Source organism: Amycolatopsis sp. NPDC050768 (assembly GCF_040654155.1).
Lineage (GTDB): Bacteria > Actinomycetota > Actinomycetes > Mycobacteriales > Pseudonocardiaceae > Amycolatopsis.
In genome coordinates this window covers 110,193-220,233 of record NZ_JBFAHL010000002.1, presented here as the reverse complement: position 1 = coordinate 220,233, position 110,041 = coordinate 110,193, and the positions used below count along the sequence as shown (strand labels likewise).

At 69.4% G+C, this 110,041-nt stretch carries 114 protein-coding genes, 6 tRNA genes and 1 pseudogene (2 of these 121 only partly in view); 69 read left to right on the top strand and 52 right to left on the bottom strand.

Features of this window, described 5'->3' with window-relative positions:
* A protein-coding gene (locus AB0H62_RS08240) for a nitroreductase family deazaflavin-dependent oxidoreductase (protein WP_360584919.1) crosses the window boundary here: on the top strand, window positions 1-343 show its 3' portion. Its footprint begins 155 nt before the window's first position; 343 of the gene's 498 nt are visible here — the last part of the coding sequence; its start codon lies beyond the left edge, outside the window; its stop codon occupies window positions 341-343.
* A 196-nt stretch (window positions 344-539) separates the two neighbouring features.
* Here AB0H62_RS08240 and AB0H62_RS08235 read toward each other — a convergent pair whose 3' ends face one another.
* Window positions 540-881: a hypothetical protein gene (locus AB0H62_RS08235; RefSeq protein ID WP_220242712.1), complete on the bottom strand. Its 342-nt coding sequence runs from the start codon at window positions 879-881 to the stop codon at window positions 540-542.
* A 429-nt stretch (window positions 882-1,310) separates the two neighbouring features.
* Between AB0H62_RS08235 and AB0H62_RS08230 the strand changes: the two genes are divergently transcribed.
* The 9 genes from AB0H62_RS08230 to AB0H62_RS08190 all read left to right on the top strand — a co-directional run bounded on the left by AB0H62_RS08230 (window position 1,311) and on the right by AB0H62_RS08190 (window position 7,516).
* Window positions 1,311-1,820, top strand: a complete 510-nt coding sequence (locus tag AB0H62_RS08230) for a methylated-DNA--[protein]-cysteine S-methyltransferase (protein ID WP_220242711.1) — start codon at window positions 1,311-1,313, stop codon at window positions 1,818-1,820.
* 43 nt (window positions 1,821-1,863) lie between these two features.
* Window positions 1,864-2,361, top strand: coding sequence for an RNA polymerase sigma factor (locus AB0H62_RS08225; RefSeq protein WP_255638262.1), 498 nt, complete (start codon window positions 1,864-1,866; stop codon window positions 2,359-2,361).
* Window positions 2,362-2,384: 23 nt separating this feature from the next.
* Window positions 2,385-2,972, top strand: a complete 588-nt coding sequence (locus AB0H62_RS08220; protein ID WP_220246956.1) for a methylated-DNA--[protein]-cysteine S-methyltransferase — start codon at window positions 2,385-2,387, stop codon at window positions 2,970-2,972.
* Window positions 2,969-3,703 carry a 2OG-Fe(II) oxygenase gene (locus AB0H62_RS08215; RefSeq protein WP_220242710.1) on the top strand — a complete coding sequence of 245 codons (735 nt, stop codon included), beginning with the start codon at window positions 2,969-2,971 and terminating at the stop codon, window positions 3,701-3,703. The genes AB0H62_RS08220 and AB0H62_RS08215 overlap by 4 nt, the downstream gene beginning before the upstream one ends.
* A gap of 115 nt (window positions 3,704-3,818) precedes the next feature.
* Window positions 3,819-4,475 carry a hypothetical protein gene (locus AB0H62_RS08210; RefSeq protein ID WP_360584916.1) on the top strand — a complete coding sequence of 219 codons (657 nt, stop codon included), beginning with the start codon at window positions 3,819-3,821 and terminating at the stop codon, window positions 4,473-4,475.
* Window positions 4,472-5,095: a DNA-3-methyladenine glycosylase I gene (locus AB0H62_RS08205; RefSeq protein WP_360584914.1), complete on the top strand. Its 624-nt coding sequence runs from the start codon at window positions 4,472-4,474 to the stop codon at window positions 5,093-5,095. The genes AB0H62_RS08210 and AB0H62_RS08205 overlap by 4 nt, the downstream gene beginning before the upstream one ends.
* A gap of 221 nt (window positions 5,096-5,316) precedes the next feature.
* Window positions 5,317-5,766, top strand: coding sequence for an ester cyclase (locus AB0H62_RS08200; protein ID WP_360584912.1), 450 nt, complete (start codon window positions 5,317-5,319; stop codon window positions 5,764-5,766).
* Between the two features lie 379 nt (window positions 5,767-6,145).
* A complete protein-coding gene (locus tag AB0H62_RS08195) occupies window positions 6,146-7,270 on the top strand; it encodes an inorganic phosphate transporter (protein ID WP_360584910.1) in 1,125 nt (374 codons plus the stop codon).
* A gap of 12 nt (window positions 7,271-7,282) precedes the next feature.
* On the top strand, window positions 7,283-7,516 hold the full coding sequence (locus AB0H62_RS08190) for a hypothetical protein (RefSeq protein WP_360584908.1): 234 nt from the start codon (window positions 7,283-7,285) through the stop codon (window positions 7,514-7,516).
* 80 nt (window positions 7,517-7,596) lie between these two features.
* On the opposite strand, the gene AB0H62_RS08185 is transcribed toward AB0H62_RS08190, so the two are convergent.
* From AB0H62_RS08185 to AB0H62_RS08175, 3 genes are all read right to left on the bottom strand, one after another.
* Window positions 7,597-8,202 carry an alpha/beta hydrolase gene (locus tag AB0H62_RS08185; protein WP_360584906.1) on the bottom strand — a complete coding sequence of 202 codons (606 nt, stop codon included), beginning with the start codon at window positions 8,200-8,202 and terminating at the stop codon, window positions 7,597-7,599.
* Window positions 8,203-8,434: 232 nt separating this feature from the next.
* Window positions 8,435-10,174, bottom strand: a complete 1,740-nt coding sequence (locus AB0H62_RS08180) for a S53 family serine peptidase (RefSeq protein ID WP_360584904.1) — start codon at window positions 10,172-10,174, stop codon at window positions 8,435-8,437.
* 98 nt (window positions 10,175-10,272) lie between these two features.
* Window positions 10,273-11,097 (bottom strand): alpha/beta hydrolase, encoded by an 825-nt coding sequence (locus AB0H62_RS08175; RefSeq protein WP_360584902.1) that lies wholly within the window; start codon window positions 11,095-11,097, stop codon window positions 10,273-10,275.
* A gap of 103 nt (window positions 11,098-11,200) precedes the next feature.
* On the opposite strand from AB0H62_RS08175, the gene AB0H62_RS08170 reads away from it, so the two are divergent.
* Together AB0H62_RS08170 and AB0H62_RS08165 are read left to right on the top strand one after the other, a co-directional pair.
* Window positions 11,201-11,758: a maleylpyruvate isomerase N-terminal domain-containing protein gene (locus AB0H62_RS08170; protein WP_360584900.1), complete on the top strand. Its 558-nt coding sequence runs from the start codon at window positions 11,201-11,203 to the stop codon at window positions 11,756-11,758.
* A gap of 224 nt (window positions 11,759-11,982) precedes the next feature.
* Complete coding sequence (locus tag AB0H62_RS08165; RefSeq protein ID WP_360584898.1) at window positions 11,983-12,909, top strand: 2-dehydropantoate 2-reductase; 927 nt, start codon at window positions 11,983-11,985, stop codon at window positions 12,907-12,909.
* A gap of 116 nt (window positions 12,910-13,025) precedes the next feature.
* Here AB0H62_RS08165 and AB0H62_RS08160 read toward each other — a convergent pair whose 3' ends face one another.
* The 5 genes from AB0H62_RS08160 to AB0H62_RS08140 form a co-directional block, all read right to left on the bottom strand.
* Entirely contained in the window at window positions 13,026-14,435 is a 1,410-nt protein-coding gene (locus AB0H62_RS08160; RefSeq protein ID WP_360584896.1) for an amidase, read from the bottom strand.
* Between the two features lie 82 nt (window positions 14,436-14,517).
* Entirely contained in the window at window positions 14,518-15,102 is a 585-nt protein-coding gene (locus AB0H62_RS08155; protein WP_220242698.1) for a TetR/AcrR family transcriptional regulator, read from the bottom strand.
* A 73-nt stretch (window positions 15,103-15,175) separates the two neighbouring features.
* Complete coding sequence (locus tag AB0H62_RS08150) at window positions 15,176-15,694, bottom strand: hypothetical protein (RefSeq protein WP_220242697.1); 519 nt, start codon at window positions 15,692-15,694, stop codon at window positions 15,176-15,178.
* A 13-nt stretch (window positions 15,695-15,707) separates the two neighbouring features.
* Window positions 15,708-16,184 (bottom strand): helix-turn-helix domain-containing protein, encoded by a 477-nt coding sequence (locus tag AB0H62_RS08145; protein WP_255638259.1) that lies wholly within the window; start codon window positions 16,182-16,184, stop codon window positions 15,708-15,710.
* Between the two features lie 20 nt (window positions 16,185-16,204).
* Window positions 16,205-17,422 (bottom strand): MFS transporter, encoded by a 1,218-nt coding sequence (locus AB0H62_RS08140; protein ID WP_220242696.1) that lies wholly within the window; start codon window positions 17,420-17,422, stop codon window positions 16,205-16,207.
* A gap of 260 nt (window positions 17,423-17,682) precedes the next feature.
* Between AB0H62_RS08140 and AB0H62_RS08135 the strand changes: the two genes are divergently transcribed.
* On the top strand, window positions 17,683-18,030 hold the full coding sequence (locus tag AB0H62_RS08135) for a DUF1330 domain-containing protein (protein ID WP_220242695.1): 348 nt from the start codon (window positions 17,683-17,685) through the stop codon (window positions 18,028-18,030).
* A 159-nt stretch (window positions 18,031-18,189) separates the two neighbouring features.
* Here AB0H62_RS08135 and AB0H62_RS08130 read toward each other — a convergent pair whose 3' ends face one another.
* Together AB0H62_RS08130 and AB0H62_RS08125 are read right to left on the bottom strand one after the other, a co-directional pair.
* Window positions 18,190-19,068: a patatin-like phospholipase family protein gene (locus AB0H62_RS08130; protein WP_360584892.1), complete on the bottom strand. Its 879-nt coding sequence runs from the start codon at window positions 19,066-19,068 to the stop codon at window positions 18,190-18,192.
* 123 nt (window positions 19,069-19,191) lie between these two features.
* Window positions 19,192-20,199, bottom strand: coding sequence for a zinc-dependent alcohol dehydrogenase family protein (locus AB0H62_RS08125; protein WP_360584890.1), 1,008 nt, complete (start codon window positions 20,197-20,199; stop codon window positions 19,192-19,194).
* Between the two features lie 187 nt (window positions 20,200-20,386).
* Between AB0H62_RS08125 and AB0H62_RS08120 the strand changes: the two genes are divergently transcribed.
* The 12 genes from AB0H62_RS08120 (at window position 20,387) to AB0H62_RS08065 (ending at window position 32,962) form a co-directional block, all read left to right on the top strand.
* Complete coding sequence (locus AB0H62_RS08120) at window positions 20,387-20,974, top strand: TetR family transcriptional regulator (protein WP_360584888.1); 588 nt, start codon at window positions 20,387-20,389, stop codon at window positions 20,972-20,974.
* Window positions 20,975-21,240: 266 nt separating this feature from the next.
* Window positions 21,241-22,008: an SDR family oxidoreductase gene (locus AB0H62_RS08115; RefSeq protein ID WP_360584887.1), complete on the top strand. Its 768-nt coding sequence runs from the start codon at window positions 21,241-21,243 to the stop codon at window positions 22,006-22,008.
* 55 nt (window positions 22,009-22,063) lie between these two features.
* Window positions 22,064-22,972: an MBL fold metallo-hydrolase gene (locus AB0H62_RS08110; RefSeq protein WP_220242689.1), complete on the top strand. Its 909-nt coding sequence runs from the start codon at window positions 22,064-22,066 to the stop codon at window positions 22,970-22,972.
* 89 nt (window positions 22,973-23,061) lie between these two features.
* Window positions 23,062-23,829 carry an SDR family oxidoreductase gene (locus AB0H62_RS08105; protein WP_220242688.1) on the top strand — a complete coding sequence of 256 codons (768 nt, stop codon included), beginning with the start codon at window positions 23,062-23,064 and terminating at the stop codon, window positions 23,827-23,829.
* Between the two features lie 191 nt (window positions 23,830-24,020).
* A complete protein-coding gene (locus tag AB0H62_RS08100; RefSeq protein WP_360584884.1) occupies window positions 24,021-24,926 on the top strand; it encodes an NmrA family NAD(P)-binding protein in 906 nt (301 codons plus the stop codon).
* A 27-nt stretch (window positions 24,927-24,953) separates the two neighbouring features.
* Window positions 24,954-25,916 (top strand): alpha/beta hydrolase, encoded by a 963-nt coding sequence (locus tag AB0H62_RS08095; protein WP_360584882.1) that lies wholly within the window; start codon window positions 24,954-24,956, stop codon window positions 25,914-25,916.
* The gene (locus AB0H62_RS08090) at window positions 25,913-26,503 is read left to right on the top strand and encodes a CGNR zinc finger domain-containing protein (protein ID WP_360584880.1); all 591 of its coding nucleotides are present in this window, start codon (window positions 25,913-25,915) and stop codon (window positions 26,501-26,503) included. Before AB0H62_RS08095 ends, AB0H62_RS08090 begins: the two co-directional genes overlap by 4 nt.
* 206 nt (window positions 26,504-26,709) lie before the next feature.
* The gene (locus tag AB0H62_RS08085) at window positions 26,710-27,567 is read left to right on the top strand and encodes an alpha/beta hydrolase (protein ID WP_360584878.1); all 858 of its coding nucleotides are present in this window, start codon (window positions 26,710-26,712) and stop codon (window positions 27,565-27,567) included.
* 128 nt (window positions 27,568-27,695) lie between these two features.
* Window positions 27,696-28,277 (top strand): TetR/AcrR family transcriptional regulator, encoded by a 582-nt coding sequence (locus tag AB0H62_RS08080; RefSeq protein ID WP_360584876.1) that lies wholly within the window; start codon window positions 27,696-27,698, stop codon window positions 28,275-28,277.
* Window positions 28,278-28,376: 99 nt separating this feature from the next.
* On the top strand, window positions 28,377-29,810 hold the full coding sequence (locus AB0H62_RS08075) for an MFS transporter (protein WP_360584874.1): 1,434 nt from the start codon (window positions 28,377-28,379) through the stop codon (window positions 29,808-29,810).
* 278 nt (window positions 29,811-30,088) lie between these two features.
* The gene (locus tag AB0H62_RS08070; RefSeq protein ID WP_360584872.1) at window positions 30,089-32,362 is read left to right on the top strand and encodes a M4 family metallopeptidase; all 2,274 of its coding nucleotides are present in this window, start codon (window positions 30,089-30,091) and stop codon (window positions 32,360-32,362) included.
* A 90-nt stretch (window positions 32,363-32,452) separates the two neighbouring features.
* Window positions 32,453-32,962 (top strand): OsmC family protein, encoded by a 510-nt coding sequence (locus tag AB0H62_RS08065; protein WP_220242681.1) that lies wholly within the window; start codon window positions 32,453-32,455, stop codon window positions 32,960-32,962.
* Window positions 32,963-32,996: 34 nt separating this feature from the next.
* Here the strand turns inward: AB0H62_RS08065 and AB0H62_RS08060 are convergent, their stop codons facing one another.
* Window positions 32,997-34,025: an LLM class F420-dependent oxidoreductase gene (locus tag AB0H62_RS08060; protein ID WP_220242680.1), complete on the bottom strand. Its 1,029-nt coding sequence runs from the start codon at window positions 34,023-34,025 to the stop codon at window positions 32,997-32,999.
* Window positions 34,026-34,298: 273 nt separating this feature from the next.
* Between AB0H62_RS08060 and AB0H62_RS08055 the strand changes: the two genes are divergently transcribed.
* The 8 genes from AB0H62_RS08055 to AB0H62_RS08020 all read left to right on the top strand — a co-directional run bounded on the left by AB0H62_RS08055 (window position 34,299) and on the right by AB0H62_RS08020 (window position 42,364).
* Entirely contained in the window at window positions 34,299-35,297 is a 999-nt protein-coding gene (locus AB0H62_RS08055; protein ID WP_220242679.1) for an LLM class flavin-dependent oxidoreductase, read from the top strand.
* 30 nt (window positions 35,298-35,327) lie between these two features.
* Window positions 35,328-36,026, top strand: a complete 699-nt coding sequence (gene npdG / locus AB0H62_RS08050) for an NADPH-dependent F420 reductase (protein ID WP_220242678.1) — start codon at window positions 35,328-35,330, stop codon at window positions 36,024-36,026.
* 94 nt (window positions 36,027-36,120) lie between these two features.
* Window positions 36,121-37,812: a long-chain-fatty-acid--CoA ligase gene (locus AB0H62_RS08045; RefSeq protein WP_360584869.1), complete on the top strand. Its 1,692-nt coding sequence runs from the start codon at window positions 36,121-36,123 to the stop codon at window positions 37,810-37,812.
* On the top strand, window positions 37,809-39,209 hold the full coding sequence (locus AB0H62_RS08040; RefSeq protein ID WP_255638255.1) for an MFS transporter: 1,401 nt from the start codon (window positions 37,809-37,811) through the stop codon (window positions 39,207-39,209). Before AB0H62_RS08045 ends, AB0H62_RS08040 begins: the two co-directional genes overlap by 4 nt.
* A 170-nt stretch (window positions 39,210-39,379) precedes the next feature.
* Window positions 39,380-39,862, top strand: coding sequence for a helix-turn-helix domain-containing protein (locus AB0H62_RS08035; RefSeq protein WP_220242676.1), 483 nt, complete (start codon window positions 39,380-39,382; stop codon window positions 39,860-39,862).
* 188 nt (window positions 39,863-40,050) lie between these two features.
* Window positions 40,051-40,554 carry an SRPBCC family protein gene (locus AB0H62_RS08030; protein ID WP_220242675.1) on the top strand — a complete coding sequence of 168 codons (504 nt, stop codon included), beginning with the start codon at window positions 40,051-40,053 and terminating at the stop codon, window positions 40,552-40,554.
* Window positions 40,554-41,597, top strand: coding sequence for an LLM class flavin-dependent oxidoreductase (locus AB0H62_RS08025; RefSeq protein ID WP_220242674.1), 1,044 nt, complete (start codon window positions 40,554-40,556; stop codon window positions 41,595-41,597). Before AB0H62_RS08030 ends, AB0H62_RS08025 begins: the two co-directional genes overlap by 1 nt.
* On the top strand, window positions 41,594-42,364 hold the full coding sequence (locus tag AB0H62_RS08020; RefSeq protein WP_220242673.1) for a hypothetical protein: 771 nt from the start codon (window positions 41,594-41,596) through the stop codon (window positions 42,362-42,364). Before AB0H62_RS08025 ends, AB0H62_RS08020 begins: the two co-directional genes overlap by 4 nt.
* Here the strand turns inward: AB0H62_RS08020 and AB0H62_RS08015 are convergent.
* On the bottom strand, window positions 42,309-42,827 hold the full coding sequence (locus AB0H62_RS08015; protein WP_360584866.1) for a helix-turn-helix domain-containing protein: 519 nt from the start codon (window positions 42,825-42,827) through the stop codon (window positions 42,309-42,311). The two genes, AB0H62_RS08020 and AB0H62_RS08015, sit on opposite strands and share 56 nt — an antisense overlap.
* Before the next feature lie 136 nt (window positions 42,828-42,963).
* Here AB0H62_RS08015 and AB0H62_RS08010 point away from each other — a divergent pair, with 136 nt between their 5' ends.
* The 9 genes from AB0H62_RS08010 to AB0H62_RS07970 all read left to right on the top strand — a co-directional run bounded on the left by AB0H62_RS08010 (window position 42,964) and on the right by AB0H62_RS07970 (window position 49,975).
* Window positions 42,964-43,731 (top strand): DUF899 family protein, encoded by a 768-nt coding sequence (locus tag AB0H62_RS08010; RefSeq protein WP_360584864.1) that lies wholly within the window; start codon window positions 42,964-42,966, stop codon window positions 43,729-43,731.
* A 114-nt stretch (window positions 43,732-43,845) separates the two neighbouring features.
* Window positions 43,846-44,481 (top strand): MFS transporter, encoded by a 636-nt coding sequence (locus AB0H62_RS08005; RefSeq protein ID WP_360584862.1) that lies wholly within the window; start codon window positions 43,846-43,848, stop codon window positions 44,479-44,481.
* Between the two features lie 80 nt (window positions 44,482-44,561).
* Window positions 44,562-45,338, top strand: coding sequence for an alpha/beta fold hydrolase (locus tag AB0H62_RS08000; RefSeq protein ID WP_360584860.1), 777 nt, complete (start codon window positions 44,562-44,564; stop codon window positions 45,336-45,338).
* Between the two features lie 152 nt (window positions 45,339-45,490).
* Window positions 45,491-45,817: a 2Fe-2S iron-sulfur cluster-binding protein gene (locus AB0H62_RS07995; RefSeq protein WP_220242668.1), complete on the top strand. Its 327-nt coding sequence runs from the start codon at window positions 45,491-45,493 to the stop codon at window positions 45,815-45,817.
* Window positions 45,818-45,912: 95 nt separating this feature from the next.
* Window positions 45,913-47,196, top strand: coding sequence for a Rieske 2Fe-2S domain-containing protein (locus tag AB0H62_RS07990; RefSeq protein ID WP_360584858.1), 1,284 nt, complete (start codon window positions 45,913-45,915; stop codon window positions 47,194-47,196).
* 19 nt (window positions 47,197-47,215) lie between these two features.
* A complete protein-coding gene (locus tag AB0H62_RS07985; RefSeq protein ID WP_360584856.1) occupies window positions 47,216-47,692 on the top strand; it encodes a hypothetical protein in 477 nt (158 codons plus the stop codon).
* Entirely contained in the window at window positions 47,689-48,531 is an 843-nt protein-coding gene (locus AB0H62_RS07980) for a 3-methyl-2-oxobutanoate hydroxymethyltransferase (RefSeq protein ID WP_220242665.1), read from the top strand. Before AB0H62_RS07985 ends, AB0H62_RS07980 begins: the two co-directional genes overlap by 4 nt.
* An 11-nt stretch (window positions 48,532-48,542) precedes the next feature.
* Window positions 48,543-49,397 (top strand): alpha/beta hydrolase, encoded by an 855-nt coding sequence (locus AB0H62_RS07975; protein ID WP_220242664.1) that lies wholly within the window; start codon window positions 48,543-48,545, stop codon window positions 49,395-49,397.
* Window positions 49,394-49,975 carry a 2,3-bisphosphoglycerate-dependent phosphoglycerate mutase gene (locus tag AB0H62_RS07970; RefSeq protein WP_220242663.1) on the top strand — a complete coding sequence of 194 codons (582 nt, stop codon included), beginning with the start codon at window positions 49,394-49,396 and terminating at the stop codon, window positions 49,973-49,975. The genes AB0H62_RS07975 and AB0H62_RS07970 overlap by 4 nt, the downstream gene beginning before the upstream one ends.
* Here AB0H62_RS07970 and AB0H62_RS07965 read toward each other — a convergent pair.
* Window positions 49,956-50,396: an RpiB/LacA/LacB family sugar-phosphate isomerase gene (locus AB0H62_RS07965; protein WP_220242662.1), complete on the bottom strand. Its 441-nt coding sequence runs from the start codon at window positions 50,394-50,396 to the stop codon at window positions 49,956-49,958. The genes AB0H62_RS07970 and AB0H62_RS07965 overlap by 20 nt on opposite strands.
* Window positions 50,397-50,399: 3 nt before the next feature.
* Window positions 50,400-51,341: a hypothetical protein gene (locus tag AB0H62_RS07960; protein ID WP_220242661.1), complete on the bottom strand. Its 942-nt coding sequence runs from the start codon at window positions 51,339-51,341 to the stop codon at window positions 50,400-50,402.
* Window positions 51,342-51,419: 78 nt separating this feature from the next.
* Here AB0H62_RS07960 and AB0H62_RS07955 point away from each other — a divergent pair, with 78 nt between their 5' ends.
* From AB0H62_RS07955 to AB0H62_RS07940, 4 genes are read left to right on the top strand one after another with little or no spacing between them, the layout of a single operon-like run.
* Window positions 51,420-52,565, top strand: a complete 1,146-nt coding sequence (locus tag AB0H62_RS07955; protein ID WP_360584853.1) for a zinc-binding dehydrogenase — start codon at window positions 51,420-51,422, stop codon at window positions 52,563-52,565.
* On the top strand, window positions 52,562-53,272 hold the full coding sequence (locus AB0H62_RS07950; RefSeq protein WP_220242659.1) for a 4-carboxy-4-hydroxy-2-oxoadipate aldolase/oxaloacetate decarboxylase: 711 nt from the start codon (window positions 52,562-52,564) through the stop codon (window positions 53,270-53,272). The genes AB0H62_RS07955 and AB0H62_RS07950 overlap by 4 nt, the downstream gene beginning before the upstream one ends.
* Window positions 53,269-54,267, top strand: a complete 999-nt coding sequence (locus tag AB0H62_RS07945) for an amidohydrolase family protein (RefSeq protein WP_360584851.1) — start codon at window positions 53,269-53,271, stop codon at window positions 54,265-54,267. Before AB0H62_RS07950 ends, AB0H62_RS07945 begins: the two co-directional genes overlap by 4 nt.
* A 4-nt stretch (window positions 54,268-54,271) precedes the next feature.
* Window positions 54,272-55,258, top strand: a complete 987-nt coding sequence (locus AB0H62_RS07940) for an ABC transporter substrate-binding protein (protein ID WP_360584849.1) — start codon at window positions 54,272-54,274, stop codon at window positions 55,256-55,258.
* Between the two features lie 4 nt (window positions 55,259-55,262).
* Here the strand turns inward: AB0H62_RS07940 and AB0H62_RS07935 are convergent, their stop codons facing one another.
* Both AB0H62_RS07935 and AB0H62_RS07930 read right to left on the bottom strand, forming a co-directional pair.
* Window positions 55,263-56,507, bottom strand: coding sequence for an FAD-dependent oxidoreductase (locus tag AB0H62_RS07935; protein ID WP_220242656.1), 1,245 nt, complete (start codon window positions 56,505-56,507; stop codon window positions 55,263-55,265).
* Window positions 56,508-56,598: 91 nt separating this feature from the next.
* Entirely contained in the window at window positions 56,599-57,333 is a 735-nt protein-coding gene (locus tag AB0H62_RS07930; RefSeq protein WP_220242655.1) for a FadR/GntR family transcriptional regulator, read from the bottom strand.
* A gap of 178 nt (window positions 57,334-57,511) precedes the next feature.
* Here AB0H62_RS07930 and AB0H62_RS07925 point away from each other — a divergent pair, with 178 nt between their 5' ends.
* From AB0H62_RS07925 to AB0H62_RS07915, 3 genes are read left to right on the top strand one after another with little or no spacing between them, the layout of a single operon-like run.
* Window positions 57,512-58,384, top strand: coding sequence for an ABC transporter ATP-binding protein (locus AB0H62_RS07925; RefSeq protein WP_360584847.1), 873 nt, complete (start codon window positions 57,512-57,514; stop codon window positions 58,382-58,384).
* Complete coding sequence (locus AB0H62_RS07920) at window positions 58,381-59,241, top strand: ABC transporter permease (protein ID WP_220242653.1); 861 nt, start codon at window positions 58,381-58,383, stop codon at window positions 59,239-59,241. Before AB0H62_RS07925 ends, AB0H62_RS07920 begins: the two co-directional genes overlap by 4 nt.
* Before the next feature lie 38 nt (window positions 59,242-59,279).
* Window positions 59,280-60,260, top strand: coding sequence for an ABC transporter substrate-binding protein (locus AB0H62_RS07915; protein WP_220242652.1), 981 nt, complete (start codon window positions 59,280-59,282; stop codon window positions 60,258-60,260).
* A 72-nt stretch (window positions 60,261-60,332) separates the two neighbouring features.
* Here the strand turns inward: AB0H62_RS07915 and AB0H62_RS07910 are convergent, their stop codons facing one another.
* Entirely contained in the window at window positions 60,333-61,211 is an 879-nt protein-coding gene (locus tag AB0H62_RS07910; protein WP_360584844.1) for an AAA family ATPase, read from the bottom strand.
* Window positions 61,208-62,278 carry a cupin domain-containing protein gene (locus AB0H62_RS07905; RefSeq protein WP_220242650.1) on the bottom strand — a complete coding sequence of 357 codons (1,071 nt, stop codon included), beginning with the start codon at window positions 62,276-62,278 and terminating at the stop codon, window positions 61,208-61,210. Before AB0H62_RS07905 ends, AB0H62_RS07910 begins: the two co-directional genes overlap by 4 nt.
* Before the next feature lie 97 nt (window positions 62,279-62,375).
* Between AB0H62_RS07905 and AB0H62_RS07900 the strand changes: the two genes are divergently transcribed.
* Complete coding sequence (locus AB0H62_RS07900) at window positions 62,376-63,620, top strand: MFS transporter (RefSeq protein ID WP_360584842.1); 1,245 nt, start codon at window positions 62,376-62,378, stop codon at window positions 63,618-63,620.
* A 156-nt stretch (window positions 63,621-63,776) separates the two neighbouring features.
* Complete coding sequence (locus AB0H62_RS07895) at window positions 63,777-66,101, top strand: protein kinase (protein WP_360584840.1); 2,325 nt, start codon at window positions 63,777-63,779, stop codon at window positions 66,099-66,101.
* Between the two features lie 9 nt (window positions 66,102-66,110).
* Here the strand turns inward: AB0H62_RS07895 and AB0H62_RS07890 are convergent, their stop codons facing one another.
* The 7 genes from AB0H62_RS07890 to AB0H62_RS07860 form a co-directional block, all read right to left on the bottom strand.
* Window positions 66,111-68,099, bottom strand: coding sequence for a VWA domain-containing protein (locus tag AB0H62_RS07890; protein ID WP_360584838.1), 1,989 nt, complete (start codon window positions 68,097-68,099; stop codon window positions 66,111-66,113).
* Window positions 68,096-68,902, bottom strand: a complete 807-nt coding sequence (locus AB0H62_RS07885) for a CbbQ/NirQ/NorQ/GpvN family protein (protein WP_360584836.1) — start codon at window positions 68,900-68,902, stop codon at window positions 68,096-68,098. The genes AB0H62_RS07890 and AB0H62_RS07885 overlap by 4 nt, the downstream gene beginning before the upstream one ends.
* Window positions 68,899-70,368: a hypothetical protein gene (locus AB0H62_RS07880; RefSeq protein ID WP_360584834.1), complete on the bottom strand. Its 1,470-nt coding sequence runs from the start codon at window positions 70,366-70,368 to the stop codon at window positions 68,899-68,901. The genes AB0H62_RS07885 and AB0H62_RS07880 overlap by 4 nt, the downstream gene beginning before the upstream one ends.
* Before the next feature lie 22 nt (window positions 70,369-70,390).
* Window positions 70,391-71,482, bottom strand: a complete 1,092-nt coding sequence (locus tag AB0H62_RS07875) for an ABC transporter ATP-binding protein (protein ID WP_360584832.1) — start codon at window positions 71,480-71,482, stop codon at window positions 70,391-70,393.
* A gap of 42 nt (window positions 71,483-71,524) precedes the next feature.
* Complete coding sequence (locus tag AB0H62_RS07870; RefSeq protein ID WP_360584830.1) at window positions 71,525-73,306, bottom strand: iron ABC transporter permease; 1,782 nt, start codon at window positions 73,304-73,306, stop codon at window positions 71,525-71,527.
* A gap of 44 nt (window positions 73,307-73,350) precedes the next feature.
* Window positions 73,351-74,442: an extracellular solute-binding protein gene (locus AB0H62_RS07865; protein ID WP_360584828.1), complete on the bottom strand. Its 1,092-nt coding sequence runs from the start codon at window positions 74,440-74,442 to the stop codon at window positions 73,351-73,353.
* Between the two features lie 349 nt (window positions 74,443-74,791).
* A complete protein-coding gene (locus AB0H62_RS07860) occupies window positions 74,792-75,781 on the bottom strand; it encodes a hypothetical protein (protein WP_220242641.1) in 990 nt (329 codons plus the stop codon).
* Between the two features lie 172 nt (window positions 75,782-75,953).
* Between AB0H62_RS07860 and AB0H62_RS07855 the strand changes: the two genes are divergently transcribed.
* Window positions 75,954-76,946, top strand: a complete 993-nt coding sequence (locus AB0H62_RS07855; protein WP_266118120.1) for a cupin domain-containing protein — start codon at window positions 75,954-75,956, stop codon at window positions 76,944-76,946.
* Between the two features lie 105 nt (window positions 76,947-77,051).
* Complete coding sequence (locus tag AB0H62_RS07850; protein ID WP_360584826.1) at window positions 77,052-77,867, top strand: NAD(P)-dependent oxidoreductase; 816 nt, start codon at window positions 77,052-77,054, stop codon at window positions 77,865-77,867.
* Here the strand turns inward: AB0H62_RS07850 and AB0H62_RS07845 are convergent.
* The 4 genes from AB0H62_RS07845 to AB0H62_RS07830 form a co-directional block, all read right to left on the bottom strand.
* Window positions 77,864-78,901, bottom strand: a complete 1,038-nt coding sequence (locus AB0H62_RS07845) for a HoxN/HupN/NixA family nickel/cobalt transporter (RefSeq protein WP_220246949.1) — start codon at window positions 78,899-78,901, stop codon at window positions 77,864-77,866. The genes AB0H62_RS07850 and AB0H62_RS07845 overlap by 4 nt on opposite strands.
* A gap of 67 nt (window positions 78,902-78,968) precedes the next feature.
* The gene (locus tag AB0H62_RS07840) at window positions 78,969-79,622 is read right to left on the bottom strand and encodes a class I SAM-dependent methyltransferase (protein WP_220242638.1); all 654 of its coding nucleotides are present in this window, start codon (window positions 79,620-79,622) and stop codon (window positions 78,969-78,971) included.
* 99 nt (window positions 79,623-79,721) lie between these two features.
* The gene (locus AB0H62_RS07835; protein WP_220242637.1) at window positions 79,722-80,297 is read right to left on the bottom strand and encodes a cupin domain-containing protein; all 576 of its coding nucleotides are present in this window, start codon (window positions 80,295-80,297) and stop codon (window positions 79,722-79,724) included.
* 32 nt (window positions 80,298-80,329) lie between these two features.
* Entirely contained in the window at window positions 80,330-81,037 is a 708-nt protein-coding gene (locus tag AB0H62_RS07830; protein WP_220242636.1) for a class II aldolase/adducin family protein, read from the bottom strand.
* Window positions 81,038-81,182: 145 nt separating this feature from the next.
* On the opposite strand from AB0H62_RS07830, the gene AB0H62_RS07825 reads away from it, so the two are divergent.
* Window positions 81,183-81,962, top strand: a complete 780-nt coding sequence (locus AB0H62_RS07825; protein ID WP_220242635.1) for a FadR/GntR family transcriptional regulator — start codon at window positions 81,183-81,185, stop codon at window positions 81,960-81,962.
* 182 nt (window positions 81,963-82,144) lie between these two features.
* Complete coding sequence (locus AB0H62_RS07820; protein ID WP_360584822.1) at window positions 82,145-82,564, top strand: hypothetical protein; 420 nt, start codon at window positions 82,145-82,147, stop codon at window positions 82,562-82,564.
* Between the two features lie 119 nt (window positions 82,565-82,683).
* Here the strand turns inward: AB0H62_RS07820 and AB0H62_RS07815 are convergent, their stop codons facing one another.
* From AB0H62_RS07815 to AB0H62_RS07800, 4 genes are all read right to left on the bottom strand, one after another.
* Entirely contained in the window at window positions 82,684-83,121 is a 438-nt protein-coding gene (locus AB0H62_RS07815) for a VOC family protein (protein WP_360584820.1), read from the bottom strand.
* 236 nt (window positions 83,122-83,357) lie between these two features.
* Window positions 83,358-84,578, bottom strand: coding sequence for a phosphodiester glycosidase family protein (locus AB0H62_RS07810; RefSeq protein WP_360584818.1), 1,221 nt, complete (start codon window positions 84,576-84,578; stop codon window positions 83,358-83,360).
* Window positions 84,579-84,844: 266 nt separating this feature from the next.
* Entirely contained in the window at window positions 84,845-85,240 is a 396-nt protein-coding gene (locus AB0H62_RS07805; RefSeq protein WP_360584816.1) for a hypothetical protein, read from the bottom strand.
* A gap of 509 nt (window positions 85,241-85,749) precedes the next feature.
* A complete protein-coding gene (locus AB0H62_RS07800; RefSeq protein ID WP_360584814.1) occupies window positions 85,750-87,402 on the bottom strand; it encodes a CotH kinase family protein in 1,653 nt (550 codons plus the stop codon).
* An 82-nt stretch (window positions 87,403-87,484) separates the two neighbouring features.
* Between AB0H62_RS07800 and AB0H62_RS07795 the strand changes: the two genes are divergently transcribed.
* The 3 genes from AB0H62_RS07795 (at window position 87,485) to AB0H62_RS07785 (ending at window position 90,269) form a co-directional block, all read left to right on the top strand.
* Window positions 87,485-88,777: a hypothetical protein gene (locus tag AB0H62_RS07795; protein ID WP_360584812.1), complete on the top strand. Its 1,293-nt coding sequence runs from the start codon at window positions 87,485-87,487 to the stop codon at window positions 88,775-88,777.
* Between the two features lie 78 nt (window positions 88,778-88,855).
* Window positions 88,856-89,374: a DUF1269 domain-containing protein gene (locus AB0H62_RS07790; protein WP_360584810.1), complete on the top strand. Its 519-nt coding sequence runs from the start codon at window positions 88,856-88,858 to the stop codon at window positions 89,372-89,374.
* 178 nt (window positions 89,375-89,552) lie between these two features.
* Complete coding sequence (locus AB0H62_RS07785) at window positions 89,553-90,269, top strand: SDR family oxidoreductase (protein ID WP_360584808.1); 717 nt, start codon at window positions 89,553-89,555, stop codon at window positions 90,267-90,269.
* Window positions 90,270-90,470: 201 nt separating this feature from the next.
* Here AB0H62_RS07785 and AB0H62_RS07780 read toward each other — a convergent pair whose 3' ends face one another.
* Window positions 90,471-90,839 (bottom strand): SgcJ/EcaC family oxidoreductase, encoded by a 369-nt coding sequence (locus AB0H62_RS07780; protein WP_360584806.1) that lies wholly within the window; start codon window positions 90,837-90,839, stop codon window positions 90,471-90,473.
* Between the two features lie 182 nt (window positions 90,840-91,021).
* Between AB0H62_RS07780 and AB0H62_RS07775 the strand changes: the two genes are divergently transcribed.
* Complete coding sequence (locus AB0H62_RS07775; protein WP_360584804.1) at window positions 91,022-91,630, top strand: TetR/AcrR family transcriptional regulator; 609 nt, start codon at window positions 91,022-91,024, stop codon at window positions 91,628-91,630.
* Between the two features lie 298 nt (window positions 91,631-91,928).
* On the opposite strand, the gene AB0H62_RS07770 is transcribed toward AB0H62_RS07775, so the two are convergent.
* Window positions 91,929-92,456, bottom strand: a complete 528-nt coding sequence (locus tag AB0H62_RS07770; RefSeq protein WP_220242625.1) for a cupin domain-containing protein — start codon at window positions 92,454-92,456, stop codon at window positions 91,929-91,931.
* Window positions 92,457-93,323 (bottom strand): LysR substrate-binding domain-containing protein, encoded by an 867-nt coding sequence (locus AB0H62_RS07765; RefSeq protein WP_360584802.1) that lies wholly within the window; start codon window positions 93,321-93,323, stop codon window positions 92,457-92,459. It lies immediately after the preceding gene.
* Between the two features lie 312 nt (window positions 93,324-93,635).
* Here AB0H62_RS07765 and AB0H62_RS07760 point away from each other — a divergent pair, with 312 nt between their 5' ends.
* The 9 genes from AB0H62_RS07760 to AB0H62_RS07720 are packed head-to-tail and all read left to right on the top strand — an operon-like array spanning window position 93,636 to window position 102,284.
* Complete coding sequence (locus AB0H62_RS07760) at window positions 93,636-95,162, top strand: ABC transporter substrate-binding protein (RefSeq protein WP_360584801.1); 1,527 nt, start codon at window positions 93,636-93,638, stop codon at window positions 95,160-95,162.
* Complete coding sequence (locus AB0H62_RS07755) at window positions 95,152-96,144, top strand: ABC transporter permease (RefSeq protein ID WP_360584799.1); 993 nt, start codon at window positions 95,152-95,154, stop codon at window positions 96,142-96,144. Before AB0H62_RS07760 ends, AB0H62_RS07755 begins: the two co-directional genes overlap by 11 nt.
* A 1-nt stretch (window position 96,145) precedes the next feature.
* Complete coding sequence (locus AB0H62_RS07750) at window positions 96,146-97,003, top strand: ABC transporter permease (RefSeq protein ID WP_360584797.1); 858 nt, start codon at window positions 96,146-96,148, stop codon at window positions 97,001-97,003.
* On the top strand, window positions 97,000-97,893 hold the full coding sequence (locus AB0H62_RS07745) for an ABC transporter ATP-binding protein (protein ID WP_255638250.1): 894 nt from the start codon (window positions 97,000-97,002) through the stop codon (window positions 97,891-97,893). The genes AB0H62_RS07750 and AB0H62_RS07745 overlap by 4 nt, the downstream gene beginning before the upstream one ends.
* Entirely contained in the window at window positions 97,890-98,711 is an 822-nt protein-coding gene (locus AB0H62_RS07740; protein ID WP_360584795.1) for an ABC transporter ATP-binding protein, read from the top strand. Before AB0H62_RS07745 ends, AB0H62_RS07740 begins: the two co-directional genes overlap by 4 nt.
* Before the next feature lie 22 nt (window positions 98,712-98,733).
* Window positions 98,734-100,086: an NtaA/DmoA family FMN-dependent monooxygenase gene (locus AB0H62_RS07735; RefSeq protein WP_220242621.1), complete on the top strand. Its 1,353-nt coding sequence runs from the start codon at window positions 98,734-98,736 to the stop codon at window positions 100,084-100,086.
* Complete coding sequence (locus tag AB0H62_RS07730) at window positions 100,083-101,084, top strand: LLM class flavin-dependent oxidoreductase (protein ID WP_360584793.1); 1,002 nt, start codon at window positions 100,083-100,085, stop codon at window positions 101,082-101,084. Before AB0H62_RS07735 ends, AB0H62_RS07730 begins: the two co-directional genes overlap by 4 nt.
* The gene (locus AB0H62_RS07725; RefSeq protein WP_220242619.1) at window positions 101,081-101,809 is read left to right on the top strand and encodes an alpha/beta hydrolase; all 729 of its coding nucleotides are present in this window, start codon (window positions 101,081-101,083) and stop codon (window positions 101,807-101,809) included. The genes AB0H62_RS07730 and AB0H62_RS07725 overlap by 4 nt, the downstream gene beginning before the upstream one ends.
* Window positions 101,799-102,284 carry a flavin reductase family protein gene (locus AB0H62_RS07720; RefSeq protein ID WP_220242618.1) on the top strand — a complete coding sequence of 162 codons (486 nt, stop codon included), beginning with the start codon at window positions 101,799-101,801 and terminating at the stop codon, window positions 102,282-102,284. Before AB0H62_RS07725 ends, AB0H62_RS07720 begins: the two co-directional genes overlap by 11 nt.
* A 38-nt stretch (window positions 102,285-102,322) precedes the next feature.
* On the opposite strand, the gene AB0H62_RS07715 is transcribed toward AB0H62_RS07720, so the two are convergent.
* The 12 genes from AB0H62_RS07715 to AB0H62_RS07660 all read right to left on the bottom strand — a co-directional run bounded on the left by AB0H62_RS07715 (window position 102,323) and on the right by AB0H62_RS07660 (window position 108,812).
* A complete protein-coding gene (locus AB0H62_RS07715; protein WP_220242617.1) occupies window positions 102,323-103,093 on the bottom strand; it encodes a GntR family transcriptional regulator in 771 nt (256 codons plus the stop codon).
* Window positions 103,094-103,238: 145 nt separating this feature from the next.
* Window positions 103,239-104,291: an amidohydrolase family protein gene (locus AB0H62_RS07710; RefSeq protein WP_360584790.1), complete on the bottom strand. Its 1,053-nt coding sequence runs from the start codon at window positions 104,289-104,291 to the stop codon at window positions 103,239-103,241.
* Window positions 104,288-105,109, bottom strand: coding sequence for an ABC transporter ATP-binding protein (locus AB0H62_RS07705; RefSeq protein WP_220242615.1), 822 nt, complete (start codon window positions 105,107-105,109; stop codon window positions 104,288-104,290). The genes AB0H62_RS07710 and AB0H62_RS07705 overlap by 4 nt, the downstream gene beginning before the upstream one ends.
* A 14-nt stretch (window positions 105,110-105,123) precedes the next feature.
* Entirely contained in the window at window positions 105,124-106,104 is a 981-nt protein-coding gene (locus tag AB0H62_RS07700) for an ABC transporter substrate-binding protein (RefSeq protein WP_360584788.1), read from the bottom strand.
* A gap of 38 nt (window positions 106,105-106,142) precedes the next feature.
* Window positions 106,143-106,988: an ABC transporter permease gene (locus AB0H62_RS07695; protein WP_220242613.1), complete on the bottom strand. Its 846-nt coding sequence runs from the start codon at window positions 106,986-106,988 to the stop codon at window positions 106,143-106,145.
* An 869-nt stretch (window positions 106,989-107,857) separates the two neighbouring features.
* Window positions 107,858-107,930, bottom strand: a tRNA-Asn gene (locus tag AB0H62_RS07690).
* 5 nt (window positions 107,931-107,935) lie between these two features.
* Window positions 107,936-108,009: transfer RNA gene (locus AB0H62_RS07685), tRNA-Lys, on the bottom strand.
* A gap of 35 nt (window positions 108,010-108,044) precedes the next feature.
* Window positions 108,045-108,116, bottom strand: a tRNA-Lys gene (locus tag AB0H62_RS07680).
* 155 nt (window positions 108,117-108,271) lie between these two features.
* Window positions 108,272-108,343 (bottom strand) — tRNA-Thr (locus tag AB0H62_RS07675).
* 14 nt (window positions 108,344-108,357) lie between these two features.
* Window positions 108,358-108,430, bottom strand: a tRNA-Gly gene (locus AB0H62_RS07670).
* Between the two features lie 100 nt (window positions 108,431-108,530).
* Window positions 108,531-108,603: transfer RNA gene (locus AB0H62_RS07665), tRNA-Trp, on the bottom strand.
* Window positions 108,604-108,683: 80 nt separating this feature from the next.
* The gene (locus AB0H62_RS07660) at window positions 108,684-108,812 is read right to left on the bottom strand and encodes a hypothetical protein (RefSeq protein WP_266118117.1); all 129 of its coding nucleotides are present in this window, start codon (window positions 108,810-108,812) and stop codon (window positions 108,684-108,686) included.
* Between the two features lie 148 nt (window positions 108,813-108,960).
* On the opposite strand from AB0H62_RS07660, the gene AB0H62_RS07655 reads away from it, so the two are divergent.
* On the top strand, window positions 108,961-109,329 hold the full coding sequence (locus AB0H62_RS07655; protein ID WP_266118116.1) for a hypothetical protein: 369 nt from the start codon (window positions 108,961-108,963) through the stop codon (window positions 109,327-109,329).
* Here the strand turns inward: AB0H62_RS07655 and AB0H62_RS07650 are convergent.
* The 3 genes and pseudogenes from AB0H62_RS07650 to AB0H62_RS07640 all read right to left on the bottom strand — a co-directional run.
* Window positions 109,289-109,450, bottom strand: a complete 162-nt coding sequence (locus AB0H62_RS07650) for a hypothetical protein (protein WP_220242611.1) — start codon at window positions 109,448-109,450, stop codon at window positions 109,289-109,291. The genes AB0H62_RS07655 and AB0H62_RS07650 overlap by 41 nt on opposite strands.
* A 151-nt stretch (window positions 109,451-109,601) precedes the next feature.
* A pseudogene (locus tag AB0H62_RS07645) lies at window positions 109,602-109,766 on the bottom strand (LysR family transcriptional regulator); the annotation flags it as partial.
* A 71-nt stretch (window positions 109,767-109,837) separates the two neighbouring features.
* A protein-coding gene (locus AB0H62_RS07640; RefSeq protein ID WP_220242610.1) for an amidohydrolase family protein crosses the window boundary here: on the bottom strand, window positions 109,838-110,041 show its 3' end. 1,203 nt of this gene lie beyond the right edge of the window; the window shows 204 of its 1,407 coding nt (coding positions 1,204-1,407); its start codon lies beyond the right edge, outside the window; its stop codon occupies window positions 109,838-109,840.

The following is a 110,041-nucleotide window of genomic DNA, read 5'->3' as shown; positions in this document are numbered from 1 at the left end:
GATCGGCAGGAAGTCAGGGCAGCGGCGGATCACGACACTCGCCGCACCGATCGTCGACGACGACCGCGTCGTCCTGGTGGCCTCATTCGGCGGCGACGACCGGCACCCGGCCTGGTACCACAACCTTCGCGCCAACCCCGACGTCCAGGTCACACTGCGCGGCACGACGCGGCCGATGGTCGCGCGCACCGCCGCGGGAGACGAGAGGACGACGCTCTGGGAGAGGATCGTCTCGGTGTACCCCGGGTACGAACGGTACCAACAGCGCACCGCTCGCCGGATCCCCGTCGTCATCCTGGAACCGGTGGACGCGTCGGGCCGGCCCAGCGCCGGATCGCGGTGACGTCCCGCTCAGCCTCGTCGAACACCTCCACTCCAACGGATCGATCAGCGATGGAGTGAGGACTAGTCCGAGCACGGATTCTGCCGGATAGAGCGGATGGTGCTTCCCAGCCCGTCGTCGCCGCGACGGTGTGGATTCTGCTCGGGGTGGCGGGCAGGGGGTGCGTCCAGAAGCGCTCAGCGTGGCTTGTCTTTTATTATCGGGTCGGTTTGGGTCGTTCGGCGCGGACGAGTTCGCCAGTTTCCTGTCGAATGAACACTTCGGTCGTTTGCTCGAACGACCAAGCTGACGCTTCATCGAAGGTGTCAGCTTCGAACATGTCCAGAATTTCGCCATTGCGCTCCTCGGACCAGTTCGCAGTCCATGGCCGACGTCCGATAGGCGGCAAGATCGTTATGAAGCCAGCGGTACGAGCGCGGAAGGCAGGGCCGTCAGGTGATGTGCCTGCGTCCGCCGTACCGGAGCCCAGCGGCGTGTAAGAACCACCCAGTTGGTCTTCCCTGAAGAAGCGTTGATGAGGTGTTTCGCGGCTGCCCACTGCCGCACACTACCGCCTGCGAGTCAAGATTGGCGGTAATTTGGGTGATAATGGCCGGTCGCCAGACGGTGGAGTGTCGCGAAGGTCAATCTTCGCGGTCACGGTTTTTCCGTCGGCTACTCGGAGGACGGCGAATCCGTCGACGTCGATCGGCCGTTCCGACCGGACGACGGCGTGTATGCCGAAGGAAATCGCTGTGCACGCCGTTGACCAGCCTGCGTACCAACATCGCCTGCTGGCCCGCAGCGAGCAAACCGGCCGTCCGCTGGCGGAGGCGCAGCGCGCCTGCACGCTGGTCCGGCTGAAGGTGCAGCCTCGTCGTGCTCGCCCAGGACGTACGCGAGCGGGCTTCAGCGTCGATCGCGGTAAGAGGCCATCTCACGTTTTGTACGCGGCGGTCGTCTACGGGGCGGAGGAGAGGAGGCAGGAATGAGCATCCGACACGTCGTCGTCGAGACAGGGCTCGGACCGGTCACGCTGGTGGCCCGGGGTGAGGCTGTCACCGGCCTGTATTTCAGCCGTCATGTCGGCCGGCCTTCGCCGGAGGCGTTCGGCCCGGAGGCGGTTGTTTCGGCGGATCCGCTGCTGGGCGAGGCGGCCCGGCAGTTGCGGGAGTATCTGGCCGGCGAACGGTGGGAATTCGATCTTCCGTTCGCTGCCGAGGGCGATGCGTTCCAGCACGCTGTGTGGGACATCGTGAAGGCCATTCACTGCGGCGAGACGACCACCTACGGCCGGATCGCCGAGCAGCTGGGCGGCCGCGACCTCGCGCGAGACGTCGGGAAGGCCGTCGGCGCGAACCCGTTGTGTGTGTTCGTGCCGTGCCACCGCGTGGTCGGCTCCACCGGCTCGCTCACCGGGTACGCCGGCGGATTGCGGCGGAAGCGGGCGTTGCTGGAACACGAGCAGTCCCGGGTTCGTGTGGGACGCTCGTCGTGACCGGCGATCTCACAGCGGCTACGTCGAATTCGTCTTCAGTGGGATGGACATGCAGCTGCCTTTCGAGCAAATAGTCGCGCGGCACGGTGCAACCGTGGTGCGGGTGTGCCGGGTCGTCCTCGGGCCGCACGATGCGGAGGACGCGTGGTCGGAGACCTTCCTTTCCGCCATGCGTGCCTATCCCGACCTGCCGGAGACGGCGAACGTCGAGGCGTGGCTCGTGACGATCGCGCACCGCAAGGCCATCGATCTGCTGCGTGCGGCGAAGCGGAATCCGCTGCCGGTCGGGGAGGTCCCGGAGGTGCCGACAACGCTGGGCATTCCTGATCTGGAGGATCGCGACCTGTGGGCCGCGGTGGGTGGTCTGCCGGTGAAACAGCGTCAAGCCGTGGCGTACCGCTACGTCGGGGGTCTGGCGTACGCCGAGATCGCGGAGATTCTCGGCGGTTCCGTCGACGCGGCGCGCAGAGCCGCTGCCGACGGGCTGAAGAACCTCAGAAAGAACCGTCCGGGCGCGATCACGAGAGGAGCATCGTCATGAACGACATTCGCAACGAAGACGACATGGTCGCGCTGCTGTCGACGCCCGTGGACGCCGATCTTCTCGATCGGCTGCACCGTCGGTTGGCGAATGAGGCCGAGCTGGCCGGCCTGCTCGATGTCGCGTACTCCACCGTCGACTCGCCGGTGGGCAAGCTGCTGCTCGCCGCGACGCCGGCGGGTGTGGTCCGCGTGGCATTCGCCAGCGAGGACCACGACCGGGTGCTGGAAGTCCTCGGCCAGAAGGTGAGCTCGCGCATCCTGCGCGCTCCGAAACGGCTGGACCCGGTCGCACGCGAGATCGACGAGTATTTCGCGAAAGTCCGCCGGGCCTTCGACGTGCCCCTCGATCTGTCGCTGTCGCGCGGATTCCGGCGGCTCGTGCAGACGCATCTGCCCGAAATCGGTTACGGCCAGACCCGCAGTTACCGGGACATGGCCGAGCTCGTCGGCAACCCGAAGGCCGTCCGCGCGGTCGGCACCGCCTGCGCGACCAACCCGTTGCCGATCGTCGTCCCGTGTCACCGCGTGCTGCGTTCCGACGGCACGCTCGGCGGGTACATCGGCGGGCTCGAAGCCAAGACGGCACTGTTGAAGCTGGAGGCGGCATGAGCGCTGCACGGCGGAAGACGGGCGACCGCTGGCGTGACCGGGTCGAGTCGGGAGACTGGACGGCGATCACCGCCGAGGTCAACGAGTACGGCGGGGCACTGCTGCCCCGGCTGCTGGCCCCGGAGGAGACCGAGGAGATCAGAAAGCTGTACGAGCAGGACGACCTGTTCCGCAGCACTGTCGACATGGGCCGGCATCGCTTCGGCCGGGGCGAGTACCGGTACTTCCACGCGCCGTACCCGGAGCCGATCGAGCGGCTCAAGCAGGCGTTGTACCCGCGCCTGCTGCCTATCGCCCGCGACTGGTGGACCAAGCTGGGCCGGCCCGCGCCCTGGCCGGACACGCTCGACGAGTGGCTCCGGATGTGCCACGACGCCGGCCAGGCGAAGTCCACCGCGATCCTGCTCCGCTACGCCGAGAAGGACTGGAACGCCCTCCACCGCGACCTGTACGGCGACCTGGTGTTCCCGCTGCAGGTCGTGATCAACCTCAACGAGCCGGGCGTGGACCACACCGGCGGGGAATTCCTGCTGCTGGAACAGCGTCCTCGTGCCCAGTCGCGGGGCACGGCCACCCTGCTGCCGCACGGTCACGGCTATCTGTTCACCACCCGCGACCGGCCGGTCGAATCCGCTCGCGGCTGGTCGGCCGCACCGGTCCGGCACGGCGTGTCCGCCATCAGATCGGGCGAACGGCACACCCTCGCGCTCGTCTTCCACGACGCAGCATGATCGACGAGGCGAAGACCTACCTGCTCGGACCAGACGGCCTCCCGTGCCAGTCGCCGGTCAAGGCGGCGTGGGGCGGCCACCGCAAAGCGAGGATCCACGGGCGGCTCGACTGCCCGTGCGCTGCGCGATCGCCCGCGACGGCTACGTCACGCATCGTGTCTTCTTCGCCGACGAGGCCACCGCGGCCGGTTTCCGCCCCCTGCGGGACGTGCTGCGAGGACCGCCACCGGAAACGGAAGACCGCCCGGGAGAACGGCGAAACATGGAAGTCCTGACCAGCCCCTTGCTGACGAGGCCCGCCACTCACGACGCGGACCTGATGGCCACCGATGTCGAGATCGAGGCCATCGTCCGGCTCGCCCGCGGCCGCGGCGCCCGGGACATCGCGATCGGCTCCGGCCGCACTGCCCGCGCCCTCGCGACCGCACGCTCGGTCGAATCCGCCTGGGACCGCGCCGGCGGCCGGACTCTCGGCACGGTCACCTGGCCCGAGACCGCGGCGTCCTGGCTGCGCCCTGCCTCACGATTCGCCGCTGCGGACCCCGATCTGTGGATCATGACCGGACCGGCGACCGGCTGGGCACAGATGACTCGGCGCCTCTTGTGGTCGACCCGCTGGAGCCCGGACCGCACGTTGGCGACTGCCGGAATCGGCGATCCGCGCACCCTCGCGCTCGTCGGCCTCGCCCATCTGGACGGCCTGGCCGGCGCGACCGCGGACGGCGCTTTGTGGCGCGTGGTGCACGACCGGTTCCGACAGGTGAACGCATGACGCAGGAGACGAGCTGCGCCGACGTAGACCGCGGCGTCGTCGTCGGGGACGACGGACTCGCCCGGCCCGCGTGGGCGGTCGCGGACCCGCTGCTTCGCGACTACTACGACACCGAGTGGGGCATGCCCGTCACCGACGAGCACGGCGTCTATGAGCGCATCAGCCTCGAAGGTTTCCAGGCGGGTCTGTCCTGGGCGACGATCCTCCGCAAACGCCCAGCCTTCCGCGCGGCGTTCGACGGCTTCGTCCCGGACACGGTCGTCGGTTACACCGAGACCGACGTCGAACGGTTGATGGCCGACGCCGGGATCGTGCGCAACCGGCGGAAGGTCGAGGCGACCATCGCCAATGCCCGTGCCACCCTCGTGCTGCGCGAGGAAACGGGCCTCGCCGACCTGGTGTGGTCGTTCCGGCCGGCGGACACTCCCCGCCCCGTACGGTTCGAGGAGATCCCCACGAAGTCCGCTGAATCGGTCGCCTTGTCGAAAGAGCTGCGTCGGCGCGGGTTCGCGTTCGTCGGACCGACCACGATGTACGCGCTCATGGAGGCGATCGGCATCGTCGACACCCATCTGCTCGGCTCGCACCGGCGGGGCAGCTCGGGAATCTGGCCCGCGTGACGCCGCTGCGCTTGGTTCCGGGCAAGTCCCACTCGCCGCTGCTCGGACCTTCGAGCGATGACCGGTCGTCCGACAGCGGAATCCGGGCGTTCTACGAAAAAATCGGCGTCCGCGCATGAATTTCGGCGCCCGATCTCACCTTTGAGGCCCGGCCGACGTCTTCCTTATATCGCCAGGCTTCGGAAACTGTTGGCGGTCACCCGTCCACAGAAAGGAAAACAATGGCACTGCAGGAAAACAAAGACATCGTCGGCCGATGGTTCACGGAATTCTGGGGAAACCCCTTCAACCCCGGTGTCATCGACGAACTCGCCGCTCCGGACGTCCGGTTCGAGTACTCGCTGCACAAACCCATACGAGGGCGCGACGAGGTGCGTGAATTCGCAACCAAGTTCCGCACCGCGTTTCCGGACCTCAACTTCTGGGGCACCGCGGACCTCATCGCCGAGGGCGACTACGTCGTCGGCCAGTGGGAAGGCGGCGGCACGCACACCGGACCGGTCGTCTTCGATGACCTTCCCATCGGGTCCGCGTCGGCGGCGTCCGGCAAGACGCTTCGCTTCACCGGCACGACCGTCCTCAAAGTCCAGAACGGTCTCATCGTCGAGGAACTCGGGCTCGACGACGGCGTGAAGGTTCTCCAGCAGCTCGGGATCATTCCCCGCGCGTGAGCCGGGTGCCGACGCCCCGCGGCGAAGGCGGGCGGCCGGTCCCCGCGGACCGGCCGCTGCTCGGGCGGCAGTCGAGCATCTCGAGGCGCCTCGGCTACGCCACCACGACGGCATATCCCGGAACTGCGGACCCTGGCCGGACCTGCCGCTACGGCCGCGACCGAACGCAACCACCGCGGTCGATGGCGTGGCGCGCGAGTCGCCCGATCTGTGTCTCGGGCTGGGCGCCGGGGTGCGCCTGCCCACCTCCTCCACCAACCCCGCTGAAGCGCCACGGCATCGCCTCCGATCAAAAAGAATCAAGAAAACGACGTCGCTATTCAGATCGAAGAAATACTCTGTTTAACTCGTGTTTGCCTGATGGTCGCAGTGTTTTGCGATGACCACGATCGTGTTGATCGTCATCATCACCGCGTTGCTGTTCGACTTCACGAACGGTTTTCACGACACGGCCAATGCAATGGCCACTTCGATCGCGACTGGGGCGCTGGGCCCCCGGGTCGCGGTCGCGGTGTCGGCGGCCCTCAACCTGCTGGGCGCGTTTCTGTCGGTCGAAGTCGCCAAGACGATCTCCGGCGGCCTGGTCGACGACACGGCCATCGGCCCGACCGTGATCTTCGCGGGGTTGGTCGGGGCGATCTTGTGGAACCTGCTCACCTGGCTGCTGGCGCTGCCCTCCAGTTCCTCGCACGCCCTGTTCGGCGGGCTGATCGGTGCGACCTGGGTGGCCGCCGGCACGAGCGCGGTGAACTTCTCCACCGTGCTGGGCAAGGTGCTGATTCCCGCGTTCCTGGCGCCGGTCATCGCCGGTGTGGTCGCGATGACCGGCACCTACCTCGCCTACCTGCTCAGCCGGCGCCGCGATGATCACGCGGTCGGCCGTGGCTTCAAGGTCGGCCAGATCGTCTCCGCGTCCCTGGTTTCCCTGGCACATGGCACCAACGACGCGCAGAAGACCATGGGCATCATCACCCTGACCCTGATCACCGCCGGCACGCTGCCGGCCGGCTCGGGGCCACCGCCGTGGGTCATCGTCTCGGCCGGGCTTGCGATCGCAGTCGGCACGTACCTCGGTGGCTGGCGGATCATCCGGACCCTCGGCAAACGGATCACCGATATCGAGACGCCACAAGGCTTTGCCGCCGAAACCACCAGTGCCGCCGTGATCCTCGTATCGTCCAAGCTGGGCATTCCCCTGTCGACGACGCAAGTGTGCTCCGGCGCGATCTTCGGTGCGGGGGTCGGCAAGAAGCTGGCCGCGGTGCGCTGGACCCTGGCCGGCCAGATGGCGCTGGCGTGGCTGTTCACCATGCCCGCCGCAGCCATCCTGGGCGCGGTCGCGGGCTGGGTCGCCTCCACCGGGACTCTCGGCACGGTCCTCGTGGCGGTGGGGGGCGTGGCCATCGCCGCGGGCATCTACGCGCTGTCTCGCCGCCGGCCGATCAGTGCCGACAACGTCAACGACCCCGTCGGCGCACCCCGGCCGGCCACGAGCAACCCCTGACCGGAGGCACTCGTGCACATCCAATGGAACCTGCTGGGACTCGTGTTCCTGGCCTCCTTCGCCGCCGCGGTCGCCGTCATCGTCCTGGTGACCCTCGGTATCGCGGCACTCGCGCCCACCACTCGAACCGGTCCCGGGCGTTCCGCCGAAATCTCCCGCGGCCTCCGCTACACCGTCGCCGCGCTGTGCTTCGCCGCCAGCGCGCTGATCATCGGCTACGGCATCTACGTGATCGTCGCCAAGTAGCCACCGGGCGGCCTGGCGCGTGTGGCTGTCGCCACACGTCGTCTTTCGCCGCGCACAATCGGACTGACTTTTCAGCGGTTCTAGGCGGGCGGGGTGGGGGTGAAGAAGTCGGTGAGCAGTTGGGTGACCTGCTGAGCTTCGTCGTGATGGACCCAATGCGACGCGTCGGGCAGGTGTTCCACGCGGTCGAGGTTGGGCACGTCGTCGTGCTCGGGCTCGGCGAGTTCCTTGCCCAGGTAGCGATCCTTGTCGCCCCAGATGACCAGGGTGGGCGCGGTGATCGGGCGGATCGCCGCTTCGGCCTTCTTCGGCGGAGTCCGCACTGAAGACCGGTAGTAGTTGATCATCCCGGTCGTCGCGCCTGGCTGTGACCATGCCTGCACGTAGTGGTCGATCTCCTCGGGTGTGTAAGCCGGGTTGGCGTCTTGCAGGAAGTGCCGGAAGAAGTGCCAGTCGTTGGCGTGCACGATCGACTCAGTCAGGTCTGGGACGTCGAAGAGGAAGAAGTACCAGGATTTCCGGAGCTGGCCGGGGTGGTGCAGTCCCTGCGACAGCTTGCGCGGGCGCGCCGCGTTGAGGATGGCGACCCGGTCGACGACCTCGGGGTGGTCGCTGCCGCCCAGCCACGACGCTTGCTCGGTCGTTGATTCACCTGCGCCGCCGCCGCGGTTCTTGCTCGTGCTCATCGTCGCCTCGCTGGGAGCTGCCCTGAGGCAGGAATGCTTCTGGGCCCCATCTCGTACGGCATCACCTCCGGGAGGTGACCCAGCTTCGCGTCACCCTGGCCGGCTCGGCTCTGGCTCAGTGGTGCTGGCGTACCGCTACCTCCGAACGGCTTCCCGCGGCGAGCTACCGGTTCGCGGCTGGAGCGCTCGGATACGAGATCACTTTCGTATTCCGCAGTCCATTGCGAAGAGGTCATCTGGTCGAGAAGGCGGCGAGATAGCCGAGCGCAGGCGAGCCCAACCCGGTGACGTCGTCGTAGCCAGGCGTCGCGGTGAGGGCGCCGTCGTGGCCGTCGGTGATCAAGGTTGCCGTGCCGGGGAGTGCGTTGCCGTGCTCGTCGGTCTCGGAGACGACGCGGGCGACCGGTGTGCCGCCGAACGGGTGGTCGGTGACGTCATGGAACAACGCTGAGCCGTGGTGGGCGTAGAGGAGCGGGTTGGCGAATCCGATCGGGGTGCCGGCCGCCTGTTGCGCGTCCGCTTGGATCGCGGCGAACAAGGGACTGGCAAGACTTGTTCCGCCGTTGGTGAGGCCGCCGGGCAACGGATCGGGTACCGCGAGGCCGGCGTAGAAGTCGGCGTCCACGGCCACGTCCGGGACGACTCGGTCCCCCTTGGACAGTGCCGCCGGAACTACCCCGTTTTGATACGGCGGCTGGTGGAACAGGGCGCTGCGGCCCCCTCCTGTGCCGGTGTTGAACGAGCCGGGAGGGGAGGTGCTCCACGTCTTCCCGTCGCCCGAAGAGTCGGTTTCGGTGGTGCCCCAGCCGGTTTCGAACACGTAGTCGCTGTTCTTGTCGACTTCCAGTGTCGTCCCGCCCACGGCGGTCACCCACGGATCCGACGCGGGGTACTCGGTCTGCGGGGCGCGGGTTCCTCCGGCAGAGTTGTCGCCCTTGTCTCCCGAGCTGTAGTAGAGGCCGATGCCCTCGATCGCGGACTGCTGGAACGTCTGGTCCCACGCCGCGATCATCGCCGGCGAGACGTTCGAGTCGAGGGTGGTCCAGGACGTCGACACCACGTCGACGGCCCGATCGTCGACCAGCCGGTCGAGACCGTCGAGCAGAGAGATCATGGTGGCTTGGGGATCGGTTTTGTCGGCAGCGCAGTTCGCGGCCGAATAGACCACGTCGGCGTCGGGAGCCATGCCGTGCGCGATGGTGGCGTCCATCTCGCGCTCGATTCCCCAGGTCGGCTCGTCGCAGACGGAGGACTGGCCGGTGGGGTAGCGCTGGGCGAACTGGCCGGGCGCAAAGGCTTTGTCGCCGAACGCGGTCGCGTCGGCGTTGAGGGAATTCTCGAACTGCGGGTCCGTGCCGATGCCCACGACACCGATCTTGACACCCTTGCCGGTCAGACCGGAGTGCGTGACACCGTATGCTTTGCGAAGCTGTGAAGGCAGGTAACCGCACGAGGTTGCGGGGAACTCGGTTCGTCCGTACGCCTCCGGCAGGGACTTCACGACGACCTCGCCGTAGTAGTGGGAACAGGCGGTGGCCGGCGCGTCCGTTTCGGCGTCATTCGCCTGCTGGGCGGGCGAGCCGTTCCCCGCTACGGGCACCACGGCGATCACGTGGTCCGGCGCGGCTTTCGCCCATGCTTCGACCTGGGCGGGCGATGCGGTGAACGCGACGTAGTGAGAGGTCGCCCCGGTCACGGTGGCACCCGCCGCTCGCAACTCGTCCTGCACTTCGGTGGTCTGAGCGGGGGTCGGGCCGAAATCATGCCAGAACTGCTGGGCCGACAGGAAATGCCGGTACGCAGGGCCGGCCGGATCGGACACCGCCTTGGCCAGGGCGGCCATGCCCTGCGGATTCTGTCCCGAAAGATAAGCTCGTGCGGAGATCTGCGGTGGTGCCGCCGACGCCGGGACCGCTCCCGCCCCGAGAAGCGGAACCGCAGCGAGGACGGCAAACCACCTGGAGTACTTCATGGTCGCGACCGTAGGGCGCGGATGTCAGCGACTTGTCAGAGAATTGTTTTCCCGGTGCACAAGCCGGCCGAGGTAGCTGGGACTGCTTGGCCTGCGGGTCACTCGGTGGTCGCGTCCGCGGCGTCCGCGATGATGTCCGTGACCTTGTCAGGATGCGAAACGTACACGTCGTGCGCGGCGCCCGGCACGACGACGGTGTGCGCGTGGGCGCGCTCGGCCATCCATTCCTGCGCGGCCAACGGGATGCTGTTGTCAGCGGTCGGGATCAGGTCCCAGGTCGGGATGTTCTTCCACGCGGGCGCGCCCGATACCTCGTTCACGGCGGCCGCGGTGACCGGGCGCTGGCCGGCGGCCATCTGACGGGCCTGGGGCAGCGGGATGTCGGCGGCGAAGAGTTCCGGGAAGAGGTCCTGCTTCACATAGAGGTCGGTCTCGCCGTCGGGGAGGGTGACCTGTCGCAGCGACGCGCTGAGCGTACTGCCCGGGACCTTCTTCGTGATGTCGAGCGCGTTCTCCCCTCGGTCGGGGAGGAAGGCGGCGATGTAGACGAGCGCCTGCACCTTGGGGTCGTTCAGCGCGGCGTCGGTGATCACGGAGCCGCCGTAGGAGTGTGCGGCCAGCACGACCGGTCCGTCGACACTGTCGACCAGGGCCTTGCTGTAGGCGCCGTCGGACGCGACGCCACGCAGCGGGGTGGCGGCGGCGATCACGTTGTAGCCGCGCTGCTCGAGCCGCGTGATCTCAGCGTTCCAGCTGGACGCGTCGGCGAACGCGCCGTGCACCAACACGATTGTCGGCTTCGGCTTCGGCTTCGCCGGGGCGTGGTGGTCGGCCTGCTGTGGCTCCGCCGACGACGGCACGGCGGCTGCGGCCAGCGCGGTCGTGACGGCGGCGATCCGGGTCAGGCGAGTACGTGTGCGCATCTCTTGCTCCTCAGGAGGTTCGGGCGAAGTCGCCGACTCACGCCTCCGATACTATGTCGTCTGACATACATAGGAAGCCTCAGGCGGAAATTGGAGCACATCGATGCCCTCTCAGCCCAGTCCCGGTGCCCGGACTGCCGTCCATCGTCCGCAGTCGAACGTCGGGTACTACCTGGACGTTCTGGCACAACAGGGTCCGGTCTTGGTGGCCGCGGCCCACCGGGCCGACGCCGGCGACCGCATCCCGTGCTGTCCTGATTGGACACGCGACGACCTCGTCACGCACACCACGAGCGTGTACCGCTGGGTCGAGCTGATCGTCCGGGGTGCGCGAAACAGGCCACCCGCCCTGCCGGAGCCGGAATCCGATCCTCTCGCCGACCTCGTGAAGGCGCTGAGCGCGGCTCACCACGACGTGCTCGAGGCCCTCAGGGCCGCGCCGGCCGACCTGGACTGCTGGACGATGTGGCCTGCCGCCGAGTCTCGGCTGCACTGGGCCCGTCGCATGGTGCACGAGACCGTCGTCCATGCCGTGGACGCGCGCAACGCCGGCCGGGAGAGCGGTGAAAGCGGCAGTGGTCTCGATCAGACACTCGCCGCGGGCGGCGTCGACACGCGCCGGAGTTCGGCCGCGGACCTGCCACACTGGACACAGAGGTGACCGCCCAGCCGGGGGAGCTGCTTCTGCTGCTCTGGAACCGTCGCAAGGCCACAGGGCTGGACGTGCGGGGAGACGGGCGCGCACTGGACGTCTGGGCCCGCGAAGCGCACCTCTGACCAGCGATCGCGCTGGCGACTTCTGGCTTGTTTATTAAAAGCCAGCAGTGTTACGCTGCCTCGGTGCTGCGCTGTGATGCCGCGCGTTGAATTCTCGGAGGTTTCGGCATGGCTCGAGTATTGGTTGTCGGCGCAGGAGCAACGGGCGCCTTCTTTGGTGCGCGGCTCTTGCAGGCGGGCAACAAGGTGGCTTTCCTGGTTCGGCCCCGGCGTCGTGAGGTGCTGCGTGAGCGCGGCCTGCGCATCGTGAGCGCGGAGGGCACGGAGGTGCTGCACCCCGAGCTGCTTGTCGCGGGGGAGCTCTCCGAGGCGTACGACGCGATCTTGCTGTCGGTCAAGGCCGACGCGCTACCGGCTGCGATCGAGGATTTCGCACCGGCAGTAGGACCGGGAGTGGGGATCATCCCCTTCCTGAATGGCATGTCCCACCTCGATGTCCTCAACGACCGGTTCGGAACCGGTTCGGTGCTGGGCGGGGTGGTCAAGGTCGTCACCTTCGTCGACGAGAACGGCGACATCCGCCAGCTGGCAGCGCTCGCGGACATGGTCATCGGTGAGCAAACCGGCGAGCAGACGCCGCGGCTGGCCGCGCTCGCGGACGACTTCGGCTCCGCCGGCTTCCCTTTCGCGACATCCGGCCGGATCGTCACGGAGATGTGGCACAAATGGGTCTTCATCGCCTCGGCCGGTGCGGTGACCACTCTGATGCACGGCAACATCGGCGAAATCGCCGCCGTTCCCGGTGGTGCGGACTTCGCGACGGCGGTCCTGTCCGAAGCGGCGGCCGTGTCCGCCGCGGCCGGCCATCCGATGACCGGCCGGGAGTTCGCGACCACCAGGGAGCTGCTCACGGCGCCTGACTCGGCCTTCGCGCCCTCCTTCTACCGGGACCTCTCCCGCGGCCTGCCCACCGAGGTTGAACACGTTTTCGCCGACCTCGTGCTGCGCGGCGAGAAGCTTGGGGTTGACACCCCCTTGCTGAAGCTCGCGACCATCAACCTGCGGGTGCACCAGAATCGCGTCTCACCCGCCTGATCGGCACAACGGCGCATCGACCGAACCACATCGCGAAGACTGGAGCTGAGACGTGGCCGGGCGCCTCGAGGGGTCGGTAGTCCGCTCCCTCGAAGCGCCCGGCGTGGTGTGGGGCGTCAGAGGACGGGGTGCAGTCCTCGGACCGGGCTCAGCGTCTCCAGCAGCGAGGCGATGTGCAGGATCGTCGACTCCGCGTGCCAGGAGGCCGCCAGCTGCACACCGATCGGCAGGCCCTCGGTGGTCGTCCCGAAGCGCATGGACAGGGCGGGGAGCCCGGTCAGGTTGAACGGGGCGGTCGTGGACATCACGTGGAAGATGCTGAGCGTCTTCCCGTCCAGGGTGAGTTCCGTGGTCCCGTGCTTGTGTGCGGGAACGGTCGTCACCGGGAGCAGCAGCGCGTCGTACTGCTGGAAGTACGCCGCGAAACCGTCGCGGAGCCGCTCGACGCCCTGTTCGGCGTGCACGTAGTCCTGAATGGACGTTTCGGGGGCGTCGCGCATGAACTTGGTGGCCGTGTACATCTGGTCCGCGTGGCCCGCGGTGGCCTCGGCGTAGGCGGGCTTCACCTCCATCACGTGCTGAAGGTTGAACAGTTCGAGCGGGGTGTCGCGCTCGAGAGCGGGGATACTCACGGCGTCGACGTGAACTCCCGTGCCCCGCAAGGCTTCCGCGGCCGCCTGCACCGTCGCCGCGACCTCGGGGTGGACGGGGCCGAGCCCGGAGTCGACCAGCCAGCCGACGCGGACGGTCCGCTGCGGCGAGTTGCCCAGGCCGGCGTCGAGGCCGGCGGGGACGGTGGAGGAGAAGCCGTCGGCGCCGTCGGGGCCGGCCAGGAACGAGTACGCCAGCGCGAGGTCGCGGATGGTGCGGGCCATGGGACCGGCGTGCCAGTCGCGGCGCGGCTCGCGCGGCCAGGCCCCCGTCATCGGAATGCGCCCGTGCGTCGGCTTGAGAGCCGCGATGCCGGTGAGGGCGGCCGGCCCGCGCACCGAGATGGCCAGGTCGCTGCCGAGACCCAGCGGCGACATGCCGGCGGCGATCGCCCCGGACTCGCCGCCGCTCGAACCGCCGGCGGTACGGCCGAGGTCCCAGGGGTTGTTCGTGTCGCCCGTCAGCAGGTTGTCGGAATCGACGGCGTAGGAGAACTCCGGAAGGTTGGTCTTCGCCAGGAGGATCCCGCCGGCGTTCTTCAACCGCGCCACCGCGGTGGCGTCCGTGTCCGGGACGCGGCCCGCGAAGATCGGTGAACCGCGCTGGGTCAGCACCCCAGCGGTGTCGAATGAGTCCTTGACGGTGAAGGGCACGCCGTGCAGCGGTCCCACCTCGACACCCGAGGCGAGCTTCTCATCCGCTGCTTTCGCTGCTTCCGACGCACCTTCGGCGACCGTGACGATGGCGTTGACCTTCGGGTTGGTGGCCTCGATGCGGTCGAGGTGCGCCCGCACCACCTCGACGGAGGACACCTTCTTGGTGCGGATCAGCTCCGCGAGTTCGGTCGCGTCGGACCGGGTGAGCTCGGTGGACATCGGATTTCCTCTCTTAGACCGGTCTACTAGTAATGGTCAGCACTGACTCGGGCCCGGTACACCCGCGGTCAGTGGTGGTTCGTCAGACGTGCAGGACCTGGCGCGTGACCGCCATGGCGCGGTCGAGCTGGCCGGGGTTGCCGTGGATCTTCGCGATCATGCTCGCCCCGAGCCACAGGTCGTACAGGGTCTCGGCCGTCGCGCGCGGGGTGTCCTGAATGGACACGGACCCGTCCGCCACACCGTCGGTGATCATCTGCTCGATCCGGTCGACGATCGCCGCGGTCCCGGTCTTCGTCGTGACGCGCATCGCCTCCGACAGGTCGGCGATCTCGGCGCCCAGTTTGACGACCAGGCAGCCGCCCTGGCAGTCGTCCGCGGCTTGCGTGTCGTGGAAGTACTGCCAGTACTGCATGAGGTGCTCGCCCGAGTTCTTCGCCTTGTCGGCGACGATGCGGTCCATGGTGGCGAAGTAATCGTCGAAGTAGCTCTTCATCATCGCTTCGCCGAAGGCGTCCTTGGAATCGAACCAGTGGTAGAACGACCCCTTCGGAACGCCGGCGTCGGCGAGCACCTCGTTGATGCCGACCGCGGCGTAACCCTTGGCCAGGACGATCCGCCGAGCGGTGTCCAGAAGGCTTTTGCGTGTGTCCACCTTGGCTGGCATGGCACCACCGTAGCAGCCGATTAGACCAGTCGTCTATAGCCTCTGGCGTGCGAGTTTCCTTCGAAGATCACCCTCAGTGCGTCAGCTCCGCCGGCGGTTCGGCCCCGAGCGCGGTGAACAGTCCGGCCAGCTTCGTGTCGAGCAGGTGGCCGACCGCAGTCACCCGCGGATCTCCGAAGCTCGCGAACAGCGTGCCGGGCTGGTCGGTCACGAACACGCCGTCGCCGTGCTCGTCGGCCTGGATCAGCAGCCGCAGGGGCGCGTGCAGCATCACTGTCGGGTTGTGGCGGTACATCTGCTCGGCGATCACGTGGTTGCCCATCAGGTATTCCGTGCAGTCCCAGGAAAATCCGGAACCGGCCATGAACGGCGGCACCTCGATGCTCGCGAACCGCAGGAAGCCGAGTGGCGCGACCTCGTCGGCCTTGGCGACGACCGCGGCCCAGTCCGGCAAGCCGTCGAAGCGGGTGCGGTCCAGCACCGGCACGGTTTCCTCGAACAGGCGGATCGCTTCGGCGTAAGGCCGCCCGAGCGGCACGGCGAGCCGGCGCACCTCGTGGGTGGTCGTGGTGACCGGAAGTCCAGTGGCCATCGGTGTGCTCTCCTCAATCGTGAACGGGTTCGGCAAGCGGCACCGGGGCGGCCGAGCGCCAGGGCCGCAGCCAGGAGAGCTCGGTCCGCGCCACTGTCCGATCGCAGTGCGGGCAGTGGTCGCCGAACGGCATTTCCGCGCCGCAGACGGCGTGGACGGCCTTCATCGGCCGGGTGTGCCGGTCGGAGCGGGTGTGGTCCTCGCCCCACCGGGCGAGCGCGTGCAGCACCGGCAGCAGGTCGGCGCCCGCGTCGGTGAGGCGGTACTCGTGGCGGGTGCGGTGGTCGTCGCGGTAGGGCACCTTGGTCAGCACCCCCGCGCCGACGAGGCCCGCCAGCCGGCTCGAGAGCACGTTGGTCGAGGCGCCCAGATCGTTGTGGAGCTGATCGAACCGCGTGGCGCCGGCGGTGATGGAGCGCAGGATCAGGAGGGTCCACCGGTCACCGAGGACATCGGCCGCGCGGCCGATCGGGCACGGCTGGCCGGCCACGACGATCCTTGCCGGACGGGTCACCGGACACCCGCCCGGCGGCGGGTCTCCAGGAACACCAGCGGCGCCAGCACCAGGCACAACACGCCGATGACCGCCGCGACGAGCACGGTCGCGGCGGGCAGGCCCTGCGCGAGCGACAGCAGCCCGACCACGACCACCGGTCCGCCGAGGCCGACGTAGCTGACCACGTAGTACGTCCCGATCACGGCGCCGCGCTCGGCCGGCGGCGTGACGACGGTGAGCTCTGCCAGCGCGCCCGTGAACACGAGCCCGTGCCCGGTTCCCGTGCCGAGCATCGCCGGCACCACCAGCCACGTGGCGCCGGTCCCGTTCGCGAGCACCAGCAACGCCAGGCCGGCGGCGAGTACCACGAGCCCGCTCGCCTGCGCCGCGATCGGCGGCAGCTTGCGGGCTCCGAACTGGACGAACCCCGACGTGGCGATCATCAGCGCGAGTGCCGCCGCGGCGATCGCGAGGTTCGTCGAGCCCAGCATGCTCTGCACGAGCGAGGGCACCACCGCGGAGAACACGCCCAGCACCGCCCACGCCAGGAACGACGACGCCCCGGCCACCACGAACGTCCGCCGGATCTCCGCCGGCACCCCGAGCCTCGGCCGGCGCCAGCGCACGCCCTCGGCGCGGACCGGCTGGGGCGTCCTCAGCACCAGCAGCGCCACGGCCGCCACGGCCGCCGCGTGAACCACGAACGACAAGTGCCGCGGCAGCGGGCCGTACTGAGCGAGCAGGCCACCGACCACCGGGCCGAGCGCCAGCCCGAACGTGACGCACGCCGTGGCGGTCATCGCCGCGCGCCGCTGGCCGCCGGCATCCTGCCCCGCGCTGTCACTCAGCATCGCCTGGGCCGCCGCGGCGCCCGCGCCCATGCCGAGCCCCTGCAGGATCCGCGCGACGAACAGCCAACCCGTCCCGGTCGCGAAGGTGAACGCTACGTCGCCCGCGAAGAACGCCGTCAGCGCCACCAGCATCAACGGCCGCCGCCCCACCGCGTCCGACAGCGGCCCCGCCACCAGCAGGCCCGGCACGATCACCGCCACGGCCACGGCGTACAGCAACGTCTGCACCAACGCCGAGAAACCGAACGTCGTCCGCAGCAACGCATACAACGCGCTCGGCAAGTTGTTCCCGACGTACAACGCGGCGAGCGTCGCCGCCCCGGCCGCGAACGCCCTGTGCCCGGCGGACACGGGGGCCGCGTTCAATCGAGTCTCCGACATGGGGGCACCGTAGAGTGCTGGCTTTCTCTACGCAAGTCAACTCGGCGTCTGCCCTGGTCAAGTGGGGGAGACTGACGTCGCCGAGAGCCGGTTCGTCACTCGGGAAGTGCGGCTCGCTCCGTGATCCGGCGCACAAGCGCCCGTGAACCCGAGCGCGCGCAGGCTTACGGTGGCGGCGAAAGCCAGGCCGGGTAGAAAGACACCACGACAGCCGCCGGCTTCCCCATCCGGACACCACCGACTCGACCCGAGGAGCACACATGGCGCAGCCGCACGACGGAGGACCGGTCTACGCGCTGAATCTGTTCGACATCGCCGATCGCGAGGAGTACCTGGCCTACTCTCGGCGATCGCCGAAAGAGGTCGCCGCACACGGCGGCCGCGTTGTCGCATTGGGACAGTTCCGGGAGTCGGTCACCGGGGACATCGAGCCGCGCAAGGTCATGATCGTCGTGGAGTGGGAGTCGCGCGCGGCGTTCGAAAGTTACCGCGCCGACCCGGCGCTGGCCGATCTGCACCCGCACCGGGAGAACGGTTCGTCCTCCTACGTCTGGCACCTGTTCGACCGGCTGGACGACCTGCGCCCGCTGCTGCGGCCCCAGGCGTGACTCCCGCCCCCTGAATCGGCCCCGAAGTCCACTTCGGACACCGTGGGCTGGAGTGCTCGCCCGGCATTCGCGGACGCCGCGATCGTTGCGACGTACGCGATTTCGCCGTTTGTCGGGGGCGTCCGAAGTGGACTCCGCGCGGCTTGTCGAGGAGGAGACTTAGTCTTCGTTCCACCATTTCTCGAGATCTTCGGCGGCCTCGCGACCCTGCTGTGTGCCGGCCTGCGTGGCTGCGTCGATGAAGTGTGAGTCGAGCAGATCAGTGGACTTCCGGTAGTAGGGATCGGAGACGAGAACTCGCACGTCGTAGCCGTGCTCGGTGAGAATGGACTTCTCGCGCGCGATGTCGTCCGCCGGCCTGCACGCCACGATCAGCACCTTGCCCCCGCTGCGGAGCGGGTCGTCCGCATCGACGATCAGGTCGGCGTTGGTGGCGGAGCGCACACCGCCGTCGACCCAGACGGAACCGGCCACGTCGACGGCCGGTGCGACGCCCGGCGCCGCGGTGGAGCACGCGATGCCGACTGCTACCGGGAGGTGGTCGTCGGCCGACCACCCGTGTGCCGCGCCGGTGCTGACGTTCACCGCCGCCATCACCAGGTTTCGCGGCCACGAGCCCTCGGGCGCGCCCAATTTCCACAGTTCTTCGGCCTCGCCGGCGGAAAGCGGCGGCTCCGCTTCGACCGCGGCCCGGGCCATGGCCAACATCGAAGGTGCGCCGGCATCGGACCTCTTGGTCATGAGGCGCGTCAGCTTCTCGCGGTCGCTGCGACCGTTCGCCGCGCGGTCGGCGTGCCAGGCCGCTCGTGCGCGCATCCGGTCGGGCAGCCCGGCGAGGCCTTCCGGGCGCATCGTCAGCCAAGCGCCGACGATCGAGCCGGCCGACGTCCCCAGGACGACATCAGCATCGGCTGCCGAGAATCCTGCCGCGCCGAGGGCAAGAAGCAGGGCTGCCTCCCACGATGCGCCAACGAGTCCTCCGCCACCCAGTACCAATGCTCTCCTCGGAGAAGAACCCGGTTGTCGACTTTCGTTCATTCGAGGAAGAACCTTTCGTTTGTGCGCGGTGTTCGTTTTGCACGGTGCCGAAGTGGACCTGGCGGACGCAGGCCAGGTCCACTTCGGACAGAACCACACTGACGCCACGGGGCGATTGTCCGGTCAGCCGGCTGTGTGGGCGTCGACGGAGACAACGATCTTGCCGACCTGGTCATTGCGCTCCAGGTGACGGTGCGCGTCGGCGTAGTCCTCCAGCGGGAACACCTTGTCGATGACGGGGACGAGGTCGCCGTCGACGATGCCCTTCCGGACGTAGTCCACCGCGGGGGCCAGGCGCAGGCTGTCCGACGCGAGCTCCGCGACTCCGAAACCACGAATGGTGAGCCGCTTGAGCAGCACGTCCATCACGTTCACGGTTGCCGGGGTGAAGTCGAGCACGCCGTAGATGACGAGGACCGCGTCCTGGGCGGCGGCCTCGATCAAGGTCGCGAGGGTGGCGCCGCCGACCGGGTCGAAGATGACCCTCGCGCCCCGCTCTTCGGTCAGCTCTCGAATGCGCGCGACGACGTCCTCCTCGGCGGTGGCGATCACCACGTCGGCTCCGGCGTCCAGCAGTTGTTGCCGCTTTGCGCCGGTACGGGTCAGTGCGACGGCTTTCGCGCCCGCCCGTCGGGCGATCTGAATGGCCGCGAGACCGACGCTGCTGGACGCGGCTGAGATCACCACGGTGTCCCCGGGTCGCGTGTTCGCGATCTCCACCAGGCCGCCGTAGGCGGTGATGTACTGCATCCACGTCGAGGCCGCCTGCTCGAAGGAGAGCTCTTCGGGGTGGGCCACGACGGCGTGGACGGGTGCGAGAACCGCTTCACCGTGCATCGGGTAGTCGAGCAGGTTGAAGCCGGGCAATACGCTGACGGCTTGGCCGAGGTGAAACTCGCCGACTCCGTCGCCGACGGCCGCGATCAGCCCTGCGACCTCGAATCCGAGGCCGGCCGGGACGACCGGGGCGACACTGTAAAGTCCCTGGCGGAACAGCGAATCCGCTCGGTTGAGCCCCCAAGCGCGGGCGTCGATCAGGACCTCGCCGGCTCCCGGCTTCGCCTCGGGCACGTCTTCGATCTGCAGTACTTCAGGACCGCCGATCTGGTGGAAGCGGACGGCACGGCTCATGGTGTGACTCCTCGTGAAACTGGGCTCATTCGGATTTGACTGGCCGACGCGAGTGCAGTCCGGGGGATGGCGAGCAACGGCTCCGGACGGGATCGCCTGTGGGCGGCCGGGTTATGTCGACCGGCATAACACTGAGAGCGACTATATATGTCGGGCGTCATACAGGCAACCGCGGTACACTCGCGGCATGGTCAGACGGTCAGACACCAAGCGGCGCATGATCGGGGCCGCTCGCCAGCTCATCCGCGAACACGGCTACCACTCCATGGCGCTGTCCGACGTGGTCGAGCGCAGTGCGTCCCCCCGCGGATCGGTCTACTACCACTTTCCCCAAGGCAAGGTTCAGATGGCCGCCGAAGCGGCCGAAGCGCACACCCGCGAGCAGGTCGACCTGATCAACCAGCTCGCCGGCGAGGCTTCGTCGGCCGAGGACTTGGTCCGGGCGTACGTCGAGCTGGCCCGTGAAGGCATGCTGACCAGCGGTTATGGGCGCGGTTGCACCATCGCGCCACTGGTGCTCGAGGTCGGGGAGACCTCGGAAGAACTCGGCGCCGCCAGCCGGCGGGCCTTCGTCCTCATGACCGAGACCCTCGCGCTCCAGCTTGTGGTGCTCGGCGCTGAGGCTGCCGACGCCCGGGAGCTGTCGCACGCGACTGTGGCGGGTGTCGAGGGAGCGATGGTGACCTCGCGCGCACTGCGCAGCCCCGAGCCGTTCAACGCGATCCGCGACACCGTGGTCGCCCGAGCCCGCGCTCTCACCGCAGTCCGCGACTGACACCGCGAGTTAGGTGAATCACCCGAACAAGGCGCTTCAATTATGTCGGTCGGTATATATACGTGCTAGCCTCACTGGTGTTGGCGCACGCCGCCATCGGAGGACCGGAAGGGTGTCTCGCCGGTCCGGCCGAGTCCACGTCGGATCGGTCAGACATAAATGGCTGCCTGACGTGGATGGGTCCTGGTCGAACGGCGTACTCGCTGCGACGTGTCGTCCACCACCGCAAACCTCACCAGCCCATCAGCGAACTGGAGATTCCAGACATGTCTTCGATCCTCATCACCGGCGCTTCGCAGGGAATCGGTCGCGCCATGACGCTGGAGCTCGCAAAGCGTGGTCACCGTGTCATCGGCACGGCCCGCAATCCGGACAGCCTGGCCGACCTGCCGACCGCCCAGCGCCTCCGGCTGGACGTGACCGATCAGTCCAGTGTGGACGCTGCGATCGCCGCTGCGGGCGAGATCGACGTCGTGATCAACAACGCCGGCGAGACCATGCGGGCCCCGCTGGAGAGCGTCCCGGTGGCCGAGGTCGCCCGGCTGTTCGACCTGAACACGCTGGGAGCGCTGCGCGTCGTCCAGGCCGCGCTGCCCGGCATGCGCGAACGTGGCTCCGGCCACCTGGTGTTCCTGTCCAGCATCCAGGGCCGGATGGTGCTGCCGATCATCGGCCCGTACGGGATGAGCAAGTGGGCGGTGGAGGCCATGGCCGAGGTGCTGGCCATCGAGGCCGGCCATTTCGGGGTGAAGGTCAGCTTGGTCCAGCCGGGTGTGGTGGCGACGAACGGCGGCGCGAAGGCCAAGGTCTACCGGGCCGACGACGACCCGTACGGTCCGCTGTTCGACGAGCTGGTCAAGACCCGCGGCGACGTTGTGACGCCTGAGGAAGTGGCCACGGTCGTGGCCGACGCGATCGAGCAGGAGAACCCGCCGCTGCGCGTGCCGGCCGGTGCGACCGCGACCAAGGTCCTGGCCGCCCGCAAGACCGCGCCCGAGGACGAGGTCTTCTTCCCCTACGACATCAACTGGTGAAGCGTCGGCTGGTCCGGCCCGCGTCCGTCCGCCATCACAGTGGGAAGGAAATCCCATGACCGACAAGACCACCTCGGCCGCCTTCGGCGACGTCGAAGTCACCCGCGTCTCCGAGTGGAGCGATCACTTGTTCTCCCGGCCGGAGCTCCTGCCGGACTCCGGGCGCGCGGAGTGGGAGGCGGAGAAGGGCTGGCTCGAGCCGGTCTTCTGGTCGGCAGAGTCCGAGGACGCCTGGCTGTGCTCGCAGAGCTTCCTCGTGCGCAGCGGCGGCCGGACCATTCTGGTCGACACCGGGATCGGCAACGGGAAGCCGCGCCCGGGCGTACCGCCGTTCGACCATCTCGACACCGGCTACCTCGCCAACCTCGCCGCGCTCGGCGTGCGGCCGGAGGACGTGGACGTGGTGGTGTGCACACACCTGCACCCCGACCACATCGGGTGGAACACCACCCTGGAGAGCGAGGAGTGGCGCCCGACCTTCCCCAACGCGACGCACCTGCTGCCGAAAGCCGACTTCGACCTGTTGTCGGGCATGGCGAAGAGCGGGGATGCGCCGGACCCGCTCGGATATGTGTCCGCGTTCCTCGACAGCGTCGCGCCCGTCGTGGAGCACGCCGAAACGCAGTTGTGGGACGGCGAAGAACACGTGATCGACGATGCCCTCCGGCTCGTCGCCGTTCCGGGGCATTCGGCGGGCGCGGCCGCCGTCACGATCTCTTCGGGTGGTGACCACGCGCTGCTCGCCGGCGATCTCGTGCACCATCCCATGCAGATCCTCGACCCGAAGCAGCGCAACGCGCTCGACGCCGATGCCGAGGCTGCCGCGCAATCGCGGATCCGGATGCTCGGCTGGGCGGTGGAGCACTCCGCACCCGTGTTCGGCGGTCATTTCCCCGGTGGCCGGGGCGCGCGGATCAGTGCCGCCGGCGGCGCGTTCCGGATCGACTCCTGGACGACCGTCTGAGGGCCGATGCCGTTCCTGTCGCCTCACCTTCGCGTCCACTGTGGTCACAATCGCGCGGCGAACCTCATTAAGGAACAAGGAGAATCACGATGTCGTCCGTCCTCATCACCGGTGCGTCCAGGGGCATCGGCCATGCCATCGCGATCGAGCTGGCCGGTCGCGGCCACCGCGTGATCGCCACCGCGCGTCGTCCGGAGGCGCTCGCAGACCTGCCGGTGGACCAGCGGCTGCGCCTCGACGTCACCGATCAGGACAGCGTCGACGCGGCGATCCGCGACGCCGGTGAAGTCGACGTCCTGATGAGCAATGCCGGCGCGACCGTTCGCGTGCCGCTGGAGAGCGTTCCGCTCGACGACGTGGAGCGGCTCTTCCAGCTCAACACCCTCGGGGCGCTGCGCGTGGCGCAGGGAGTTCTGCCGGCCATGCGAGCGCGGGGAGCGGGGCGGCTCGTGTTCGTCTCGAGCATCCAAGGGCGCATGGTGCTGCCGTTGGTCGGTCCGTACGGTGCGACGAAGTGGGCACTGGAGGCGCTTGCCGAAACCCTGGCGATCGAGACCGGTCACTTCGGGATCAAGGTGAGCATCGTGCAGCCCGGCGTAGTTTCCTCGGGCAGCGGCGAGCCGGCCAAGGTGTCCCTGCCGGACGGTGATCCGTACACGCCGCTGCTGGGGGCGCTGGCCGTTCTCCGCGGTGAGGCCGTCACCCAGGAGGCGGTGGCGGTCACGGTCGCCGACACGATCGAGCAAGCCGAACCCGCGCTTCGCGTGCCGGCCGGCGTGCCGGCCAAGCAGGTCCTTGAAGCGCGCAAGTCGGCGCCGGAGGACAAGCCCTTCCTGATGCGCGAGATCGACTGGTGACCGTCCGCCTGAGCGGCGCACCCGCCCGGCGCTTGTCCCTGTCGGTGAGCACGTACTCGATTGTTTCGGAGCTCCTGTCGTCGTGGCTGAGCATGCCCTCGCGACTGAGGCGCCGGGTTCGCCGTGCCGCTGCAGGCTGAGTACCGCACTTCTCCCAGATCACGATTTTCGGCTCTACGAAAGGTGTTCACATGTCCGACGACAGGCTGTTCCTGGTGACCGGGGCGACCGGCAGGACGGGGGGAGGGGCGATCAAGCTGCTCCTCGAGCGCGGCCATCGCGCCCGCGCGATGGTGCACCGGGAGGACGAGCGCTCTCGTGCGCTGGCGGAGGCCGGTGCCGAGGTGGTCGTGGCCGACCTGCACGACCTCGACGGCATGACGACCGCGTTGCAAGGGGTGACCGGCGCGTACTTCTGTCACCCGATCCTGCCGGGCCTGGTGGAGTCGACGGTGATCTTCGCGCAGGCGGCGACCGAGGCCGGGGTGCGCTCGGTGGTCAACATGTCGCAGATCTCGGCCCGTCGCGAGGCCGGCAGCAACGCCGCCCGGCAGCACTGGCTGTGCGAGCGCCTGCTGGATCGGACCGATCTGCTCACCACGCACATCCGGCCGACGTTCTTCGCCGAGTGGCTCACGGTGTCGTGGGAGATGCGCGACGGCGAGGGTTACCTGCGGCTCCCGTTCGGCGAGGGCCGGCACGCGCCGATCGCCTCGGCCGACCAGTCCCGGGTGATCGCGGCTCTCCTGGTCGAACCCGAGCAGCACGACCGCGCGATCTACCCGTTGCACGGCCCGGTCGAGATGAACCACCACGACATCGCCGGGGCCATGGCCCGCGAGCTCGGCCACCCGGTGCACTACGAGCCCATCGGCGTCGAGGAGTTCTCCGCGTCGATGCTCGAGCGCGGTCACGACCCGCACCTCGTCCAGCACCTGCGCAGCGTCGCGCTCGACTACCTCAACGGCGTGTTCTCCGGGACGAACGACGTCATCGAGAAGATCGGCGGCCGGCCCCCGCTTTCTGTCGAAGAGTTCGTCCGTGCGAAGCGCGCCGACTTCCAGACCAGCGGACCACGCTTCGTCCCCGCCGCCTGACGCGCGGGCCCAACCGAGGAGTTTTCCTTGTCCTACGCGGTGGATCCGGAGCTGGCGCCCTGGCTGCCGGGGATCCCGGAGATCGACCTCGGCGATCCCCGGAAGGCTCGTGAGACCGAGCGTTCCCTGTCGGCGCAGTGCCCGGAACCGGATCTGGCCGGGCTGACCGTCGAAGATCGCGAAGTGCCCGGCCGCCACGGCGCGCCGTCGGTGCCGGTCCGCGTGTACCGGCCGCGGCAGGGGAGCGGGTGCCTGCCGGCGGTTCTGCACATGCACTCCGGTGGCTTCGTCACCGGTGGCCTGCACACCGAACACGCCGGTGCGGCGGCGATCGCCGAGTCGGTGGGCGCGGTGGTCGTCTCCGTCGACTACCGGCTCGCGCCCGAGCACCCGCATCCCGCCGCGCTCCTCGACTGCTACGCGGCGCTGCTGTGGCTGGCGGAAACGGAAGACCTCGGGGTGGACCCGGCGTGGATCGCCGTGTCCGGGCAGAACGCCGGCGGCGGGCTCGCGGCAGCCGTCGCGCTGCTGGCCCGCGACTGCGGCGGCCCGGCACTCGCGTTCCAGGCGCTCGGCACCCCGGAGCTCGACGACCGGCTCGCCACCGAGTCGATGTGGACCTGCGTGGACACTCCGGTCTGGCACCGCGGCAACGCCAAGCAGAGCTGGGCCGCCTACCTGGGCGACGAGGCCGGCGGTCCGCGCGTGTCGTCGTACGCCGCACCCGCGCGTGCCACCGACCTGACCCGGCTGCCGCCGGCGTACGTCACGGCGAGCCAGTTCGACCCGTTTCGGGACGAGGCGCTGGACTACGCGCGCCGGCTCGCGCAGGCGAACGTGCCGGTGGAACTGCACTTGTACCCGGGCACGTTCCACGGATCGACGTTCGTCGCCGGCGCCGCGGTGTCCCGCCGAATGACGGCCGATCTGGTCGACGCACTGCGGCGAGCGTCGGCCTTGGCGCTGCCGGCTTCTGCGCGGCTGCCATGAGGTGGCGCGGGAACGAGCGCTACGGTCTTGCGCCGGCGCCGGGCGGGCTCGCCCTCGTCCAGGATCTGCTCAACACCCGTCGCAGCCCGCAGGGGACCTCGGGTGACCTCTTGTCGTCGGTCCGCTCGGCTCAGGAGTGGGCGAGCGCGGCGATCGCGGAGTGGGCGGTCGCCGGCGGTGGCCGCGGCCGTGGTGTTCGGCTCAGGGCCGCCGACGTCGAGGAGCTCCGAGCGTTCCGCGACCAGCTCGTGGCTGTGGCCGGGGCCGGGGGCGAACCGTTGCCGGCCGAGCTGCGTGTCGTCGCCGGGTGGGAAGCCGGCGGCCGGCTGGTGCTCGAGCCTGCGGGCACCGGGTGGCAGGTCGTCGCGGGTGCGGTGCTGCTGGAGGTCCACCGGGCGCAGCTGCTGGACGAGTGGCGGCGGGTGAAGACCTGTCGCAGCCCGATCTGCCTGGCCGTGTTCTACGACCGGTCGCGCAACAACAGCGCGGTCTGGCACGACGTCCGCGCCTGCGGCAACGCCATCAACCTGCGCGCCTCCCGGGCGCGCGCCGCCGCCCGGGCCGGCGTTGCGCGGCCACGCCGGTGACCGCGGTGCTCACGGCGGGTTTTCCGACCACAGTGGACACTGGCGTCGCCACGCGTTCACGACACCATTCGGAGGCATGCTGAAACCAGTGAAGACATTTTTCGGACACGCCCTGACGGTTTCTTCGCCCGCCCTCGAAAAACCATTCCACGGTGACAATTCCGACCCTTGTCATCGGTCAACCGTATCCCGTAAGGTCTAACCCCATGAGCCGGTTAGAATCTTCGATGGCCCAGGTCGGCGACCTGCGAATGCACTACCAGTGTGGCGGCGACGGCCCGCCCATTTTCCTCCTGCACGGCTGGCCACAGACGTCGCACTGCTGGCACCGCGTGGCGGGCCCGCTCGCCGAAACCCACACCCTGATCGCGCCCGACCTGCGCGGATACGGGCGAACCGACAAACCCCGCGGCGGCTACGACAAGCGCACGATGGCCGCCGACCTCGCGCAGCTGGCCGAGCAGCTCGGCTTCGACCGGGTGGCCGTCGTCGGGCACGACCGCGGCGGCCGGGTCGGGCACCGCTGGGCTTTGGATCGCCCGGACCAGGTCGAGCGCCTGGCCGTGCTCGACATCGCGCCGACGCGGGAAATGTGGCGGCGGATGGATTCCGTCATTGCAAAGGAGGGTTACTGGCACTGGTTCTTCCATTTGCAGCCCGACCTGCCGGAGCTGCTGGCGGGCAGCAACATCGCCGCGTACCTCGGCTACTTCTTCGAACGCTGGACGTTCCAACGCCAGGGCCTGGCAGCAGAAGACGTCGACGAGTACGTGCGCGCGTTCTCCGCCCCGGGCGCCCTGCGCGCCGGTTTCGACGACTGCCGCGCGGCCTTCCCGGACGACGCTGACCTCGACGACGCCGATTACGCGGCGGGCAAGCGCCTCACGCAGCCCGTGCTCGCCCTGTGGGGCTTGGCCGGCCTCCTCGGCAAATTCCCGACGCTCGACATTTGGCGCGACTACGCGGACAACGTCACCGGCGCCGGCCTCGAGAACTGCGGCCACTTCCTGCCGGAGGAACAGCCCGAAGAGGTGGTGGCACACCTGCGCAAGTTCCTCGGTTGAGCCTTGATCAGCTCGCGGCCTCGGCTCGCCCGAGGGAGGGGCCGCCTTGACACCGTGGTTGCCGACGGGCACTCTGCGGAGAGATATTATGTCGGTCGTCATACATGCCTGAGTGGGGGAATGGCGTCGTGAGTCAGGGGCCCGGCACCAGGCAGCGGATGATCGGCGCCGCTCGGGAGATCATCCGGGAGCGGGGTTACCGCGCCATGTCGCTCGCCGAGGTGGTGCAGCGCAGTGCCGCGCCGCGGGGTTCGTTGTATTACCACTTTCCCCAGGGCAAGCAGCAGATCGCTGCCGAGACGGCCGGGGTGCACGCGGGCGAGCAGCTTGCGGAGATCCGTCGGCTGGCCGGCGCCGCGACCTCGGCCGCCGACTTGGTCGGCGGGTACATGGATCGGGCGCGCGACGGCATGATCGCCAGCGGTTACGGGCGTGGTTGCGCCATCGCGCCGCTGGTGACCGAGGTCGGCGAGGCTTCCGAGGAGCTCGGTGAGGCGTGCCGTCTCGGGTTCACCGAGATCGTCGAGGCGATCGCGGTCCAGTTCGTGGTGTTCGGCCTGGGTGACACGGCTGCGGTGGGGCTCGCCCATGCCGTGATCGCGGCGGTCCAGGGTGCGGAGATCACCTCGCGGGCGCTGCGCAGTCCGGAGCCGTTCGACGCCGTGCGGAGTGTGCTCGTCGAGCGGGCCCTCGCCGCAGGCGCGCCCTAGCGTTCGCGGCCGTTGTGACGGCAGGCGTTCTCGGGGCGCGACACGGGCGCTGAGCAAAATCTGACGAGCGACATATTTCGGACAGAGGGCGGGAGAACAGTGGAGGTCGAGAAGCACGCGGCGCCGCGGGCAGCGGCTGCGGCGCCCCGGGAACGGCCTCGGGCGGAGGGGCCGACCGTCGCGTTGGCGTGCGTTGCCACCGTGTTGGCGATGGTCATGTTCACGTTGCCGATGAGCACGTTGGTGACGCTGGCGAACACCATGGGCGCGAGCGTGATGGGGCGCACGTGGATGCTCAGCGCCGCCAGCATCGGACTCGGCGCGGGCCTGCTCGTCGGCGGTGCGCTGGCCGACCGGCTGGGACGCCGGACCGTCTTCGTCATCGGAGCCGCGGTCCAAGCACTTTTCCTGTTCGCCGGGGCCGGTGTGCCCAGCCCGACCCTGTTCACCATCGCTCGCATCGGTCAGGGACTCGGCGCCGCGGCCCTGGTGGCGACGAGCCTGGGACTGATCGCCCAAGTCACTTCGCCCGGACACCGGCGCACGCGAGCCACCGGCCTCTGGGGAGCAAGCCTCGGTGTCGGCATCCTCATCGGGCCCCTGCTCGCAGCGCTCCTGGAACCGGCGGCCGGCTGGCGCAGCCCTTACCTCCTCGTCGGCCTCCTCAGTGCCGGCTTGATCGCCTTCTTCCGGGCGCTGCCGGCCAACCCCGCCGGCCCCGCCGCGGCCGGCGGGCGAATCGACTATGTCGGTGCGGCGGCCCTGATCGCCGGCCCGAGCGCTGTGCTGGCCGGGCTGGTCCTCGGCCGAACAGGCTGGCTGCAACCGACGGTCCTCGCGTTCCTGGCCGCGGGGGTGCTCATCGTGGCCGCCTTCGTCTTTCACGAACGCCGCACGGAATTCCCCTTGGTGAACATCCGGCTGTTCACCAACTGGCAGTTCGTCACGGTCACCGTCGCCGCGTTCACCGCGGGGTTCGGCGTGATCTCACTGACCTCCTACACTCCGACCCTGGTCGAGCAAGGACTGCACGGCTCCTCGCTGGCCGGCTCCGTTCCGCTGGTGATCTGGTCCGGTCTGAGCGTGCTCGTCTCGCTGGTCGCGCGGCACCTTCGCGGGCGCGTCACGCCGGAAACCCAACTCGCCGCGGGGCTGATCATCATCGGCGCCGGCCTGGCGACCCTCGCACCTCTGCACGACCACGCCACGCTGCTGCGCCTGGCTCCCGGCTTCGCGATCGCCGGGATCGGAACCGGTCTGCTCAACGCCTCGCTCGGCGCCCAAGCGGTCGCCACCGTCCCCGCTCACCACGCGAGCATGGGCAGCGGCGTCAACAACACCGCCCGCTACCTCGGCTCCGGCCTCGGCGTCGCGGTCGTGACCTCGACAGTCGACCCGTCGTCACCACAAGCACTGCTGCACTCATGGGCGACCCCCGTCACCATCTGCGCCGCCATCTCCCTTGTCGTCGGCATCGCGATCCCGATCTACGCACGGGTTTCCCGGAGAACCGGCACACGCTCGGCGACCTGATCGCCGGCTTCCGGAACGCGCCGGGGCTGGGGTCAACCGGCGAACGGGTGCCACTCGGATCGAGTGTCCTCGGTGGACTGAGCGAGCCCGAAATGTAATCTTAATTATTTGTGTCCGCTATGGGCAACAGGGTGAAGTATCAGTAAGACCGTACGTTAGTAGCTTGTTCGCGAGGCTCGGGCGCCGGATTCTGTTTTCCGTTGCGCAGCGCCACTTCCCGTTCCCCTGACCACGGCCCGGCCTCGAACCGGGCCTGGTTCACCCTGCCCGGAGGAATTATGGAACTGAGACGTTATGCCGTCTTGGCCACGACCGGCGTACTTGTCGGCGCGTTGTGTATCCCCGGTACAGCGCAGGCGCAAACCACCCCGAACGCGGTACCCAACGCCCAAGCCATGGCGGTGAACGCCGCCGCCGGTCTCGTCGCGAGCCGTCCGGCCGCGTTGCACGCCAGCGCGGACGATGTTTTCGTGCAGCAGAAGGCAATCTCCTCGACCAACGGACTGCAGTACATCCCGTACGAGCGCACCTACAAGGGCCTGCCTGTGGTGGGTGGTGACTTCGTCGTCGCGACCGATTCGACGGGCCAGGTGCTGGCCACCTCGGCCGCGCAGGACCAGACCATCAACGTCGCGACGTCCGTTCCGGCCGTCACCAAGACCGCGGCCGAGGCGACTGCCCGGCAGCAGCTGTCCTCCGTGGACAGTGTGAGCGCGGCCCAGCAAGTCGTTTACGCGCTCGGCTCGCCGAAGCTGGCGTGGAAGAGCACGGCCGTCGGACGCGACGCCGAGGGCCCGAGCCGGCTCGACGTCATCGTCGACGCGGCCACCGGGAAGGTGCTCCACACGCAGGAGCACGTCATGAACGGTGACGGCACCAGCGCGTGGAACGGCCCGAACCCGGTGCACCTCGACACCACGCACTCGGGCAGCACTTACACGATGAAGGACCCGGCCATCACCAACACGTCCTGCCAGGACGCGGCCTCCAACACCACCTTCAGCGGTCCGGACGACACCTGGGGCACCGGCACCGCCACCAGCCGCGAGACCGGCTGCGTCGACGCGCTGTTCGCCGCCCAGACCGAGAACAAGATGCTCTCGCAGTGGCTGGGCCGCAACGGCTTCGACGGCAACGGCGGCGGCTGGCCGATCCGCGTCGGCCTGAACGACGAGCAAGCCTACTACGACGGCACCCAGGTCCAGGTCGGCCACAACACGCAGAACCAGTGGATCGGCTCGATCGACGTCGTCGCGCACGAGCACGGCCACGGCATCGACGACCACACACCGGGCGGCATCTCGGGCGCGGGCACCCAGGAGTTCGTCGCGGACGTCTTCGGTGCTTCGACCGAGTGGTTCGCGAACGAGCCGGCGCCGTATGACAAACCGGACTTCCTCGTCGGCGAGCAGGTCAACCTGGTCGGCTCCGGCCCGATCCGCAACATGTACAACCCGTCGGCGCTGGGCGACAAGAACTGTTACGACAGCTCGGTCCCGGGCGGCGAGGTGCACGCGGCCGCCGGCCCGGGCAACCACTGGTTCTACCTGCTGGCCGAAGGAACCAACCCGACCAACGGGCAACCGACCAGCACGACGTGCAACAACTCCACGGTCACCGGTCTCGGTGTCCAGACCGCGGTGAAGATCTTCTACAACGCGATGCTGCTCAAGACCTCGGGTAGCTCGTACCTGAAGTACCGCACCTGGACTCTGACCGCGGCGAAGAACCTGTTCCCGGGCAGCTGCGCCGAGTTCAACACCGTCAAGGCGGCGTGGGACGCGATCTCCGTGCCGGCGCAGTCGGCCGACCCGACGTGTTCGGCGACCGGCACCGTCACCGTGTCCAGCCCCGGCAACCAGTCGACCACGACGGGCTCCGCAGTGAACCTGCCGCTGTCGGCTTCGGGCGGCGCCACTCCGTACACCTGGTCGGCCACCGGCCTGCCGGCCGGCCTGTCGATCAGCACCTCCACCGGCACGATCTCGGGCACCGCGACCACCGCGGGCACCTCGAACGTCACGGTGACGGCGAGGGACTCGGCCGGCAAGACCGGCACGGCGTCGTTCACCTGGACCGTCGGAACCACCGGCGGCTGCTCCGGCCAGAAGCTCGTCAACGGCGGCTTCGAGTCGGGCATCGGCAGCTGGACCGGCACCACCGGCGCCATCGGCCAGTGGGCCTCGCAGGGCCAGGCCGCGCACGGCGGAAGCTACAGCACCTGGCTGGACGGGTACGGCAGCACGCACACCGAGTCGATCGCGCAGTCGGTGGCCATCCCGGCCGGGTGCCACGCCACGCTGACGTTCTACCTGCACATCGACTCCGCGGAAACGACCACCACGACCGCCTACGACAAGCTGACCGTCACCAACGGCAGCGCGACGCTGGGCAGCTTCTCCAACCTGAACAAGGCCTCGGGATACACCCTCCGGACGATCGACGTCTCGTCGGCCGCCGGCGGCACCCTGGCGCTGAAGTTCACCGGCACCGAGGACAGCTCGCTGCAGACGTCGTTCGTGATCGACGACGCCGCGGTGACGCTGAGCTGACGCACCTGAATCCGCACTGAGAAGGCGGGGAGACCGGAGTCCGGCTCCCCGCCTTTTCGCTTTCCGGCAAACGCAGGCACAATCGAGCGCATGGACTCCGAAGCGCTGCGCGCGACCCAGGCCCCGTTGAAGGACAAGTACCGCGACGAACCGGAGAGCGCGCTCGTCACTCTGCACGCCGACGCCGAACTGGACGGCCTCGGCATCTCCTGCAAGGTCGAGACCGGCCGCGCGATCGTCGAGGCCGGGCTGCACCCGGCGACCGGCGGCGACGGCACCCTCGCCTGCTCCGGTGACATGCTGCTCGAAGCGCTCGTCGCGTGCGCCGGGGTGACGCTGCGGGCAGTGGCGACGTCGCTGGGCCTCGAAGTGCGCGGCGGCCGCGTCCGGGCCGAGGGCGACCTCGACTTCCGCGGCACGCTGGCCGTCGCGAAGGACGCCCCAGTCGGCTTCCGCGCGATCCGGCTGTCGTTCGACCTCGACACCGACGCCGACCCCGACCAGCTCGCGACGCTGAAGAAGCTGACCGAACGCTACTGCGTCGTGTTCCAGTCGCTGCGGACACCGCCGGAGTTCGCCGTCTCGCTCGCGGCGAACTGAACCGTCCTAACGCGACAGTTGTCCGGCTCCGGGATCAGGCCATCAGCTCGGCGAGAGTCCGCAGCGTCGCAGGGTCCGCCATGTTCGCGCTGATGACGTCGACGACGGTCGTCTCCCAGGCCTGGAGGTCGTGGCGGATCTTGTGCGGGGGGCCGATCAAGGCGACTTCCTCCACCATCCGGGTGCTGACCGCGGCGATCGCCTCAGCCCGGTGGCCGTCCAGGTACAGCTGGGTGATCTTCTCGCATTCGGCCTCATAGCCCAGCCGCGTGAACATGTTGCGGTGGAAGTTCACCTCGGCCGCGCCCATGCCGCCGATGTAGAGCGCCAGCAGCGGGCGCAGGCTGTCCGCCGCGTGCTCCACGTCGTCGTCGACGCGCACGTTGACGTTGGCGACTACGGTGAACGATTCGGCGGTGTGGCGCGCGCCCGGACGGCTGAAGCCCTCGCCGAGTGCCGCGCGGTAGTACGCGTCGAGCTTGGGGCCGAAGAACATCGAGAGCCAGCCGTCCGCGATCTCGGCGGCGAGCGCGACGTTCTTCGGGCCCTGGGCACCGAGGAAGATCGGGATCTCGGGCCGCCGCGGCCGGATGTTGGCCCGCAGCGGCTTCCCGAAACCGGTGCCGCCCGCCGCGGGAATCGTGAAGTGCTCCCCGTGGAACTCGACCGGGCCTTCCCGCGCGATCACCTTCCGCACGATCTCGACGTACTCTCTCGTCATCTGCAACGGCCTGCGGTACTGCTGCCCGTACCAGCCCTCGACCACCTGCGGCCCGCTTGACCCGAGCCCGAGAATGAAGCGGCCATCGGACAGGTGATCCATGGTCATCGCGGCCATCGCGGTCGCGGTGGGCGTACGCGCCGCCATTTGCGTGCACGCGGTACCCAACGCCGGTCTGGTCGTTCGCGAACCCACCCACGCCAGTGGCGTCATGCTGTCCGAGCCGTAGGACTCGGCGGCCCAGATCGAATGCAGGCCCAGCCGTTCGGCTTCCCGTGAGCTTTCCTCGAGGAACGGATGCGGTGCCGAACTCCAATAGCCCATGTCCCAACCCAGGCGCACGCCATCCTCCTCGACGGTAATTGATCTTTTTCGGCCAATTGCGGCGAACCTTCACCAGCAAAGTCCCCAAAGCGTTGCTTGATGAAACCACAGAGCGTTCGATGACGGAACCCTGTGACCTGCAAGATCGATTGAAAAATCCTCGCTCGGCGACGCTTGCTTCCGCGCGCTGGCCGAGGTTAGAGTTCTATGACGAAACGCACTCCATCCTCATGCGTGAGCCCACTCCCCTCGCGCCGGAGGGCACCGCCGCCCCCACCGGAAGGAACGTGAATGAAGCTCGGAACTTCACTTCGCTTCATCTTCGCCGCGTCCGATGAATCCCTGCGCAAGTACCACGAAATCGTCGTCGACCGCGGAGAGTTCAGCGACATCCCGCTGGGCGTCACCGACGTCAGGCTCCAGGCCCGGCAACTGCTCGAGATCGCGAAGACCGCCGCCGAGTGGAACTTCGGCTTCCTGATGGTCGGCGACAGCCACGCCTCGTCGTACGCGAACGCTTTCGCGCCCACCCCCACGCTGGCGCGCATGCTCGCCGTCACCGGTGACATGCCCGTCGGCCTGCTCTACCTCGCGCCCTTCCACCACCCCGTGCTGGCCGCGGAGCAGGTGGGCACGCTCGCGGCGTTCGCGCCGGAACCGCTGACGCTGATCGTCGGCAACGGTGACGTGAGCGAGCAGTTCGACGGGTTCAAGATCGCCAAGGGTTCCCGCGGCCGGCGCAGCGAAGAGTTCATCACTGTCGTCCGCCGGCTCCTGGCCGGGGAGCGGTTCAGCCACGACGGCGAGTTCTTCCAGTTCGACGACCTGCAGATCAACCCGATCCCGAGCACCCCGGCGGAAATCTGGGTGGCGGCCATGGCGGGCAAGGCCGTCGAACGGGCGGGACGGCTCGGCGACGCCTGGGAAACGGCCCCCGGAACGCCGCCGGAGGAACTGGAGAAACAGCTCGAGCTCTACAGCCGGCTCTGTTCGGAACACGGCCGCGTGCCCAAGGCGGTCCTGCGCCGCGACATCTTCGTCGCGGAAACGGACGAGAAGGCGTGGGAGGCGGTCGAACCGGTCGTGGCGGCCGGATATCGCGGATTCGGCCGCGAACGGGACACCTCACTCGTCGGGTCGGCGGAAACCGTCGTGAAACGACTGGGGTTCTACCGCAAGATCGGATTCGAAACGGTACTGGTTCGCCACATCGTCGGCGATCACGGGCTGATTCTCGATTCCATGCGCCGGATCGGCGACAGCGTCATCCCCGCGATCGCAGATCTGTGATCGCCGGTTCAGAGCCAACAGGAGGAACGGGTGGAAGAAGAGCGCATCGCCATCATCGGTGGCACCGGACCGCAGGGCAGAGGACTCGCCTACCGGCTGGCGCGGTCGGGTCGCCGGGTGGTGATCGGTTCGCGTGACGTGGCGCGCGCCGAGCAGGGCGCCCGGGCGGTCAACGAGCGGCTCTCGGGCACGGAACCCGTTACGTGGGCGGAAAACCGGGAAGCGGCGGCGGGTTCGCAGGTCGTCATCCTCGCCGTCCCGTACCGCGGTCACGCCGACCTGGTGCGGTCGCTCGCCGGTTCCCTGGCCGGCAAAGTCATCGTCAGCTGCTGCAACCCGCTCGGCTTCGATCGGCGCGGCCCGTTCGGGCTGGACGTACCGGACGGCAGTGCCGCGGAGGAGCTGCAGCTGCTCGTGCCGGCGGCCCGGGTGGTGGGCGCGTTCCACCACCTGTCCGCGGTGACGCTGTGGAGCGCCAAGGAGGACCTCACGGACGAGGACGTGCTGATGGTCGGCGACGACGAGCACGCGCTCGACGTCGCGGGCGAACTGTGCGCCGCCGTCACGGGCAAGCCCGGAGTCGTCGCCGGCCCGCTGCGGCTGGCCCGTCAGCTCGAGCCCCTCACCGCCACGTTGATCAGCGTCAACAAGCGGTACCGCACCCAGGCCGGGGTACGGCTGGTCGGGGTCAACCTCCCCGAGATGGACCAGGACGTGGACATCGCCTGAGCCGGCCGCGCCGGCACACCAGGACAACTCGGCTGCGGCACAGGTGGCACAGCCGAACCCCAACCTCGCACAACGAAGTGGAGGTACTCGGGCCATGAGCGAGCTCATGAGCACGATGCAGGATTTCCCGCTGACCATGGCGGCCATGCTGCGTCACGGCAATGACGTACACCCCGACAGCCCGGTCGTCAGCGGCTCCGCGGGGCGGGTGGTCCGGGAAACGGACTTCAGTACCGTCGCCGGGAACGCGGCCCGGCTGGCAACCGCTCTGCGCGGCCTCGGCGTTCGGCCCGGCGACCGGGTCGGCACCTTCTGTTGCAACCACCAGCCCCATCTCGAAGCCTTCTACGGCGTGCCGGCGATGGGTGCCGTCCTACACCTGATCAACTCGCGCCTTTCGGACGAGCAGCTCGTCTACGTGATCGGTGACGCCGAGGACGGCGTGATCATCGTGGACGACGATCTGTTGCCCCGTCTCACCGCGTTGCTCCCGCAGCTTCCCTCGGTGCACACGCTGGTCGTGGTCGGCGAGGATCGGGGAGAACAAGTGGGTTACCGCGACCTTCTCGCGAGCGTCACGGCCCCCGACAGCTGGCCCGAGCTGGACGAGCGCGCGCCGGCCGCGGTCTGCTACACGACCGGGACGACGGGACTGCCGAAGGGCGTCGTCTACAGCCACCGCTCGATCTGGCTGCACGCGCTCGCCATCAGCTCCGGCGCCGCGTTCGCACTTTCCGACCGGGACCGGATCCTGCAGATCACCCCGATGTTCCACGTCAACGGCTGGGGCTTGCCTCACGCGGCCCTGCTCACCGGCGCGGGGATCGTGCTCCCGGGCCGGGACGTGAGTGCCGCGGCGATCACGGCGCTGACCGCCGCGGCGAAGCCGACACTGGCGGTTTCGATTCCGCTCATCTGGGCACAGGTCAAGGTCTACGCGGAAGCGCACCCGGTGGACCTGTCCTCTTTGGACTCCATCGTGTGCGCCGGCTCGTCGGTGGCTCCCGCTCTCATCGACTACTACGAGCGGGTGCACGGCACGCATCTCTTCCAGGGCTGGGGGATGACCGAGGTCAGCCCGTGGGGCGGGATTTCGCTCCCGGCGGCGCGTGACCTGGCCGATCCCGCGAAGCCTTGGCGCGACTGGTCAGGCCGGTTGCTGCCCGGCGTCGAGATGCGCGCCGTGGACGAGTTCGGCAACGTCCTCCCTCGCGACGGCGAGTCTGTCGGCGAACTGGAGATGCGCGGGCCGTGGGTCACCGGGTCGTACGTCGGCGGCACGAGTGAGGACCGCTTCAGCGCCGACGGCTGGCTGCGCACCGGCGACCTCGGTGCGCTTGATCGCCGCGGGTATTTCCGGATCACCGACCGGTCGAAGGATGTCGTCAAGTCCGGAGGCGAGTGGATTTCCTCGGTGGCGCTGGAGAACCAGCTCGACGCGCACCCGGACGTGGTCGAGTCCGCGGTGATCGGCGTGCCCGACCCGCGCTGGGAGGAACGTCCGCTCGCGGTCGTCGTCCTGTGCGAGACCGCCACCGCGTCGATGGCCGATCTGCGGGGCCACCTGGCGGCGTCGGTGCCCCGTTGGTGGTTGCCCGAACGGTGGGTACTGGCGGAAACGCTGCCCCGCACCAGCGTCGGCAAGATCGACAAGAAGCGACTTCGCGCAGTCGCGGCATCGGGGGAGTTGCGGATCGAGCACGTGCCGGGCCCCGCCCCGGCGCCGTTCCGGGGCACCGAACCGATCGCGACCGCGCGTCAACAAACAACCGGAGGCCTGTCTTGAACTCGAACAACGCCCGCTTTCCCTCGGGCTCCCCGCCGGACGAACCGGCGATCAGTCCCGCCGAGCTGAGACGAGTGCGGATCGCGACCCTGCTCGGCCAATCGACCGAGTGGTACGACTTCTTCCTGTACACCACCGCGGCGGCGCTCGTCTTCCCGCGGGTCTTCTTCAGCGCGTCGTTCAGCCCGCTGGCGGCGACGCTGTCCTCGTTCGCGACGATCGCGGTGGGGTTCGTGGCGCGCCCGGTGGGCGGCGCACTGTTCGGCCACCTCGGCGACCGGCACGGCCGCAAGAAGGCGCTGGTCATCGCGCTGGCGCTGATGGCGGCGGCGACCTTCGCCATCGGCTTGCTTCCCGGGTTCGCCGCGATCGGCATCGCCGCGCCGGCGGCCCTGCTCGTCCTGCGGATCTGCCAGGGGCTGGCGCTCGGCGGCCAATGGGGTGGCGCGGTCCTGCTCGCCACCGAGTACGCACCACGCGGAAAGCGCGGCGCCTACGGAGCATGGGCCCAGCTCGGGCTGCCGCTCGGGCTGATCGTGTCCAGCGCCGCGTTCTTCGTGGCCGCGGGTGCCACCAGCGCGGACGCCTTCTTCGCCTGGGGCTGGCGGGTTCCCTTCCTCCTCGGCGGCGCGCTCGTCGTCGTGGCGCTGCTGGTGCAGATGAGGATCGACGACACGCCCGCCTTCCGCCGTGCGGCGAAGCGACGCGGTGAAGCGCACCGGTCACCGGTGCTGCAGGTGATCAGGGAACATCCCCGGCGCATCGTCGTCACCATCGGCGTTTTCCTGGTCGTGGGCGGGTCGTTCTACGTCTACACGACCGGCACGCTGGCCTACGCCACACAGGCTCTGAAGATCTCCCGGAACACGATGCTGGTGTCGATCATGATCGGCGCCGCCGCGATGGCCGTGTCGATCGTGATCGCGTCGAGGCTGAGCGACCGGGTTGGCCGGCGCCCGGTGTTCCTCGTCGGCGCGGTCGGGACGATCCTCTGGGCTTTCCCCTATTTCGCGCTGCTCGACTCCGCCTCGCCGCCGGTCGTGGGTGTCGCGATCGCTGTCGCGATGTTCATCAACGGCGTGATGTACGGACCGACCGCGGCGCTGTTCTCGGAACTGTTCCCGGTGGCGGTGCGCTACAGCGGCGCTTCGCTCGGGTACCAGTTGTCGAACGTCGTCGGCGGCGGATTCGCACCACTCGTCATGACCTCGCTGCTGGCGTCCACCGGGACCTCGGCTTCGGTGGCCGGCTACGTGATCGTGATGGGCTTCATCACGATCGGGGCGTTGCTCGCCCTGCGGCCTTCGTGGTCGGGTCAGGGTGATGCTCGGACCACAAAAGCCGGTGACCCGGGCCGGGAGGTCCCGGCACCGTCGGCGGGCTACGGCTCGGGCTGATCATGAATTCCCGCGAAAGCTCGGGAGCGACAGTTCTTTGATCGAATGCTCATCCGTGAGCACCTGTGGGCCACGGGCGGCGGAAGCGCTGACAGTGCACGCATTCACGCCCCGAGCACAGCGATTTTTACACCCTTCAGTACTGGTCTCGTCCGAGGTATAGTTGCATCATGCGCAGGAAGAGCTTTGCTGATTTCGACTGTTCGATCGCCCAGACGCTCGAGGTCGTCGGCGAGTGGTGGACGTTGCTCATCGTCCGCGACCTGTTCGGGTTCAAAGGGCACAACCGGTTCGAGGAGCTGCAGGAAGATCTGGGCATCTCCCGGAACATCCTCACCGAGCGCCTCGAAGGACTGATCCGCAACGGCGTGGTCGAGAAGCGGGCGTACCAGGAGAACCCGCCTCGGTACGAGTACCACCTCACCCGCAAGGGCAAGGACCTGTTCCCGATCATCATGGCGCTGCTGAACTGGGGCGATGCGTGGGCGACCGGCCCCGACGGGCCCCCGGTGCTGCTGCACCACACCACGTGCGGCCACGACGCCCACGCGGTCGAGACGTGCTCGCACTGCGGCGAGCCGTTCACCGGGCGGACCGTCGAAGGGCGCGATGCCCCGTACGTCCGGCAGAAGGGGAGGCGATTCGCCTCCTGATCCGGGCTCACCACGAACCCCGGCCCGGGGCCCGCCATCGCGACACGCGATGGCGGGCCCTTTTTGCGGAGCGGATTGGTACGAGCGAAGAGAAGTCGCAGAAACTCGGCGGGTTTCGCTGCATTGTGGACGCAGCTTGTAAGTTCTATAATAGAACTCATTGACAATTCGATCAAGGAGCGGCTCCGATGATGTATGCCGATCTTCCGACTGCCCGGGCCACTGTCCAAATCAACGCCACCACCGAAGCGGTCTGGGCTCTTGTCAGCGACATCCACCTGATGGTGAAACTCAGTGAAGAGCTGCTGGAAGTGACCTGGCTCGACGGTGCGGGCGAACCCGGCGTCGGCACGAGGTTCCGCGGGCGCAGCTTCCACGAAGCGCTGGGCGAGTGGGAATCGACTTCGACGGTGATCGAGTTCAAGCCGAACTCCGCGTTCACGTGGGAGGTCAACGCCGGCCAGGACGTGCGACCGTCGTCGGTCTGGGGTTTCTCCGTCGAACCGTGCGCGGTGGGCACCGAGCTGAGCCAGTGGGGGCAGATGGGCCCGGGCCGATCCGGCCTCAACCACGCGATCGACCGTCTGCCGCACAAGGAGGAGAAGATCGTCGCCAACCGGATCGGGGAATTCCAGGCCGGGCTGGAGTCGAACCTGCGCCTCATCAAGGAGCTGGCGGAGGGAGCGCGCTGATGCGCACGGCGACGACGATCGAAGCGCTGGTCGGTTCGTGGCAGGACAACGTCACGCTGGCCGTGGAGGCGGAAAAGCTCGGCCTCGACGTCTGCTGGATCTCGGAGGCCTGGGGTTCGGACGCGCCCTCGCCGCTCGGGTACCTGGCGGCGCGGACCAACCGCATGACCCTCGGCAGCGGCACGATCCAGCTGGCGACGCGCACCCCGACGCTCATCGCGATGACGGCGATGACGCTCGCGGACCTGTCCGGCGGCCGGTTCGTGCTCGGCCTGGGAAGCTCGGGCCCGCAGGTCGTGGAGGGCATGCACGGGGTGCCGTTCGACCGGCCGCTGCGCCGGATGCGGGAAACGATCGACATCGTCCGGCAGGTGTTCGCCGGCGTCAAGATCAAGCACAGCGGAGAAGTCTTTTCCGTGCCGCGTGCAGGCGGCGAGGGGGTTCCGATGCGCACCTCGCTGCCGGCGAACCCGGACATTCCGATCTACGTCGCAGCGTTGATGCCGAAGATGCTGGAGCTGGCCGGTGAGATCGCGGACGGCTGGCTGGGCAGCAGCTTCGTGCCCGAAGGTGCTTCCGCCTACCTCGACGCGCTGAGCGCCGGGGCTGCGCGCGGAGGGCGGACGCTCGCCGAAATCGATCTCTGCCAGGGAGCCGAGGTGCACTTCGTCGAGGACGAAGGACAGCTCGCCGCAGTCGCCGCGACGCGCAAGAAGGATCTCGCCTTCAGCCTCGGCGGCATGGGCTCGGCCACCACGAACTTCTACAACAGCGCGTACAGCCGTCAAGGCTGGTCGGAAATCGCAGCCGAGGTCCGGGAGCTCTGGCAGGCGGGGCGGCACGCGGATGCCACCGCCCTGATCACCGACGACATGATCTTCTCGACCACGCTGATCGGCACCGAGCACATGGTGCGGGAGCGGCTCACCGCCTGGCGGGACCGCGGTATCACGACTGTGCGGTTCTATCCGGCGGGCGCGACCGTTGCGGAGAAGCTGGACAATCTCGGCCGGGCCATCGACCTCGCCCGCAACCTCTCGTGACCCCGAGCTCACCGCCCGGCCTCGCCGATCTGCTCGGCCGCGCGCGGATGACCGTCGGCACGACCACGTCCCTGACCGGTGACACGTTGAGCAGCTCCGGTGTGGCGGTGTGGTCGGGCGAGGCGAGCGTGACGATCGCGTTGGCGGACCGGGCTGATGCCGAGGGGGCGTTCCTGTCGGAGTGCCGCGCGGCCGACGGCAGCGTGACAGGCACGTTCTTCGAAGCAGGCGGGCTCCTCGTCGACCTCCAGAACGCGGGCGACGTCGTCGGCGAACTGGGCTCCCACCGCGGCTTCACCGCGTTCGGCGTGCTCTTCGGCGAGCCGGACGGTTCAGGGTACGGCCGGCTCTCCGAAGCGCTCGACGGGTCGATCACGGCGTCGGGCAGCCACGTCGTCCTCATCGGACACGTGGTGCTCGCGCCGGCGTGGCGCGGTTCCGGCGGCGTCGGCAGGCTCCTCACGAGCCGGCTGCTGCAATGGCTGTGTGCCGAGCCCCGCCTGATCGCCGTGGCGCCGTCCGTGAACACCCGCGGCCGGGTGCCCTGCCGCGCCCGCAGAATCTGGGCCTCCCTCGGCTTCCACCCCTACGACAACAACATCTGGATCCTCGACCCGGCGACGTCCGACCACGACGACGCCGTCTTCGACCTGGAGACCCGGTTGCCGGGCCGGGTCACCTCCGGCGGGCCGTGCGAATGTGCGGCCGGAATCACCGAGTGCGGAGGGGCTCCAGCAAGCGGTGCGCTTCGGAGAGCGCTTCGCTGACGAAGTCGTCGGCGTGATCGTCGTAGCCGGGGCCGGGAACGACGACGAGGTCGGCTGGGGCGACCGTCCGGCCGCACGCCGTGCACGACCCGTCCGGCGCGAGGAGTCCGGAATCCGGCACGTGCCGGAACACCCGGCGCGGGCCGTTCTCCGAGCAGTGCTCGTTGCCCCAGGCGAGCAAGTCGCGGACGACCGGCCACAGGTCCACCCCTTTGCCGGTCAGGACGTATTCGCGGTAACCGTGGCTGCCGGGCGTCTCCGCCAGTACGCCGGTCTCGAGCAGGCCTTCGAGGCGCTCGGTCAGCACGGCGCGAGACATGCCCAGGTGGGCCAGGAAATCTCCGAAGCGGCGCACCCCGAAAAAGGCGTCGCGCACGATCAGCAGCGTCCAGCGTTCGCCGACGATCTCGAGGCTGCGCGCCAGGGAGCACTGCTGAGCCGCGTAGTACTTGGGGAGAGCCATACGTTCATGCTAGCAGGGAGAGTTCGTTGACCGAACCATCTCGTCGTGCTCTAATGGCCCCAGAGAGTCTGGTCAACGAACTATCTCGGCGACGCGCCTGTGGAGCGGGCGTGGAGCCACGGAAAGGACGGCAGTCATGGCCCTCGTGGGCGGTCCGCGTGACATGACGAAGTGGTCGGAGATCCTTCGCGACGCGGGCGTCCGATTCCCTGGTGAGTCGAGCGAATACCGCGAGGCGCGGGATCGGCTGCTGGAATCCGAGGCGCAGCTCAAGCTGCTGGCCGAGCAGGTCTCGGCACAGCGCCGTTCGCTGCCGGTGGGCGGAACCATCGCCGAGAACTACGTCTTCGAGTCCGGAGTGGACGGTGCTCCGGTGAGGTTCTCGGAGCTGTTCGAGCCGGACCGGAACACACTGGTCGTCTACAACATGATGTTCCCGCGCTGGGCGGACGACCCGCGAGCGGGAGCGGCGGAGGGCAAGACCGCCGAACTGCCGCTGGTCGAACAGCCGTGCCCGTCGTGCACCTCGGTCGTGGACGGGCTCGAGGGTGCGGCCTTCCACCTCGCCGAGCGCGTCAACCTCGTGGTCGTGGCCAAGGCCGACGCCGATCGGCTCGGCGCCTACGCCCGGGAACGCCACTGGCGCACCATCCGCGCGGTGTCGTCGAAGAACAACACCTTCAACCGCGACTACCACGCGGAAACCCCGGACGGCGTGCAGATCCCGCTTCTGCACGTGTTCACCAAGGACGAGGACGGCATTCACCACCGGTGGACGAGCGAGCAGGTCTTCGCCCGCGGCGATTCCAGCGCCGTGGACGCGATCTCGCCGATCTTCGGCGCGCTCGACCTGACTCCGGAAGGCCGTGGCGACCTGGCCGCCTACCCCTCGCTGCAGTACTAGACCGGTCACCCGTGGGGACGTAAAAGCGGCTCGCAGCCCCCTTGACGGCTTCGGCAAGCCAGTGGTTCACAGCTCGTCCGAGATCAGCGCCGCCGCGGCGGCGCTGATCTCGACGTGTTCGGTCGCCGAGCGGCCGGCGCCGTGCAGGACGCGGCGTTCGCGCCGCTGTACCTGCAAGACTCGCTGGGCCTCTCGCTGGGGCAGGCGAGCGCGTTCATCGCGGTGAAGCAGGGCTTCGCGATCGTCGTGGTCTACATCGGACTCGGCGCGCTCATGAAGGCGATGATCCGCCGCGGCGTGTCGACCCGGCACGTGCGGGGCACGGTTTCCGGCGTGTGCCTCCTCGTCTCGGGCGCCTCGGCAGCGGCGTTCGTGCTCGTTCCGGGCGTGGTGGGGAAGCTGGTGTTCAGCTGCCTCAGTGTGCTGGCGGTGGTGATCTTCGCGGTGTCGCAAACGGTGTGTGCCGAGATCACGCCGATCACCCAGCGCGCCGGTGTCCTCGGCGCATATGGCGCGGTGTACTCGCTGGCCGGCGTGATCGCCCCGGCGCTCACCGGCCGGATCGCCTCGGCCCAGGGCGAGGTGTCGGGCCTGCAGACCTCGTGGCTGATCCTGGCGGTGCTCCTGGTGATCTCGGGCGTCCTCGCCATCGTCTTCATCCGCCCTGGCCGCGACGCGGCGCGCGTCGCCGCCCGGCTGGCCGCCGGAGAGCTCCGGCCCGGAGTGCCCGAACCCGCGGTGGTGGACTGAGGAGAACCGGTCCGGCTTCACCTGAGGAGCCGGACCGGGTCGCCGGTTTCGACGGCGAACGCGGCGAGACGAGGAGGAACGTGAAGAACGCCGGAGCGCATTTCGTGCTCGTGCACGGAGCTTGGTACCAGGCCTCGTGCTGGGAGAAGATCGTCCCGCTGCTCGAGGCGGCGGGGCACACCGTGGACGCGGTGAACCTGCCCGGCCGTGACGGCGGCCAGGCGATCGAGACCGTGACGCTCGACGATTGCGTCGCGAAGGTGCGGGAACGCGTCGAGGCGGCCGCTCGGCCGGTGGTGCTGGTCGGGCACAGCATGGGCGGGCTGACCGTCGCCCAGGTCGCGGAGCAGGTGCCCGACCGGATCGCGCGGCTGGTGTTCCTGTGCGCGTTCGTGCCGGGAGACGGCCAAATCCTGGCCGACCTCACCGCGCGGCCGGAGTTCCGGTCGTCGCTGGCCGCGCGGTACCAGCGCCGGGACTTCGGCAAGGGCGTGTACACGTTGCCGGCGGAGCATGCTCCCGAGGTCCTGTTCGGTGCGTGCGCGCCCGAGGTCGTCCGCGAAGCGGTTGACCAGCTGGTTGCGGAAAGCCTGGGAATCGGAGCCCAGCCGGTGTCGGTGACGCCCGCCGCGTACGGGACAGTCCGGAAGACCTATGTCGAAGCGATACGCGACGAAGCGATCCCGCTCGCGGCGCAGCGTGCGATGCATCGTGCCGGGGGGTGCGAAGAGGTCGTTGCCCTTGACTCCGACCATTCGCCGTTCCTGTCTCAGCCGGAGAAGCTCGCCGAGGTGTTTCACCGGCTCGCCGAACCGGCAGGCGACCTGGCTGCCGACCCAAGTGAAGTCGGCGCTTGACCGGGGTTCCCGGTTCGCGTCCTGGCGGAGAGCAAAAAAGCCCAAGTCACCGACTTGGGCTTTTTTGGTTGTCTGTGGCTCTCCTGGCGTCTTGCGCCCCCGGGATCAACCGGTATATTGGTAAGTCCATTAGTCAGCGGCTAGGAGTGGACATGCCGAAGGTCGTGTACGTCGACGACGCCGGCGAGGAGCGGGCGGTCGACGCCTCCGTGGGGGAGAGCGTCATGAGCGCGGCCGTGCGCGCGGGGGTGCCGGGGATCATCGGCGAGTGCGGGGGCTGCCTTTCGTGCGGCACCTGCCACGTGTGGGTGCGCGAGGAGTATCTGGATCAGGTCGGCGAAGTCGGTGACATGGAGGACGACCTCCTCGACCTCGCGATCGGCGACCGGCGGGCCGGGAGCCGCCTCTCGTGTCAGATCGAGGTGACGCCGCGGCTCGACGGGCTCACCGTCGACGTGCCCGGAGAGCAGGTCGTCTGACCTCGGCGCGGAGAACTCGCCATTGCCAGTGGTTCAATGGTCTGATATTCAATCCTATAACGGCTTCGCGATCGCCGGTGCGAAAGGACTTCAGCGTGCTCCGAACAGAGATCAACGAACTGCTGACGCAGACCGGGCCGGGCACCAAGATGGGCGCCCTGTTCCGGCGCTTCTGGCAGCCCGTTCTGCTGGCCGAGGAGCTGCCCGCCGACGACTGCCCGCCGGCGCGGGTCAAGATCCTTTCGGAGCGGCTGATCGCCTTCCGCGACTCGGAGGGCCGCTACGGCCTGATGGACGAGTTCTGCGCGCACCGCGGCGTCTCGCTCTGGTTCGGCCGCAACGAGGCCGGCGGCCTGCGCTGCCCGTACCACGGCTGGAAGTACGACTACACCGGTCAGGCGATCGAGGTTCCGAGCGAGCCCGAGACCAGCAACTTCTGCGCCAACGTCAAGCTCAAGTCCTACCCGATGGTCAAGCGCGGCGACGTGCTGTGGGCCTACTTCGGTGACCCGGAGACGCAGCCGCCGCTGCCGGAGTGGGAGTTCGTGACCGTTCCGGAGGGGCAGGCCTTCACGTCGAAGCGCTTTCAGGAGTGCAACTGGCTGCAGGCGCTCGAAGGCGGCATCGACTCCAGCCACGTCACCTTCCTGCACTCGGGCAGCCTCGACAGCGACCCGCTCTTCAAGGGCTCCAAGGGAAACGCCTACAACCGCGCGGACCTGAAGCCGTTCTTCGAGGTCGTCGACTACGAGGGCGGCCTGCTCATCGCCGCTCGCCGCAGCGCGGAGGAAGGGCACTACTACTGGCGCGTGACGCCGTGGGTGCTGCCGAACTTCACCATGGTCCCGCCGCGCGCCGACCACCCGATGCACGGCCACTTCTGGGTGCCGATCGACGACGAGAACTGCTGGGCCTGGAGCTTCGACTACCACCCGACCCGCCAGCTCGACAGCGAAGAGGTGTCGGCCATGCGGGCAGGTCTGGGCGTGCACAGCGCGAACGACGAGAACTACCGGCCGCTCGCGAACAAGGACAACGACTACCTCATGGACCGCGACGCGCAGCGGCGCGGCGAGACCTACTCCGGCATCAAGGGCATCGCGCTGCAGGACTCGTCGCTTCAGGAGTCGATGGGGCCGATCGTCGACCGGACCAAGGAGCGGCTCGTCGCCACCGACGCGGGCATCATCAAGGCGCGCCAGAAGCTGCGCAAGGCCGCGCTCGCGCTGGCCGAGGACGGGGTCGAGCCGGCAGGCAACCGGGCCCAGGACCAGAAGGTGCGCTCGGTCGCGGTCGTGCTGCCCGCCGACCAGTCCTTTGTGGACGGCATCGGCGAGGCGATGGTCGCCAAGCCGGGCGTGCGGCAGACCACGGTCTGAGACGGCGAGGAACGCAGTGTTGCAACGTGGCTTGGTCAGCAGTTGTGCCCGCGCGGCGACCGCCGAGGAAGCGGCTTTCCGGATCGACTACCCGTTGTCCGCCGCCCGCAACACGCGGGTGGTGGCGCTGGACGAAGCGGCGAAGGACATCGTCGGGCGAGCGGCCGCCGAGGAGTGGGCTCAGGCGCGGTTCTACTCGGCTTCCGGCGCCGGTGACGAGCTGGTCACCATGACCGGCGACCGGGTGGCGCTCACCGATGAGCTGCGCGACAGCAACACCGTCGTGCTGGTTTCGACCACCGGTGAGAACGCGGAGGCGGCGGCCACCATCGGTGCGGCCTGCACGGTGCGCGGGATCATGACGGCCGGCCTGGTCGTGACCTCCGACGGAGTCGCGAACGAGGCACTGTTCTCGCTGCGTCCGCACGCCCGGATCCTCTTGGTGCCCGCCGAAGAGGACGATCTGTTGGACCTGCTGAAAGCGACGCGCGCATGAGCCCCCAGAGCGATCCGGCCGGCAAGGTCACCATCCCGGCTCTGCAGGCGATGAAGGCGCGTGGCGAGAAGAGCGTCTGCATCGTCGCCTGGGATTACCAGATGGCGCGCATCGCCGACCGGGTCGGCGTGGACATCGTCTCGGTTGGCGACACCGTCGGGGTCAACCTCTGGGGGCAGCCGCATCCGCTCGAGATCACCTTCGACGAGGTGCTCGTCGTCGCGAAGGCGGCTCGGCGGGGAGTCCGGCGAGCGCTGCTCAGCTGCGACTTCCCGTTCGGCCCGCTGCAGCAGGGCGCGGCCAGTGCGGTCGACGCGTCGATCAGGCTGGTCAAGGAGGCGGGCGTCGACCTGGTGAAGCTCGACGGGGCCGCCGACTTCCCGGAAGCGGTCGAGGCGGTGACCAGGGCGGGCATTCCGGTCTTCGCGCAGTTCGGGATCACGCCGCAGACGGCCCTGAAGTACGGCATCGAATACTCGGCGGCCAGCGTCGCGCAGGTGCCCGACGGGATGCTCGACGAGCTGGTCGCGGAGGCCAAGCGGCTCGAGTCGGCGGGAGCCGTCGCGCTCAACTTCACCAACTCCGGCCCGGTGGTGGGGCCGGCGGTGGTGGACGCGGTGTCGATCCCCGTACTCGGTGGGTTCGGGGGCGGTCCGTGGCTCGACGGGCGCATCCGCATGGCCACCGCGGCCATCGGCTACAACGCCGCCAACGTCGACAAAGAGATCGACACCTACGCCAACGTCGCGCGGATCACGTTCGACGCGCTGACCGAATGCGCCGCGGACATCCGGGGCGGCCGGCAGATCCGCGGTGGCATCAAGGTGCCGCAGAGCTGAGGAGTACGAGCATGCCCGTGGCCGTGCTGGACGGGATCGCTACGCGTTACCAGACCGTCGGTGACGGCCCGCCGCTGCTGATGTTCAGTCCGGGCGGCTTCGATTCCAGTTTGGACAATTGGACCGGCTTCGGGCGCTACCGTGAACTCGGCTTCGTCGACGCCTTCGCTCCCGAATACACCTGCGTCGTCTTCGACCGACGTGAATCGGGGCGCTCGGGTGGCCGCATCGAGCGGCTGGAGTGGCCGGTCTACGTCCGCCAGGCGCTCGGGCTGCTCGACCACCTCGGCATCGACGCGGCGCACACCATGGGCGGCTGCGTCGGCTGCTCGACCGCCGCGGCGCTCGCCGTCGCGGCACCGGAACGCGTGCGCAGCATGGTCCTGTTCTCGCCGGCCGGCGGGCCCCGCTACCGGATGGCGCAGCACCGCCGGTTCGTGCGGCACCTCGCCTACGTCGCCGAGCACGGGCTGCCGGCCGTCGTCGACCTGGCCCGGTCGACGACCGCCGGCTTCAGCACCGACCCGCGGGTGGGTCCGTGGGCCGCGCCGCTGCGCAGCGACGAAGCCTTCGCGAAGGCGTACGCGGCCTTCGACCCGGCGCGCTACGACCTGCTCGTGACCGGCTCCGTGCGCGGCCTCTTCGACCGCGACACCGTTCCGGGCGTGGAGCCGGAGGACCTGATGACCTGCGACGTGCCCGCGTTGATCGTGCCGGGGCAGGACAGCTCGCACGCCCCTTCGGCCGCGCGCTACCTCCAGGAGTGCCTGCCGGTGCACGAATACTGGGACGTTCCGGTTTCCGAGCAGACGGCCGAGACCGCGCCCGCGCGAGTTCTGGAGTTCCTCCGCGGGCACGACCGGTGACTCCGCTCGTCCTGCTGCGCCACGGTGAGAGCACCGCCAACGCCGGGGACCTGTTCGCCGGGCACCTCGACGTGCCGCTGACGCCGGCCGGCGCCCTCGAAGCGCGAGCCGCCGCGGAAGGACTGGCCGGCTGGGTCCCGGACATCGTGCACTGCTCGCCGCTGGCCCGCGCCGCAGACACCGCCGCGATCGTCAGGAGCCGGCTCTCGCCGACCGTCGCGGCCGAGTACCACCCGGCTCTCGTCGAGCGGCATTACGGTGCGCTGCAAGGACTTCGGCGGGCCGACGCGCGGGCGCGGTTCGGTGCCGAAGCGGTCGCCTGCTGGCGGCGTTCGCCGGCCGGTCTGCCTCCCGGCGGCGAGAGCCTCCAGATGCTCCACGAGCGGTTGCGGCCGTATTGGCTCGAAGAGTTGCTGCCGCTGCTGGAATCGGGCCGGTCAGTGCTCGTGGTCGCGCACGGCAACTCGCTGCGCATGCTGCTCGCCCACGTGAGCGGGCTGGACGTGGCCGACGCGATCGGCGCAGAGGTGCCGACCGCCGTCGCGTTCCGGCCGGAAATCAGGCTTCCAGCGCGGTGATCTGGTCGATCCGGTCCTGGTGCCGGCCGCCCTTGAACGGAGTCGACAGCCACAGTGCGAGCAGTCGTTCCGCTTCGTCGTCCGAGATGACCTTCGTGCCGATCACGAGCACGTTGGCGTTGTTGTTGCCGCGCGAGATCTCCACCATGAACGTGGTGTGCCCGAGTCCCGCGCGCACGCCGCGGATCTTGTTGCAGGCGATGACTTCGCCCTGTCCGCTGCCGCCGAGCACGAGGCCGGCGTCGGCGCGGCCGTCGGCGACCCGCCGGCTCACGTCGGCGCACAGCGGTGGGTAGTCGACGGTGTCCGTCGCGCTGTGCGAGCCGCGGTCGTCCACCTCGTGACCGTGGTCGGTGAGCCAGGTGGTGAGGCGCTGCTTGAGGTTCACGCCGTGGTGGTCGGCGGCGATCGCGATGCGCATGGCTCAGCCCACCAGTTCGCGCGTCGCGGGCGCGAACATCGACTCGACGTCCACCGGTTTCGTCAGGATGTGTTGCGCCGCCGCCTGTTCGGCCAGGAGTTCGAGGATCGCGCGGTTGGGTTCGATGCCGTAGGGGAGCGGGTCGGTGGTGCCGGTCTCGGCCATCACCCGCGCGTACATCCGGTCGTCGGCGGTTTCGACGACGCCGGCCCGCAGCTGCTCGACGTAGTTGCGCTTGGACTCGGCGAACGCGTCGAACACGGCCTTCGCGACGTCCGGGTGCGCGTCGAGGACCTCGTCCTTGACGACGACGAGGTGGTTGATGGGGTAGAAGCCGCGTTCGCGCAGCGCGGCGAACCCTGCCTCGACCGGTTCGGCGATCAGGGGCACGACCTCGGGAGAGTCCACTTTGGCGTTGACGACCGCGTCCAGTTTTCCGGCCAGCAACATGTCCTCGAGCTTCTTCCCGGATCCGGCCGGCTCGACGTTCGCGGGCGGACGGTAGGACTCCACGTGCTCGTCACCGCTGAGGACCCAGGTCACCGAGTCGAGATCGAGGCCGTGTTCGAGCGCCATGATCGCGCGCGCCCAGACGCCGGTGGTCACCGTGTAGCCGCGGCCGACGCCGACGCGTTTCCCGGCCAGCTGCCCAGGCTCGGTGATGCCGGAGTCCTTCCGTACGAGGACCGCGCCGTGGTGGAACCCGCGGACCAGGAAGACGGGGAGCGCGGTGAAGCCCACGCCGTGCTCACGCGCGGTGAGATAGGTCGTCAGCGCCATCTCGCAGACGTCGTAGGCGAGCTCTCGGACCATCCGCCGGAACCCGTTGACGAGCACTGGTTCTTCCCTGAACGCCAAGGGAAACCCGGCAGGGACGACCTCGCCGTCGGTCAGCGCGCGGTTGTTGCCCTGGGTACGCGTCACGGTCAGCAGGTGCTCGGCCATGCGGCTCCTCGCTTCGTCTGGTGGACTACCTCGCTGATGGTATATTGGGCTGTCCATTCTGCCAACGAGGGAGATTCGATGGTCCAGACTGTGCAGGCGGCCGTCCGCGTCGCGGCGAGCACGACGGAGATGCAGGAATTCCGGCTCCCGTCGATCGACGAGGACTCCGCCCTGCTGCAGGTGGAGGTCGCGGGGATCTGCGGGACGGACGTGAAGATGTACGCCAATCCGCCCGCGGTGATCCAGGGCCGGGTGATCATGGGCCACGAGAACGTCGGCGTCATCGCACAGGCCGGGGCGCGGTTCAAGCGACGCCACGGCCTTTCCGAAGGCGATCGGGTGTTCGTCGAGCACTACGTCGGCTGCTTCAACTGCGACTGGTGCCGCCTCGGCGAGTACCGGCACTGCGAGGCGACGGACTGGCGCACCAACCCCGACGGCCGGCGGTTCGGCTACACCTCCGCGGAAAACCCCGGCACGCTGTGGGGCGGGTTCAGCGAATACATGTACCTGCCGTGGAACTCCGTGCTGCACAAGGTCCCCGACACGGTCACGCCCGAGCTCGCCGGCATGGTCATGCCGCTGTCCAACGGCATCGAGTGGGCGCTGCTCACCGCCGGCGTCGGATACGCCGACACCGTGCTGATCCAGGGCCCGGGCCAGCAGGGCCTCGCGCAGCTGGTCGCGGCCAAGACCGCCGGTGCCGCCCAGATCCTGGTGTCGGGCACCACGCGCGACAAGCACCGCTTCGACCTCGCGAAGGAACTCGGCGCGGACGAGGTCATCGACGTGGTCACCGAGGACCCCCGCGAGAAGATCATGGACCTCACCAGCGGCCGCGGCGTCGACATCGTGCTCGACTGCACTTCGCGCGCCGGCACCGCGCCGGTCCTGCTCGGCGTCGACGTCCTCAAGCGTCGCGAAGGCACGCTCCTCATCCAGGGTGAGCTGGCCGCGTTCCCGGACTTTCCGGTCAAGAAGGTCACCGAGAAGGCGATCACGATCAAGTCCGCGCGCGGGCACTCGTTCCGCGCCTGCGAGCTCGCCGTGGACCAGCTCGCCTCGCGCCGCTTCCCGCTGGAGAAGCTGGCGACCCACCGCTACGGCATCGACCAGGTCGACCACGCCATCCGCGTGCTCGCCGGCGAGACCGACGAGGACGCGATCCACATCTCCCTGATGCCCTCGCTGGTCGGCCAGGCCGGTGGGGCGGTCGTCCGATGAGCGGGATCGTCGTCACGAACCCGCCGCGAACCGGCCCGGAGACGCGTGACGGCCTGGGCCGGTTCGGGGTCGCGACCATTCACGAAGCTCAGGGCCGCACCGGGCTGATGGCGTCCACGCTGAACCCGATCTACCCGGGTGCGCACGTGGCGGGCACGGCGGTGACGGTGAGCGTGGCGCCGTGCGACAACTGGATGATCCACGTGGCCGTGGAGCAGAGTCAGCCCGGTGACGTGCTCGTCGTCGCTCCGACGTCGCCGTCGGACGCGGGCTACTTCGGCGAGCTGCTGGCGACCTCGCTCAAGGCGCGTGGGGTGCGGGGCCTGGTCATCGACGCCGGCTGCCGCGACATCGCCGAGCTGCGCGAGCTGCCGTTCCCCGTCTGGTCCCGGGCCGTGTCCGCCGAGGGCACGGTCAAGGAAACCCTCGGCTCGGTGAACATCCCCGTCGTCTGCGGTGGCCGGCTCGTCGAGCCGGGTGACGTGATCGTCGCCGACGACGACGGTGTGGTGGTCGTGCGCCGCGCCGACGCGGACGAGATCCTCGCGGCGTCGGCTGCGCGGGAGGACAAGGAAGCGCGCCTGCGGGCCCGCTACGCGGCGGGAGAGCTGGGCCTTGACGTCAACTCGATGCGCGAGCGCCTCGCCCGCAAGGGCCTGCGGTACGTGGAGCACGACGCGTACCTCAAGGAGGTGCGCGACCGGTGATCATCGACATCCACGGTCACTACACGACAGCCCCGCCGGCGTTGAAACAGTTCCGCGACGCCCAGCTCGACGGTGAGCGGGCGGCACTGGCGCCGGTGACCGACGACGAGCTGCGCGAGAGCGTCGAGGGTAACCAGCTGCGTGTGCTGCGGGAGCGTGGCGGCGACCTGATGTTGTTCTCTCCCAAAGCATCCGGTATGGAACACCACGTGCCCGACGCCGGCGTGGCGAACGCCTGGGCGCGCGCGTCCAACGACCTCGTCCACCGCGTCGCCGAGCTCTACCCCGAGCACTTCGCCCCGGTCGCGCAGCTTCCGCAGACGCCTGAAGGCAATCTCGGCGGCGTCACGGCCGAGATCCGCCGGACCGTCGGCGAACTCGGTTTCGTGGGCGTCAACCTGAACCCGGACCCGTCCGGCACCTGGGCGGGCAAGCCGATCACCGACGAGTCGTGGTTCGGTGTCTACGAGGTCCTGACCGAGCTGGACGTGCCCGCGATGGTGCACGTCTCGACGGCGTGCAACGCGAACCACCACACGCTCGGAGCGCACTACCTCAACGCCGACACCAGCGTCTTCACCCAGCTGCTCGAGTCGAAGCTCTTCGACCGGTTTCCCGGTCTGCGACTGGTGATCCCGCACGGCGGGGGAGCGGTGCCCTACCACTGGGGACGCTACCGGGGCCTGGCGATGCGCAACGGCTGGCGCGACCCGGCCGAGCTCCTGCCGAACGTCTTCTTCGACACGTGCGTCTACCACCAGCCCGGCATCGACCTGCTGCTCGATGTCCTGCCCGCGAAGAACGTGCTCTTCGCGTCCGAGATGCTCGGCGCGGTGCGCGGGGCGGACCCGGAAACCGGCATCGCCTGGGACGACACGTTGCAGTACGTCGACCGCGCCGGGCTCGCCGGCGAGGACCTGGCGGCGGTGTACGAGAACAACGCTCGCCGGGTCTACCCCCGGCTCGACCGGCGGCTCGCCGCCGCAGGAAGGTGACCCGATGAGCCGACTGGACCTGACATTCGCGTGCGGCGACTACGACCGCACGCGCGCCCTCGAAGACGGGTCGATCCGGCCCGACGGCATCGACCTGACGTACCTGCGGCTCCCGGTCGAGGAGACGTTCTTCCGCATGCTGCGCCACGGCGAGTTCGACGCTTCGGAGATGTCGCTGTCGACCTACGTCGCCTCGCTCGACCGCGACCCGGCGCCGTTCGTCGCGCTGCCGGTGTTCACGTCGAGGATGTTCCGCCACGGCGGCGTCTTCATCAACACCGCGGCGGGCATCGAGAAACCGGCCGATCTCGTCGGCAAACGCATCGGCACGCCCGAGTTCCAGCTCACCGCGGGCGTCTGGATCCGCGGCATCCTCGCCGACGCGTACGACGTGCCACTCGACTCGGTCACCTACCTCACCGGTGGCCAGGAAACGCCAGGGCGGATCGAAAAGGGTGCCGTCTCGACCCGCTTCGACGTCCAGTCGATCCCGGCGGGCCGGACTCTTTCGGACATGCTGGCCACCGGCGAGATCGACGCGCTGCAGAGTCCGCGGATCCCGAGCTCGTACGTCGCCGGCGACGGTCGCGTCGCCCGGCTCTTCCCCGACACTGTCGCGGCGGAGAAGGAGTACTACGCGGAGACCGGGATTTTCCCGATCATGCACGTGGTCGCCCTGCGCCGCGAGGTCTACGAGCGGCACCCGTGGGTCGCGCAGTCCCTGACGAAAGCGTTCACAGCGGCCAAGAACGAGGCGTACGCGCGGATCTACGATGCCTCGGCACTGCGGTTCATGGAGCCGTGGCTCAACCAGCACCTGGAGGACGCGCGGAGCCTGCTCGGCCCCGACTACTGGTCCTACGGGCTGGACGCCAACCGGCACGTGCTCGACGTGTTCCTCCGCTACCACCACGAGCAGGGGCTCTCGGCTCGCCTGCGCACCGCGGAAGAACTGTTCGCGCTGGAGTCGACGGAGTCCTTCGTCATCTGACTCGTCAAGCCGCGCGCAGGAATTCCTTCAGCGCCACCTCGGTGTCGGCCGCGACGTGCTGCGGGACGGTGCGGCCGGCCTCGAGCAGCTTGCGCACGGCCATGTAGTCGCGTGGTGCGTTGACGGCGTCGATCGCGATGAGGCGCCCGCCGCGATAGTAGAAGAGCGAGAACCGTTCACTGCCGGGGTCGCCCCGTAGCACGGTCTCGTCGTAGCCGCTGCTGATCCCGGCGATCTGCAGTTTCAGATCGGCCTGGTCGGACCAGAACCACGGGATCCCGGGCGCGGGAGCGGCCAGGCCGAGCAGGCTCGCGGCCGCCGTCTTCGCCTGCGCGATGGCGTTGGGTACGGACTCGAGGCGGAGGGCGCCGTGGTCGGGGTGCGCGACGATCGTGCAGTCGCCCGCGGCGACCACACTGGGGGTGCTGGTCCGGGCGGACTCGTCGACCATGATCCCGCCGGCGCAGGCGAGCCCGATCTGCTCCGCGAGTTCGGTGTGGGGCACCAGGCCGATCCCGACGACCACGACGTCGGCGGGAATGGTGCGGCCGTCCGAGAGCCCGACACCCGTCACCCGGTCGCGGCCGAGGAGTTCGGTCACGCCGGTCGACAGCACGATTTCGGTGCCGCGCCGCCGGTGCGCGGCGAGGTAGAAGCCCGACATCTGCGGCGCGACGGCGCGGGCGAGCAACCGGTCGGCCGCTTCGACCACGGTGACGTTCCGGCCGGCGGTGGTGGCGGCCGCGGCGGCCTCGAGCCCCACGAAGCCCCCGCCGATGACCACGACGTCGCGGGCGGCCGCGAGGTCGTGTCGCAGCGCCATCGCGTCGTCGACATCGCGCAGGTAGTGGACGCCGGCGAGCTCACTCCCGGGGATCCGGAGGCGGCGTGGCGTGCCTCCGGTGGCCAGGGCGAGCCGGTCGAACTCCACCGTCCGACCGGACCGCGTGACCGCGAAGCCCTCACCGAGCTCGGGATCGGTGAGGGTGATCTCGTCGATCCATTCACCTCGGACGAGCTCGATCCGCTGAGCCTCGTAGAAGTCCCGGCCGCGCAGTGCCAGCCGCTCCTCGGGCAGTTCCCCCTTGAGGAACGCCTTGGAGAGCGGGGGCCGCTGGTAGGGCAGCCGGTTTTCCCCGCCGAGCAACGTAATCGGTCCCGAAGCACCGAGTTTGCGCAGCGAGGCGGCCAGCTCCACTCCCGCTTGGCTCGCGCCCACCACGAGGGTGCTGCTTCCCTTCACCGCCATTACTCCTCCATTGGCTAGTCCATTGGACCTTAGCGGAAGACGGCGTCCGGTGCGAGGGGTGTTTCCGAGGGTGGCGCGGGTTTTCCCGGTGCTACTCGGCCTCGTGCGACACGCGTTGCGCGGTCCGGGCGATGTGTTCGCTCATGACCCGCTGAGCGGCCGCGAGATCGCGGTTGCGGATGGCCTCGGCGAGCTCCCGGTGTTCGCCGGTCCCGCGCGCGCCCATGATGGGGGCCTGCTCGCGGGCCTCCCGCAGGGACATGAGGAGCGGGCCGTGGAAGCTCTGGATCAGCATCGTCAGCGCGGTGTTGTGGGCGCATTCGGCGAGCCGGATGTGGAACCGCGCCGAGATGTCCACCGCGTGCACGCCCTCGTCGACGGCGGTCTGCCCCTCCTCGACGAGCTTGAACAGCGCGTCGATGTCCTCGTCGGTCGCCCGCTCGACGATCAGGGGGAGGGCGCCGATCTCGACGATCTTGCGCGCCTCGGTCACCTCGCCGGCGGTGAGCACGGACATCGAAAGGAGATCGGCCAGACCCTCGCCGACGCGGTCCGTGCTCGGCGCGGTCAGGAAGGCCCCGCCGTGGGCGCCGACCCGGATGGTGACGAGTCCGGTGGCTTCCAGTACGCGAAGTGCCTCACGCACGGTCACCCGGCTCACGCCGAAGCGCTGGCACAGATCGCGCTCGCTCGGCAGCCGGTCGCCGGGGATGAGAGAACCGTCGCGGATCAGGACCTTGATCTGGTCCACGATGACCTGCGACACCCGCGAGGTGCTCACGCGGCTGAAGAGGTCGTCCTTCGCGCCGCGCCCTGTTGCAGCCATGTCTCCACCTCGTCATGGTCGATGCCGGAAATGCACCGTAGTTTAACAGTCAATGGTCTGACCTTACGGCACTAGTCCTGGTCAGGGACGGCCGCGCTGCTCCGGCCGGTCACGACCTGGCCAGAAAACTCAGTTGGACCATTGCTTTGGACTGACAATTAGTCCTACGCTCCCCTCCATGCTGAGCCGAGACAAGCCGGCACTGTCCAGAACGGCAGGCCGTGATGCTGCGCACATCGATGTGGGGGCCACGGGCGGGATCGCACACCTCGAGGCCCGAGGTGTCGCCATCGACTACGCCAAGCCTGGGTCGAAAGAGGTGACGACGGCCGTCGAGCAGTGCGACCTGACCTTGGCGCGGGGGGATTTCGTCTGCCTCGTCGGGCCTTCCGGCTGCGGCAAGACCACGTTGCTCAACGCGGTCGCCGGGTTCGTCCAGCTCGCCGAGGGCGATCTGGAGCTCGACGGGCGGCCGATCCCCGGTCCGGGGCCCGACCGGGCGATGGTGTTCCAGCACGCCAACTTGCTGCCGTGGCGGACCGTTCAGGCGAACGTCAGCTACGGCCTCGAGCTCACGAAAAAGGTCAAGAAGCCGGCGGCCAAGCAGCGCGCCGACGAGCTGCTGGAGCTGGTCGGACTCGCCGGCGTGGGGCAGCAGTACCCGGCGCAGCTCTCCGGTGGCATGCAGGCCAGGGTCAACCTCGCCCGCGCGCTCGCGGTCGAGCCGGAGATCCTCTTGCTCGACGAGCCGTTCGCCGCGATCGACGCCCAGACTCGTGAGGTGCTCCAGGTCGAACTGCTCAGGGTTTGCGCCGCACGCGACGTGACGGCGCTGTTCGTCACCCACGACATCACCGAGGCCGCGTTCCTCGCGGACCGGGTGTGCGTGTTCAGCCCGCGGCCCGGTCGCATCGTCAAGGAGATCACGGTGCCGTGGGCTCGCCCGCGGTCGCACGAGATCCGGCGGACGCGCGAGTTCGCGCAGCTGCGGGACGAGATCGCCGATGTGCTCTACGGCGCCAAAGCCGGTGCCGGGGAGGGAGCCCGATGAGCGTCACCTCTTCGCCAAGGCCGGCCTCGCGAATCGAGTCCCGGCCGGCGCGCCGGAGCCCTCGCGCGGGCCAGGCGGCCCGCCGCCGGCTGCCGTCGTGGCTCAGCGAGCAACGCCTGTTCGGCGTCGGCGCCGTCGTCGTCGTGCTCGTCGTCTGGGAGATCATCGCGCTGCTGCGGATCCAGCCGCAGCTGATCTTGCCAGGGCCGGTCGACGTCATCAACGCCTTCGGGGCGATGATCCAAGGTGGGCAGATCTGGATCGACCTGTGGACCAGCGCCCAGGAACTGCTCGCCGGCCTCGCGCTGGCGGTGGTGATCGGGCTGCCGGTGGGGCTGCTGATCGGCTGGTACAAGCGCATCGCCTGGGCGCTCAACCCCTTCGTCAACTTCCTCTACGCCACGCCGCGCATCGCGCTGACGCCCCTGCTGATCATCTGGCTCGGCATCGGCAGTTCTTCGAAGATCGCGATCGTCTTCCTGATGGCGCTTTTCCCGGTGCTCATCAACACCGCGCAGGGCGTCCAGTCGCTCGAACAAGGAACCGTGCGCGTAGCGCGGTGTTTCGGGGCGAGCGACCTCCAGCTGTTCCGCACCGTGGCCCTGCCCGGCACCGTCCCCTTCATCGCCAGCGGGATGCGGCTCGCGGTGGGCCAGGCGCTGATCGGTGTCTTCGTGGCCGAGCTCAGCGGCGCGCAGCACGGTGTCGGCATGACGATGAACACCGCCGGCCAGCAGTTCCAGACTGCCACGGTCTTCGCCGGCCTGTTCATCTTCGCCGCGGCCGGAGTGATTCTCACGGCGCTGCTGCGCCGGGTGGAGAACCACTACGCGGCCTGGCGCCTGAGCAACGACTGACGTTTCCCGTCCCCGCCCATCCCCAGAAGGACAGAACAATGAAGTTCAAGTCTGGCGCCTTCGGCGTCGCCATTTCCGTGGCGCTCGCGACGTCGTCTCTCACGGCCTGCGGCGGTTCGTCGGACGCCGGAGCCGGCGGTGTCATCACCGTCAGCTACAGCGAAGAGGTCGCTGACGAGCTGCCCCTGTGGATCGCTTCGGAAGCCGGCTACTTCAAGGAGCAAGGGCTCGACGTCAAGCTCATCAAGCTCGACAGCAACCAGGGGTACCCGGCGCTCATCGCCGGCCAGACGCAGCTCGCCTCGATGGGTGGTTCCCAGATCGTGGCCGGCACCGCGGCGGGCGGTGACGTGAAGGTGCTGGCCGCGCTCACCCCGGTGCTTCCGTACCAGATCTACGCGAACGTGCCGACCGCCGCACAGCTGAAGGGCAAGAAGATCGGCTACACCACGAAGAGCGGCTCCCAGTACATCGGCACTCTGCAAGCGCTGAAGAAGCTGGGCATCAACCCGACCGACGTGAACCTGGTGCCGCTGGGTTCGGTGACGAACGTCAACAACGCGCTGCTGGCCAAGACCATCGACGCCTCCGCCACGCACCCGCCGGCCAGCCTCAAGTTCGAGGACGCCGGGCTGCACATGGTGATCGACATGGCCAAGGAGAAGATCCCCAACATCAACGTGGGCATCTCCAGCACGTCCGAGTACCTCAAGGACCACCCGGACGTCGTCGGGAAGTTCATGGCCGGCCTCAAGAAGGGGTTCGACCGCGAGCGCTCCGACGAGGCGTATTCGACGAAGATCCTGGGCGCCCACCTCGGGGTCACCGACCAGCGCGCGCTCGACGCGACCTGGAAGTACTACGCCGGCGAGGTCCTCACCGACCCCCCGGTGGCAACGGTGGACCAGCTCAAGTCGTCCCAGCAGTCGCTGGAGGGCTCGGTGAACGGGGTCGACAAGGTCGACCTCGCGTCGCTGATCGACTCGTCCTTTGTGGACAAGGCGTTCGGGAGCAAGTAGACAGCGCACGGGAAACGCGCGGTGCCGGGTCGGTCGTCGACCCGGCACCGCGCGTTCGTCCGTCGCAGGGCGTCAGCCGTCGAGCTGCGTCGCGTGGCGCAGGTCGTCGGCGGTGAGCAGGTTCGGGTCGAGCGCGACCTCGGTGCGCACCGTGAGCGCGGCGAGGATCGACTTGCGGACCCGCCGGCCGTCGAGACCCCGCAGGCCTTTGGCCAGCTCCGCGCGGAGATCGGCGTCCCGGGCGAGCGGCGTCAGGCCGGGCCACTGCTCGGCCAGCTCGGCCAGCGACGACGCCACGATCTGCTCGATGACCTCGTCGTCGGGCAGCGTGGTGTTCATGACCAGATCGGCCCGCGAGAGCACCGCCTCGTCGACCGCGTCGACGAAGTTGGTCGTGGCCACGAGAACCAGGTGCGGGCACTGCGCGCGAAGCTGGTCGAGACCGGACAGCGCAGCGTCCGTCGCGCGGTGCACGTCGACCGGGTTGGTCTCGAACGACGCCGAACTCCGGCGTACGGCCAGAGCTTCGACCTCGTCGATCAGCACCACGGTGTGGGGTCTCCGCGCGGCGATCTCGGGCAGGGTGTCGAGGAACAGCCGCGAGACGGCCCGCTGGCTTTCGCCGAGCATGTCGCTCGGGAACGCGTGCGGGTCGACCTCGACCAGCGTCGTGGCGCCACGCGGGGCCATTTTCCGTGCGGCGGCCTGCGCGAGCCCCTGCGCGAGCGTCGTCTTTCCCGTACCCGGAGGGCCGGCCAGCACGATCAGGCCGTGCGGCGCGCCGGAGAGCCCGCTCAGCAACCGGCCCTGCCGCAGGACGAGCAGCGCGGTGCCGAGCAGCCTCTCCTTGGTGCCCGCCGGCACGATCATCGAGTCCCACGGCCCGTCGTGGTGGTCCGAGGGGAGCGCGTGCAGTCCGACGACTCCGGGCGGGAGCGTCCGCTCGCTCACGGCCAGGACGGCCGGTCGAGGGCGGGCCACACGACCGTGTTGACGTCGCCGGCCTGGGCATCGCGGATGTGGTCCGGCGGCTCTTCGAAGAGCACCGCGGGATCCATCAGCGCCCGCATCGTCTCGAGCAGGCTGTCGAACATGTGGATGCGCACGACCCGCGCGGTGTTCTCCGCGGAGTCGTTGAAGTGCTGGTGCCACAGGAAGTGGTCGACCACGATCAGGTCGCCCTTCTTCCACGGGTGGTTCTCCCCGCCCTCGGGTTCGGTGCCGAGGTAGGAGTGGCCCTCGCCTTCGAGCACGTACAGCCAGGCCTCGCCGGCGTGCCGGTGCATCGACTGCCGGCGGCCCTGGCCGATCTCGAACATCGCCATCGTGATACCGGAAGCCTGGTACCCGATGGCGCGGTCGAGGAGGAAGGTCGTGCGGGTGCCGCGCGGGGTGTTGAGCATCTCGAGCTCGTCCCAGTCGGTGTGGAGCCGACCGCTGCGGCGCTTCTGCTGCTCCTTGCCGAGACGGCGCAGACGACGGGCGTACGCGTCGTCTCCCTGCACGTCGGGAGCGCTGAACTCGGGCCGGCCCGGGAGGTTCTCGAACGGCTCGTGACCGCGGTCGTCGAGGACCGACATGCCCATCGTGGCGAGCAGCGGCTCGCTGGAGAACGTGAGGTAGCGGAACGTCTCGTCGCCGTCGTTGCCCGAGCGGTGCCACGCCCACGCCGGGATGTGGGCCGAGTCGCCGGGGGCGACGGTCACCCGCTCGCCGTCGACCTCGAGCCAGCCCCGGCCGCCGACGCCGAGCACCATGGCGTCCCAGGAGTGCCGGTGGATCGTGGTGACGACGCCGTGGTCGACCTCGTGCACGAGGGCGTCGATGGAGCGGGTCGGATTGTCGCCGTCCTCACCCATGTAGACGCCGGTGCGCATGCCCCGCGCAGTCTGCTCGAGTTTGACGTCCTCGCCGCGGATGACCGTGCGGTGGTTGTCGCGCCAGTCTTCGAGGAACTTCGCCCGCCGCGCTTTCTGCTGGTGATAGTGGGTGGTCTTCGTCGTGGTCTTCGTCGACACCGAGCCTCCAGATTGGCCGGACCATTTTACCTTTCGCATTGTGGTCCGCCGGCCGCCCTGCGGCAAGCGTGGACTTTTGGTCATACCATCAGGCATTATGGCGGGCATGAAGGTCGCCGAGGTCCTGCGCAACCGCGACTTCGATTTCTACTGGGGCGGCGTCGTCCTCTCGCAGATCGGCAGCCGGGGAACGATCGCGGCCAACCTTTACCAGGTCTACGAGCTCTCCGGTTCGGTGGCGCAAACCGGGCTGGTGGGAGCCGCGCAGGTCGTGGCGCTGGTGGTGCTCAGTCCCCTGGCCGGCGTCTACGCGGACCGGGTGGACCGGCGCAAGCTCCTCCAGTGGTCGCAGGCCGTGGCCATGGTCGTGGCGCTCGCGCTCGCGGCGACGAGCTTCGCCGGCCACGTCGACGTCGTGCAGGTGGTCGGCTCGGTCGTGCTCACCACCGCGGCGGCCAGTTTCGACCAGCCCGCCCGCCAAGCCCTGATCCCGGCCCTGGTCCCACGGGCGCAGCTGCCGCAGGCCTTCGCGTTGCTCAACCCTTCCCGAGAGCTCGCCGTGCTCCTCGGCCCCGCGCTCTCCGGTGTGCTCATCGCCGTCAGCGGGCCAGGCCTGATGTACGCCGTCGACGCGGTGACCTACCTCCTGCTGATGGTCACCCTGGCGCTGCTGCGGATCCCGCACCTGCCGGGGTCGGGCGAGCACATCACGCTGCGCGAGCAGTTCGTGGAGGGCGTCCGGTTCGTCCTGGGGAGACGGATCGTGTGGCAAATGGTGCTGCTCGACCTGGTGGCGACGGTCTTCGCGGCCTACCGGGTCCTCCTGCCCACGCTGGCGATCGACCGATTCCACCTGGGCGCCACGGCGTACGGGCTGCTCTCGGCAGCACCGTCGGCGGGAGCTCTCATCGCGACGTACACGGTCTTCCGGGTGGTCGCCCGCAGCAAGCGGCTCGGCAAGGTCCTCCTCGCTTCGACGATCGCGTACGGCCTTAGTGCCGTCCTGCTCGCCTGGGCCGCCGGGCTCGTCGTCGCGCTGGTCGCCTGCCTGCTGCTCGGCGCGTTCGACGCGATGGCCACGACGATCCGGCAGGCGGCGGTGCAGCTCGAGACGCCGGATTCGTTGCGCGGGCGGGTTTCCGCGATCTACCAGATGGCCTCACGCGGCGGCCCTGCTCTGGGCGACACCGTGATCGGTGGCGTCGCGGCGGCGGCCGGTCCCGTGCTCGCGCTGATGATCGGAGGGCTCGCGACCGCGGCCTTCGCCATCGCTCACTTCGGCCGGGCCAACCCGGTGCGCACCTACGCCGCGGCACGGGCCGAGGAGCCGACGCAGGCCTGATCTGCGGCCGACGTGGAGCGCGGGGCCCGCGGCCACGCGAGTGTGACGACTTCGCACAAAATGCCACATTCCGGTAGTGCGGATCCCCTGGCCGTGGTCTGATGACCTCCGCGATTCGCGAGGGAAGGTCGTGACCGTGAGGGGAAATCGGCGGGGATGAGCGACACCTGGCGCGTGCCCGGGTTCACCGAGGTGGACGTGCTCGGCATCGGCGGCTTCGGGCGGGTCGTGCTGGCCAAGCACGAGGCCTCGGGGCGGATGGCGGCGATCAAGTACCTGCGCGCGGAGTACCTCGCCGACGCGGGGATCGCGGACGGGTTCCGGCGCGAGGCATGGCTGTTGTCGGGCGTGCGGAGCCCGCACGTGGTCCGGCTCTTCGACTTCGTGGAGACGCCGGACGGCGCCGCCCTGGTCATGGAGGCCGTGCCCGGTGTGTCGCTGCGCGCGCTGCTGGCGACGGAGAACGTGCTGGCCCCCGAGTCCGCGCTGGCCATTCTGAAGGGCTCGCTGCTCGGCCTCGCCGACGCCCACGCGGCCGGGGTGGTCCACCGGGACTACAAACCAGGAAACGTGCTGGTGTCCCGCGAAGGCGAGTCGAAGCTGGTCGACTTCGGACTCGCCACTTTGGACGGCCACAACGGGCTGACGGCCGGTTCACCGTCGTACATGGCGCCGGAGCAGTGGTCCGGGCAGCCCGGGGTGCCCGCCACCGACGTGTACGCGGCGACCTGCGTGTTCTACCAGTGCGTCACCGGACAGGTGCCGTTCCGGGCGGACACGACCGAAGGGCTGCGCTCGCTGCACCAAGCGGCGCCGGTGCCCGTGGAGGCGGTGCCCGAGGCGTTGCGCCCCTTGATCGCGCGAGGGATGGCGAAGGATCCGGCGTGGCGGCCGGCCCGGGCTGATGCTTTCGTGGCGGAGCTGGAGATCGTCGCCCGCAAGGCCTACGGGAAGAACTGGGAGAAACGCGGCTGGAAGCGTCTGGCCGCGTCGGCCGCCGCGTTGACGGCGTTGACGCCCTTGGCGTTGCTGGCCACCGCCGGCACCGCCGCCGCACCGGTCGGCGCCGGCGCCGTGGCGGCCGGGGTCGGGGGTGGGGTCGGGGGCGGGGTGCCGGCCACGGGGACCGGGGTGGGCGCGACCGCGGTGATCGCCGGCAAGATCGCCGCCGCGGTGCTGATCGTCGGCGCGCTGGTCGCCGGGGGAGTGGCGATTTTCGGCAACCACGACGATCCGCCCGCGCAAGCGGCGGCGCTCACCGTCAGCCTGCAGACCACGTCGGGGCGGGACCAGGCCATGCCGGTCACCTACGACCTCCAGTTCCCGCAGGTGTCCGGCGGCCCCGATCCCGCGGTCCGGCAACGGATCAACGAGGCGTTGCGCGCCCCGGTCGACAAGCGGCTGAAGGCGATTCGTGACGGGGTGGCCGGCAATCGCGACCGGTTCCAGGAGGCCGGCGACACGGCCGCGGCGCACACGACGGCGCGGATCCTGTTGCAGACGCCGAGCCTGCTTTCCGTGCGGTACCAGCATGATCTCGACTCGGCCGTGCTGTCGCACCCGACCTGGCGGTTCCCCGAAACGACGACCGTCGACCTCGGCACGGGGCAGATCCTCGGCCCCCGGGAGGTGTTCCGGCCCGAAGTGCTGACCGCGGCCGGGATGAAGACGCTCACCCAGCGGCTCGAACCGCACACCAAGGACGGGTTCCGCCGCGAGCCGGGGGTCGGCGAGGAGGGCCGGAAGGTGGACATCGACGCCGCGAACAGCACCGCGGGCGGCGACCACGTGCCGGGCGCCGACTTCGGGTTCACCGAGACCGGGGTCCAGTTCGAGATCCTGTGGTACGAACTCGGCGCCAGCACGGCCGACGGGCAGGAGACCGTGACCTTGCCGTACGCCGAAATCGGCGACCTGATGCAGCCGAAGTTCCTGACGATGCTTGGCAAGCCGGCGTCGGCCTCGCCGCCACCGGCTTCGACCTCGCTCTCCCCGACGCCGTCGATGTCTTCTGTGCCCTCTACGCCCTCTGTGCCCTCGACGGGACAGTCCGCCGAGGGCCCCACGTACACGAACCCCCGGTTCGGTTTCACCGCGCTGATCTCCGAGAGCTACCTCGCGACCCCGTACGCCCCGCCGAACGGGGACGGGATGACGTTCACCAACTCCGATGTCGACGCGACGCTGACGGTGTGGGGCGCCAACTCGAACCAGTCCGCGGCCCAGGCGCTGGCCGGCGCGGTCGCCGAGGTGGAAGCGGGCGGCGGGCGAGTGACCTACCAGAAGGTCGAGGGCGACCGGTACTCGGTTTCCGGCTACCAGGGCGACGGCAAGATCTTCTACGAACGCGGGTTCACGGGATCCGCCTCGATGGCCGCGTTGCGCTGGGTCTACCCGCGTGAATACAAGGACCAGTTCGACGGGCTCGTCAGTTCGACGCTGGAAGGTTTCCGGCCCGGCGACCTCTCCCGGCCGCACTGACTCCCGGCTCTACGTCACGGGCCAGGCGCGCCGGGCGGTGACGTACAGCCGCGCGAGGGCGACCGGCAGGTCACGCGGATCGGCGATCACGTGGTACTCGTCGGGGTCGCACATCGTCCGCAGGTAGTCGCCGCCGGCCGGGTCGACGGTGATGAGGTACGGGCGGACGCCGGCGAGCCGGGCTTCGGCGAGCGCGCGCGTGGTGTCGGCGAGCGCGTAGTCGAGCACGGCGTCCTCGCCGTACCGCTGCCCGTAGTCGAGGTCGAACGGACGACCGTCGGAAACCAGCACGAGCAGCTTCGAGGGGGCGCCGTGCGTGGCGAGCCGGCGGGTGAGGTGGCGGATGGCCGGGCCCATCCGGGTGGTGTGCTGCGGCACGAGCCCGTCGAGCCGCCGCAGGGTTGCCGGCGTGCGCCGCTCGTCGAGGGACTTCACGACCGAAACCACGACGTCCTCGCGGCCGGTGCCGGAGAACCCGTAGATGCCGTAGCTGTCGCCGACCCGCTCCACCGCCTCGAGGAGCAACGCGACCGATTCCCGCTCCAGGTCGAGGATCCGGCGGATCCCGTCGTCGCGCTCGGGCAGGCGTTCGGCCGTCGACGAGCTGAGGTCCAGCGCGAACGCGACGGCCACCTCGCGGGCCACCGGTTCGAGCGCGCTGTACACGGCCTCGCCCGGCGTCCGTCCGGTCCGCACGTCGGCCATGGCTTCGACGCAGGCGTCGAGGTCGAGGTCGTCGCCGTGGCGCAGCCGCGTGCGCCGGCGGCGCCCGAGCGGAGCCATGCGTTCCAGCTGCGCGGTCAGCGCGGGCAGCAGCGCGCGGTTGCGCTTGAGCGCGTCGCGGTGCGTGCGGCCGCTGCGCCCCGAACGGGGCCGCTTCTCGCGCACCAGGCACCAGTCGGCCAGGTACTCCCCGGCGCGGTGGTCCCACTCCGGGTAGGCGAACTCGTGCCGTCCGTTCGCGTGGACGGGCCCGGTTTCCCCGTGGTGGTGGTCTTCCAGGTCGGGGCCGTGGTCGTGCGGCAGCGGCTCCGGCGGGCGCTGGACCGTCGTGACGTCGACCTGTCCGCTCTCGGCCGCCAGCGAGCGTTCGGTGAACTCGTCGGCCGCCTGGCTTTCCTCGCCGGTCATCCGCAGGATCGCCTCGGTGAGCGGCATGCCGGAAGCCGACAAACCGAGATACCGGGGACCGGGCACGTCGCGGTAGTGCACGGGCGCGAACCGGACGTCGAACACCTCGTCGCCTTCGAGTCGGAACTCCTGGCCCGGCAGCGTGAACCCGTCGTCCACAGCGGACTCGGTGAACGCGACCTCTTCGTCCGGCCCCGCCGCGGGCGTGAGGTTGGGCAGCCGCGCCAGCACGCCGTAGCAGCGGATCGCCGCCTCGGCCGTCGATTCCACAGTGGACTCTCGGTCGGCCAGTACCTTGGCCACGGCGGCCATTCGGGTGACTGCCGGATGCAGTGGCTGCGGCAGCCGGATCGAGGTGGCGCCGAGACTCAGCCGGACGAGCGCCTCGGCCGCGGCGGAGCGGGGCGGCAGCTCGGCGAGGTCCGGCCTCGTCGCCAGCTCGTCGTCGCGTACCCGCTCGTAGGCCGGTGCCAGACCGGGGAACAGCCGCAGGGCCGCGGTGTCCACGCGCAGGTCTTCGAGCACGGTGAACACCTCGACCGCGAGCGCCGTCCGGCCGAACAGGCCGGCGAAGCGGTCGAGCCCGCCACTCAGGCCGGCCGGGCGCAGCCGCCGGAAGAACGGCTCCGGCCGGTCGAGGGCGAGCTCGAAAGTCCCGAGTTCGTGGTGTAGCGCGCGGTGCGTCAGCGCCACCTGGTACCACGACGGTCCCGAGTGCACGTGCGACGGGAGCCGCACGGTCGTCGCGGTGTCGGGCCGCTGGCGAAGTTCGGCATCGTCGTCGTAGGGCACCAGTTCGCAGCCGCGCCCGCACAACGCCCGGTAGTACAGCGAGAGTGAGCCGGTCAGCGGCGCCAGCGCCGTCATGCCGCGAACACGGCGTGCGTCACCTGCCGGACGGCGTCCTGCACGTCCCGGTCGTCGCTGGTGGCCAGCACCAGCGCGAGATCGCACGCGCGCCGCGGTGCGACCCCGCGACCAATGAGCGCGCCGGCGTGGACGAGCAGGCGGGTGCTCGGGCCGTCGACGAGATCGGCGGCGTCGAGGTTGCGGATCCGGGCGCCGAGCGCGGCCAGTGCCTCGGCCACGTCCGCGGGCACGCCCGCTTCGTGCGCGATGATCTCGGCCTCCAGATCGGCGTCCGGGTAGCCGAACTCGATGGCGAGGAACCGCTGTCGGGTGCTCGGCTTGAGGTCCTTGCTCGTGACCTGGTAGCCCGGGTTGTACGACACCACGAGCAGGAAATCCGGGTGCGCCGCCACGGTGGTGCCGAGCCGTTCCAGCGGCAGCATTCGCCGGTGGTCGGTCAGCGAGTGCAGCACCACGGTCGTGTCCTTGCGGGCTTCGACCACCTCGTCGAGGTAGCAGATCGCACCCGTGCGCGCGGCCCGCGTCAACGGCCCGTCGAGCCACGTCGTGCCCTCGGCCGAGAGCAGGTACCGGCCGACGAGGTCGGCCGCGGTGAGGTCGTCGTGACAGGTGATCGTCACCAGCGGCTCGTCCGGCGGCGCCCCGATGCGCTGTTTCGCGATCTCCCACGCCATGTACTCGACGAACCGGGTCTTGCCGCACCCGGTGGGTCCCTTGAGCAGCACCGGGATGCGCTGGTCGTAGGCCGCGCGGAAGAGGTCGACCTCGTCGCCGGCGGGCAGATAGAACGGCGCGGTCACCGGGCGAACTCCCCGTTCTGCTCGCGGCGGATCCACGAGACCGGATCGGGTGCGTAGTCCCGGTGGTAGTCCCCGGGGTAGTTGATGCCCGGCACCGCGGGAATCCAGTCGTACTCCAGGTGGTGCGTGCCGCCGAGGCTGCTGGCGAGCCGCACCACGCGCTCGGAGTCGAGCGCCGTGATCCGGCCCTTGTCGATCAGCTTGACCCACTCGCCGGTGCTGCGCCGCCGGATCTCGTAGGTGGCGAACAGGTTGTGCACGTGGGGGAAGTGCATCGTCGGCAACTTGTTCTCCTTGGCGTAGGAGAGGAAGGTCTGGTCCCAGTGCTCGGCGCCGAAGCCGAAATGGATCACGCCGGCCTGCGCGCGCTCGGGCAGGTTCGTCCAGGAGTCGTTGTAGTTCCACAGGGTTTCGATCTGGCGGTAGCTCTTCGGGTTGGTGCCGATCGACGCGTCGTTGAAGTACGCCCAGCCCGGATAGGGGAAGCCGGGATAGCGCGTGTCCCGGTAGCGTTCCACGACCTCGCGCCACAGCTCGCCGTAGCGGCCGCCGCCCTCGATCTTCGTGATCATCCCCGATTCGATGGTCACCGACGCGTGCGGGAAGTATCCGGTGTGGTTGCTCGTCCCGCCGATCACGCCGTTGAGCGTGGGCATCAAAGTCTTCGCTTCGCGCAGGAAGGTCTCCGCCGGGTGGCCGAACCGGATGCCCTGGATCGTCGAGCCGAGGATGTGCCCCGAGATGTAGGCGCCCTTGGGCCACAGCTCCGCCTGCTGCGGCGTCACCTGCCAGCCGAGGTCCGTCCCTTCCGGACTCGTGATGCGGACCTCGGCGGCGTCGCGGAACGCGTCCACCACCATGAGGTCCACGGTCCGCCAGATCTCGTCGGGGATCCCGTTGGCGCGGGAGATGAAGTCCTCGTAGGTCGAGTACACCCAGTTGTTCCGGATCCGCTTGCCGGCGGCGCGTTTCCAGTGCGAGCGACCGGCTTCACCCGCGTAGACGCCGGTGTAACCGGGGCGATCGTCGAGGTAGCGCTTCAGCGCCGCCGCCGCGACGTTGAACTCGATGCCCTCTTCGATCATCGGCGGCAGCCGGTCGGTGATCTCCCGCCACCCCTCGGCCGCGCTGTAGGACTTCACCTCCATGCCGAGGTCGGTGACGTCGATCCGGTCGACCTTCGCGACGCCGATCTCCAGCAGCGCCTCGCGGATGGCCTGGAACACGAGCTCGTGCTGGTGCGGGAACGTGACGATCAGCAGCTCGTCGCCGGGCCGGACGTCGCCGAGTGCGGACCGGCCGTAGCGGCGCCGCACGTGCGCCCGCGCCAGCGGCATCAGCTCCTCGAGGTCGTCGGTGCGCTCCTGCAGGAGGTATCCCGGGAACCGCGGCGCCGGGTAGTCGAACCCCGGCAGCGGAGCGGGGACACCGGGAGCCTGCGCGGACAGGGGGTACGGGGCGGTCATCGGCGGCCGTGCTCCTCTCGGGTCAGTGTGCGGGCAGGACGATCGCGTCCTCGGGCTCGGGCTGCAAGAAGATCGGGTCGCCGTGGGCGAGGCCGACCTTCTCCTTGTAAACGCGGACCTTCAGCACGTCGTCGCCGAGCCGGACGTAGTAGTCCCAGCAGTCGCCGTGGTAGATGCTGAACTCCACGGTGCCTTTCCAGGCTTCGGCGTCGTGCTGCTTGCGGGAGAACCCGAAGCTCTCGGGCCGCATGAACACGCTGACCGCGTCGCCCGCGCTCAGCTCGGAGCTGCTGCTGCAGACCAGCCGGCCGGGCCCGACCTGCACGCACACGCCGGTCTCCAGCACCTCGGTGACGACGCCGGTGAGCGTGTTGGAGACCCCGAGGAAGCGCGCGGTGAACTCCTGCTGTGGCCGGGCGTAGATCTCCTGCGGCCGGCCGCGTTCGACGATCGAGCCGCTGTTCATCACGACCACGTCGTCGGAGACCGCGAGGGCCTCGTCCTGGTCGTGGGTGACGAACACCGTGGTGATGCCGAGCCGCTGCTGCACGGCGCGGATCTCGTCGCGCATCCGGTCCCGCAGCCCGGCGTCGAGGTTGCTCAGCGGCTCGTCGAGCAGCAGCACCTTCGGCTCGCGCACCAGGGCGCGGGCCAGCGCGACCCGCTGCTGCTGGCCACCGGACAACGCCGGGGCCGGGCGTTCGGCGAAGTCGGCCAGGCCCACGAGGTCGAGCGCGTCCAGCGCCTTCTTGCGCGCCGCCGCGGCGCGGATCCGGGGTTTGTTGACCCGCAAGGGAAACATCACGTTCTGCACCACCGACATGTGCGGCCAGATCGCGTACGACTGGAATACGATCCCGATCGGCCGGCGGTGCGCGCCGGCGAACACCCCGTTGCGGGGATCGGAAACGACCTTGCCGTCGAGCTCGATCGAGCCGGCGTCGGCGCGTTCCAGCCCGGCGATGAGCCGCAGCGTGGTGGTTTTCCCGCAGCCGCTGGGGCCCAGCAGGGTCACCAGCTTGCCCTCGGCGATCTCCAGGTCGATCCCGTCGACCGCGTTGGCGGCCACGGTCCGGCCCGGGAATCGTTTCGTCAGTCCGGTCAGCCTGATCATCTTCGGATCCCACTCTCCCGCGGGGGTTGTTGTCGGGTGTGCTCAGCTCTGATTCGCGCCCTGGATCCCGAAGCGGCGCCCGAGCAGCCGGACACCGGCGACGAGGATCGTCAGGAACAGCACCATCACCACGCCGAGCGCGGCGACCACCGGGTACGAGCCGTTGGAATAGAGGTCGTAGATGCTCACGGACACGACCTCCGACCCGGAGGAGTACAGGAAGATCGCCGCGGAGATCTCGCGGAACGCGACGATCATCGTGTACAGGAACGCGGCCAGCAGTGAGGGCATGAGAAGCGGGATGAACACCCGCCGGAACGTCTGGGCCCAGGAAGCGCCGCTCGCGGTCGCCGCCTCTTCGAGCTCGTCCTTGATCTGCGACATGCCGGGCACGAGGTAGCGCATCGCGTACGGCAGGCTGATCGTCACGAACGCGACGACCAGGATGGTCAGCGTGCCGTAGAGGTGCACGGGCAGCGGCGCGGCGAGGTACCAGTAGAGGATGCCGACGCCCATCACGATGCTGGGCACGGCGATCGGCACCGTCGCGAGCCCGTCGAGCAGCCCGCGGCCGAACACCTTCGTCTTCACCGTGAGGTAGGCGACCACGGCGCTGAGCGCGGTGACGATCACCGCCGAGCTCACCGCCGTGACGACGCTGTTGCGCACCGACTCGATCAGGGCCGGCTGCCGGAAGATCTGGGCGTAGTTGCCGAATCCCAGGTCTCCCAGCGCTTTCAGCGAAGGCGGTTCGTAGCCGGGCAACAGCGACGACCAGATCAGCATCGCCAGCGGCAGCACGACCGCGATGACGAAGAACAGGATGAACACGGCCAGTCCGGCCCAGCGCCACTTGCCCAGGTCCTGCACCGTCGAGCGGAACCCCTTGCCGGTGATCGTCTGCGTGGCCGAACGCCGGCTCAGCCGTTGCGACAGAATCAGCCCGATCGACGCGATCACCAGCACGAACACCCCGATCACCCCGACCGTGCCGTAATCCGCAGGGAACGCCTGCAGCGCGCTGTAGATCCGGCTGACGAACACGTACGTGTGGCCCGGCACGCCGATCAGCTGCGGCACCTCGAACGTCGAGATGGTCTGGATGAACATCAGCAGCGCGGCCGACAGGATCGCCGGCCGGGCCATCCGCAGCGTGATCACGCGGAAGGTGCGCACGGGGGAGGCGCCCGAGGCGAGCGAGGCCTCCTCCAGCGACGAGTCCATCGAGCTGAACGCCGCCGTGCCCATGAGGAACGCGACCGGCGCGACGTGGATGGACTGCACGAACACCATGCCGGCGATCGAGTAGATGTTGAATGTCGGGAGTCCCACCGACCGCAGGACGCCGTTGAGCGGCCCGCGTTCGGGGGAGAGCAGCAGGGCCCACGCCACCGTGTTGAGGATCCCCGGCACGATCAGTGGGACGAGCGCCGCCAGCTGCGCGAACGTCTTGCACGGGGTGTTGGTCCGGCTGACCAGCCACGCGAGCCCGAACCCGATCACCGTGCAGACGATCGCCGTGAGCCCGGCGTAGAGGAACGAGTTGAGCACCAGCGTGCCGAACCCGTCGGACGCGAAGGTCGTGGCGTAGTTGTGCAGTGTCCATGACGAAACGCCGGTGCCGAGGAACGACGTCTGCAAGCTGGCGTAGATCATCGTGCCGACCGGGACCAGCGCGAGGTAGGCCACCGCGATCGCCGCGATGGCGAGCGTGAGGTAGCGCGGCTGCAGCAGGGATCGCCAGGACCGGTGGCGCGAGGTCTTCGCGGACCGGCCGGTCTTGGTGGGTGCCGGGTCGCCGGGTCGGGTGTCCAGCAGGGTCATCGTGGGTCCTTTCGCCGGCGGGGTCCGCCACGGCCGTCAGGGGGTCACGGCGCTTTGAGTGCCGACTTCATTTCCGCGAGCTCGTTGTTGTAGTCCGCCTGCGAGAGGTTCGGGTGCCCCCACGCGGCCGGCCACTTCGTCTCGTCCCACACCTTCGCGTCGTTGGTGACGTCCGGGCGGACCGACGTGTGGTTGGTGACGTCGACGATCTCCTGCTGCCCGGCCTTGGAGACCATCCAGTCGTCGAAGAGGCGGGCGGCGTTGGGGTGCGGCGAGTTCTTCACGACGTCGATGAGGTTCAGCGACGCCGGCAGCGGTGTGCCGTTGACGAAGTCCAGGGTGTTCGGCGTCTTCTTCTTGAGGCTGGAGGCTTTGTAGCCGTACGCGGTCGCGGCGGCGAGCGGCTCGCCGGCTTGCACGTTGGTCAGCGACTGGGTGTGGCTCTCGACGAACACCGGCGCGTTGTCGCCGAGCCCCTTCAGCAACGCCAGTGCCTTGTCGTGGCCCATCGCCGCGATCAGGCTGTCGTACCAGTTGACCGCGCCGGGGTCGATCGAGAACTGCCCGCGCCACTGGGGCTTCGTGAGGTCCTCCCAGGATTTCGGTGCGGTCAGGCCCTTCTGCGTGAGCACCTGGGGGTTCCAGGAGAGCACGGTGGTGACGGCGTACACGACACCTTGGTAGCCGTCGGGCAGGCTGAGCCCGGCGGGCAGCGGTGCGGCGTCGACCGGTTTGTAGGGCTGCAGCGCGCCCGCCTGCAGCAGCTGGGCGATCTGCGGCGAGTCGCCGGAGACCACGTCGGCGTTGTACTTGCCGCCGCGCTGCTCGGTGATCACGCGGGGCGGGATCTTGTCGGCGCTCAGCCGCAGGGCGTTGACCTTGATCTTCGGGTAGACCTTGTTGAACGACGCGATGATCGGAGCGACGTCGGTGTCGGCGAACGTGGTGTACCAGACCACCTGGCCTTCCCTCGCCGCCACCTCGGCGAGCTGCTGGGGGTTGCGCTGGTCGGCCGTCATCTGGGCCTCGTCGGTAGAGCTGGCCGCGCCGGAGCCGCACGCGGCGGCCATCGTCAACGCCAGGCCGCCGGCGAGGACGGCCGAGACGGTCCGTCGGGTGCTTCGCCTCTTGTGCATTGCGGTTCCCTTCGGTGAGCGGACCGCCGCCGGGAACAAGGCGGGCTCACCACGATGTGAGTGCGGAACTGTCGCGGAGCTTCGGGTGCCGAGGGTCCGGTGCCTGAGGCCATGGGCCGTTCGGTTCGAGCAGTATGGACCTATGGTATGACCATTTGTCAACCGTTGATGCCGATGCTGGTCCCGATCGAAATCCTCGGCCCGCGGATCCACTTCGGACGGTGAGCGCAGCGCGGGACGGCCCGTGCGCGGTGAGTGCGGGCGGGCGCGTCCCTGCGTCGAAGTGGCAGCCATTCTGCCAAAGCCCGGCGGAAACCGTAGGGCCGAATGGCGGATTACCGCACCGGGTTCACACCACCACCTCGGTCATGATCCCGGCTGGGAAGATCTCGTCGGCGGTGGCGAGCCGGTGCGCGATGCCCTGCTGGGCTGCGTAGGTGAGCAGCTGTTCCCACGTGGCACGGTTGGGTTCGATGCCGAACGGGAACGGGTCACCGGCGAACAGGTCGCGCATCTCGCGGCCGTAGGTGGCGAGCCAGGGGAGCGGGTAGCGCGAGACGGCGGGGTCGAGAAGCCGTTCGACGCTGCGTTGTTTCGACTCCAGGAAGGCGTTGTAGAGGTTGCGAGCGGCCCACGGGTGCTCGTCGAGGACCTGGCGGCGCATCGCGATCAAGTGCATGATCGGCCAGATGCCGGTGTCCCCGAAGTACTCCTGTTCCTTTTCCCGGTAGTCCGGGAAAAGGCGCACGACGTCGGGGTGGCCTTCGAGGAAGCACGTCGGCGGCCGCGCGATGATCGCGCAGTCGATATCGCCCGCGGCGAGCAGGTCCGACAGCGACCGGTCGGCCACGCGGGTGAGCCGTACGCCGGGCGGCAGGTTCAGCTCCACCTTCTCGACGCGGCCCGGGGCGTTCGCGCCGGCCTGGTACCATTCGATCTCATCGAGTTTGACGCCCATGTCGTTGTGCAGCCAGCCTCGCATGTACACCGCGGCCGAGTGAGCCCACTCGGGCGAGCCGACCTTCTTGCCGCGCAGGTCTTCGACGGAGCGGATGCCGCTGCGGCGGTTGACGTAGAACGAGCCGAACCGGAACAGCCGCGAGCAAACGACCGGCAGTCCCACGATGTCCGGCTCGTCGCGGGTGATCTGGGCGCTGAACTTGGCGAAGGACAACTCGGCCACGTCCCACTCACGGTTGGCGGTGAACCGCGCGAAGATCTCGTGGTGGCTCAGCATCGACCAGGTGTGGTCGATGCCCTGGGCTCGCACGGCGCCGGTGCGGAAGTCGCGGAAGTGGTCGTAGTCGGTGGTCGCGATGCTGAGGTGGACGTCGCTCAACGAAGCCTCCCGGAAGGTCGGGCTCTGGATTGGTAGGACAGTTAGGCCTATACTTCGGAGCGTACCCGGGCGGGGCGCCCGGGAGGAACATCTTCTGCCTCCGTCGAAAAGCGCCAAGGCGCGGGAAAGCGAGGAACGCATGGGCAAGAAGGGACGCGTGTTCGTACGTGGCTTGACTTCTGAGACCTACGGGCTCGGTCAGTTCCGTCAGGCCCAGCTGGCCGCCGAACGAGTCCGCGACGACTCGGTGGTGGTCGACGACGCGAAGGTCGGCCACTCCGGCGACTCGGAGAAGTCCCGCACGTGGTGGCGAATCGGGCCGGGGGACGAGGACTTCCTGACCCAGACGTTGCAGGTGCATTTCGTCGAACTGCCGCCGCACAGCTCCAACCGGGGACACGGACACCAGAACGAGGCGTCCTTCTACATCCTCGAAGGTGCCGGCTACGAGATCCACGACGACCAGCGTTACGACTGGAAGGCCGGGGAACTGGTCTTCGTGCACACCGACTCGGTGCACCGGCACTACAACCCCTACGACGAAAAAGCCGTCGCGCTGGTGATGAAGGCCAAGTGCACGTGGATGTTCCTGGGTCTGCTGCAGCAGGGCCGCGGCGGTCCGATCGAGCGGCCGGACGAGTTCGGTGAGCGCGAGGACTGGTCGCGGATCTGGACCGACGGTGTGCTGGAGCGCAAGAAGGTCGTGCGGCAGGAGGACACGGTCTGGGAAACGACCCCGATGGGCCGCGTCCGCGTGCTCAACAGTCCCGAGCGGACGGACCTGCGCCAGTTCTCCGTCGATGTCTTCGAGCTCGACATCCCGGCCGGCAGCCGCTCGGGCAAGCACTGGAAGATGGCCGACGAGGTCCTCTATGTGCTCGATGGCTCCGGCTATTCGCTGCACTGGGAGGTCCAGGAGGAGATCGCGGAGAAGTACTACGCGCGAGTCGCGAAGACGCCGACCCGGCACGAGATCACGAAGGGCGACACGCTCTACGTTCCGCAGAACACGATCGCCGTGCACTACGCCGCAGACGGCACTCCGCTGCGCTTGCTGTCCGCGCAGAACCGCATGTTCAAGCACATCGGCTACGACAAGGTGCACTACTTCGAAAACGCTCCGGAGTACACCGGCGAACTGGCCGAAGCCGCCAGCGCCGTCTGAGGCGTCCGTGAAGAAGGGGCCTGTCTCGTGGATTCATCGCGAGGCAGGCCCCTTTCGCTTCGACTGCCGCGGGGTGCGGCCCCGTCGGCGGGGAGGAAGGTACTGATGTCGGATCACGGAAGCGTTGGCGTGGCCGGGCTGGGTGCGATGGGCGCGCCGATCGCGCGGCACCTCGCCGGCGCCGGCTGGGACACGGTTGTATTCGACCGCGATCGCTCCACAGTGGACGAACTGGTCGGCGCGGGCGCGAGGGCGGCCGGGTCCGCGGCAGAGCTCGGCGGGTGCGACGTGGTGCTCGTGATCGTTCCGTCCGATGAGGACGTGCTCGAGGTGTCGGCGGCCGTGCTGACCACGGCGAAGCGTGGCTCCGCGTTGCTGATCTGCAGTTCGGTGACGCCCGAGACCTCGCACCGCGTCGAGGCCGAGGCCGAAGGCGCCGGAGTGGCCGTCCTGGACGCGGCCCTCACCGGTGGTGTCCGCGGAGCGGAGAACGGCGAGATCGTCCTGCTGGTCGGTGGCGAAGAAGCCGTGCTGGACCGGGTGCGCCCGGCGCTGCAGCCGTGGACGAAAGCGGTGCACCACCTCGGTCCGCTCGGCTCCGGCCAGGTCGGCAAGACGGTGAACAACCTGTGTCACTGGGGCCAGATCACGGCGATCGTCGAGGCGATGCGCCTCGGTCGCAGCCTCGGCGTCGAGCCGGCGAAGCTGCGCCGGGCCTTGCTCGACGGAGTGGCCGCGAGCGCCACGCTCGCGCAGCTCGAACTGATGCGCTTCACCTGGTACCGCAAGGATCTGGCCAACGCGTTCCGCATGGCCGACGGCGTGGGCCAGGATCTGCCGGTGGCGCACACCGCCCGCGAGGTGATGGAGGGCATCACCATCGCGGGCGTGGCGGAGCTGTTCGGCGGGCCGCCCGCCTAACGGTCGGGGTCGACGGAGAGGTGGGCCGACCACTTCTCCTCGATCCGGCCGACCCGCCAGACGAGCACGGCGACGAGCCAGGTCGCGACGAACAACCCGGCGATCGCGAAGCCGACGTTGTTCAGGTCGAGGTCGGCGATCGCGGCCAGCGGGCCCGAGACGATCCCGAGCCGGTCGGCGAGGATCGACAGCAGCTCGATCGTCCCGATGACGAGCGCGACAGCCACCGAAAGCGCGGTCACGGTGAGGTTGTAGAAGACCTTGCGCACCGGCTTCGCGAACGCCCACCCGTAGGCGAAGTTCATGAAGCAGCCGTCGGCGGTGTCGAACAGCGTCATCCCCGCCGCGAACAGCACCGGCAGCACGAGGATGGCGTACCAGGGCAGGGCGAAAGTGGCCGCGCCCGCCGCCAGCACGAGCAGGCCCACCTCGGTGGCGGTGTCGAACCCGAGTCCGAAGAGGACACCCACCGGGTAGATGTGCCAGGGCTTGCGGACCGCCTTCGTCAGGCCGGACAGCAGCCGGTTCAGCACGCCGCGCCGCGCGAGGTGCTCCTCGAGCTCGGCTTCGCTGAACCGGCCGTGGCGCATCTCGCGGAACACTCGCAGAATGCCGAACAGCACGACCAGGTTAACGATCCCGATGATATAGAGGAACACCCCCGATACCGACGTGCCGATCAGGCCCGTCACCCGGTGCAGCGCCGACGAGTCGTCCGTGACCGATCCGGCGAGCGCGCGCACACCGATCGAGAGCAGCAGGCACAGTCCGAACACGACGGTCGAATGACCGAGCGAGAACCAGAACCCGACCGACAGCGGCCGGCCCCCCTCGGCCATCAGCTTGCGGGTGGTGTTGTCGATGGCGGCGATGTGGTCGGCGTCGAACGCGTGGCGCAGCCCCAGCGTGAACGCCGTGACGCCGAGCCCGACGCCGAAGAACCCGCCGCCGGCCAGCGCGTGGTGCTCCGGGGCCACCACGAGGCCGAGCACCCCCCAACCGACGAGGTTCAGCAGTAGGACGACCGTGGCCATGCCGCCCAGAGACGCCCATTCGCGGCCGCTGAGCGCGACGCGGACGCGGGCGAGCCGGTGGGATCCGTCAACCGTCACGACGAGCCGCCAGCAGGCAGGTGTACAGGCCGCGCCACGGCATCTCGACGTCGCCGAACCCGGCCTTCGCGAGCCCTTCGAGGTGGTCGTTCACCGAGGGCAGCGCGTCGTTGTGCTTGTGGGCACCGGCCTTGTCGGAAGGCGGGATGAGCTGCTTGCGGGCTGCGCGCAGCCGCGCGTCCCACACCGGCCCGGGCCCGATGTGGTCGAGGTTCAGCAGCCAGCCGCCGGGCGCCAGGTGCTCGGCCGCTTCGGTGTAGAACCGCGCCAGCTGCGCCGGGTTCAGGTGGTGGCTGGCCCGCGAGGTCATCACCACGTCGAGGTCACCGGGCAGTTCCGCGAGGTCCGTCATGTCGGTGAGCTGGTAGGAAACGCGGTCGGAGAAGCGGGCGAGTCGCGCGCGGGCGGCGTCTTCCATCACGGTGGAGACGTCGGTCCAGATGCCGTGCGCGCCGGGGAAGAGATCGAGCAGGACCTCCAGGAAGTCACCGGGGCCGCTGCCGATGTCGGCCACCAGTTTCGTCCGCGGCCGGTCGCCCGCCACCAGCGTGGCGGCGATTCGCCGGGGCAGCACGAGGAATCCGACGAGGCTGTCCTGTTCCAGCCACGACGTCGCGACGGTCGGGTCCAGCCATTCGGACACGGGTGTTCCTTCGGGCACGGGCACTCCTCACAGGTCGGATGGGTTCGTGGCTCGGCCGTGCTCCCGCCTCGGGTGCGGGAGCACGGCCGAGGGAATCGCTTACTTGCGGGCGCCGTGCGTGGTGCCGGCCTCGACGGCCGCGTCGAGGAGCTGCTTGCCCTCGTCGGGGGAGAGCTGCACGCCGTGGCGCTCGATGTTGTGCAGGCGCATCGTGCGCAGCAGTCCCGTGTCCTGGATCGCGAGGTAGCGCGCGGTGTCATTGCCGTCGAGGTTGAAGTGCTGGTGCCACGCCCACCGAGGCGGCGCGAACAGCGTGCCCTCCTGCCATTCGACGACCTCGATCGGCTCGTCGTCGTAGTTGACGAGAGAGAAACCGTGTCCCTTGACCACGTAGAGGTAGGCCTCGGTGGTGTGGCGGTGGCGCACGGAGTTGTTGCCCGGCTTGAGCTCCGAGATGTGCGCGCTCAGCACCTCGTAGTCGGCGAGGTCGAAGTAGTGGCCTCGGTTGTTGCGCCACGGCCGGGCCGGCAGCTCCATCTTCCTCAGGTCGTCCTCCACGACCAGGCCCTTGTTCGGCGGGTGCTGCCGGTTGAACTCGTCGCGGGCCGCGATCTCCGAGGAATCGAGGTTCTTCTTCTCGCTGGCCAGGACGCCCTTCAGGTACTCGTCACGCACTGCTGCTCTCCTTGTCGTACTCGCGGGGGACTTCAGGGGTTCTCGGTGCGCCGCACCACGTGCCGCCACAGGGTCGTGACGTTGAACGCCCCGCCCAGATCGGGCAGGAGCGCGAGGTCCTCGTCGGGGATCGCCACCGGTTTCCCGCCGGCGTGGGCGACGGCGAGGGTGTGCCGGGCGAGCGTGTCGACGGCGATGGCCTGCAACACGGCCTGGGCCACCGCGGTCTCGGGGTCACCGCCGGCGACGCTGACCAGCCCGTGTCCACTGAGGACCAGGACCGGCCGGTCGCCGAGCGCGTCGGCCATCTGCCCGGCGAGGTCGTGGTCGTTCACCAGCACCGAGCGCGGCCACACGGGGATGCCGTCTGCGGCCAGCCGCGCGGCGGGGATGTCGTAGGCGCCGAACAGCGGCAGCCACGGCAGCCCGGCGAGCGCCATGGTGACCACGGCGGGTGGGTGCGCGTGGACCACGGCCGTCGCCTCGGGGTGGCGCCGCAGCACCTCGGTGTGGATCGGGAGCTCGTTGGGCACGCTCCACTCGCCGGTTTCGGGCGTGCCGTGCAGCGGCACCGGCCGGATGTCCTCCGCCGTCGTGTAGCGGAGGCCGGCTTCCTCCGGGCCACGGCAGCGCACCAGCAGCTCGTCCGGCGACGTGCGGACGCTGATGTGGCCGAGCACGTGCTCGACGAGGCCGGTCGCGGCGAGCACCCGGCAGGCGAGCGCGACGGACTCCCTCACGGCGCCTCCTGTTTGTTCCGAAGGTCTGGTCTATTGGTTAGTCCGAACGACGATATGACCATAAGGCGCCCTCCAGCGGCGGGTCAACCCTTGGTCGGGCGCCGCGACAGCGGGGGTTTCGGTGTTCCTGTGAGAGGATCGGCGCATGGAACCAGCAGGGCGGGGTGGATCCGCGGCTGCTCCGCGGGCGGACAGCGGACTGTTCGACGTCGTGTCGTCGAGCCGGATGTCGGAAGTCATCGTCGAGCAGATCCGCTCGCTCATCCGCGCCGACAAACTGCGTCCCGGCGATCGCCTGCCGAGCGAGCGCGCCCTGTGCGAGCAGATGGGCGTCAGCCGGGTCACCGTCCGCGAGGCGCTACGCGTACTGGAAGCCGCCGGCCTGGTCGCGATCCGGGTCGGCGCGCGCGGCGGCGCGTTCGTCACGACGCCCTCGTCGACGAAGCTCAGTGCGAACCTCGCCGACCTCGTGAACCTCTCGCCGATGACAGCGCCGGAAGTCATCGAGGCCCGGCAGGTAGTGGAGCTCGGCATCATCGACGCGGTGATCGAGCGGGCGACCGAAAAGGACGTCGAGGACCTACGCGAGTTGACCCGCGAGCACCAAGCCGCTCTGAAACGCGGCGAGTACAGCATGGAGATGTCGGCCGCGTTTCACGTCCGCGTGGCGCAGTGCACCCACAACGCCGCCATCGAAATGCTGGTGCACTCGTTCCACGGTCCGCTGCTGATGTCCCTGCGCGAGGCCCAGGTGGCCGCGCCGCTGATGGGCCACCGGGGCACCAGCGAACACCGCGAGTTCGTGGAGGCCATCGCCGCGCGGGACGCGGAAAAGGCGCGCGAGATCATGGCCAAGCACCTTCGCCGGACTTCCCAGCGGATCGCGCGCGTGCAGGCTTCGCGGGAAAAGGGCAAAGAAGTGTAGGTTCGCCGAGACCCCCGCCGTGACCGGCCTTATTTGTCGGCCGGCACGTAACACAGTTCGAGGACCCCGGACGGGCCGGCCCAGCCGCTGTGCGTACCCACCGGCCGGAATGCGCAATGAGGGCGCGCGCGGGGCGGTGAAAGTGCCCTCGCGGACGCGGGGGGCGCGCTTAGGGTGAGAGCGTGAACTTCTTCCTGCGCGCCGTGCTGGGATCGGGCCGGCTGCCCGAGCCGATGCGTGCGGAGCTGCGGGGTGAGGGCGTCGTGTACCTGGCGGAGGGGCTCACCGGATCCGTGCGTTGTCGCGGCTATCGCGCGCCGGGGGTGTGGCGGTTCGGCGCCGTCGACGCCACGGCGGGCGCCCTCGCGGTGACGCACCGGCGGTTGTTGGTGTGGCTCACCAGCGGTGACCAGAAGGGCAAGCACATCGACGTGCCGCTGCGCGAGGGCCGGCCCTTCGGCGTCACGGTCCGGGCGGAGGAACGGCGGCTGGTGCTTGGCTACGAACCCGCCACCTTTCACGCCGATCGCTCCGGTCACGTCGAGGTGCGGTTCAAGACCGCTGAGGCGCCGAGGATCGCGGCGCTGCTCGGTGCGCGCTGAGCCGCGCGAGGGAGAGGGATGCGTTCTCGCCCCATGGTTTCGGGCTGTGCAACGTATCCGGCAACACCCCCGGCAGCGTCAGCGGCGACACCGGCTTGCGCTCGCGGAATCGTGGTGCCTCAGCCGAGCTCCTCGACCAGCCCGATGATCACGCCCGCAGGGCCGCGGACGTAGCAGTACCGGCAGTAGTCCTCGTACCGCGCGACCTCGCCCACGAGCTCGGCCCCGTGGGCGCGCAGGCGTTCGAGGGTGTCGTCGACGGAGTCGATGATGAAGGTGAGGCGAGGAATACCCGGGACGTTCACCGGCGCGCTCGGCGCGGGGGCGGTGGACACCGGCGAGCGGAACGCCGACAGCTCGATCCGGCCGTGGCCGTCCGGGGTCCGCAGGAAGGCGAGGTCCGCCCGGACGTCGTCCAGCCCGACGAGCTGGTTCACCCATTCGCCCTCGACCTTGGTCTCGCCCTCCAGCTCCATCCCCAGTTCGACGAAGAACGCGACCGCGGCCGCGAGGTCCTCGACCACGAAGCCGGTGTGGTCGAATCGGCGGATCGTCATGGTTGCCTCCCGTGTCGCGCGGCCCTCGTGGCCGCTCGTGTCCCTGGGACGGAGCCGGTGCCGTGGTTCCGACATCGGTGGCTGTGCCCATCGTCACAATCCTCGCCCCGTGTGACGAGCGCAGCTCGAGAACCCACAGATCGGCGAAGCGTGTGCAGCTCGTCGCCGTGGAAGGCGGAGGAGCCGGCTTCCACGGCGACGACGTCAGGACGGGACCGGCCACGTCCTGACGGTCCTCAGCGGACGAAGACCCCGATCCCGTTGGCGACCGAGCGCTCGCCCGCGGCGTCGGTCGGGTGGTTGCGCACCGTGACGGTGTGAGCGCCCAGGTCTCGAGCCACGAGTGAGGTCGAGCCGCCGCCGTCGAGGTTCACGGCGTTGGCGTCGCCGGTTTGCTGCAGGAGCTGGGCGACCTCGAGGGTGGTCATGCCGCCGGGGGTGCCGGGTTTCGCCTGCACCGCGACGAAGAACAGCGTGTGGCCGTCGGCGCTGAAGCCCGCGCCGGTGCGGACCGCGGCGGTCTTGGCGTCCTGGCCGGGGACCACGGTGCCGTCGCGGAGGATCGGGAAGCCGCCGATCGCGAAGCTGAACGGGATGCCGCGCCCGGTCGACAGGGTGTAATGCACGTTGACGTGCTGGCCGACCTTGAGTGTCCGCAGCGCGTTCGCGCCGGCTTCGCGCCCGACCAGCACCGTCTCGTCCCGCGCGATGGCGCCGGCGCCGGCGGTGTCGCCGACCGAGACGACCCGGTCGTGATCGAGCGTCACCTCGGTGGTGTCCGTGCTGCACGCGGCGCCCCGGTTGGTGTCGGTGCCGCAGACCGAGCGGGCGCGGGAGGTCGCGCCCCACGCGCTGGTGTAGGCGCCGATGCCGCCGACGGGGATCGCGTACTGGTTCAGCCCGCCGAGCGAGTACGTGGCCGACTTGATACGGACGCTGCCCTCCAGGTGCGCCGAGCCCAGGCGCGCCACCCGGTCGACGCCGACGCCGAGCACAGCCTCCGTCGTGACTCCGGGCGGCATCCCGGGCCCGAACCGCTGCCCGTTCGGGACGGCGGCCTTGAGGACGCGCCGATCGGCGATCTCGGGGCCGTCGGAGGAGTCGGTGAAGGCGACGCCGGGGTGCTGGGCCTCGGTGTTGTTGAAGAAGTCGCCGTTGACGCCGGCCACCGCTCCCTGGGCGTTCGCCATCTGCGACACCGTCGCGGCCTGCGCCACCGACTGCGGGTGCAGCAGGTCCACCGAGACGCGCGGGTTGCGCAGGTCGACGGTCAGCAGCTCACCCTGGATGGTCGCGGCACTCGCCGAAGCGGTCGTGAAGGTCTCGAGGCGAACGCCGGGAGCGACCTGTTCGCTGCCGGTCACGTCGAGGGCCGTGTCCGCGAACGCCGACGTCGGCAGCGCCGTCGTGGCAGCGGCGGTCAGCGTCAGCGCCACCAGCGATCTGCGCAGTCTCATGGGCGGGTCCTTTCTTACCGGAACAGAGCCCGCCCACTCTTGCGGCCGGTGGTGACCCCGTCCGGCCGTGGTCGTGAACCCGGCATGAACAGCAGGAGGGCTCCTGGTTCGAGTCCGGCGGCAAGCAAGAAGCCCAGGCCGAGGGGCCTGGGCTTCTTCTCTGACGCTGACCGCGGAACTCAGCCGGCCGGTGTCGCGGTCCGGTGACCGAGTGCCGTCAGCGTGTGCGGGTGGTCCGCCGGGACGACGCCCGAGTACAGGGCCGTTCAGCACGACAGGCAGCAGTACTGGCGGAACACCACGCGGGCGTCGATGTAGTCGGCGGCGTCCGCGATGATCTGCGGCCCGGCGTCCGACGGTGGTCCTTCGTGGACCGCGACCGCCGGGTCGCCGGCGGCGGTGCTGAGGCGTTCGCCGCAGTGGCCGCAGGCCAGGCCGCCGTCGGCGGGCTCGACGAGGTTGTCGTCGAGGCGGCGCGCGCTGGTCAGGTCGGTCTTGCCGAGCGAGGCCGGCGCCTGGGAGCGGTCGCGCCGGGTGTCGCGCCGCCGAGCGCGTTCGGCGGTCGTCGCGGCTTCGTCCACCGTGCCGCCGGCCAGGACGATCCCGTAAACGGATTCTGCCGCGTCCGGCGTGATCTTGGCTTCGCGCAGGTCGCGGGCCACAACCAGTTCTGCCCGGGCTCCAAGGAAGACCCGAGTTCGTCCATTGTGGATGATATCGGGCCGGAAGCGAGGAGCGAGGCGACGGGGCTCTGCCGCGAAACGAGTTCCAGCCCGCTGTTGCCCGGGTGACCGCCGGCGAGCCCGTTGTTCTGGGCGACGGCCTTGCCCGCGGGCGCCAGGACCAGCCCCATCGGGATGCTCGTGCCATGCGGCGTCATGGCGATCGACGCGCCCAGTCCGCTTCCATGATGATGCTGACGAACGGCGCAGGCACCTCCGGTAGCTGGGCACCCCCCTGGCATGGAACGATCTCGCCAGAAAATGGCTCACCATCACATGGACGGTGCGGCCAACAGTTTGGTCGGCTACGACAACGCCATTCGGGCAAACTGCGGGCAACCCGCGCGGCCGGTCAACAGCCGGCTTACGTGTTGTGGTGGATGCCGCCAGCGGGTGATGAGCCACGCGCGCACCAAATGTCTGAGGGCTGGTCAGTCGTGAAGCCCCGCTCAGGTGAAGTACAACCTCGACGGCGCCGGATCCTGGTACACCCTCGGACTCCCGCCCGGCGTCGGATCGGCGCCGAAGGTCACGCCCTGGCCGGTGCGGACGCTGGTGAGCGTGAAGAAGCCGCTGAAGCTGGTCGGGTTGGCGACCGGGTCGATCGGGGTGAGGGTGAACTCGTCGGCGTGGTTGGAGTTGTCGGCGGCGCACGTGTAGAGCAGCTGGTGGCCCAGAGGTGTGGTCGTGGCGCTCGCGTGGAGGAGGCGGCCGGTGGCTTTGGCGGCCGGCGAGGTGCCGGCGCCGAGGGGGCCGAAGGACCACAGGTCGGCGTCTTCGACGTCGGCCGGGCGGGGGCGGTGGACGACCTCGAAGTTCGGTGGCGCGCCGGGCGCGGCGGGGATGGGTTCGGTGCTCGCGTGGAGGCACTCGTTGGTCGAGTCTTCGCGGACGTAGGCGCCGTCGGGGCCGGGCAGGCCCGCGCAGAGGTAGCCGGCGGAGGTGGCGAGGCGCAGTTGCTTGCGGACGGTGATGAGCTGGGCCGGCATGTCGGGCACGCCCAGGCTCGTCAGGACGACGCCCATGCGTTCGAGGAGCGGGGTCAGCACTTCCTGCTGGGTTTTGCGGCCGAAGACCGTGTCGCGGTAGGTGCGGATCTGGTCCATCAGCTGGGCGCGGCGGCCGGCGTCGTTGTGGACGAGCTTGGCCAGCAGCCCGCTGGTGCGCACCGTGAAGTGCCGCGCGGGCTGGAAGGTCTGGTCGACGCCCCACGGGATGAGCTTGAACTTCACGTTGCCCAGACCGGGTGCGGCGACGGCCTCGACGTCGTTGTAGGCGTAGGTGTTGTTCGTGTTGCCCGTGTAGCCGTCCCAGTGCTTGAGGAAGAACTCCATCGCGTAGAGCTTGACGAACTGGTCGAGGTCGAACACCTCGGCGGCCCCGCTCAGCCCGTGGGCGGCGAGGTGGTCGATGGCCAGGCGCAGGTCGGCTTTGTTGTCGAACTCCGAAAGGTCCTCCACGCCGATGAAGTCGAACCGCGCGTCGGTGAAGTCGTCCTTGTGTTCCAGCTCGTAGAGATTCCCTTTCATGTTCCCGAAATTGCGCTCGATGTAGCGGGGCATGATCGGTTCGGCGTTCACGAAGACGCCGGGGCCGAGGGCGCCGGTGCCCTGGCCGACGAGGGTGCCGTTCACGCGGACGCGCGCGAAATTGCAGCGGGAATGCGGCAGCCCGGCGAGCTCGAACAGCTTGTAGTCGAGCGGCTGCCGCACGAAAGCGGAATCCTGAACGGAGTTGTTGAGCGTCAGGTACCGGGACCCGATGAGGGCGGTGATCAAGGGCTTGTTGGCGTCGCGGAACTTCCCGATGTCGATGTGCAGACACGGTTTGTCGTTGCTGAACGAACCGCAGAACGACTTCTTCTTGATGCCGACGTCGGGAAATGACGTCCGGGCGGGGAATTTCGTGCCGGAAATTTCGACCGAGGTGGCCTTTCGCCAGGTGAATCGGCTGCCGCCGGTCCAGTCGAAGTTGCAGCGGCCGCCGGCCGGCTCTTCGGTGCGCACGGCGTCCCAGTCGGCTTGGGGCATCACGATGTCGATCGTGAGGACATTGTCGATCTCGTAGAGGGAATCCAGTGCCTGCTGTTCCTGTGCGCTCATCGTCCCACCTCCGCGATCGGTCCAGTGTACGGCTGGAAAAGCGCCTCTGTACTGCCCTGTTCGCCGCTCCTACGATTGGGGTATGGCGGCGGTCGACGATCTCGTGGAGCTGGTCCAGCGCGCGGCGGCGGCCGAGAAGAACGCGATGGCCGCGAAGTGGAAGGACGAGGACGACGTGCGCCGCATGATCGGCAAGGCGCGCGCGGCCTCGGAAGAGCAGCGGCGGGAGATGCACCGCGACGTCGATCCCGCCCGGCTGTCGCCGGAATGGGCGCGGCTGCGGCAGACCCACGTCGACGCCGAGCCGCAGGAAGACCGCGCGGAGGCCGTGGCGCACCAGACCGTGACACACGAGACTGTGACACACGAAGACGCGGCGCAGGCTGAGCGCGACGGGGTGGCCGCCGTCGCGATCGCGCGGATGGCGTTGACCGACGCGGCGCGGGCCGTGCTGGAGGCGCGGCTGGCGCGCATCCGGGCGGGGGAGGACGAGCCGGGTGCGGTGGCCGCCGACGGGCACGTGCCGCTGCACGGCAGCAACGCCGTGAGCCGCCACGGCCCGGCGCTCGCGCACGGGCTCGCCGGGGAGATCCGGTACGTGCTCACCCGCAAGCCGCGCAAATCCGTCAAGGCGCTGGGGGTCGCGTTCGGCCTGGGCCTGCTGTACCTGGGGTACCTGCGGCTGTTCCGGTGGGACCAGGACCAGAAATGGCTGCCGTACCTGGGGTTGTGGACGATCTCGTACGTGATGGGCGGTGCCGTCTGCGTCAACGCGATGAGCTTCGACGCCATGCGCGTGCGGGCGGCGCTGGACACCGGGTCGCGCCTGTGGCACTTGCTGGTGATCAAGAATCTGGCGCTCGTGTGCATCGTCGCGCCGGTAGGCTTCGCACTCAGCGCCCTGCTGGCCTGGCGCGCCGGGGAGTTCGGGGCGTTCGCACGCGCGTGCACGCTGGTGGTGTGTTTCATCCTGCTGTGGCTCGGCGTGGGCAACGTACTCTCGATCGCGCTGCCGAACCGCGACGAACCCCTGTTGAAGCGGCGCAAAACGGGCACGCTCAAGCAGTTCGTGATCGCGCTCGGCGTGGCGTCCGCGGTCGGGTACCTCGTCAACTTCATGCTGCTCTGGCGCGTGCTCGCCGCGCGGGCGCTGACGGAGCGGCTGGGCGCGGTCGTGCTGCCGGCGATCGCGATCGTGCTGAGCTGCGTCGTGATCTGGGTGCTGCTGACCGTCTTCGCGATCGCGCTGGCGCAGCAGCCCGCGGTGCGCCGGCGGCTGCAACGCGAGACCGCCGACTACAACGCGAACGCCGAAGCCGAGGCCTACGCCGCCGAAGAACGGGAGGCGAAACCGGTTTCGCCGGCGCCCTCCTGACCCCACCCGGCGCGGGTGAGGTGTCGGGCCGCCGGGTGACGGCATGCTCGCGCCGAGACGCTCGGGAGGAGACCGGCCATGGCCTCGAACAAGGACGCGCCCGTCGACCTGTACATCGCCGCCTATTCGGACCCCGACGCGGCCCGCGGTGACTGGGCCGCGATCAAACAGCTGGCCCACGAGGACGTGATCAAGGTCAAGGGCCTGATCCTCGTCAGCCGCCGCGGTGACGGCAAGATCCACGTCGACGACGACTTCCACACCACCCGCAAGGGCGCCACGTGGGGCGCCGTCGGCGGGGCGGTCGTCGGCCTGATCTTCCCGCCGTCCCTGCTCGCCGGTGCGCTCGTGGGCGCCGGGCTCGGCGGTGGCGTCGGCGGGCTGCTGTCGCACTCGGAGAAGAAGGCGATCAAGGCCGAGGTGGAGGACACGCTGCCACCGGACAGCTCGGGCATCGTCGCGCTGTTCGAGGAACGCTGGGTCATCGAGGTCGACAAGGCCCTGCTGCACGCCGCGAAGGTCACGAAGGAGACGGTCGACGGCGAAAGCGCCGAGCAGGTGACGTCGGCGGCCTCCGCGGCGAAGGGCAAGGAGTAACGACCGTCCACACGGGCCGGCCACCCGGACTGGGTCCGGGTCGCCGGCCGGCTGCTGCGCTCCTTCTGCGGTGGGAGTTTCCGTCTTGGTGGTGGGTGGTTTTGTCTTCTAGCAGCGCCTGCCCAGGCGGCGTAGTCCTGGTTGTAGACAACCGGTCTACTACGTGAGGACGGAAACGATGAGCAGCAACAGCGGGCAGAAGGTGGCCGTGGTCACCGGCGCGTCGCAGGGGTTCGGCGCGGGGATCGTGGAGGGGTACCGCAAGCTGGGTTACGCGGTGGTCGCCACGGCGCGCTCGGTCGAGGAGTCCGGTGACGCCGGCGTGGTGCCGGTGGCGGGTGACATCACCGACCCGGCGACGTCGGACCGGGTGGTGGCCGCGGCGATCGAGCGGTTCGGCCGGATCGACACCCTGATCAACAACGCGGGCGTGTTCGTGGCGAAGCCGTTCACCGAGTTCACCGCTGAGGATTTCCAGTGGGTCGTGTCGGTGAACTTGGCCGGCTGGTTCAATATCACCAGCAAGGTGCTTCCGCACATGCTCGACCAGGGTAGCGGGCACATCGTGCAGATCACGACCAGTTTCGTGGACCACCCGGTGTCGATTGTGCCGGCGTCGGTGTCGATGCTGACGAAGGGCGGCCTGCAGGCGGCGACGAAGTCGCTGGCCGTGGAATACGCCGGGCGCGGGATCCGCGTCAACGCGGTCGCCCCGGGGATCCACAAGACCGCGCTGAACCCGCCCGAGACCTACGCCGAGCGCGCCGGCCTGCACCCGCTGGGCCGCATGGGCGAGGTCAGTGACATCGTCGAAGGCGTGCTGTACCTGGAAAACGCCACGTTCGTCACCGGCGAGATCCTCAACGTCAACGGCGGCCAGAGCGCCGGCCACTGACACACCCCGCCACCCCGGGCCGCGGACACCCACCGTCCGCGGCCCCGGGGCGGCGCCGTCCACTTCGGACCGAATCCGCGGGGGACTGATCCGAGGCACCGGACTGTGGGCCGCGGAATCAGATGTATTTCCGAGACGCCTCAGCGGCCCCGGTGTCTTTCGACGCCGGGGCCGCTGGATGTCAGACGGAGATCGCGACGGTCATTCCACGATCTTGGACACGTGGTAGTGGCTGATCAACCAGTCGCCTTCGGCCTGCTGGAGCAGAATCACGGTCAGGTGAAACCGAAGCTCCGTGCCATCTGGGCGGGTGAACACCGGATCGACGTAGGCGGAAAGCACGTCCTGGGCGAGGGGCCGGATTTCCCTGATCTCATAACGAACCGTCAATCCGACGGGCTGTTCCGCGTAGTACTCCTCGACACCTTTCCGGCCGAGGGAATAGCCAGGGTGCGCACCCTGGAACAGGGCGTCTTCGGTGAAGCTGCTCGCGACTCGATCGGGCCGGTGCGAGTCGACGCCGTCCTTCCAGGCGTCGAGAACCCGGGTGATGACCGCTTGGTAGTCCATCTTGACCTCGGCAGATTCGCTCAAGTAGTAGACCGGTTGTCCACCTTCAGGAATACCCCGACGGCGGCTTCATCGCCAGGAGGTAAAACCACTCACCACCTAGGCGCAGGCTCCCACGGCGAATTCGTGGCCCGCGGAACGGTTTCCTGGCTCGGGAAGTCTTGGCGGCGTAGGCTTTTCTCATGGGACGGACCAGTGATGCCAGGGAGAAGATCCTGGCTTCCGCTCAGGCGCTGCTCGAATCGCGCGGCTACGCGGGAATGGGAGTCGCCGACGTGTGCAAGGCCGCGGGTGTGGTGAAAGGCAGTTTCTACTACTTCTTCGAGTCCAAAGAGGCCCTCGCGCTCGCCGTTGTCGAGCAGCAGTGGACCGGGCAGCTCGCGGTCTGGTCGGAGATCCTGGTGACCAAGGACGGTCCGCTCGACCGGCTGCACCGCCTCTTCGAAGCGACGGGGAACACCCTGCAGGCCGGCCAGCGCAGCTGCGGCACAGTCTCGGGTTGTCTCTTCGGCAATCTCACGTTGGAGCTGAGCAACCAGACCGAAGCGATTCGCCTGCGGCTGCAGGAGATCTTCGAGGCGCAGGTGGATCTGGTCCACAAGGTCGTCGCCGAGGCGCAACAACACGGTGACGCGCACGTCGCAGACACCCGGGAGGCCGCGCGGTCGATCGTCGCGCAGCTGGAGGGGCAGATCATGTTCGTCAAGCTCTACAACGACCTCCGGCGCCTGGACGCGATGTGGGCCAACTGCCTGGCACTCCTCGGCGCACGGGGGGAGCTGGCTGCTTGACGGGAAGCCGGTGAAACGTGGTGTGCCGACGGCTTCTTGGCGGTGGTCAGTACTTCTTCGTCAGCGGCCCCTGAGCCGCGGATTCACCAGACCTGCCACCGCGAAGCTGATCAGCGCCGCCCTCGCGACCGCCACGATGATCTCCAACACGGGGCCCGCGTGTCGTCCGTGGCGAGCGTGAGGATGCTGGAGCCGAGCAGAAGGACCCCGGACCGGTTGAGGGGGCACCTCGGCACGCTGCGCCGTCGCCTCGAGTCGCGGCTCGCGGGCGCGGATGGAGACTGAACTCTTCGCGCTGTCAGTGTGGTTCTCCGACGCGGACCTGTGACCAGTCGAGCTCATCCAGGTTCACCACGATCGCCTCCTGGGTCGTCCGGGCGATCACCACGACGGCTTCGTTCTCGGGATCCGGGTTCTCCTCCCGATGCGGCACAAACGGCGGCACGAAGACGTAGTCACCCGGCCCGGTCTCGATGGGCCGTTCCACGGGCTCGTCCCCGTCGACATCCAGGAACACGAACGTCGGATTTCCCGACACGATGTAAATGGCGGTCTCCGACGCGCCGTGGTGATGGTTGGCCGACGCGGTGGACGCGGGAACGTGCGTCTGGCCCATCCACAGCGACTGCGCGCCCACCGTCTTGCCGCTGATGGCTTCGAGGCGTTTCATGCCCGGGGTTTGTGTGGTCCGGCCGAGGAGGCCGCTGGGGGCGACGTGCCTCAGCGCGCGGTGGAACGGGTCGATCTCGGCGGGCACGAGGGCGCCGCTGGGGGTGCGGACGAACTTGCCGTCGCCGGAGCCGGCGGGGACGTGCAGGACGGACATTCAGGCTCCTCGGGCGAGGGGGTGGTTGGTGGTGAGCAGGCGGCGCAGGGAGCCGACGGCGTGGCCGGACACAGCGGAGTCGAGGCCGTGGCGGCGCCAGCAGGCGAGGGGGAGCGGTTCGGGCGGGGGGAGGTCGTCGCATTCGACGAGGCCCTCGGGGGTGGTGCCGAGGGTCGCGAGGAGGGCGACGCCCTGGCCGGCCGCGGCGGCCGCGTGGACGCCGGCGAGCTGGTTGGCTTCGGCGCCGATAGAAGCGGGGATCCCGTACGCGGACAGGGTTTCCAGCGCGCGAGTCCGCAGTGCACAAGGGTTGTCGAACGCGACGAGCGGCACGGGGCCGTCAGGGCGGGTCCAGCCGGGTGCGCAGTACCAGGTCAGGTCGAGCTCGCCGACGGGTTCGGCGCGCGGGTCGTCGGTGGCGCCCAGCAGGAGGGCGAGGTCGATGCGCCCGGTGCCGAGCGCGTCGCGCAGGGCGGTGCCGCGGTCGAGGCGGTAGCGCACGCGGTGGCCGGGCAGCGCGGTGCCGAGCACGGCCGTCAGGCGGGGCAGGAGCTGGGCGGCGGCGTGTTCCGTCGACCCGATCACCACGGTCTCGTCGTCCGCGACGTCGAACGCGCGCAGCGCTTCGTCGTGCACGGCGAGGATCCGGCGGGCGTGGCCGAGCAGCAGGTCGCCGTCGGCGGTGAAGCGTGACCGGCGGCCGCTGCGTTCGACGAGCTGCCGGCCGGTGGCGGCTTCGAGCCGGCGCACGTGCTGGCTCACCGCGGCCTGGCTGAGGTGGAGGTGCGTGGCCGCGCGCTGGAACCCGCCGCGGTCGGCGACCGCGACGAAGCTGCGCAGCGGCACGATGTCCAGAACCTGCTCCATGAGTCGGAACCTACCTCGCGAACCATCGCGAATCGTGATGAATCCGCATCGTGAAACGTCGTTGGACAGCGCGCGGCACAACGGGTCATGCTCGCTGTCATGAACCGGTCCGCCGACGCGCCGAGCGTGCTGCTCACCTGCTGTCGCTGGCTGGACAACGCCCGCTGCGGCACCGCGATCTGTCCTCGCTGAGGCGAGCACTCGCGCTTTCCCCGGCGCCCCTGAGGTGCGTCCCTTTCCCCTGCCCAGAACCGGCAAGTCCACTGTGGACGCCGGAATACGCGTTGTCCCCCGAGCACAGGAAGATTCCCCATGTCGCCACGCACCACGCGCCGCCTGCGCGGCACCGCACTCACCCTCGCCCTCGCGGCCGTCCTCGGTGGTGGGCTCACCGCGTGCGGCGCCGGCGCCGCGGCCTCCGCCGGAGGCACGCTGCGCTGGGCCTCCTCGTACTTCCCGACGCACTGGGACCCGGTGGTCGGCGGCAGCGGCGCCCAGTTCCGCGAGCTGGCGCTGGTCTACGCGTCGCTCACCCGCACCGATGAGAAGGGCAACGCGGTGCCCGACCTCGCGAAGAGCTGGGAGTACAACGCGGCCGGCGACCAGGTCACCTTCCACCTGCGCCAGGGCCTGAAGTTCTCCGACGGCACCCCGCTCGACGCCGCTGCCGTGAAGGCCGCGATCAAACGGGCCAAGAACCAGAAGAACTCCGCTTTGTTCGGCGATCTCACGTCCATCGAGTCCGTCACCGCCGACGGCCTCGACGTCGTCATCCACCTCTCGCAGGTCGACTACCAGATCCCGCAGCTGCTCGGCGAACGCGTGCTGCAGGTCGCGAGCCCGAAGGCCGCGCAGGACCCGAAGAAGCTCGACCAGAACCCGGTCGGCGCCGGGCCGTTCACCGTCACGCAGGTCATCCCCGGCACGAAAGCCGTGCTGAAGAAGAACCCGGACTACTGGGACGCCGCCAACATCCACATCGACAACGTCGAACTGACCTCGGCGCCCGACGCGTCGACGGTCGTTTCCGGGCTGCAGACCGGGGTCTACAACTTCGCCGACATCGACCCCAGCCAGGCGGACGCCGCGAAAAAGGCCGGTCTCGACGTGTTCGTGCAGCCCGGGTTCAACGCCGCCAACATCAGCCTCAACGTGAACAAGGCGCCGTTCGACAACCCGCAAGTGGTCGACGCCGTGCGCTACGCGGTCAACCGCAAGGAGTTCGTCGACAAGCTCACCTTCGGCTACGGCGAGGCGACCGACCAGCCCTTCCCCGAGGGCTACGTCGCCTACGATCCGCAGTCGAAGGACCAGTACCCCTACGACCCGGCCAAGTCGCGGCAGCTGCTCGCCGCGGCCGGGTACAAACCGGGTGACATCAAGCTCGACCTCGTCGTGCCGGACTCCCAGCCCGACGCCGAGATCGTGCAGTCGCAGCTCGCCGCGGTGGGCATCACCACGAACATCAAGATCGACAAGAACTGGGCCACACCGTTCTTCGCCAAGAACCTCACGCTTTCGCTCTACAGCACCACCGGGCGCGATTCCGCGGTGCAGACGCTGACTGCCCACTTCGGACCCCACGGCCCGCTCAACCTCTCCAGCCCCTACGAGCCCGTGGGCTTCGAGGACGCCGTGGCGAAGGTCCGGCGCACGCCGTTGGACGCAGCGGACTACGCCCAGGTCCTGCAGGCGGCCACCCGCGCCGGGCTGGCGAGCCGGGCGCTGGTGTTCACCTACTCCTCGCCGAACCTGATCGCGAAGAGCAAGACGATCTCCGCTCTGCCGAAGAACCCGGCGCACCTCGACTGGACGGGGGTGACCATCAGTGGCCGCTGAGACCCGGCTGCTCCTCCCGGCCGCGCTGCGCCGCCTGCCGGGCACGCTGGCCCGCTCGGTCGCGATCTTCGTCCCGGTGTTCTTCGTGGCCACCTTCGTGACGTTCGCGCTGCGGGCGCTGAGCGGACTGTCCCCGGCCCGCATCCAGCTGGGCGAGGACGCGACCCCGCAGGCGATCGCCAACATCGAGAGCCAGTGGGGCCTCGACCGGCCGTTCCTGGTGCAGTACTGGCATTGGTTCACCGCGGTCCTGCACGGCGACCTCGGCACGAGCTGGGTCAACGGCGCCGACATCTCGACGCTGATCGGCCTCGGCCTCGGCGTGAGCCTGTCGGTGGCGGTGTTCGCGCTGGTGGTCGGCGTGGTGGCCGGGTTCGCGCTCGGCACGCTGGCCGCGTTGCGCCGGGGCACCTGGGCCGACCGCGCGGTGACGGGGTTCGTCACGACGGTGTCCGTGCTGCCGGCGTTCGTGGTCGGCATCGTGCTGGTGGCGGTGTTCGCGGTCGGGCTGGGGCTGTTCCCGTCGGCCGGGTACGCGCCCGTCACCGACGGTGTCGGCCCGTGGCTCGTGCACATCACCCTGCCCGCGCTCGCGCTCAGCTTCGACGTCATGGCCGACGTCGCGCGCCAGCTGCGCACCGGCCTCGTCAGCGCGTACGAGGAGAACTACGTCATCGGCGCGGTCGTGCGCGGCCTCTCGCCCCGGCGGGTCTTCTTCGGGCACGTGCTGCGCAACGGGATCGGGCCGGCGCTGGCCACGCTCGGGCTCAAGTTCCCCGCGCTCGTCGGCGCGTCGGTGGTCACCGAGTGGATCTTCGGGCTGCAGGGCTTCGGCCGCTTCGCCAACGACTCGGCCCAGAGCGGAGACGTGCCCGCGGTGCAGGGCGTGCTCGTGGTGTCGATCGCACTGGTCGTGACCTTCAACCTGCTGGTCAACGTCGTCCTCGGGCGCGTGACGCCGGCCTCGCAGCGGGGGGTGTGACGTGCTGGGACGGATCCTCGCGCTCCGCACGGGGCGCATCGCGGTGACGATCCTCGTCGTGGTCGCGCTGCTCGCGATCCTCGGCCCGCTGCTCGCGCCGCAGGACCCGCTGGCCGCGAGCGGCACCACGCTGGCCGGCCCGTCCGCGGGCCACTGGCTGGGCACCGACAACCTCGGGCGCGACGTGTTCAGCCGGCTGCTGGCCGGCTCGCGGGTCAGCGTGCTCGCCTCGCTGGAGGTCGCCTCGGTGGCGCTGGTGGCGGGCACCGTGCCCGGCATCTTGTCGGTCTACCTCGGGCGCGCCTTCGAATGGGCCACGCTGCGTTTGGCCGACACGCTCGTCGCGCTGCCGTTCCTGTTGTTCGCGGTCGCGGTGACCGCGTTGCTGGGCAACGGGATCACGCAGGCGATGGTGGTGACGGGCGCGCTGGTGTCGCCCTTGTTCTACCGGGTGTCGCGGGCCGCGACGCTCGCCGTGGCGCGGTCGCAGTACGTCGAGGCGGCGCTGATCTCCGGTGCTTCGCTCGGCTGGATCGTGCGCCGGCACGTGTGGGTCAAGGTGCTGCCGCCGATCGCGGTGGCGCTGGCCCAGACGGTCGGGGTCGGGTTCGTCATCGTCTCCAGCTTGACGTTCCTCGGCATCGGCGTGCAGCCGCCCGCGCCGACCTGGGGCGGCCTGCTGGCGTCGGACCTCGGGTACCTCAGCTACCAACCGTGGGCGCCGGTCGCGCCCGCGCTCCTGATCACGGCCACGGTGTGGGCCGCCAACCTGCTCGCCGACGCGATTCGCGACGTGTCGGGCGCGGCGGCGCGCACCCGGGCCACCACCCGCCGAGTCGCAGCCGGAGGTACGGCATGACCGCCCTCACCGAAAGCGCCGCGCCCGCCGCGAGCGGGGTCGCCGGGCCCGTGCTCGCCGTGCGCGACGTGCGCATCCGCCACGAAGCCACTGGGCACGAAACCGACGGGCACGAAACCGGCGGGCGCGAGGTCGTGAAGGGGGTGAGCCTGGAGCTCACACCGGGCAGGACCGTCGGCCTCGTCGGCGAGTCGGGCAGCGGCAAGACGCTCACGTGCCGGGCCGTGCTGGGCATCCTCCCGCCGGGGTTCACCGTGGCCGGCGGCAGCATCCACGTCGCGGGCCACGACCTGGCCGAACTGTCGACGCCCGAGCTCACCGCGCTGCGGGGCTCGACGATCAGCGCGGTGTTCCAGGACCCCGCGTCGTACCTGAACCCGTCGATCCCGGTGGGCGCGCAGGTCGCCGAGGTGCTGCGGGTGAAGCTCGGCCACCGGCGGCGCGCGGCGCGGCGGCGGGCGATCGAGCTGCTGGCGGCGGTGCACTTGCGCGACCCGGAGCTCGTGTACACGCAGTACCCGTACGAGCTGTCCGGCGGGATGTTGCAGCGAGTGCTGATCGCGGCCGCGATCGCCGCCGAGCCGCAGGTGCTCATCGCCGACGAGGCGACCACCGCGCTCGACGTGACGGTGCAGGCGGAGATCCTCGACCTGCTGGCCGACCTGCGGGAAAGCTCGGGGCTCGCCCTACTCGTCGTCTCCCACGACCTCGCGGTGGTCGCGCAGCTGTGCGACGAGGTGCTGGTCATGCGCGACGGCGAGATCGTCGAGCAGGGCCCGACCCGCCGCGTACTGCACCACCCGCGGCACGAGTACACGAAGCTGCTCATCGGCGAGCACGAGCAGTACGGGCTCGACCGGTTCCTGGCCGGCAGCGAGGTCCGGGGATGACCGACGTCCTCGAGGTCACGGACCTGGAAGTCCGCTACGGACACCGACGGCGGCGCCGGCGCGCACTGGCCGGTGCTTCGCTGACGATCGCTCCCGGCGAGATCGTCGGGGTCATCGGCGAGACCGGGTCGGGCAAGTCGACGCTGGCCCGCACGGTGCTGGGGCTGGTGCGCCCGTCGGCGGGACGGATCGTGCTCGACGGCACGGACGTCACCGGCTACGGCGCCCGGCAGTGGCGGGCGCTGCGCCGGCGCGGCGTGGTGCAGTACGTGTTCCAGGACCCGTTGCGCAGCCTCGATCCCGAACTGTCCACAGCGGACTCGCTGATCGAACCGCTGCTGGTGCGCGGCGTGCCCCGGGCCGAGGCGCTGGCGCGGGCCCGCACCTACCTCGAGCGGGTCCGGCTCGACGAGGAACTGCTCACGCGGCTGCCCGGCGAGCTGTCCGGCGGGCAGCGCCAGCGCGTCGCGGTGGCCCGGGCCCTGATCACCGAACCGAAGCTCGTGTTCCTCGACGAGCCGGTGAGCGCGCTGGACGCCGCGAACCGCGTGCAGATCCTGGAGATCCTCAAGGAACTGCGGGCCGCGGGCGTCGCGCTCGTGTTCATCTCCCACGACCTCGGCTCGGTCGCCGGGGTCGCCGACCGCGTCGCGGTGCTCTACCGCGGCGAGCTCGTGGAGCTCGGCACGACCCGCGAGGTCGTCGCCGCCCCGCGCCACCCGTACACGCGCCTGCTCGTGAGCTCGGCGCCGACGCTGCACACCGCGTCGGCCGGCCGTGCGGAGCGCAAGGCGTTGCGCGCACTGCTGCACACCTGATCACCACGGAAGGACGTTTCCCATGCCCCGCAAGATCCACCTCGCCCTGCACCCCTACGGCGTCGGCGGCCCCGGCCAGCACGGCCTGTGGAAAGACCCCAGCGTCGCGAAGAACGCGTCGATCGACATCGGCTACTACATCCGCCAGGCCCAGGCGGCCGAGCACGCGCTGTTCGACGCGCTGTTCATCGTGGACAGCCAGTTCATCAACGCCGGCTACCCGGCGCACTACCTCAACCGGCTCGAACCGCTGACCCTGCTCTCGGCCGTGGCCACGCACACGCGGCACGTCGGGCTCGTCGGCACGGCCAGCTCCACCTACAACTCGCCGTTCAACCTCGCGCGCCGCTTCGGGTCGCTCGACCACATCAGCGGCGGGCGCGCGGGGTGGAACGTCGTCACCAGCTTCGACACCGGCACCAGCCGCAACTACGGGCTCGAAGAGCACCTCGACTACACCACCCGCTACGGCCGCGCGCTGGAGTCGGTGCGCGTGGCGCAAGGGCTGTGGGACTCCTACGAAGACGACGCCTTCCCGGCCGACGTCGAGCGTGACGTGTTCCTCGACCCGGCCAAGCTGCACGCGCTCGAGCACGTCGGCGAGCACTTCCGCGTGGCCGGGCCGCTGAACCTGTCGCGGTCGCCGCAGGGGCAGCCGGTGATCTTCCAGGCCGGTGTGTCGGAGGAGGGTCGCGACCTCGCCGCCCAAGTGGCCGAGGGCATCTACGCGCCGGGCGGCCCGATCGAGCAGGCGCGGGAGTACTACACCGACATCAAGCGGCGCACCGCCGCCGCGGGCCGCGACCCCGACCACATCAAGATCTTCATCCACGGCGGCCCGGTCGTGCGCGGCACCGACGAGCTGGCGCGGCAGCGCGCGGCGCGGATTTCCGAGGAGGACAACGACTTCGGCGCCAGCCTTGCACTGCTCGGGCGTGCGTTCGGCGCCCACGACTTCAGCGGCTACGACCTCGACGCGCCGTTCCCCGACGTCGCGCACCTCGCCGAGCGCGGCGGGCGCACGGGTGCCGCGAAGATCATCGAGCGGGCGCGAACGCAGCAGCTCTCGCTGCGCGAGGTCGTGGAAACCTTCAGCGAGCGTCGGGAATCGCCGTTCGTGGGCGCGCCGGAAACCGTCGCGGACACGATCGAGCGGTGGTTCGCGGCCGGTACGTTCGACGGCATCAACCTCGCGTTCCGCAACGACGAGGACCTGACCTACTTCGTCGAAGGCGTGGTGCCACTGCTGCAGAAGCGCGGGCTCTTCCGCACCGAGTACGAAGCGGAGACTTTGCGCGGCAACCTCGGCCTGCCGATCCCCGAGAACCGCCACACCGCCGAGCGTTCGGCGCCGGTCGCCGCGGGCGTGCGATGAGGCTCGGTTTCCTCACCCATGTGCAGGGCCGCGGCACCGACCTGGCCGAGGTCTACCGCAACGCCCAGGAGCTGTTCGTCGTCGCCGACGAGCTGGGCTTCGACGTCGGCTGGGTGGCGCAGCACCACGTGCCCCCGGCCGGCGGTGGGCTGTCGTCGCCGTGGACGTTCCTCGCCCACGCCGCCGCGCTCACCACCCGCATCCGGCTCGGCACGGCGATCACCGTGCTGCCGCTGGAAGATCCGGTGCGGTTGGCCGAAGACATCTCCGTCGTCGACACGCTGTCCGGCGGCCGGGTCGAGGTCGGCGTGGGCAGCGGGGCGAGTGAGACGGAGTACGCCGCGTTCGGCCGCGACGTCACCCGCAAACGCGAGCTGACCACCGAGGGCCTGGCCGTGCTGAGGGCCGCGCTCGCCGGCGAAGAGGTCGGCACGCCGGGGTTCACGGTCCAGCCACCGGCGTCCGGTTTCGGGGATCGCTTGTGGCAGGGGGTGTTCAGCGCGCCCGGGGCCGAACACGCGGCCCGGGAACGCTCCAACCTCCTGCTCAACCGGGCGGCGTACGGCTACGACCAACCGACGGACGAGGTGCAGCGGCCGTGGGCGGACGCGTACCTGGCGGCCTGGCGCGAGCCGCGCACCCCGCGCATGGGGTTGTCGCGCCTGGGGTTCCCCGCGTCCGACCGGCGAACCGCGCTGGCGCAGATCGGCGACGACGTGCACCGCGCGGCCCTGCGGTTCGGCTCGCGCGGGGTTTTCCCGGCAGGCGTGGGAATCGAGGAGTCGTTGCGACGGTTCCACGCGTTCTACGGCCATCCCGACGAGATCGTCGCGGCGTTCGAGCGGGAGCGGGTGCTGCCCGTGGCGACCGATCTGATCACGCAGTTCAACCCCGCGATCCCGGACCACGACACCGCGATCCGGGCGCTCGAGACCATCGCCACCGAGATCGCGCCCGCACTCGGCTGGCAGCGCCAACTGGAAGGAGCCGGCCGGTGAGCCTGTATCGAGAATTCCCCGCCCCGGCGGAGCTGCGCACGAGGGGCACGGTGCTCGTCGTGCCCGGCCGAGGCGAAACGCGCGCCGCGTACACGCGCTTCGGCACTCGGCTGGCCGCCGACGCCTACCGCGTCCGGGTCGTCGACGCTGTGGACCTGGACCTGGCCCGCTTCGCCGACCAACTCACCGCTGCGACGGCCGACCTCACCGACCGTCCGCTGGTGCTGGCCGGCGCCGACTCCGGCGCCGTGGCCCTGGCGGCGCTGGCCGGATCGGGCGCGGGCACGGAACCGTGGTGGCCCGACGCGCTCGTGCTCGCCGGGCTGCCCGGCCCGGCGGGGGTGACCGGTGCCTGGGACGACGAACTCGACGTCCGCACGAGCTGCCCGGCCCACCGCGGGGTGCTCTCGGCCCAGTCGATCGACGAGCGCGGCGCCTTGGCCACCCCCGTGCCCGAGGCGCTGCTGCGCGCCGCCTACCGGTCGGCCCCTCCGCTGCCGCAACTCGTGCTCATCGGCGACGAAGACCCGCTCGCCGACCGCGAAACCCTGGCCGGCATGGTGAAATCCGCCCCGCGCGCCCGCCTGTCCGTCGTCCGCGGCGCCCACCACGACGTGCTCAACGACCGGCAGCACCGCTCCGTCGCCGCCGAAGTCGTGAGCTTCCTCGAAACCCTCGGCAACGAACTGGTGCCCGTGATCTCGGTCGAGTCCAGTGCCTGGTGAACCCGCGCTCGACCCTGCCCTGCTGCGTGCCGCGTTCGGCGCCTTCCCGACCGGCGTGGTGGCGATCGCCGCGTCGATCGACGGCCGCCCGGTGGGACTCGCGGCGAGCTCGTTCACCTCGGTCTCGCTCGAGCCTCCGCTGGTCTCCTTCTCGGTCGCCACCGCGTCTCGGACGTGGCCCGCCCTGCGCCGCGCGCCCCACCTGGGTGTCTCCGTCCTCGCCGGCCACCACGGCACCGTCGCACGACAGCTCGCCGGCCCGGCCGACAGCCGCTTCACCGGCCTTCCGCTCACCACCACCGCCCACGGCGCCATCACCCTCGACGACGGCGTCGCCTGGTTCGACACCACCATCGAACGCGCCCTCGAGGCCGGCGACCACACCCTCGTCCTGCTGCGCCTGCACTCGGCGGCTCACGCCGGGGACGCCGCACCGCTGGTGTTCCACCGCAGTTGTTTCCGGCAAGCGGTGTGACCGACGGTCCCGAAGCCTCCTTGCGTAAGCGCCGGGGCTCACTGGTCGAGATACGTCCGGATCACCGAAAACCGCAGGTAGTCGTCATTGACGTGCACCACCGTGACCGCCACTGGGAGCTCGTCGGCCCGGATGTGGGTGTGGCGCAGGCGAAGGACGGGGCGGGTGCGGGGGAGGCCGAGGGCCGTGGCGATCGCGGTGGGCGGGAGGACGGGGCGGATCTCGGCGACGGAGTAGCAGACGGGCGTGCCGGTGTCGGTTTCGACGAACTCGAAGGTGGAGCGGCGCGGGTCGCTGTCTTCGGGATGTTCGCCGAGCAAGGTGGCGGGGACGTGGTCGACGCTGTGGACCGCGGGTTTGCCGTCGGCGTCGAAGACGCGTTCGATGCGCAGCGCGCGCTCGCCGGCGGGGAGTTCCAGGGAGGTGGCGAGCTCGTCGTCGAGGGCGATGAGGCGCTGGTCGAGCGTGCGGACGGCGGGGCGGTAGCCGGCCTGGGTGAGCAGGTCGACGAAGGGGCTGGCCTCGGCGAGGTTGGCGGCGATGCCGATCGTGTGGCGGTTGATGAAGGTGCCGCTGCCGTGCAGGCGACGGATGCGGCCTTCCTTCTGCAGCGACTGCAGCACCGAGCGCAGCGTCGCGCGGCTGACCCCGAGCGCGGTGCTGAGCTCTTCCTCCGACGGCAGGCGGTAGCGCCCCTCGGCGGCGTAGCGCGTGATGGCCTCACGCATCCGCTCCTTGGCCTGCCGGTAGGAGTCCGCGGCGACCGTCTGGATGGAGACGGGTGTCAGCTCCGGCTCACGCATGACCATCGGTTGTCCTCCCCGGGGCGGCCTCACGGCCCGTCGTACGGCAACGCTGCCGACACGCACAGTCGATCGGCACCCTCCGAGCGTAATGACCTCGCGCCGGGTCCTGAACCCACCCTGGGCCAGGCAGACGGGTGATCACGAGCTGTCACGAGTCGCGCCACCGAGGTTCCCACGCCTCCAGCTGCTCCAGCGTCTCCTGCTCGCTCCAGTCGGTCAGCCCGGCGAAGCGCGCCCAGTTCCCGCCCACCATGTTCGCCACGTCCAGGCGCGAGATCGGCGCGCCGGGGTCGGCGACGTCGTTGACGAGGGTGAGCTTCGGCAGCAGGACGGCCGGTTTGCCGCCGCCGGGGTAGTCGGTGCCCCAGCAGATCCGCGACAGCGGGCAGCCCAGCTGCTGCGCGCGCAGGAGGAAGTCGTAGAGCTGGCGCTGCGTGGACTTCGTGGCGAACATGCTGATGTCGAGGTAGGTGTTGTCGTGGCGGGCCACCATGGCGAGGCACTCGTCGACCCAAGGGAACCCGGCGTGGCACACCAGCAGCGGCAGGTCGGGGAAGTGCCGGGCGACCTCGTCGAGCGCGCCGGGCCGGCCGTAGTCGAGCACGGTGTCCTTGGCCGAGGATGTTCCCATGTGGACCATCACGCCGATGCCGAGCTCGGCCGCGCGTTCGTAGATCGGGAAGGCGAGGTCGCGGTCGGCGGGGGCGTAGTGGTCGTACATGGGGTAGAGCTTCAGCCCTTGCAGGCCCAGCTCGCCGACGGCGCGGGTCAGCTCGTCGCGGGCCCACTCGACGCCGCGGAACTTCGGGTTCACGGCGCTCATGCCGATGAGCTCGGGGTGGCGCCGGGTGAGCGAGGCGATGTAGTCGTTGCTCTTGGCCACTTCCAGCGGACCGTCCACATCGGTCACGCGGCCGAGGTCGATGGTCCCGCGTTCGCCGTAGGTGGTGTACGTCGAGGGCGCGACGGCCAGCACGGTCGCGCGGTCCACGCCTGCGCTCACGTGGTCGTCGACGAGCGTGCCCGGGTCGATCGGGTCCAGGTCGCCTTCCAGGCCGACCCAGTCCTCGTCGGTGGCCGCCCGGTAGGCGGGCAGCCGGCCCGCCCGCCGGTGCCCGGGCGCCCGCATCTCGCGCACGAACCGGTCGTGGCCGGGTGGCAGTGCGGTCGCAAGCACGTGGTTGTGGCAGTCGATGATCACTCGTCGAACTCCTCGGCCAGGCTTCGCCAGATCGCCCGCTGCAGGCGCTGGAACTCGGGTTCGAACCGGACTTCCTGGAAGTGCCGCGGCCGGTCCAGGGAGATGCGGAACTCCTCCTTGATCGTGCCGGGACCGCGGCTCATCACGAGCACGCGGTCGGCCATCGCCACGGCCTCCTCGACGTCGTGGGTCACGAAGACCACGCTCTTGCCGAGGTTCTCCCAGATGGAGAGGAACTCGCCGCCGAGGCGGATCCGCATCTGCGCGTCCAGCGGCCCGAACGGTTCGTCCATGAGGTAGACGTCCGGGTCGTACGCCAGCGCGCGGGCGATTCCGACGCGCTTGCGCATGCCGCCGGAGAGCTGGTTGGGGTAGCTCTGCTCGAACGACGTGAGCCCGACCAGCTCGACCAGCCGGCGCACCTCGGCCCGTTGCTCTTCGGCGGGGACTCCCTTCAACGCCAACGGGAAGCGGATGTTGTCCGCGACGGTGCGCCACGGGAACAGCGCGTCGGACTGGAAAACCAGGCCCACGCCCTCCGGTACGCCTTCGGGCACCGGTGCGCCGTCGAGCCGGATCTCGCCCGTGGTGGTGGGCAGCAGGCCCGCGATCAGCTTGAGCAGCGTGGACTTCCCGCAGCCGCTGGGCCCGACGAGCGCCACGAACTCACCGGGGGCGAGGTCGAGGGTCACGTCGTCGAGCGCGACGAACCGGCCCTTCGGGGTGCGGTAGCTGAGCCCGACCTCGCGCAGGCTGAGCTTCGGGGTCGACGTGGCGGGCCCGGCCGAGGGCGCCAGGGCCTCGGGTTTCGCGGTCATCGTGGTCCTCCCGGCTACTTCGCGGGCAGCAGGCTGTAGTCGAAGATGTCCTGAGTGGACGGAACCGGGTTGGTGAGGAACCCGGTACGCACCAACAGATCCGTCGAGGACTTGACGACCGCGTCCTCGGCCTTGAGACCGTCGGGCACGCTCTTGATGGCCTCGGTGACGATCGTCTTGAGGTCGGCGTCGCTGATCTTGTAGCCCTGCTTCTTCATCCAGGTCGTCGCCTGGTCCGGGTTGGCCTTGGCCTGCGCGGACGCCTCGTCCATCGCGGCGAGGAAGGTCTTCATGAGGTCCTGGTGCCCGGAAACCCAGTCCTGGTCGGCCATCGCCACGATGTCGACGTAGTGGTAGTCCGGCTCCTGCCACAGGACCTTGAACTTCCCGGTCCGCAGCAGCTGCAGCGTGTCGGGCTGGCTCGTCATCCCGGCCACGACCTGGCCGCCGTTGAGCTCGGCCTGCATCGTCGCGCCGGCCCCGCCGCTGACGACGGTCAGGTCCTTCTTCGGGTTCAGCCCGGCGTCCAGCGCCGCCTTCTGCATTTCCGTGTCCGACAGCGTGCCCGGCGCGGTCACGGCCACCTTCTTGCCGGCGAGGTCCTTGACCGAGGCGATGTCGTTGCGGGCGACCATGAGGTAGGAGAAGCGGTCGTTGGCCACGGCGTAGGCGCGCATCTTCACGCCCTTTTTCTGCGCCAGCACGACGTGCCCGATGTCGCCCATGAACACGTCGGCGCTGCCGCCGATGAGCGCGTTGGTGGCCGTGGAGCCGCTGGTGACGCACATGGGCTCGATGGTGATGCCCTTCTGCGCCGCGATCCCGCTGTTCTGCGCGAGCTCGGCGGCGATGGGCGCCAGGCCGCTGCAGAACAGCTCGACCCTGATCGTCTTGGAGTCGCCGCCGCTGCCGGCCGACGAGCTGCCGCACGCGGTGGCGGTCGCGGCCAGTGCGAGCGCGGCCACGGTGGCCGTGATGCGGGAGAGGGTGGTCATCGGTGGTGTCCTCATCTGTGACGTGGTCGGAGGGGACCTCAGCGGGTGGCGCGGTGACGCAGGACCCGTCGCTCGACGAGCGCGACGAGCTGTTCGGCGAGCATGGCGATCACGGTGATGATCACCAGGCCCGCGAAGACTCCGGTGGTGTCGAGCACGTTGGCGGCGTAACCCATGTAGTAGCCCAGCCCCTGGCTCGCGCCGACGAGCTCGGCGATCACCGCGCCGATCAGCGCCAGCGCGATCGACAGCCGCAGGCTGGTCAGGATCCAGGGCGCGATCGAGGGGAGGATGGCCCACCGCAGCCGGGCCGTCCACGGCGCGCGGAAGCTGCGCGTCATCTCGAGCAGGTCGGGCTCGATGCCGCGCATGCCCTGGTAGGTGTTGTAGAAGGCGACGAACACGACCATGGTCACGACCATGAAGATCTTGGACTCCAGGCCGATCCCGAACCACACGATGAACAGCGGCGCGAGCGCCACGCGCGGCAGGCTGTAGAGCGCCATGATGTACGGGTAGAACCAGCGTCCGACGGTTTTCGACGGCGCGATCAGCACGCCCAGCGCCACGCCGATCACCATGCCGATCGCCAGCCCGGCAAAGGTCTCCGCCAGCGTGGTCCCCAGGTCCGGCCACAGGGTGCCCCCGCTGACCAGCTCGACGATGCGCTGCACGATCAGCCACGGGCTGCTCACCGTGAACGCCCCGAACACCTCTCCGGCCAGCTGCCACAGCACGATGATCAGCACGCCGACGCCCCACTGCCCGCCGCGGACCACCCACCGGTGCCGCCGGTCCGCCCGCCGGTCGCGGTCGTCCTGGGAGTCCACCGGTCCGTCACGCTCGGTTCGTCCGGCCGGGCCGTCGACACGGTTCGCCACCATCCGCTGCCTCCTCAGACGTCAGACGTCTGACGGACCATAGGAGCCGGTCCGGGCGGGCACAAGGGTTCTCAGGGGATGGGACCAGGGCTTGCTTTTGTTCGGTTGTGTGCTGGCCAGGGCGGTTGTCTGATGTGGACATTCAGGGTCGCGGCCGGAAGCCGTCCTGGCCGGGTGCGTAACCCGAGGTCCTATCCCTTTGCCGGCGAGTGGCACTCACCGCGAGAGGGGACTTCACCGCATGAGTCGAAATTCAGACAACGGGTTCCGGGACCGGCTTCCCGGAGCGCCGTCAAGGTGGCGCTGGCCGTCGCGGAGGTGCCGGGCGACGAGGTAGTCGGCCGCGTTGAACGTGGGGGGTGTGACGGAGTCAGTCGGCATCGCGCCAGCCTTGGGTGAGGTGGACGTGGTCGAGTCGCTTGCCTAGGCAGATTCTATTCATCCTCCGTCAATCGTCAAAGTTCTGTAGAACGTTATGCCGGGAGGGGTGTGGTTCGACGCCGGCAGACGCCGAACGTCGACAAAGCGGCAAAGCTGGGTGTGGCTTGTGAAGTCCGCTGGTTGCCGGACTGCGCGCGGTGCCGTCGAGGAGGTCACGGGCGAGGTGGGCCGGCTGGGCTCGCACCCCCGTCCTTCGGGGCCTCGAACCAGGGGCTTGTGTCCTTCGGTGTCCCGCCGGGCGTCGAACCCGGGGCTCCTCGGCGTCGGCGGGGTGCTCTTCCTCTGAGCTGCACGCCCGCGCCGGGTGGATTGTGGGAGTGGAAGACGTGGGTGTCGAACCCACCGCGGCGATCTTGCAAGGATCGTCTGCGCTCCGGCGCGTCTCCCGTCGGGTCGTGCCCCGGCCCACAGGGGACCTCGGGCAAGACGAGCTCCCCTGCCAGGACTCGAACCTGGTACCTCCCGAGTAACAGTCGGGTGCGCAGCCTGTTGCGCCTCAGGGGAAAGAGTGGGCCGCCAGGGAGTCGAACCCTGAACCCGCCGAGTAAAAGTCGGCTGCTCTGCGCGGTTGAGCTAGCGGCCCTCGCGCCGCGGGTCGCACGGGCCCGTGGCGCGAAGTGGATCGCCGGGGAGTCGAACCCCGAACCCGCCGAGTAAGAGTCGGCTGCTCTGCCGTTGAGCCAGCGATCCGGAAAGGGGAGGGAAACCCGCGAGGTTCATCCCCATGCGCGGCAACGGGTGCCGCGCGAGTCGAGGTGCCAGGAGTCGAACCTGGTCCGGCGCTGCACAGACCGCCGTGCTCCACCTCGTGGTGCAGCGGGGAGGGCGGGCCCTCCGCCGTCACGAGCCTCTTCCGGGACTCGAACCCGGTCCTTCCGTTTACGAGACGGGTGCTCTGCCTGGTGAGCTGAAGAGGCGAACTACTGCTGCGAGCGGCCGGAGGGCATCGAACCCTCTGCTTCGGTTTGGAAGACCGACGTGTCCGCCGAGTTCACCACGACCGCGCGACGCCGCGAGCCTGCGGCGTGAAAAGTGTTGCTCCGCTGTGTAATTGTCAAAGAGTGCAAATTTCAAAGAACACGTCACCGGAAAGGCGGCGCGAAGCACCGGTGGAAGGAGTCGAACCTTCGGCGAACGGTTTTGGAGACCGCCGCGCTCTCTCCGGAAGCTCACCGGTAAATTGACCGCGCGAAACAGAGAAAGCCGCCCGGATCGGTTTCCCGATGGGCGGCTCCCTCGACCTGACGAAGTGCCGTGTCAGGGTGGGGAGCCGACCGTAATGCCGGTGACGGTCCAGGTGAAGGGTTTCCGGCCGGACGAGCGCACGGCGACGATCGCGGCGGCCGGATTCCGGCGCTGCGTCCCTCGCTTTCGCGTGTTCGTCATGACCTTGCCCCCTCGTTCGCTGGTGTGCACCCATCTTCTCCGGCGGGCCCGCGGACGTCAACCTTGTTTTCCCGCGCCGGCTGCCGCGGATATGCCTGGCGCGTATGCCGCGAGCGCGAACGGGTATTGGACAGGAAACCGTGCCGGGATGGTCGGCGGGCCGAACAAGCGCACCGATTTCCACGTGGACCCCTACGAGGAATGGTTCTGCCAGATCAAGGGCGACATCCACCTCGAGATCATGACCGAGAACGGCCGGGAGCGGGTCGACATCCCGGAAGGGCAGATGTTCCTGCTGCCGCGCAACGTGCGGCACTCGCCGCAGCGACCGCCGGGCACCCTGGGTCTCGTCGTCGAGCACGCGCGCCCGGAAGGCCGGCGGGAGAAGGGCGAGTGGTACTGCCGCGACTGCGACAACCTGATCCACGAGCTAGAGTTCACGGTCACGCAGCTGGACCAGGACTTCGAGGCCGGCCTCAAGGCCTTCGCCTTCCCTTGTGCTCGCCGGGTTCGGTGATCCGGCCGACGATCAGGTCGAGGTGCCCGGCGACGAGCTCCTCGACCAGCGTCCCCGGCGTCGCCTCGCGCACGGACACGGCCAGCTGCGGGTGCGCGGTTTTGAGCCCGGGCGATCGCACGGGGGAGCAGCACGTTCGAGCCGGCGAGATGGGTGCCGACGGTGACCGTCCCGCGCTGCGCCTCGGCCAGCTCCGACAGGTGGCGCCGGGCGCTGACCACCTGTCCCAGGATGGAGCGGGCGTGTTCGGTGAACGACAGTCCGTAGACCGTGGGCGTGACCCCGCGCGGTCCTCGCTCGTACGGCTCGACGCCGACGATGGTCTCCAGCTCCCGCAGCGCCCGGGTGACCGACGGCTGAGCGACGTGCGGCCGCGCCGCCGCGGCCATCACGCTGCCCTCCGCCGTCAGCACGTCGACGAGGACGAGGTGCCGCATCTTCAACCGGCCGTCGAACATCTGTCGACTGTCCATAGTGGAATGATGCGCCGGCCCTCGGCCCGGAGACGTCAGCCGACCGGCCAGGCCGGCGCCCGGCGCCCGCCCAGCTTGTCGATCGCGGGACCGGCGGCCTCGTCGACCGCCCGCGCCACCTCGGCTACGTCGACGGTCGTGAGCACCCGGTCGCGCATGACGACGACACCGTCGATCACCACGGTCGTCGCGTCGGCGCCGCTGCCCGCGTAGACGAGGTCGGCGACCGGGTTGCCGAA

What these genes read in the sequence shown, in the direction of transcription:
- AB0H62_RS07940 (WP_360584849.1), top strand. Translation starts at nt 54,272, where the DNA reads ATGAGCCGACTGGACCTGACATTCGCGTGCGGCGACTACGACCGCACG.
- AB0H62_RS07965 (WP_220242662.1), bottom strand. Translation starts at nt 50,396, where the DNA reads ATGCGCATCGCGATCGCCGCCGACCACCACGGCGTGAACCTCAAGCAG.
- AB0H62_RS08085 (WP_360584878.1), top strand. Translation starts at nt 26,710, where the DNA reads ATGAGCCGGTTAGAATCTTCGATGGCCCAGGTCGGCGACCTGCGAATG.
- AB0H62_RS07845 (WP_220246949.1), bottom strand. Translation starts at nt 78,901, where the DNA reads ATGGCCACGGTCGTCCTACTGCTGAACCTCGTCGGTTGGGGGGTGCTC.
- AB0H62_RS08105 (WP_220242688.1), top strand. Translation starts at nt 23,062, where the DNA reads ATGTCGTCCGTCCTCATCACCGGTGCGTCCAGGGGCATCGGCCATGCC.
- AB0H62_RS08180 (WP_360584904.1), bottom strand. Translation starts at nt 10,174, where the DNA reads ATGAAGTACTCCAGGTGGTTTGCCGTCCTCGCTGCGGTTCCGCTTCTC.
- AB0H62_RS08175 (WP_360584902.1), bottom strand. Translation starts at nt 11,097, where the DNA reads ATGCGCACACGTACTCGCCTGACCCGGATCGCCGCCGTCACGACCGCG.
- AB0H62_RS07705 (WP_220242615.1), bottom strand. Translation starts at nt 105,109, where the DNA reads ATGACCGCGAAACCCGAGGCCCTGGCGCCCTCGGCCGGGCCCGCCACG.
- AB0H62_RS08100 (WP_360584884.1), top strand. Translation starts at nt 24,021, where the DNA reads ATGTCCGACGACAGGCTGTTCCTGGTGACCGGGGCGACCGGCAGGACG.
- AB0H62_RS08220 (WP_220246956.1), top strand. Translation starts at nt 2,385, where the DNA reads ATGGTCGCGCTGCTGTCGACGCCCGTGGACGCCGATCTTCTCGATCGG.
- AB0H62_RS07695 (WP_220242613.1), bottom strand. Translation starts at nt 106,988, where the DNA reads ATGGTGGCGAACCGTGTCGACGGCCCGGCCGGACGAACCGAGCGTGAC.
- AB0H62_RS07790 (WP_360584810.1), top strand. Translation starts at nt 88,856, where the DNA reads ATGGCCTCGAACAAGGACGCGCCCGTCGACCTGTACATCGCCGCCTAT.
- AB0H62_RS07980 (WP_220242665.1), top strand. Translation starts at nt 47,689, where the DNA reads ATGAGCCCCCAGAGCGATCCGGCCGGCAAGGTCACCATCCCGGCTCTG.
- AB0H62_RS07770 (WP_220242625.1), bottom strand. Translation starts at nt 92,456, where the DNA reads ATGTCCGTCCTGCACGTCCCCGCCGGCTCCGGCGACGGCAAGTTCGTC.
- AB0H62_RS08025 (WP_220242674.1), top strand. Translation starts at nt 40,554, where the DNA reads ATGCGCACGGCGACGACGATCGAAGCGCTGGTCGGTTCGTGGCAGGAC.
- AB0H62_RS07765 (WP_360584802.1), bottom strand. Translation starts at nt 93,323, where the DNA reads ATGGAGCAGGTTCTGGACATCGTGCCGCTGCGCAGCTTCGTCGCGGTC.
- AB0H62_RS07925 (WP_360584847.1), top strand. Translation starts at nt 57,512, where the DNA reads ATGCTGAGCCGAGACAAGCCGGCACTGTCCAGAACGGCAGGCCGTGAT.
- AB0H62_RS07920 (WP_220242653.1), top strand. Translation starts at nt 58,381, where the DNA reads ATGAGCGTCACCTCTTCGCCAAGGCCGGCCTCGCGAATCGAGTCCCGG.
- AB0H62_RS08155 (WP_220242698.1), bottom strand. Translation starts at nt 15,102, where the DNA reads ATGCCAGCCAAGGTGGACACACGCAAAAGCCTTCTGGACACCGCTCGG.
- AB0H62_RS07870 (WP_360584830.1), bottom strand. Translation starts at nt 73,306, where the DNA reads ATGACCCTGCTGGACACCCGACCCGGCGACCCGGCACCCACCAAGACC.
- AB0H62_RS07825 (WP_220242635.1), top strand. Translation starts at nt 81,183, where the DNA reads ATGGAACCAGCAGGGCGGGGTGGATCCGCGGCTGCTCCGCGGGCGGAC.
- AB0H62_RS07975 (WP_220242664.1), top strand. Translation starts at nt 48,543, where the DNA reads ATGCCCGTGGCCGTGCTGGACGGGATCGCTACGCGTTACCAGACCGTC.
- AB0H62_RS08185 (WP_360584906.1), bottom strand. Translation starts at nt 8,202, where the DNA reads ATGAGCACGAGCAAGAACCGCGGCGGCGGCGCAGGTGAATCAACGACC.
- AB0H62_RS07880 (WP_360584834.1), bottom strand. Translation starts at nt 70,368, where the DNA reads ATGACCGCCCCGTACCCCCTGTCCGCGCAGGCTCCCGGTGTCCCCGCT.
- AB0H62_RS08045 (WP_360584869.1), top strand. Translation starts at nt 36,121, where the DNA reads ATGAGCGAGCTCATGAGCACGATGCAGGATTTCCCGCTGACCATGGCG.
- AB0H62_RS07995 (WP_220242668.1), top strand. Translation starts at nt 45,491, where the DNA reads ATGCCGAAGGTCGTGTACGTCGACGACGCCGGCGAGGAGCGGGCGGTC.
- AB0H62_RS08010 (WP_360584864.1), top strand. Translation starts at nt 42,964, where the DNA reads ATGGCCCTCGTGGGCGGTCCGCGTGACATGACGAAGTGGTCGGAGATC.
- AB0H62_RS08135 (WP_220242695.1), top strand. Translation starts at nt 17,683, where the DNA reads ATGGCGCAGCCGCACGACGGAGGACCGGTCTACGCGCTGAATCTGTTC.
- AB0H62_RS08115 (WP_360584887.1), top strand. Translation starts at nt 21,241, where the DNA reads ATGTCTTCGATCCTCATCACCGGCGCTTCGCAGGGAATCGGTCGCGCC.
- AB0H62_RS07865 (WP_360584828.1), bottom strand. Translation starts at nt 74,442, where the DNA reads ATGCACAAGAGGCGAAGCACCCGACGGACCGTCTCGGCCGTCCTCGCC.
- AB0H62_RS08170 (WP_360584900.1), top strand. Translation starts at nt 11,201, where the DNA reads ATGCCCTCTCAGCCCAGTCCCGGTGCCCGGACTGCCGTCCATCGTCCG.
- AB0H62_RS07895 (WP_360584840.1), top strand. Translation starts at nt 63,777, where the DNA reads ATGAGCGACACCTGGCGCGTGCCCGGGTTCACCGAGGTGGACGTGCTC.
- AB0H62_RS08200 (WP_360584912.1), top strand. Translation starts at nt 5,317, where the DNA reads ATGGCACTGCAGGAAAACAAAGACATCGTCGGCCGATGGTTCACGGAA.
- AB0H62_RS07875 (WP_360584832.1), bottom strand. Translation starts at nt 71,482, where the DNA reads ATGATCAGGCTGACCGGACTGACGAAACGATTCCCGGGCCGGACCGTG.
- AB0H62_RS08070 (WP_360584872.1), top strand. Translation starts at nt 30,089, where the DNA reads ATGGAACTGAGACGTTATGCCGTCTTGGCCACGACCGGCGTACTTGTC.
- AB0H62_RS07700 (WP_360584788.1), bottom strand. Translation starts at nt 106,104, where the DNA reads ATGACCACCCTCTCCCGCATCACGGCCACCGTGGCCGCGCTCGCACTG.
- AB0H62_RS07935 (WP_220242656.1), bottom strand. Translation starts at nt 56,507, where the DNA reads ATGGCGGTGAAGGGAAGCAGCACCCTCGTGGTGGGCGCGAGCCAAGCG.
- AB0H62_RS07735 (WP_220242621.1), top strand. Translation starts at nt 98,734, where the DNA reads ATGCCCCGCAAGATCCACCTCGCCCTGCACCCCTACGGCGTCGGCGGC.
- AB0H62_RS07715 (WP_220242617.1), bottom strand. Translation starts at nt 103,093, where the DNA reads ATGGTCATGCGTGAGCCGGAGCTGACACCCGTCTCCATCCAGACGGTC.
- AB0H62_RS08055 (WP_220242679.1), top strand. Translation starts at nt 34,299, where the DNA reads ATGAAGCTCGGAACTTCACTTCGCTTCATCTTCGCCGCGTCCGATGAA.
- AB0H62_RS07745 (WP_255638250.1), top strand. Translation starts at nt 97,000, where the DNA reads ATGACCGCCCTCACCGAAAGCGCCGCGCCCGCCGCGAGCGGGGTCGCC.
- AB0H62_RS08150 (WP_220242697.1), bottom strand. Translation starts at nt 15,694, where the DNA reads ATGGCCACTGGACTTCCGGTCACCACGACCACCCACGAGGTGCGCCGG.
- AB0H62_RS08065 (WP_220242681.1), top strand. Translation starts at nt 32,453, where the DNA reads ATGGACTCCGAAGCGCTGCGCGCGACCCAGGCCCCGTTGAAGGACAAG.
- AB0H62_RS07950 (WP_220242659.1), top strand. Translation starts at nt 52,562, where the DNA reads ATGAGCGGGATCGTCGTCACGAACCCGCCGCGAACCGGCCCGGAGACG.
- AB0H62_RS07795 (WP_360584812.1), top strand. Translation starts at nt 87,485, where the DNA reads ATGGCGGCGGTCGACGATCTCGTGGAGCTGGTCCAGCGCGCGGCGGCG.
- AB0H62_RS08230 (WP_220242711.1), top strand. Translation starts at nt 1,311, where the DNA reads ATGAGCATCCGACACGTCGTCGTCGAGACAGGGCTCGGACCGGTCACG.
- AB0H62_RS07800 (WP_360584814.1), bottom strand. Translation starts at nt 87,402, where the DNA reads ATGAGCGCACAGGAACAGCAGGCACTGGATTCCCTCTACGAGATCGAC.
- AB0H62_RS07890 (WP_360584838.1), bottom strand. Translation starts at nt 68,099, where the DNA reads ATGACGGCGCTGGCGCCGCTGACCGGCTCACTCTCGCTGTACTACCGG.
- AB0H62_RS08120 (WP_360584888.1), top strand. Translation starts at nt 20,387, where the DNA reads ATGGTCAGACGGTCAGACACCAAGCGGCGCATGATCGGGGCCGCTCGC.
- AB0H62_RS07785 (WP_360584808.1), top strand. Translation starts at nt 89,553, where the DNA reads ATGAGCAGCAACAGCGGGCAGAAGGTGGCCGTGGTCACCGGCGCGTCG.
- AB0H62_RS08015 (WP_360584866.1), bottom strand. Translation starts at nt 42,827, where the DNA reads ATGGCTCTCCCCAAGTACTACGCGGCTCAGCAGTGCTCCCTGGCGCGC.
- AB0H62_RS07955 (WP_360584853.1), top strand. Translation starts at nt 51,420, where the DNA reads ATGGTCCAGACTGTGCAGGCGGCCGTCCGCGTCGCGGCGAGCACGACG.
- AB0H62_RS08215 (WP_220242710.1), top strand. Translation starts at nt 2,969, where the DNA reads ATGAGCGCTGCACGGCGGAAGACGGGCGACCGCTGGCGTGACCGGGTC.
- AB0H62_RS07960 (WP_220242661.1), bottom strand. Translation starts at nt 51,341, where the DNA reads ATGGCCGAGCACCTGCTGACCGTGACGCGTACCCAGGGCAACAACCGC.
- AB0H62_RS08160 (WP_360584896.1), bottom strand. Translation starts at nt 14,435, where the DNA reads ATGTCCACCGAGCTCACCCGGTCCGACGCGACCGAACTCGCGGAGCTG.
- AB0H62_RS08090 (WP_360584880.1), top strand. Translation starts at nt 25,913, where the DNA reads ATGAGGTGGCGCGGGAACGAGCGCTACGGTCTTGCGCCGGCGCCGGGC.
- AB0H62_RS08130 (WP_360584892.1), bottom strand. Translation starts at nt 19,068, where the DNA reads ATGAACGAAAGTCGACAACCGGGTTCTTCTCCGAGGAGAGCATTGGTA.
- AB0H62_RS08035 (WP_220242676.1), top strand. Translation starts at nt 39,380, where the DNA reads ATGCGCAGGAAGAGCTTTGCTGATTTCGACTGTTCGATCGCCCAGACG.
- AB0H62_RS07930 (WP_220242655.1), bottom strand. Translation starts at nt 57,333, where the DNA reads ATGGCTGCAACAGGGCGCGGCGCGAAGGACGACCTCTTCAGCCGCGTG.
- AB0H62_RS07655 (WP_266118116.1), top strand. Translation starts at nt 108,961, where the DNA reads ATGGTCGGCGGGCCGAACAAGCGCACCGATTTCCACGTGGACCCCTAC.
- AB0H62_RS07660 (WP_266118117.1), bottom strand. Translation starts at nt 108,812, where the DNA reads ATGACGAACACGCGAAAGCGAGGGACGCAGCGCCGGAATCCGGCCGCC.
- AB0H62_RS08030 (WP_220242675.1), top strand. Translation starts at nt 40,051, where the DNA reads ATGATGTATGCCGATCTTCCGACTGCCCGGGCCACTGTCCAAATCAAC.
- AB0H62_RS07780 (WP_360584806.1), bottom strand. Translation starts at nt 90,839, where the DNA reads ATGGACTACCAAGCGGTCATCACCCGGGTTCTCGACGCCTGGAAGGAC.
- AB0H62_RS08195 (WP_360584910.1), top strand. Translation starts at nt 6,146, where the DNA reads ATGACCACGATCGTGTTGATCGTCATCATCACCGCGTTGCTGTTCGAC.
- AB0H62_RS07730 (WP_360584793.1), top strand. Translation starts at nt 100,083, where the DNA reads ATGAGGCTCGGTTTCCTCACCCATGTGCAGGGCCGCGGCACCGACCTG.
- AB0H62_RS08165 (WP_360584898.1), top strand. Translation starts at nt 11,983, where the DNA reads ATGGCTCGAGTATTGGTTGTCGGCGCAGGAGCAACGGGCGCCTTCTTT.
- AB0H62_RS07810 (WP_360584818.1), bottom strand. Translation starts at nt 84,578, where the DNA reads ATGAGACTGCGCAGATCGCTGGTGGCGCTGACGCTGACCGCCGCTGCC.
- AB0H62_RS08110 (WP_220242689.1), top strand. Translation starts at nt 22,064, where the DNA reads ATGACCGACAAGACCACCTCGGCCGCCTTCGGCGACGTCGAAGTCACC.
- AB0H62_RS07775 (WP_360584804.1), top strand. Translation starts at nt 91,022, where the DNA reads ATGGGACGGACCAGTGATGCCAGGGAGAAGATCCTGGCTTCCGCTCAG.
- AB0H62_RS07815 (WP_360584820.1), bottom strand. Translation starts at nt 83,121, where the DNA reads ATGACGATCCGCCGATTCGACCACACCGGCTTCGTGGTCGAGGACCTC.
- AB0H62_RS07760 (WP_360584801.1), top strand. Translation starts at nt 93,636, where the DNA reads ATGTCGCCACGCACCACGCGCCGCCTGCGCGGCACCGCACTCACCCTC.
- AB0H62_RS07900 (WP_360584842.1), top strand. Translation starts at nt 62,376, where the DNA reads ATGGCGGGCATGAAGGTCGCCGAGGTCCTGCGCAACCGCGACTTCGAT.
- AB0H62_RS08140 (WP_220242696.1), bottom strand. Translation starts at nt 17,422, where the DNA reads ATGTCGGAGACTCGATTGAACGCGGCCCCCGTGTCCGCCGGGCACAGG.
- AB0H62_RS08205 (WP_360584914.1), top strand. Translation starts at nt 4,472, where the DNA reads ATGACGCAGGAGACGAGCTGCGCCGACGTAGACCGCGGCGTCGTCGTC.
- AB0H62_RS08225 (WP_255638262.1), top strand. Translation starts at nt 1,864, where the DNA reads ATGGACATGCAGCTGCCTTTCGAGCAAATAGTCGCGCGGCACGGTGCA.
- AB0H62_RS07850 (WP_360584826.1), top strand. Translation starts at nt 77,052, where the DNA reads ATGTCGGATCACGGAAGCGTTGGCGTGGCCGGGCTGGGTGCGATGGGC.
- AB0H62_RS08125 (WP_360584890.1), bottom strand. Translation starts at nt 20,199, where the DNA reads ATGAGCCGTGCCGTCCGCTTCCACCAGATCGGCGGTCCTGAAGTACTG.
- AB0H62_RS07915 (WP_220242652.1), top strand. Translation starts at nt 59,280, where the DNA reads ATGAAGTTCAAGTCTGGCGCCTTCGGCGTCGCCATTTCCGTGGCGCTC.
- AB0H62_RS07740 (WP_360584795.1), top strand. Translation starts at nt 97,890, where the DNA reads ATGACCGACGTCCTCGAGGTCACGGACCTGGAAGTCCGCTACGGACAC.